We start from the raw sequence: 115,343 nt of genomic DNA on the forward strand, positions 1-115,343 counted from the left end.
TCCGACGACGGTGGCCTCCTCACCGACGTTGAGGTGGCAGTAACCGCCGATCTTGGCGCGGGTGTACATCTCGCTGGCCCGCAACTCGAACTCTCTGATGAGCACCATTTGTCGGTAATACCCGCGCATCATCTCCGGAGGGCCGCGTTCTCGCCGACCATGTGACCTCCTGCAACTCGCTGAACTCAGGGACCGGGCGGCTGTTCCTGGACAACAAACGCGTCGGTGCTGTGGCACTTCGGGCAGGAAGCCGGCGATTGTTCACCACGCATCGACTCCCCGCACACCGGGCAGACCCATTCGGTGATGAGCAGGGCCACGATGTCGGCGCGGCTGACGATTCCGACGAGCTTGCTGCCGGACACGACCGGCACCCGGTGGATCGGTCGATCGATCAACAGGTGCCGTACGTCCCCGACGTCGGTGGCCTCCGTGACGCTGACTACCGCCGTCGTCATGACCTCGCGTGCGGTGGAACCGGCCGGTTTGGCGAGCAGGTCATACTCACTGACCAGCCCGACCACGCCGCCGTCGGAATCGACGACGGGGACGGCGCTGATCCGATGTTGATCGAGGACCGCCGCGATCCGGACAACCGCATCATCGGCCTGCACCACGACGACCGGTGCCGTCATGATTTCTCGGACCGTCGTCATTGCCACCACCCTAGGTCAAGCCGGCGCTGCGAACCAGTGACGAAGGTTCTGCCCACTGGTCCGCAATCTCATCGCATCTCGTCTCTTCCCTGGCCGCATCAGTACAACCGTGTCGGGAGGATGTGGCCCAACAGGTCTTCGCCCGCCAGATACCGACGCAAGTTTTCGCAGAACAGGGTCACGATGCGTTCGTTCTCGTGCACCGACAGACCGGCGGTGTGCGCGCTGAGCAACACGTTGGGCAGCTCCCACAGTGCACTGTCCGGCGGCAGCGGCTCGGTGGCGAAGACGTCGAGCGCGGTCGTGGCCAGCCGGCCCTGCTCGAGCGCGGTCGTGGCAGCCACGGCGCGAGCCTGCCCAGCCGACTGTTCTTCGGTCCTGCTCTCATGGAACCGATCGGATTCGTCATGAGCAGGAAGATGCTCCTCACGCTACGCCGTCGGTTGGCGCGCTGACCGATGCTCGAATCACGGCCGCGGTTCGGCGCCGAACACGAACCGGCGACCGGTGATCTCTCTTGGGCTGATTTCCACGTAGTTGAACTTGGGTGTCGGCACCCAGGACTGCAGGGGCAGCTCGTCCGCCGCGGCAATCTCCGCCGAGGTCTGCAATCGCCGAGCACTCCCGTGGACGACAACACTCCACCCGAGTACCTCGCTGACGTGGTCGACTTCGAACGCCACCTGTTGATGAATGGTGAGTTCGACGAGTTTGGTGCCTTCGGCGGTACGGAAAAGCAGTTTCCCTTGGTGCGCAACATAGTTGACGGGGAAAACATCGATCCTGTCCGCTACGCTCAAGACGAGACGACCGAGTTTTTCGCTGCCGAGCAGTTCCCAACTCTCGTCGGAGGTCAGTTCGGTGATGGGTCCGTCCGTGCCGTTCTCGGAATTGGTCATATCTGATGATTACATCTGGATTTCCAGGTTGTCTTCGGTATGTCGACTGTCCTCGTCCAGCCACGGCTCGGGCACGGCCCGCGACATGGCACCCACGACGTGAGCCGCAGGGGACTTTCGGCCCTCGTCCGTCCTGCCGGCGTGCGCGACAGTGAAGGAATGGATTTGCGAATTCGAGTTCGCCGAGGCGACGACGCACCAGGCAATGGTGTGTCTGGCGCGTCGAAGTCGAAAGCGGTAGTGCGTCGACGAGGCGCCGGTGACGCCGCGACAGTGCGGTGTGCCGACGTAGTCGCACTCCTCCGGCGTGTCGTTTACAGGCCGGCGTAGTCGAGCCGACGCCGGACAGCCGACATAAGTCGGGCCCGCGTCAGAACAAGAGGAGTGATGGGACCATCGCAGACAATGCCGAGCCGACGAACCATCGAAACCGCGGTCGCTCTGGCCTGCCGGGCACCGTCCCTGTACAACAGCCAACCGTGGAGGTGGGTCCTCGGTTCGCAGGACCTGTCCCTTTTCAGTGATCCCGATCGCATCCTGCCCGCCACCGATGCGTTCGGACGCCAGATGGTGCTGTCCTGTGGGGCGGCACTCAACCATCTCCGCTACGCATTCGCGTCCCTGCGCTGGACTTCGGTGATCGACCGCCTCCCGCACTCGCAGGGACGACAATGCCTGGCAACCATCGGGCTCGCCCCTGCCCAGGACGTATCCGATACCGATGACCGGATGGCAACGGCGATCACCCGCAGACGCACCGAGCGACTTCCGATGGACCCGCCCGGCCGCTGGGATCAGACCTTCGCCCAGGTGACAGAACTCGCCGCACAGTCCGGAACTCACCTGGAAGACATCGGCGAGCACGGCCGACCCGCACTCGAAGCGATGTCACGCCGACTCAGCGGTCTGCGCCGCGCAGATCCGGTCTACCAAGCAGAGCTGCGGTGGTGGGCGGGGCATTCGCTCTACCCCGAAGGTATCCCGGCCGAGGCGTTACCGGCCGCGCGACACCGCACGGTCGCGGTCGAACGAGAATTCCCTCCCGGAAACGTCACCTCCGACACCGGAAACGAGGACGACCGCGCGGCGATCCTGCTGCTCTCCACCCCTTCGGACTCCCGGCTGGACTGGGTGCGCTGCGGAGAGGCGTTGTCGGCCGTACTTCTCGCCTGTACCGATCGCGGACTCGCGACATGCACAGTCACACATCTGACCGAATCGGGCGCGGTCCGGACCGCGCTACGCGAACTTTCCGACGGTGACGGCTTACCCCAGGTCCTGGTCAGGGTGGGGCGTTCTACCCGACCCGCACCGACAACCGCAGTATCCCGACGCCCGTTGTCAGAGATTCTCTTCCGAGAATGACAGGCAGTTCCCGACGGTGCCGTGGAGGCCATTGCACCGTCAAGCCACGGTGGCCCGTCGGCGCTTCGCCAAGTCCTCGGGGGCTACGTCGATCCGACCGGGTCCTGTACCGATCGACATCGGAGACAAGCTCGGTCAGGTCGTCGACACCGATGCGCCCCACACACTGCGGTGCACTGCGAATTGCTCCAGAATGGCAGAGGACCCGCCTTCGCCGGAACGCGGTTCTCGCGTGGCCAGCAAGATCGGACCGCACCGACGGCACCGGCGGTCGATATTGCGCCAGCGGAACCGGGCGTCCGTGATCTCGGCGCGGAAGAACTCACTCTCCGAGGTGCTGCCGGTTTCCCATCCGGCGCGCAGCTGCGCGGGAATAGTGATGCCGGTAAATCTGCGCTCGGCATCGATGGTCACAGTGAACCGGTAGCGCCCAAATCCCTGACCGTCAGGATTTCCCCAACACTGCATCTGCAGCCCGCGCAGGGCGCCGTCCTCGCCGATCTCCAGCCGCACGGTTTCCTCATGCCCGGCCACCGTCCAGGTGGCCTGAGTGGTTGACTCGTTGAGGTCGGCGGTCCAGCGGGCAAGGGGAAACCCTGTGGGAACGAAGATTGCTTCGCCCGCCAGGCGACCCGCCGCGCTTTCGGTGACATCGCGTCCACGCTCGGAATTCACCGGGACCACCCCGCCGATGCGCCACCGCATCTCCCCACTACCGTCGGTGAAACGGTCGAAGCCCAGAATCGGTAGAGCGCCGACCTTGGCGGTGGCAGCCCATATGAACCCCGACGCCGGCACCAGGATTTGGGTGGCCGTAAAGGCGAGTGTTGTCGTCGACGGCGTGAGTGATCCAGCGGCGGGCGGCGGGTAGAAGGCTCTCGACGAGGGAGGGGTCGAACCGCTGGCCCGTGCCGCCCACATGGGTGAGTGCTTTCCATTGTTCGCTGACATGGCGGGCCGCCCGTGGAACCCGCGCTAAATCCAGCATCGGCGCCTACCATCCAAGGGTCTGTCCGACATGGTAGTTCTTCCCATGCGCAGTCAGTGCTCACCTCGAGGGCAATCAGTTCGTCTGCCCGGGGCCGTTCCACACATCGTCGATACTGGTGCTCTCGAGGTGCCCGGAACGGTGGTCGGGCACGGTTCGGCGTCGATCTCGCTCGCGGTGCCGCTCAGCGTGAAGGCCACCGCGAAATTGTCAGCGGTGCGGGTGGTCTCCGCGCCGCGGCATCGGTGACTCATCGTGGTCAGGTGCGCGCCGTACGGGGCTGAGAAGGTCACCGACACCGAACTCGGGTACGGCGGGAACAGGTCGGTTGCGTCGTGAACGGAGGCGGCGCGAAGTCGCGACCATAGTCCGGGACTCGCCTGAGTTGCGGCGACGTTGGCTCATGTGAGCGACCGTTCGGCGGCTGCGCCGCCGACTTGTACGCCGATCCTTAATTTAATGCTTCGCTGGCTGAGCACTTGCCGATACACCTGGCGTGCTCGTAGTGCCCAAAACGAGACAAGCTCTGACAACGGTCCAACTGACCGCCTTGCGGGACGGTCTTCCAAGAAACGACTGGCGAGTTCGCGCACGTCGGGCAGGCAGTCAGGCTCGCAGCGATCGCGAGCGCCAACCGGACGAACAGGGTACAGGGGAAAACGGCAGAATCACGCCCTGGTGTCGCTTACACGCCCTCAAAGCTTGTGACAGATCGAAATTGAGCCGGCTAAGACGTCGATCCGCGCTGTGCTCTCTGTTCGTGGACATCCTCTACGCACCCCACGTAGGTTAGGCAGACCAGCAGGCTCGCGGAAGGACGATCATGGCGAATCTCAGGGAGCTGACCGAGTCTCATCTCTCCACGGCACGGACGGACAAACGCGGCCGCAGCGCCGAACTTGTCGCCAACGACGGAGCACTCCGGCAGACAGTGATCGCACTTCGGGAGGGCATCCGGCTCGCCGAGCACAACTCCCCGCCGGCAGCGAGCCTCCAGGTCCTCACAGGACGGGTTCGCGTCGAACTCGAAGAGGAGTCTCAAGGGGAATTCGGCGAAGGCGAACTGTGGATTCTCACCCATGAACGCCATGCGGTACTTGCCCTCGCCGACAGCGTTTTCCTGCTGACCACGGTGACGAGCCAACAAGGCAAACAGTCATACTCCTGACGGCTTACCTAGACTAGTAGCGTGTCGCTTCTTAGCTCTGCCCTGTTTCGTTTAGGTTGGGGGCGGCAGACTTCCCCTTCTCCTCTGCCGGTCAGGACTGTTGTCAATGCCTTCGCAGAAGAAGCGTCCGGTGACGTTGAGCTTGGCTGATCGTGAGTTCTTGGAACGGTTGACGACGACCGGGGTGCATCCGGCCTCGATGATCCGGCGGGGCCCGGGTGTTGCTGGCGCTGGACACCTCGGTCGGGGTGGTTGATGAGAAGGAGGTGATCGCAGCACGGTTGGGGGTCTCGGGTGAGACGGTGCGGCTGGTGGCCAAGCGGTTCGCTGAGACCGGTCGGGACGTGGAGGCCACGATCGGTCGCAAGCAGCGTGACCTCCCGCCGGTGCCCTCGCAGATCACGGGGGAGATCGAGGCCAGGTTGATTGCGTTGGCGTGCACGCAACCCCCGGCGGGACATGCCCGGTGGTCGCTGCGACTGCTGGAGAAACACGTCGCCTTGGTCGACGACATCCCCGACCTGGACCACTCGACCATCGGCCGGGTTTTAGAAAAACGAAACTTCGTCCTCACCTGAGGAAGTGCTGGATCATCCCACCAAACGCCAACGCAGAGTTCGCGGCCCGCATGGAGGACATTCTGTCGGTCTACGCCCGGATCTACGACCCGATGCGGCCGGTGGTGTGCATGGACGAAAAGCCCTACCAGCTCCTCGCTCACGTGCGTGACCCGATCCCGGCAGGCCCGGGACGCGATCTGAAGGAGGACTGACGAGTACGTGCGGCACGGGACCTGCTCGTTCTTCTGCTGGGTCGAGCCCGTGGCCGGATGGCGGCGGGTCGATGCCCGGCCCCGGCGCACCAAGATCGACTGGGCCGGACAGGTCAAGGACCTGCTGTGCGTGGACTACCCGGACGCAGAGACGGTGGTGCTGGTGATGGACACCCCCACCACTCACGGCATCGGATCGCTCTACGAGGCCTTCGACGGCGGAGGCGTTCGCGCTCGCGCAGCGGCTCGAGATCCACCACACCCCCAAGCACGGCTCGTGGCTCAACATTGCCGAGATCGAACTCTCTGTGCTGACGCGCCAGTGTCTGGACCGGCGCATCGAGGACCTCGAGACACTCAATGCCGAACTCGCCGCCTGGCAACGACAGACCAACGCCGATCAACGCCAGGTCCAGTGGCACTTCACCACCGACGACGCCCGCATCAAACTCCGCCACCTATATCCCAACACTTAGCCGCGACGGTCTACTAGCATCGCGCGGACAATCCTTTGACGATAGAAGTAGAACAGCGCGAGCGTCGCGCTGGAACATGACGGTCCGCAAGCGTGGGGCCGGTGTTCTGAAGGTCGGGTCTATTTTGGTGCTGGACGGAATGTCGGACTTGCCATCACCAACAGTGAGTTGGAAGGCTCGCCGACGGAAAGATCGTTGGCCTCGAGGCACTCTCGGAACGTGGGCGTCATGCCGCGGCGACTCGGAACGGTGGCCCACACCTGCGTCTCGAACGGGAAGATCGACTCCCGCCGTCGGCGTTCGAGGTCCCTGACAGGCGTCACGACGGGCGAGGCCCGCGGCGGCGCGACCGGTGTCGGTTTCAGGGGTGTCCTGGAGGGGCGACGACGTGAGACAACCTCGAGTAAGGCGACAGCGCCGATCGCGGCGGCAACCGCCACGGTGAACCCCCAGCGCTGCAAGTCCACCGGCGATGCCGCGACGGCCGCGTGGAGCGAGGTCACGAACAGCGCACCGGCGGCCGCAACCGACACGAGCGTGGACCGCCGTTCTCGGGCGGAGGCGACCGCGTGAGGCAGCAGACTGCTTTCAGCACTGTCACACAGCTTACCGAGTTCGGTATGCAGAAACGCGATCTCGTCGGCGGTGCGGTGCACCAGCGTTGATCGAAGGTGTGTCGATTCGATCCGTGGCGAGAGGCGGTGATCATCGGCGGGGTGTGCTTGCAGAAGCCGTGTCTCGATCATCCGTGTGCGGGCCGCCGCGATGTCGCCGAGGCCCGCGAGGGCGCCACCCTCGCTCAGTTGGCGGCGGTTGCGCAGGAGCGACAGTACGCGTCGGTGGTCCGCCGAGTGCTGTGCGCGCAGGGCGACCCAGCCGATGAGGCAGTAGAGCATCTCACGGGTGCCCCGATCGACGTATTGGCGACCGATAACGGGGGCGCCGACGTCGACGGCGAGGGCGCGGGCGTCCTCGCGAATCGCGATCCCCGATCCGAGCCGAGACGCCCTGTCGATCAGCGGGACCCGGTGCCAGCGCAAGAGTCCACGGTAGGAGCGGGACGCGGCCCCGCCGCAGGGTGAGGTGCCCGGTTCATCGACCAGTCGCCGTACCGTATCGACCCCGTCCGTGTGGACCTCGATGATCAGGCCCTCGAGGGTGTCCGAATCAGTCCGGTGAGGGCCGTGGATTGTCAGGCTGCGCAGCGGCCGGTAGACCGCGGAGCTGGGCAGTCGGGTGTTCAGCCGCGGGAAGACGTCCATCGGGCTCGCATCAGGCGTCAGCCCGAAGGGGCGGAGGAATGCTTCGATGGCGGCCCAGAATTCGGGGCTACCGCCGCCGCGGAGCGGATCATGGTGCCGGTCGATCAGGCTGCCGGTGCGCTCGGGGGTGAGTTCCTCGCAGGCCAGCACCAGTCCGTTGCCGGGCACCTCCCACAGTGACAGGCACGTGGCCGGCGGGCCGACGTAGGGTCGTCGCCGACCGTCAGGTGCGCGCTGTCCATCGAGTGCGAGTCCGAAGGTAACCGGTGGACTGCTGCGATCGACGATGTGCCGGAACGCCAGCAACTGTGCTTGGGGTCCATCGTCTCCGGTGGCGGTGGGGGCGCTGATGCGGGCAGGCAGGAACGGTTCGACCTCGTCGACCGCGGGTACCGGGACCGGATCGGCGCTTTCCACGATATCCAACGGCAACAGGATGACCCGCAACAGTGCCCGCCGTCTCCTCGACGACAGCGAAGCCGGGTTCGACCGACGGGTGACGAGTCCAGGACGTTTCATTTCTGTTCCATCAATTCTCGAAACATCCGGCACTCGTGCGCCGACCGATGCGGCGGAACGCAAGAGGGTCATCTCACCGGATGTTGTGTGAGTGCCCCTGTCTCGCTCACCCTGCACTCGTTGGGAACACGCCCGCCCCCGCCGCGCAGCGGCCGGGGCGGGCGTGTCAGAGGCCGGAAGTTGGCCTCCCGATCGGGTGGTCACACGCGGGGCGGACCAATAGGACTGCGATGTGCTTCCATTGAACTCGGCAGGGTTTTGTGAGCCGCTTTCACCGATGTAGATAAATGGAAGAGAGTGCAGTCGCTGATATTTCCACGTTCCGAGCCGTTCTCTTCCGAAACTGCTACGTCTGATATGGGCGCGGGTCAGGGCTGTGGGCCGAGTTCGCGGGGCAACATCATCGATGTTCAGGCAACGAAGAGGGTGACGGGGTGCGGTGTTGACGCCAGTGTCGCGTCAGCTCTTCCGCTTTCGGAAGAGCTGAGTCGACGCGAGCGCCTTCTCTCGCTTCTCCGCCCGGCGCTCCTTGAGAGCACGTGCGGACTGTTTTGAACTCTTGACGGCGGACTTGTCGGCCATTGTCGGTCCTTTCCGAATCGGCAACCGCGAACTGACCTCGACCATACCCAATAAAAGAAATAAGTCCAGTTCAGCGGCCGATTAGAGGCGGTTCGGTGATGCGGGGGTCGTGACGACGGGGTCGGTTTTTGTGTTCGGCGGGCTGTTCGCCGATACGAGATTCTCCCCGACCCCAGCTGCGCCCGGTGCGGTCGTCGTGCGATGTCCGTCGGGAGTTTCAGAGGTTCAAGGCGCGCAGGAAATTTCACGGACTTGCTTATTTCTTGCCGATGGCTATGGTGCAGGGCAGCATCAGTGGCATCTATTTGGAGGACTGAAATGTGAGTGCAGCTACCGATCGTCAGTGGGCGGTTCGTGACGCTGTTCTGCGTTGGCTTCTCGCGAAGACAACGGAGGGATATCGCAGCCCGATTTTGGACGCGGATGCCATCGGAGCAGAGGTCGGGTGGGTGGCCTCGCCGCTCACCCGCGACGAAGTCGTCGACGCCTCGATGTTTCTCTTCAAGGAGAACTATGTGACAGGCGTGCCGGTAATGGGTATCGGGATTCCACGACCGATGCTGACTGTCGCGGGACGTCGGGTGGCCAAGACAGGCAAACCCCTCAGGTACAAGGACGACGTCAACCGAACGAAGCTGCGCCAGCAGCTGGCGGCCTCGCTCGCAGAGGCATCCGCGACGACGGCCGCAGTGAAGTGAATAAGAGAATGGCTCGACCGGTCACTCGACGATGAGTACGTGAGCACGGGTTGACCCCGGAACCGGCGTGGTCCGCACCGTCGCGGTGCAGACCACGCCGGCACCGACGAGGTTACCCAGTCCGGTCGCGCCGCGAGGTAGGTGTCGGTAGGTGTCCGCGTACGCACACTCCGTCGCGAATGCCCGACCCATCGGTCGACTATTTCATTGGTTTGCGATCGGTACGGCCTGGATCGTATATCGGAGCCCGCCGGGCAGGGTGCATCACCGAAAAAGCCGGAACGATAGCGAGATTCACGTGAGATCCTGGATGGCAAGGGGGGCCCTGGGGATCGTAGCGTGGGTGCTGGACGGATCGGCCGATGGCGCGCAGAGCGACTGACAGTTTCGCAGGTCCGTCGCCGTTCGCGTGGTTCGGCGATGGGCACGTGTTCGCGGGTGAGGGTGTAACGGTCGGCGATGACTTCGTGGCCTTCTCGTGGGGTGACTGCATGCCCGCCCGTGATCCGACCCATTGCACACGGAGCCAACCAAGTAGTTCGAGACGAAGGCAGGAATCGTCCATCATGAGTGTGACACCCGACCACAGGACATCGCCGACCCTCGCCGGTGCCGGGTCGATCAGTACCGCGGAGATCAAGGCCCGACTCGCCGCGATGTTCGGTGACGACAACGCCGACACCCCTCCGCCCTCGTTGCCGGCCCCGCCAGCCGTGAGCGAACTGAGCCCCACCACATCACGATCCGCACCGTCCGCCACATCTGGACCACCCCGAGGAGGACCTGTCCCGTGAACCTCAATGTCGCCCTACTGTTATTTGTCCTTGCCGGCGGAATCGGTGGCACCGCCGCCATCCAGGCCGCGTTGCGCCGTTCCGCCGACCGCGGCCGGCGTGCGGTGTTCCACGTCAACGGCTGATCAATCCTTCTCGGCGCCAGGCCCGCCGGGCCCCTGAAGGGCAGAGATGAGCGATCCTGCGATCGGGGTGAGTCTGGCACCGGCGCTCCCGCGGATCCGTGCCGGCCCACTGTCATTCGCAGGTCCGTACCGCCGGGTGTGTGCGGGCCCGGACAGATGCCTTGCCGACCTCGTCGACCCACAGCACTGAGGATCCCACCAGGATGGCGAACACGGCCTGCGCGGAGAGTGGCGCCGTGGTGCCGAAGGGGCCCTGCACGACGTCGAGGTGCACCTCCAGGCCGATCCCCGGCGACGTCGTCTGTGACGACGATATCGAGGGTGCCAGCGCCCGACGTTTTCGGCGGTGGCCGGTCGCCGACGACCGTTTGATCACGACCCCGGTGCCAGCCCGCTCTTGGTTTGGTCTTCCGGATGCAGCCGCATAGGGGCGTCCGTGTGACCGCAGGGCAGGCTGCGGCTGTGAGTGGTGGTGATGGAGACCAGGGCGTTCAGATCGCTCGGGTCCTCGTCTTGTCTGCCGGCCCGGTCGCTACCGGGACGAGGACATGATCACCGGGGTGTTCCCGTCCGAGATGCACCCGGCGAGGACCTCGATTGCCGTTGTCCCGATCGCCCTGCCGAACTTGCGTTTGAGAACTGTCCGCACCGTGGAAGCTGATGCACCCTGGTGTGCGCGGTACACCTGGTCTACGCCCCGCTGGATGTTCGCCGCGACGACGGGCACCAGATCCGCCGCACACCTGATGTCTATGCGCACCGCCACCTCGACCACATCAACCTCGATCCTCGTGCATCACCGCACGCTCGTCTTGAAAGTATAAGAGACGCAGGATGACTCATCGCACCTACCTATTTCGTTGTCGAGGGCGGTGGTGCATGCCATCGCGGCTGGGATCTGCCGGCTGAAGGCTGAATCGGCCGATCGGGCACTCCCATTCCGGTTCCTTGCTCGGGTCGGGGGGCCTCCCGATCGACCCGGCGGGGGTGCCTCGCACCGTTCGGAGTGGGTGCCGCGCGCCGGAGTCGACCAATACGACGAACCCGTCGAATCAGTCGGCACCGCTCGGCGAAGGCATGCGGTCGGGCGTTCGGGTAAGGGCGTCAGCTATCGCCGAGGTCGGTGGTCTCGTCGGATTTACTTCTGCACAGCCAGATTTATCCGCGCCTTCGCTGAATTGAACCGGCGCTCGTAGAAGCCTGGCGTGTCGGTGTCGGGGCGCAGATCGGCAACGCCGATGTGCGTGGTCCGCGACACAAGGCCGGGCACCCCATGAACGGTCTTATCCACGACACCCGGCCTTTACCTAGGTAAGGCCTAGGTAAAGGCCTGTGTTCTCCGGGTGTCCGTTCCTGGAGACTGGAGTGACGGACCATACCAGGCGGCGTCGACGGTGAGGCGCGCGACATCGCCCACACGCGCCGACGTCACCTGTACCGCTGTACCGCCCGATGTAGCGAAAGGACTCCCATGCCGACCGACACCGCAGCAGTACCCGGACGAGGGCCTTCGCCGGAGCCTGCGGACGCGCAGTTGCTGTCCGCCGCGGCTGCAGTCCTGGCTGAGCAGCGCGCCTGCAGCCATGACGCCGGCTTCGATGCTCTCCTCGATGTGGCCCGCCGTAGCCACATCAGCGTCACCACCGCAGCTGTACGTGTCCTGGCGCGGCCGTCGGCGGATCGCGGTGGCCGTGAGCAACATCGCCGTGCAACAGCGCATCTGCCGCGCCGCGACGTTGGCGGTGGTGGTGTCAATGGATAGGAATCCGCCATTGCCGATCCCGAAGGATCCGTTCCCGGCGGCGGTCACCGTTGATTCCGGTGAGTGGCGGGTGCGTGCCGCGTGCCGCGGCGCCGATCTGTCGGTGTTCTTCTCGCCGGACGGCGAACGGCGCTCCGCTCGCGATCGGCGTGAAGCGCGGGCCCGGCAGATTTGTCAGGTCTGCCCCGTGCTGGTGCGGTGTCGCGATCACGCGCTGACGGTGGGTGAATCCTACGGCGTGTGGGGAGGCATGACGGAGGCGGACCGACGAAAGCGCACCCTCCGTTCCCGCCGCGGTGAGCGTCGACCGCTCGGGTCTTTCCATGAGCGACCTGTTGGTGCTGCATTGGGGGTACGCCGGGCCGCATTCACCGTGTCGTTCGACCGTGCGTACACCGGTGGGGCGTCGAGGGGTCGCCCCACCGCCGGGTGACACCCCGCACCGACCTGGCCCGGGCCCGATTCGTACCGTCCGCCCCTTCGGCGAGGCACGAGGAGTATCGTGCCGCCAACCCGAAGAGCAGTCAGATGACGGCTCGAGATCGAGTTTTCACGTACCGTCGACAGAGCCGAATGGGTACCGCAGGCTGCACCTGATCGTGCGGATTCCGGTGTCCTGTCGAGTGCAGACGGTGTTCGTCGAAATCCAGATCCGCAGACCATTGCGATGGGTTTCTGGGCGAGTTTCGTGCACAGGTATTCTGCGGGCGGAGACCGCGTTCACCGTCCCGGTTGACCAGAACTCCACCGGCAGTTTCCCCCACGCGGTACCACCGCCCACGATGTGCTGGATGCCATCCACTATCAACGGCGGCAGTACGTCTCGGGTCGCCTCAAGCGACCTGCGTTGCCACCCGGTGCAGGCAATCGTGATTCGAGGGGCCCACTCTGCGTCGGTGACCGACGACGAGTACACCACGAAAACATGTCCTCCGGGCGCAACGAGATCGGCGGTGATGGCATTGTGGACTCCTGCGTGGGCGGTGATCCGGTGATCGCCGACCCAGTCAGGAGCCCAAGGTCTTCGATTCTCGGCGAGGCACAGGCGCGCCATTTCGAGTTCTCACACGCCCTCTGGCGCAGCCGCTGGGATGGTCCGCAACCGTTCATCAGGTGGCACGGACCGTCGTCGCACTCGGGTTTCGCGTGCTGGGGCGACTGGAGCGCGGCATGCAAACGCGGTTGTTACGGCACTGAGGCCGAGGCCGCAGGTGCCGATCGCCCGTCGCGGTACCCCGCTCGTTCGCGCACCGGCTGGCGGAGCTATCCGCTGAGCAACTGTCCGAGCCGACGGCGCTGGGCAACAGGTTGCGTGCGCTGGGCCTGCCACATCCAGTGCAGTTGCTCGAGTCGGGCGGTAATGCTGATTAGCAGGTCCTGGGTGACCGGGTCCGCCTTCTCGGTGGACTCGATGCGGGCCCGCAACCGTGCGATGACGGCGGCCAGGTTTGCGGCGATCGTCTCGACCACCTCGCCGTCGGATGTCCACCCTTCGGCGAATCCCGTGGTACCGGCGTCCGCGGCGACGGTGGCCGCGCGGCCGTCCGGGCTGACGCCGATCGCGGTGGCGCGTTCGGCCGCTTCATCGGTGAAATTGCGTGCGACGGTGGCCAGCTCGTCGAGGGCGGGGTGTACAGACAGGAAGTGGGGTCCGATGACGTTCCAGTGGGTCTGTTTGGCGATCAGGCTGAGGTCGATCAGGTCGACGACGGTGCCCTGCAGTGCCTTGCCGGCGATCCGCTGCTGCTCGGCGTCGAGGGTGGTGGTGATGGGGGTGGGGGTCATGGTTGCTCCTATCGTTTTCGTAGGTCGGTGTCGGGGTCCTTGGTGTGGGTCGTACCGACCGAGGCGTCCCGATTGTGCTGTCGGCCTGGTAGGGGACCGCGCCCATCGGTGAGATCGATACCCACGCGTGCTGCGGGATGTCCGGGCGCTCTGCGATCTCAGGCAATGTCTGCGAGAAGCGGAAGCGTGTTCTACTCAGCCTCGCTGAGCCGGTTTGCGAACACTGAACCGGCGTTTCCGAGCCGGGGCGCCGTGATCGGTCTCGGCGGCGAACATCACCTCGAGATGGGCCTTGATCTGGCGCGTGCTCATCGATCCGCCGTGGGCGAAGGAACTGTGGATTGCCGCGGCGGGCGTGCGCGATCGATACATTCCTCGTTCTCTCTTTCTCGGCCTCCGGGCCGCTACCGGCGCGGGGTGGCCGTGCGTGCGGCGCAGCGTCACGACAGGAGCCGCGATCAGAGTGCCTTCGGCCACAGCCAGGTCGGCGTGGTCGCGGACTGTTCACTCAGGCCCTCGGGGCGATGCCGAAACTCATCGCGCACTGTGTCGGCCTTGCAGTGATCACCGCGGTGCGCTGTTGTCGATAGCTTGTGCCTCATCGACCAGCACCTATTCTCCAGCGGCAATGGACACCATGCGGGTGCCCGGTACGGTCTTGCTCAACGCGATCGCGATGCGGCGTTCGGATTCGTCCGCGAACGGGCCTGCGAGGGTGACGCAGCCCTCCTCGACCGTCACGCGCCAGCGTCCGTCCCCGGTGTAATCGTCGAGGCGGCGTTGCGCGCCCACGGCGATCGTCTCGTCCGGTTTGAGCATCAACCGCACCACGTCACTGCGGCTGAGGATGCCCACTACCCGCCCGTCGATATCCACGACCGGCAGACTGCGTAGTCCCTGCTGAAGCAGCATCTTGCTCACATCGGCCAAATATTGATACATCGGCGCAGCAACGGCGGGTGCAGTCATCACCTCGCCCACCGTCTCCGAGCACGTTTGTCCGGCCCGCAACACGTCTCCGCTGTTCAACATCCCCACCAACCGGTCGTGGTCGTCGACGACCGGCACCGCCGCGAACCCGTACTCGGCCAGTAGTACTGCGGCCGTGCGCATACTGTCGGATTGACGCACCACTCGAACCGGTCGCTGCATCACGTTCAACACTCGCATCGTCACCACTCGTTTCAGTCGATCCGACACCCAGCATTGAGGAGCGTCGGAAGTTGGCCCCCCGTCGGGTCTCACGCGGATGCGGACCAATGACATTCGCCGTGTTTCCAGAACACTCGTCAGCCCTTCGTGAGCCTTTTCCGTCTGTATATGAGAGGAAAGGAGGGAAGCCCGGCGGGGTCCTCGCCCCACGTAGCTGGAACCCGATATTGTTTAGTCCGTGATGGGGCGAGTCGGCTTTTCTCTTGGCCGAGCTTCGGGTGCGACCTTCCAACCTTCAGGCAGTGACGAGGATGGCGGGGGAGGTGGCGATGCTCCAGGATGACGTCAGCTCTTACGCTTTCGCATGAAATGAGTCGATTCGAGGGCCTTCGCCCTCTTCTCCGCCCGGCGCTCCTTGAGAGCACGTGCAGACTGCTTTGAACTCTTGACGGCGGACTTGTCGGCCATTGTCGGTCCTTTCCGAATCGGCAACCGCGAACTGACCTCGACCATACCCAAAAAAAGAAATAAGTCCAGTTCAGCGGCATATTCAGGGGAACGGCACGTCTACCGAGTCACGCGCAAAGGGCCGGTTCGGAGTGCGTCGACGGTGACGACGGGATCGGCCAGAACGTCGTCACCGGTCTGTTCCCGCGCACTGTTCCCGCGCGAGATGCCCTGCGTCTCAGTCACGCCCGCGCCGACCGCCTTGCAGCATCAACCAGTGCTGGTCCGAAATCCCAAGACGTGCACAATAGTTCGATACTTGCCTATTCCTTGCCGACGGCTATGGTGCAATCAGGCATCAACGACATCTACTGGAGGACTGAAATGTGAGTGCAGCTACCGATCGCCAGTGGGCGGTTCGTGACGCTGTCCTGCGTTGGCTTCTTGCGAAGACAACGGAGGGCTATCGCAGCCCGATCCTGGACGCGGATGCCATCGGAGGAGAAGTCGGTTGGGCAGCGTCGGCGCTCAGCGACGACGAGGTGTACGACGCCTCGAACTATCTCTTCAAGGAAGGCTATGTGACAGGCATGCCGGTGAAGGGTGTCGGAATTCCTCGACCGATGCTGACTCTTGTCGGACGTCGTGTGGCCAAGACAGGCAACCCCCTACGGTCCAAGGCCGACGCTCGCGACGCTAAGTCGCGCCGGCGCCCGCGGACTTTCGCAGAGGCATCCGTGACGACAGCGGGCACAGCGAAGTAGAGGCTCCGCCCATCATTCGACTACGCGCCACGGGGTCATGCCCGTCGAAACATTTTCGACCATCACCACACCCGAAGGGACGTCTACATGAACACCAATGTGGCACTGCTGTTGGGGTTGCTCACCGGAGGGATCGGAGGCACCGCGGCCGTGCAGGCACTTCTGAGACGGCCCGGGAGACCGAACCATTGGGCACCCTCGGTAATCCAGTTGGGCCATGTTTCCTAATGGCTTGAGCCACTCGACGATGCCCGCAAGGAGGAAATCCGGCTGGGTAAGTGAGGGCGAGTATGTCGTAGCAGGTGGCCACCGCGCGCCACTGTTTCAACCTTGTTGAAAGCCCACTCGACCATGATGCTCGGGTTCGGTGATGACGGATGTCGCCGTTGATCGCGGCGTTATCGCCGCCACCGGGTCGGATGTGGAGCGCAGTGGTGTGGCCGCAGGTGGGCAATACTTGAGCGAGCGCGTCAGCGAGCGCCATCACCTGTGGGCCACCGTGGACAGCCCTTGGGTGCACACGGTGGCCAGGACAAATTCCTGGCCACCGTGTCGACCCTGAGCGCTCTTGAACCCCGGCGACTCCTCAGCACTCACCTGCCCCCCGGCGGACGGGCGCACCGTGGAGTATCTCGACATGCTTGCCACCGCCGCGCAGGCCGATGCCTTCGTCGGGCCCGACCAGGCCGCGCTCGAGCAGATGTTGGCCGGTTTCGAACCGGCTCGCTGAGAGTCCTCCGGAGTGGAGCACGACCTTGGTCCAGTCGTCGTCGTTCGTCCGGAGCTCGAGACGGCCGCACCGGATAATCTCTCGAACCCACACGGCACCAACACGATATCGAGATCGGCGGGATCGAGATCGGCAGTATCTCGGGCCGGCATCGGCGGGGTCGTGAATTTCGTCGACACCGACAACTACAACTCCGTCCCTCTCGATAACCGGGTGGATCTACTCGCCGGACCGCGTATCCGATGACGACGGGCGGTTCTCATCTCCTGCCCACAGCGGCGGGCCCCGGTACGCGAATACTGGGCTGCCCGACGGGTGAACCTGGAGCCGCTCAGGATGGGTCAGAGACACCTGACCGTCACCCACGCGGATGCCCTCGTCGGCGAGGAACTCGCGGGCACGACCCAGTTGGCGGTCGGTGGCGAAGGCGTACCACTGGTCGGCGAGGCTCTCCTGGTGGACGAGGTCGCGGAACCGTCCGAACGCGCCCGTGCTCTCGATCGCCCGCTCCAACCGCTCCCGCAGCGCGACCTCATGGCATCGCTTTCCTCGAACCCCAACAGCCGGTCCCAGGCGGCGCCGTGTCCGCTCGGGCGGGCCGGGCGCACCGCCTCGATCACCGTCCCGATCAGCCCGTCGTCGAGGGCGTCGACCCCGTCGCTGCGCTGCAGCCCCGCGGCCTGCGCGGCCTCGATGTACCGGCGCGCGGTCTTGCGGTCCACCCCGCAGTGCGCCGCGATGGCGCGCAGTCCCGGCGGCCGGGACCCGGGCACCCCGAGCCAGACGCGGAGTACTTCCTTGACTTCGTTCACGTTGACCTCCCGAAAAGCCATGCCCGTCCGCCTTCGTGTCCGGGGATACCGACACGACGATCAAACGAGTCATTCGGCGGGACTTCGGCGCGACGCGCCGGGGTGGTCCCATGACTGGCAATCCGAGTGGTCCCATGAGGGTGGCAGAAATCAGGTCACGACGGTCCCATGCTCATGGCAGGCGACATGCGCGACGACTGCTGCACAGCTGACCGCACCCGGTACCGAGACGCGGGCACCGCCCGGCCTCCTGCAACGGCTCACCAGGGCCGCAGCCGCGGACCGCCGTTCGTCACTCACCGCCGACCCGGATCGCAAAGCCCTCGCCGACCGCGACACGTAGAAACGGTCGATGCCCGCTCGTGGAGTAGATCATCCTGCTCCGGTCTCGGCGTCAGGCGGCGGCAGCGATCTCAGCGGCCAGATCACCCGGCACCGGCATCGGCGTCATCAGTCCCGCCGAGACCCGCCCGGTGTTGCCTTCCGGGTATCGGCCCAGCGCCGAGCCGGGGGCGGCCACGATGATCCGCACGACCTGGCCGAGGGCCTCGCGGCGATCGCGTGGCGCAGAGCCAGTCGGAACATCGCCATATGATTGCGGGTGTGCAGCCACGGATACGGTTGCGAGACGATGGGTGCGCGCTCGAGGTGCACCCATCGCGCCTGCGCCTCACCGGTACTGGACGCGGCGCCATCTCCCGCTCGTACAGGGCACGAATCGCCTCGGTCGACCCAGGCATCTCAGTTCCCTTTCGCATCAACTTGATTCGGCGGTCAGCAGCAACCGTCGTCGTCGGAGTCCGGACGCGGCGCCGGATCGACGGCGAGCACCAGATCGAGCGGATCGCCGAGAGTGTGGCCGATCCGCGAATCCGCCAACTCGTAGCGGGCCGGCCCTCCGTTACGGCGACGACCAGACCGCCCCCGCGTAGGCAGGCCGGGTGGTTCGACAGGATCCGCCGCGACACCCCGATCTGCTCCGCCCGTTCGGGCGGATACCCGGGCACATCCCGCAGGTTCAGCAGGATTCGGGTGCGCGTCGAATCCGACAACGCATACAGAGGGTATGCATTCGAATGGTGCGGTCTTCGTTCCGTTCGAGGATCCGCTTTCGCATATGCCGCCGCGTGTGGACCGCGTTCCGCGGTCGACGACCGTCATACCGCCCCATGATCGGATACGTCCCCGGCGGCTTCCCTGAGGGCCGGGACTCTTCGGCCCAGGTATCAGGCAGCTCGGAAGCGCTATGCGGTGTGGGCCACCTTGCCCTCGCTGGTCAGAGCGAGTGCGCCCAGGGCAATCAATGCACTGGCGACCATCGTGATTGACATGGGGACGGCGGTGTGCTCGCCGCCGATACCCACGAGAGGAGAAATCCCGGCAGCAAGCATGAACTGCAACGCTCCGAGGACTGCCGATCCGGTGCCCGCCGCCTGTCTTGCCTGCCCCAGCGCCAAGGCGGTGGCATTGGCGATGACAAGGCCGAGGCTGGTCACGGCGCACCACAGCAGGATCAATGTGGCCCAGAGGGCAGGCCGAACGAGGCTGTTGATCAGGATCAGGGCGGAGAACACGGCAAGCATCACGAGACCGATCCGCAGGGTGCCGCGTTCGCCGATTCTGGCGACGAGTCCGCTGTTGGCGACGCTGGAGATGACCAGTCCTACCGCGTTGGCGGTGAACGCGATCGTGTATCCGGTGGTCGAGAGCCCGTGGACGTTCTGCAGAACGAAGGGGGACGCGGAGATGTAGGCGAACAAGACGCCGAAGGCGAACGTGTAGGCCAAGGTAAAGCCGAGGTATCGACGGTCGCGGAGAACGGTGCGGGCGTCGCGCAGCAGCGCTGCGGTCCCGCCGGTGGTGCGTCGCTCCGGCGGATGACTCTCGGACACCCCCGCCAGCACGCACACGAACATGACCGCGGCTAGGACGGAAAGTGCCCAGAAGACACCGCGCCACCCGACACTCGAGACGATTACACCGCCGAGCAGGGGGGCGATGATCGGGGCGATGGCATTGATGACGATCAGCAGGCTGAACAACTTCGCGGCGGCGGCACCCCGAGCTCGATCGGAGATCACGGCTCGGCCGAGGACGATGCCCGCGGCCCCGGCGAACCCTTGTCCGAAGCGCGAGAGGGCGAGAACCTCGATGGTGGGGGCGAGAGCGCATGCTGCACTGAACAGTGCGCAGATGAGGGTGCCTGCGAGTAGCAGGGGTCGTCGACCGTAGCGGTCCGACAGTGGTCCGATGACGAGCTGCCCGAGGGCGAGGCCGACCAGGAAGGTCGTGAGCGTCAACTGAACTGCTGAGGCACTGGTGTCGAATTGGACTGCCATTGCGGGGAACGCAGGCAGGTACATGTCGATGGCGAGAGGGGCGACTGAGGCCAGGAGTGCCAGAGTCGCAATCAATGTCGCCGGAAAGTGGGTGGATCGGACGTTGCTGCCGTGGGTAGTGGCGACGGCGTCATCGATCTCGTCTACGGCTGTGCCGGTTTCCTGGGGATGCTGGTTCACATCGACCTTTCTATCTGAAAGTATATCTAACTATAGATATACCATTGCTTGTACACTGTTGTCGTGTCCAAATCCCCACGCGTGGTCGACGATGATGTCCAACTCTTGGCGCAGACTGCGCGTTCGCTGGTGTGGGCCTTGCGTCGCTTCGGGGAGCGGGAGGCCGGCCTCGCCAGCATTCCGAATTCGGAGATCGAAGTACTCCGCACCGTGGCAGAACGGCCGGGAAGTACCGTGTCCGAGGTCGCCCGGTTCCTGGGTTTGCAGAGCAGCAACGTGAGCACCACGGTCCGCAGCCTCGTCGATCGTGGACTGCTCGAAAGACGGGCCGATCCCGGTGACCGGCGCTCGCACCGATTGCACCGGACGGCCTTGGCCGAGCGCGATAATCGGATGATCGACGAGATGTGGGTCCGCGGAGTTCGTAGCCTTCTGGAGGGGATGAGTCCTGCGGACGCCGCAAAGCTCGCTGAAGCGATTCCCTTGCTGGCGCGCCTGGGCACTATGCCGGACAACTGAGCGGAACGTGCACCGCTGCAAGCGTATTCTCATCGCAGGAGCGGAAATGGCCCTCAACGCGGCAAAGACGATGACCGTCAAGAAGTTGAGCGTGGTGACTCGGGCGGGACGCGTTTGCCACGACATGAAACGCCGCTGGCGTCGACAAACACTGCAGACACCGCTGAGGGCAAGAGTTCGTCTTGTCTTTGGATCATAGGGGGAGATCGCGGGCTGTCCGACGATCGGTACCCATTCTTGGTCGAGGACCGACTCGGCGATCTTCGCGGCAATCGACCCCACCGTCTCGCGATCCCCTCGATGGTGAGGGTGCTTGCGGTGCCACCCACCTTCGCCGTACAGAACTTCCTAACTGGCGTTTCGAGGCCCCCAATTGGGCGGGCGCCGTCGTCACCGCGATCGACAGCGTCGGCCGGACTCGATCGGATCGTCAGGAGGTCGACGGGTGTCCTCCGAACTTCAGGCGTTGGCGCGATTCCCTCTGGCTATCCGCTGTTGCGTAGCGCCGTGGCGAGGCCGTTCATTGTCAGTAGGATGCCGTGGCGCACCTGGTCGGTGTCCTCTCCGGCGCGGAAGCGCTGGAGCAATTCGACCTGCAGCGTATTGAGCGGCTCGAGGTACGGGAACCGGTTGTGCACCGATCGCTCGAGTGCCGGGTTGTCCGCGAGCAGTGAGGTGTGCCCTGTGATCGTCAGGTACGCGTCGACGGTGCGCTCGTGTTCGGTGGTGATCTTTCCGAACACCCTTTCGCGCAGGTCGGGGTCGCGTACAAGGTCCGCGTAGCGGGCAGCGAGGCCGAGGTCGGACTTTGCGAGGACCTGTGCCATGTTCGACAGCACCGACCGGAAGAACGGCCACCGCTGGTACAGCTTCTGGAGTGTGGCGAGCCGGTCCGGATTGCCGCCGATCCAGGTGTGCACGGCACTGCCGGTGCCGTACCAGCCCGGGAGCATGACGCGGCACTGTGTCCACGCCAGCACCCAGGGGATCGCCCGTAAGTCCGTGATCGAGTTCGTCGGCTTGCGTGAGGTCGGGCGCGATCCGATGTTCAGGGCACCGATCTCGGCGACCGGCGTCGACGTCGTGAAGTACTCGACGAACCCTGGGGTTCCGTGCACGAGGTCCGTGTAGGCGGTCCGTGCGAGAGCGGCGAGCTCGTCCAGCACGCTGTACGCGGATTCGGCGTCGTCGCGCAGGCCCTCGACGTCGATCAGGCTCGATTCGAGCGTCGCGGCGACGAGGGCCTCGAGGTTGCGGCGCGCGAGGGTGGGTTCGCGGTACTTCGCGGCGATGACCTCGCCTTGTTCGGTCAGGCGCAGCGAGCCCTGGACCGCGCCGGGTGGTTGCGCGAGGATCGCGTCGTAGCTGGGTCCGCCGCCGCGGCCGACGGTGCCGCCGCGGCCGTGGAACAGGCGCAGCCGGATGCCGGCGTCGCGGGCGGTGTCGACGAGGTCGAGTTCCGCGCGGTACAGCGCCCAGTTCGCGGCGAGATACCCACCGTCTTTGTTGGAGTCCGAGTAGCCGAGCATGATTTCGACGAGACCGTTGCGGCAGTCGACGAGGCTGCGGAACTCCGGGACACTCAGCGCGGCAGAAAGTGTCGCGGCGCCGGCGCGCAAGTCGTCGATGGTCTCGAACAGGGGGACTACGTGCACGGAACTGTAGGGCAGATCAGAGTCGAGGTTGAGCAGGCCCACCTCTTTGAGCAGAACTTGGACCTCGAGCAGGTCGGAGACGGACGTACACATGCTGATGATGTAGTGCTGAATGGCGGCCGGACCGATGCGGCGGACGACCTCGGCGGCGGCGCGCAGGATCGACAGTTCCTTCGCGGTCTCCTCCGACAGGTGCGCGTCGGGTGTCGTGAGCGGGCGGCGGGTGCGCAACTCGGCGGTGAGGAGCGCTACCTTCTTCTCCTCGGGGAGGTCGCCGTAGCCATCGACGATGCCGGCCCACGAGAGCAGTTCGGCGACGACGCGTTCGTGGACCTCGGAATTTTGCCGCAGGTCGAGTGGGGCGAGGTGGAAACCGAAGACCTCGATTGCGTCGCGCAGGTGCGTGAGCCGGTGGTCGGCGATTGCGCCGCTACGCCCGCGGCGCAGGGACGCGTCGATGATGCCGAGGTCGGCGAGTAAGTGGGCGGGGGTTTCGTAGGCGGGCAGTCCTGATGCCAGGGTGTGCGGCAGGTCACCGACGGGCAGTAGGCGCGCCGCGGTGGCCGTGAGTCGCCCGCGGATTCCGTGGATTGCGCGGCGATACGGTTCGTCGGCACGGGCGGCGCCGTCGTCACCGGAGGCGTCGGCAAGTCCGCGGAGCTCGTCGGTGGTCGGGGTCCCTCGCATCGACATCGATAGTTCGCGTTCGAGTGCCGCGAGCTGGCTCAGGTGGTGGCCGACGGCCTTTGCGCATGCCTTGTCGCATGCGGCTGTGACGACGTCGGCGGTGACGTTCGGATTGCCGTCGCGGTCTCCGCCGATCCAGCTACCCGGTCGTACGATGGGTTCGGTGAGCACGGTGGCGTCGGGCCAGCGACTGCGCAGGGCGGCGCGGACCTGGGCGTTGAGCGTCGGGACGACGTCGAACAGGGCGAGATCGTAGTAGCGCAGGCCGTTGTCGATCTCGTCGCGAATCTGCAGTCGGGCCAGCCGGATCAGGGCGGTCTGCCACAGCGTGAGGATTTGGCGGTGCAGGTCCTTCTCGATCTGCGCGAGCTGCATCGAGTCGTTGGTGTACGCACGGCTGCGCATGAGTTCGGTAACGGCGGTCTGCACGTCGAAGACGGTGCGGCGGCGAGTTTCCGTGGGATGCGCAGTGATGACGGGCGCGACCAGGGCTGTCGCGAGCGCATCGCTGACGGTATCCGGGTGGAGGTCTGCGGAATCGAGTTTGGCGTAGGTCGCGGCGAGCGAGCTGTTCGGTGGCGGGTCGCCGGCGTGCACGTGCACCGAGCGTCGGCGTTCGCGGTGCAGATCCTCTGCGAGATTGGCCAACAAAGCGAAATGGCTGAAGGCTCGGATGACCGGGGTCAGATCGTCGGTGGGCACCGAGGCGAGGCGGTTGGCGAGATCTGCGCGTTCGATTTCCGAGCGGCGGATGCGGAGGCTCTCGACGCGGGCGGTCTCGACGAGGTCGAAGATCTCGTCGCCGGCCTGGTCGCGGACGATGTTGCCGAGGATGCCGCCAAGTAGGCGGATATCCTGTCGCAGGGGCTCGCTATCTTCCAGAGCGGGATCGGTGACTGTGTTCAATCGGTTTACCATCGCAGTTCCTCGTCGAAAGAGTCGTTCAGGCTGGGGCCTATCGGTCGTTCGTCACTGTCCGGCGCGGATCCGCTGCCCGTGGCGGTTCCGGACGAGTCGACATCGTCGGTTACCAGAAAATCAGTTCGATCGCTGCGCAATTGGAACCGAGGCCGTTAACATCGATCCGCTCAGCCGCGCACCGGATCGGTGTTTCGGATATCGGCCAACTCCTCGACCTCGCCTACGATCGCGATTGAGAATCGGCGCCGCAATTCAGGTGATGGCGCCCAGGCACAGTGTGTCCGGAGCAGTCGATGCACACCGCGCCAGGATCGGACCCACGGTCAGCGCCGCCGAACGGGACCGGTCCTGGTCGGCGGGCAGGCATTGACTACCAATGAGATTCGCGTGCAAGTTCACGATGCATCCATGCTTTCGCCTCCACCCGGACGGCTCTACAGCCTGCGACCCGGCTCATGCAATTCTGTCGACAACGATAGCACTCAGCGTGCTATCGATAGCAATCAGTAAATGTGTGGTTCCAGCCGTAGCGGGCTGATTTGCAGTGCAATGAGGCTCACGATGCACGAAGTTGACGACCTCTGCGGGTCGAATCAGTGCCCAGCTAGTGCGGATGGCAGCGAGTGGCCACGCGATCAGCCGGTCAGAGTGACGCCACCGACGAGGCATGGGAGGGTCGGCGCGCTGCCGCCTCGACCGAGAGGATGCGCAGAGGGCGAGGAGTCGACACGAGGGGTGTTGGCGCGCTCTGAGAAAGGCTAGGGTGCTATCGAATTCACGCCCCGAGATGACAGTCGCGGCCACCACGGCGCACAACGCGATGGCCGATCCGTCGAGATGCTCGAAGATCCGGTCAACGCATCCTCCGCCCCGAATTCGGGCACGGCCTCAGAGGTGGTGCCGGTGCTGCTCGGGATCGGGACCCTCAACTTCGTGGCAGATTGGCTATTCAGATATAACTATGAGTTGGTAAGTATTACGATGGGAATCGTGGGAGAGAATCAAGTTCGTCAACGCCGTGGGCGCGGCTCGACCGCGCCGAAGCAGGCCCCGGACGGCCAGTGGGCCGACTTCGCCGATCTTGTGCTCACCATTTCCCGGGAGATCAAGTTCGGTGATTACTCCAGCGAGGAGGCGGTGTCGCTCTCGCCGTCGGAAGGCGTCGTGATGCGCTACTTGCATCGCCACCCGGGATCGATACCGAGTCGGGTCGCGCATGCCTCGGGTTTGCAGCGCAGCAATCTCAGCACTGTGCTTCGCGGGCTGGAGGACCGGGGGCTCATCGAGCGGCGCAGCGGTGTGGACGACGCTCGTGAGGTGCAGATCTTTCCCACGGCTCGCGGGACGAGCAACTACGCGTTGGTGCGTACGGAGTGGGCCGAACTGGTCTCCGCGGCGGCCGGAGGCGACGCCGACCTGGATGCGGCCGTGGCGTTATTGCAAAGAGTTGAGGCCGGGCTCGTCCGGCTCCGGCAGGCCGGCGAGCAGGCTTCCTGACCCCCGCAACTCCGCAACGGGCCGCGGCCGCAGGCTCTCGCCGCGGCCGTGGCACATGGTGCTCGCTCAGTGCGCCGGTTGCTGGACCGCGTTGTTGAACCGGGCAGTGCGCACAAAGGCCAGGGCCACAATGGCAGCCACTGGCAGTAGCGTCACTTGCCACAAGCCCGCCTGACGCCAGCCGAAACTGTCCACGAGAGCGGCGAAGAGCAGACCGGAGAACCCGGCGGCCATGTAGTAGCTGGTGATGAACAGTCCGGCGCCGCGTCCGACCTGACTCGGCCGCACCGCTCGCTGCATCGCACTATTGCTGTTGGGGAAGACGAAGCCGGTGCCGAAGACGCCCATCAGGAAGGCGAACAGGCACTGCCAGCCGAGTGTGGCCTGCACCTGGTAGATGAGAATGCCGATCACCGAAATCGCCAGATGGCTGCCGATCAGCAGTGCGCGCTGATTGACCCGGTCGCCGAGCCAGCCACCGAGCAGGCCGGCGACACCGCCGAGGCCCACCAAGCTCATGGCGAGCGCGGACTGTGCGGTGCTGAAGTGCAGTTCGCTGATCAGAAACGTCGGGTAGAGACCGAGAAATCCATAGAGGACCATGCCGCCGATCGCCGAGCTGATCCCCAGCGCGGCGGTGTTGCGGTTGTACGGCGACGCGGGCATGTAGTCGAAGGTCGCGGTGCTCACCGAGGTTTCGACGGCGCGTTCGGTCATTCGACGGCTGAGCGTGAACGCGGCGATCAGCGCGACCGCCAGTCCGGACAGCCCGAACACGACGAAGGGCGCCCGCCAGCTGCCGAAACCGGTGGCCATACTGACGCCGAGGAGCGGGCCCAGGAAAACCCCCGCCCCGAACGCGACGCCGATGCCGCCGAGCGCGAGTCCACGTCGGTGGTGGAAGTACGCCCCGACCGCCGCGAACAAGGCAGCGGCCTGCATGCCCTCGCCGAAGCCGGAGATGATCCTGTACGCCGACATCTCGCCGAAGCTGGACGCGAGTGGAACCGCCAGCGTGCCGAGGGAGTAGATCACGATGCTGACCAGCAGCACGGTCTTGCGGGAGAAGCGGTCCACCAGGTATCCGGCCGGTAGTCCTGCCAGTGCCATGCCCAGTGTGAAACCGGTGGCGAGCAATCCGCCTTGCTGCAAGCTGAACCCGTACTCCGTGCGTATGGTCGGAAGAAGTGGGGCGAACACTTGCCGATCCATGGCGTTGACCATGAACGACACCGCCATCACCAGGAACCCCGTCGCGACGACGAGCTTGGGCACGGGGGCCTGGAGAAGTGCCGCCTTGTCACGGGCAAGGACCTTGCCTGCGTTAGCGGGCGCCGCATTGGCCATGGATGTCTCCTTCGGAAAATAGCCGCGGTGACCGCGGCTGGCGAGAGCGAGCGAGAAGGGCAACGAAACGCCCATGGGGCGGCTTTCCCAGACCCGGTGCCGGGGCCTCTCCGACTCGGTCGGCCCCAGTCTGTGACGTACATTACTTCTCGTGCGTGCTAACGATAGCACCCTGGGATGACCCGTCAAGGGTGTCTTGGTGGCGTGAATCGATAACCACGGCTGTCCGCCTGAAGACGGTCCTGCTGGGGCGCTGGCTCAATCGGCCGTCGGATCCTCGGCCGGAGCACAAGGGTCGGCCGGTCGGTCGGCTCTACTGCGGCCACGTGACTGCATGAAGTGCGATCGCTAGCATAGAATTTTTACAAAGAGACTTTGGAGGGCGGGGAGCTTGTGATCACCACCAGGGATATCGCCGAACGCTTGCAGCTGTCTGTGTCGACGGTGGGACGGGCGCTGTCCGACGACGATCGGATCAGCGAGCCGACCAAGGTCCGGGTTCGTCAGGCAGCCGCCGAGATGGGATACGTGGGCAACCGGGCCGCACGGATGATGCGCGGCGCCTCCAGCAACGTGGTCGGGCTGGTGATTCCCGACATCCGCAACAGCTTCTACTCCACCATCGCGCACGAGCTGTCGAAGAACATCGAGGCGCAGGGCTTCCAGCTCATGCTGTCGGAGACCGATGACGACCGGATGGTGGAGCTGCGCCATCTGCGTGAGCTGTCCACGAGCAGGGTGGCCGGCGTCATCATCGTGCCGACCGCGCGGCCGCGCAGCGAATCGGTCAAACTGCTCCGAACCATCCCGCACGTGCAATTGCTGCGCAAACACTCGTCGCTCGGGTCGCAGTGGTTCGGTGTGGACGACTTCGAGGCGCTGCGGCAGGCCACCGCTCACCTTGTCGACCAGGGGCACACCCGCATCGGCTACGTCGGCGGCCCGGCCGAGCTGCCCACCGGTGCGGAGCGTCTGAAGGGTTTTCGTAGCGCGCTCGCGGACGGTGGCCTACCCGACGAAGCTGCACAAATCGAACTGGGACGGCCGTCCTCGATCGAAGAGGGCCGGCGGGCGGTGCAGCGACTGTTGGAGGGTCCGTCCGTCCCCACCGCGATCGTGCTCGGATCGGTTCAGCTCACCCTGGGCGTATTGGGGGAGCTGTCCCGAATGGGCGTCAAGGTGCCCGAGGATCTGTCCGTCGTCGGATTCGGTGACGAACCGGGATTCTCTTGGTGGGGGCCCGGACTCACCACGATGAGCCTGCCGATCCAGGAAATGGCGACTGGCTGCGGACTGTGGCTGATGCGCCGGTTGACCACCAATCCGAACGACGACAGCGCCTACGCGTCGGTGTCACCGGGTTCGTTGATCCTGCGCGGTAGCACCGCACCTCCTGCGCACACGCGAAGCAAACCGCGCCGGAAGGCGTAACCGAACGCCGCGTCGCTCAACGCCGCTCGAACTACTTCGGGATTCTGCGACGCACGCCGCGGTCGTCCCTTCGCGTCGGACCGTGCACGGGGCCGGTCCTCGAACTTCCCGCGGCCACCCCGTCGGCCGTCCTCCCACTCCGAACTGTGGCCGGCCGCACACCTTGACGGTTATGTGACGATAGTTATATTCTCTGAATTGTTCGGGCTCGGAGAAATCGGGAATTAAGCACCCCGCGACCGCTGACAAACAGCAGTGCTATCGATTGCACTGCGCTGTATGCAGCTTCCGCCCCGGATTCGGGCCTGCCGGAACGGCCTGCCTTCCAACATCAGAGATGTCTACCCGCGAAAACCCTCGGAAGAGCGAAAGTCGTTTCGCTACATGGGTAGCCGGTAACAACCAAGCAAGGGAGCCCCCCCGTGACCACAGTGTCGGACCCCACCCCGAAGCAGAAAACCGACGACGACGTGCTCGGCCGCGTCCGCGCACTCCTTCCCGACATCGTGACAGCCGCCGCCGACGGTGAGGACGCCCGGGCCGTGCCCCCACGGATCATCACGGGCCTCCGTGAGGCCGGTGCGTTCAGAATGGCCTTGCCCAGGGCATGGGGTGGCGCGGAACTCGGAATGCTGGACAGTGCGGCGGTGGTGCGCGAGGTCGCGCGGGCGGACACTTCGACCGGCTGGACGGTACAGGCCGCCTCGATGGCCTGGTTCTTCCTCCGGGGACTGCCCCAGGACACGCTCGAAGACGAGGTGTTCGTGGGTGGCGCCGACCTGATGCTCCGCGGCGCGATAGCTCCGAAGGGCCGCGCGACGCCGGTGCCGGGCGGCTACCGCATCACGGGTCGCTGGCCCCTGGCCAGCGGCCCCTTCACCCCGGACTGGATGCTCGCCGGCTTCATGGTCGAGGGTGCGGGCCCATTGCCGGACGGTCGCCCGGACATGCGGGTTGCGCTGATCCGTCCCGAGCAGGTCACCTTCCTCGACACCTGGGATGCCGTGGGTCTGCGTGCCACGCAGAGCAACGACTTCACGATGGACGATGTGTTCGTGCCCGAGCAGTACACAGGCTCCCCGTTCGGCTCGAACAACATTCCCGCTCCTCTCTTCGACCTGCCGTACTCGCCCACCGGCGCCTCACACGACGCGGTCATTCTCGGTGCTCTGGACGGCGCGCTCGACGATCTCGCCGAGATTGCCGCCAGCAAACGGCCCGCGTTCAACCCGACCATGCTGCTCGGGCAGGACCCGGTGTTCCAGGAGAAGTTCGCAGAACTGCAGCTGCGTGCGGCTGCACTGGCGGCCCTGTCGCAGCGCACCACCGAGACCGTCATGAACCGGACGCTCGCGGGGCAGGCGCCCACGGCGACCGAGTGGTTCAGCTACACCGGCGGCACCCAGCACATCCACCACGAAGGCATCCGGCTCCTCAACGAGATCATGACCCTGTCCGGCAGCTCCGGCCTCTACAACGCAAGCTCGCTGCAGCGCCGCTGGCGCGACATTCGCTGCGTCTCCCAGCACGTTGTCGGCAACAACGGCGCCCTGCGCGCCCTGGGGGCCGCCCTCTCCGGGCAGAGCTGACCGGGATCACGTCCCCACCGAACAGGAGGCAGTAATGCACACAACTTCCGCGGCCCGCTCGCCCATCGGGATTCACCCCGCCGGGCACCGTGAATCCCTTTACCCCCACAGAGCAGGTGATCCACGATGAACCGACTCGACGAGACGCCGACGGACTCGCTGGTGCTCCGCCGAGCACTGGCCTGCTTCCCCTCCGGGGTGACGGCAGTTTGTGCTCTCGAGTCGGGCGCTCCGATCGGCATGGTGGCGAGTACGTTCACCCCGGTCTCCCTGGAGCCCTCACTGGTGTCGGTCTGCGTGCAGGACACGTCCAAGACCTGGCCGAGGCTGCGCGTTCAGCGACGTCTGGGCGTGAGTGTGCTCGCCGAGGAGCAGGACGTGATCTGTCGGTCGCTGGCCAGTAAGGACCGCGAGCGTTTCGAGGGCGTCGACTGGACCGCCGACGGGGAAGGCGGGGTGTACATCCACGGTGCCAGCCTCTGGCTCGACTGCTCGATCCACGCCGAACTCCCCGGAGGCGACCACACGATCGTTCTGCTGCAGATCCATGGCCTCCAGGCCGATTCCGATCGAGACCCACTGGTGTTCCACGGCAGCAGATTTCGACGCTTTGCCGTCTCCTAGACCTGGCGTCGACTCTTCCACCACGGCGTTGCCGCGCATGGACCGCGGAGGGGCCGTTACTCGCGCACGACCTGTCGCGCGAGACTCCACTCGCATCGAGGTGAGGCACACATCATGCACAGCACCGACCAGTCGCTGAGCGTCGACCGCACAGGCGCCCGCACACCCGCCCGCGGAATCTCACGGTACGCGTGGTTTTCCCTCCTGTTTCTCTGGTTGATCTACGCGCTCAACGCCAACTCCCGGCAGATGATCTTCTACGTACTGCCCTCGATCACCGACGAGTTCAACACCAGCCCCACCGAACTCGGAATGATCACCGGAGCGGTCACCGCCGCGACGGCGCTGATAGCAATCCCCACGATGCTGTGGGTCGACCGCGGCGGCCGCGGCTGGAAACGCAAGTACCGGCACCTGCCCATCGTGATCGGCTACGCGCTGTTCACCTTCCTCACCGGCTTCGACATGCTCACCATCACCCTGGGAGGACTGCTCGTCCTTCAGTTGATCTCGCATGCGATCGCCGGCGCGGGTGAGTCCGTCGAGGTCACCTCCGCGGCGGAGTGGTGGCCCCGCGAGCGCCGTGGATTCGCGCTCGGGATACACCACACCGGGTTTCCCTGGGGCACCCTGATCGGCGGCATCATCGTCGCCGCTCTCCTCGGCGCCTACGGCGCGTCGAACTGGCGACTGCCATTCCTGCTCTTCCCGATCCCGGTCATCGTGGTCTTCGCCGGATACTGGTGGTTCGCGACGAAGCAGCGGTACGCGGCGCTCGTCGATCACCTCGACGCGGCCGGTGAGACCAAGCCGGTCGACACCGACCAGATCGAGCACACGACTGCGACCACGGGTGCGCTGATGCAGTGCCTGCGCAACCCGAACATCAGCGTGATCGCGGGAATCGGGCTGTTCGCGACCATCGGCTACATCGGACTGAGCTTCTGGTTGCCGCAATACCTGGCTTTCGTGGCCCAGTACGATTTCGCGAAAGCCGCCGCGTTCAGCGTCGTCTTCACCATCACCGGTGGCCTCGGCATGATCGGCTGGGGCTGGATCTCCGACCGACTCGGGCGCAAGCTGTCCCTGATCATCGTGTTCCTTTGGCTGGCAGTGGGTTTCTTCCTGTTCCAGAACGCGTCATTGAGTGTGGGGTGGCTCATCGGTGTCCAGCTGTTCACCGGCCTGGCGATCAACGCTCCCTACACCTTGGTATATGCGATCGCGATCGATTCCGCCAAGCCGAGCACCACCGGCGTGGCCAGCTCGATCGTCAACGTCGGTCTCGCACTCGGCGGCGGCGCCGGTCCACTTCTCGTCGGAGTGCTCATCGGCCTGGGGGGCGGCTTCACCAACGTGGGCGGCTACACCGCGGCACTCTATGTCCTTACCGCGCTGATGGTGCTCGCCGCGATTCTCACCGCCCTGTTCACCCGCGAAACGACCGGATGGTTCCAACGGCGCGACCGAGCGCTCGTTGCCGCACGGTCGTGCGTCCCGGCAGGCGAGGAAGCGTAAACCATACCCACGCACTGATAACCGAGGTGACGGGCGTGCCGGATCGCTCGCTCCGAACAGCCATGCCCACGAAGGTGCCCAGGAAATACCTTGCTTCAACGGGGTGATGGAACTATCGTTAACAGAATGCTATCGATAGCAAAGGTGGTTCTTTTCTCAGCCCGTCCCGGATGAGCCGGCCCCGAGGATCCGCTCCGCCTCCCACAGGCGAGGCCTCCCCGGACGGCGAACACCGGAAGATCCCCGATGCCGTCAACCGAAACAACGGTTCGGGACAGGGGAGGCAGCCCGCGGATACGCCGCACCCCTCTCAGGACCTTGATTACGCATCCGAAACACCGATTGGAGTACCACGCCCAATGTTGCCTCCCGTAAACCTCAGGCCGCCGTTCAACATCACCCGGTCCAGTCATATCCGGTTGACCGTCGCCGATCTCGCCGAAAGCCGGAACTTCTACACCAACGTGCTGGGCCTCGTCGTCACCGAAGAGGACGGTTCCGTCTGTTACCTGCGTGGTGTGCAGGAAGCCTGCCACCACAGCCTCGTCCTCGAGCAGGCACGCGACGGCGGCACGTGCCGGCGGCTCGGGTTCCGAGTGTTGTTCGACGACGACCTCGACGCCGCGTACGACTACTTCCGCGAGCGTGACCTTCCGGCCGAATGGGTCGAGGCGCCGCACCAGGGCAGGACGCTGCACGTGAGCGATCCGATCGGGACCCCGCTCGAGCTGTGCTCGACCATGGAGACGCGGCCCCGGATGCACATCCAGTTCGAGACGTTCAAGGGTGCCCACGCCCAACGGCTCGACCACTACCAGGTGCTGGCGCCGGACACCTACCAACTGTGTGCCTTCTACAGTGCACTGGGGTTCCGGAACTCGGAGTACCTCACCCACGGTGACACTCTCCTCGGCGCGTTCATGTATCGGAAGGGAACCTGCCTCGATCTCGCCATCGTCACCGGCGAAGGTCCCCGGATGCATCACTTCGCCTACACCGTCTCCGAGAGCCGCGACATCTTCACGGCGTGCGATTTCGCCGGCAACCTCGGCTACGGCGACTCGGTCGAACGCGGACCCGGTCGGCATGGGCCGGGCGGAATGCTCTTCGTCTACCTTCGTGATCCCGACGGGCATCGGGTCGAGGTGTTCAACAGTCACTACCAGACCATCGACATCGAGATCGAGCCGGTGCGCTGGGACGCGGCGTCGTTGAGCACCAATGCCCGATGGGGACTTCCTGCACTCGAGAAGTGGTACTTCGAAGCGTCGCCGTTCGACGACGTCGTGCAGAAGGCCCCCGAGACCCCGCAGAACCCGATGACACTCGAACGATTCCTGCTCGAGCAACGCTCGAACTGACCTCAGCACATCCAGGAGAAACCTCACATGACACGAATGCCTTATCTTTCTCGCGAGGACGCCACCCCCGACACCGCAGCGCTCTGGGATCGCGTCGAGGCGGAACGTAAGATGCCGACCGCCAACATCTTCCGCGCCCTGGCGAACGCACCGGTGCTGCTCGACGCGTTCCTGTCCTACGCCAACGCGCTCCGGGACGGGTCCGAACTCAGCCCGAAGCTGCGTGAGCTCGCGATCCTGACCGTGGGCCATGCCACCGGCTCGCGGTACGAGATCGCCCATCACCAGTCGCACGCCCTCAAGGCTGGGGTCACACCGGAGCAGTTGTCCGCCGTCCCCGACTTCGAGAACTCCGGCCTCTTCGACGAGACGGAACGTGCAGTAATGCGCATCGCGGAAGAGTCCACACTCAAGGTCGACGTCACCGAAACCCGTTGGGCCGAAGCGGCCACCCACCTCGACGACACGCAGATGGTCGAGCTCGCCCTGACCATCGCCTGGTACAACTCCGGCGTCCGCATCATGGGGATGCTCGACATCGACCTCGAAGACAGCTACCTGCCCTAAGCCATCCATCCGGACGGGTAAACCCGCGGGCCGGGCTGCAATTGCAGGTCAAAGCCTTACAACAGATTTGAACAATGAAGGAGCAGATGAAATGGCGTTGATGCGCGCAGCCCGGCTGCATGCGATCGGCGAGCCGATGTCGATCGACGAGATCGAGGTGCCGAAGCCCCGTCCGACGGATGTCCTGGTGCGGGTGAAGGCCTGTGGAATCGTGCCCAACATGGCCAACGTGATCCACAACTGGCCGACATGGTTCCCCCAGCAGCCGCTGGCCAGATTTCCCGCCATCTTCGGTCTGGATGCCGCGGGCGTCGTGGAAGAGGTCGGCGAGGCGGTAATCGGGATCAGGCCGGGTACGCGGGTATACGTCAGTCCTCTGCGCTCGTGTGGGAGTTGCTACTCCTGCCGCGGCGGCCAGTACAGCCGGTGTCGCTACTACACGCTCAACGGCTACTTCAGCACCTCACCCGACGGACAGCGGATCTTCGACCTCTATCCTTACGGCGGGTTCGCCGAATTCATGACCGCTCCTCAGCATTCGCTGGTGACGCTTCCGGACAACATCTCCTTCGAGCAGGCAGGCAGGTTCGGTTACATCGGCACCTCCTACGGCGCCCTACGCCTGGCCGACGCGGGACCCGGCACGGTGGGCCTGATCGACGGCATCACCGGAACCCTCGGCGTTGCGGCAACCGTGCTCTCGCTGGCCATGGGAGTGTCGAAGGTGCTCGGCACCGGTCGGGACGAGGAACTGCTGCACCGCGTCAAATCGCTCGCGCCCAAACGCATCGAGGTCCTCAAGCTCGGCGACAAACCGTCGGGGGAGTGGGCGAAGGCATCGACCGACGGCGAGGGCGCCGATTTCGTGATCAGCGCGCTCGGCGCCCGGGCCTCCGCGGAGACGATGTTGGACTCGATGTACGGCGTCCGCCGCGGTGGGAAGGTGGTCAACGTCGGCGGGGTGGCCGACAAGGTGCCGGTGGACATGAAATGGCTGATGGACGAGCAGGTACAGCTCATCGGCTCGAATTGGTTCACCACCGCGCAGGGTCAGGAACTCGCCAACATGGTCGAGACGGGCACCCTCGACCTTTCCTACCTCGAGCACGAAAGGTTCCCACTGACGGAGGTCAATCGCGCGATCTCCGGGTTGAAGGATCGCCGCGGCGGTTTCAGCAACTACGTCGTCATCCCCTGAACAAATCGAGTCGGGGGCGGTGGCCGTGTCCACTCGTGGGCACGGCCACCGCCGCAATGCCACCGCCAGGGAGTAAAACTATGCACCCAACGCTGCAGGTCATTATCGCGAGCACGCGTCCGGGACGCGCCGGCAAACCCATCGGCGACTGGTTTGCCGAACAGTGTCGTGTCGACGGGCGCTTCGATGTCGAGGTCACCGACCTCGCAGAACTGGCACTGCCACTCATGGATGAACCGCACCATCCACGAGCGCGAGAATACGTTCACGACCACACGCGCTCATGGAGTAGAACGATCGAATCCTCGGATGCCCTGGTGTTCGTGATGCCGGAGTACAACCACGGTTACCCGGCCGCACTGAAAAACGCACTCGACTACCTGTACGAGGAGTGGGCCTACAAACCGGTCGGCTTCGTGAGCTACGGGGGTATTTCGGCGGGGACCAGGGCGGTGCAGTTGCTCAAACCAGTCCTGACCTGCCTTCGAATGCTGCCCCTGACGGACCAGGTCGCCCTCGCGCATTTCACGCAGTTTCTGACAGACGGGGTGTTCGCCCCGGACCACAGAGCCGCCGCAGCGTGTGCAGTAATGCTCGACGAGCTGTCCCACACCACCGGCGAGCTCGCGCGACTTCGCTTACCGAGCGCAGCAAGCTAGACCGAGGACCCCTCGGCGAGTGTTCTCGCCATGCAGCGACGGCCAACGCCCCGTCCTGGGCTCAACGGAATCGCGTTGAGCTAGTCAGGACCGCTGTTCCTGCTCCACGACCCAGGCAGCGATCTGTGCACGCGAGGCGAATCCGAGTTTCGTGAGGATGTGCTCCACGTGCCCCTGCGCGGTGCGTTGCGATATCACCAGATGGGCGGCGATCGCCTTGTTCGTCAGGCCCTGGGCGACTAGGTCTGCTACCTGTTGTTCGCGTCTGGTGAGGGGTGATGGGACGTCGGAGCGTGGCTTCGCGATCGGGGATTCTTCACCGAGTGCGTAGGCGATTGCTTCAGCGGTGCCCAAGCTTCGGCCGTCGCTGCGTGCGGCGTCGAAGGCGCGCTGGCCGAGCGCGCGGAGAACTTGTTGCTCGCACTGCTCGTGGTAGGTGCGCGTGTTCCGAACCATGACCGTGGGACTCCCGACGGTATGCCGCAGTAAGTCCGCGGCGCCGAGAAGTACGCCCGCGCGTTGGGAGTGCTTGTTGTCTGCAGCGATCCAGGCCAGTATCTCGAGGCACCAGGCAGTAGCGAGCGGGTCGTCCACGAGACGTGCGAGGTGCAGGCTTTCCTCGAGTAAGGTTGTCGCTCGTCCCAGCTCGCCCTGTCGCCACACCGCGAGCGCCATAGTCCACTGGAAGTACGACCGGTACGAGACCTCGCCGTGCGACTGTGTGATCGCCATTGCCTCCTCGCAGTAGGATATGGCCTGTCGGGTGTCGACGTGGAGGGCGTGGGCCAATGCGAGTGCTCCCTGTGTTGAGATCTGCCACAGGAGATCTCCTTCTGCTTGGAACTGTCGCACGGCTTTCGTGAGGTGAGTGATCGCGCGGGAGAGCTCGCCGCCGAAGAGCGCTAAGCGCCCGTCGGCATACGCGACGAGCGCATACGCATGCGGATCATCCAACTGCTCGACCATCTCGCGGCACTCGTCGATCAGCTCCGCCGCTGCCTCGAAGTCGCCCTGCCTTCCCGCGAGCAAGCTGGCGGTGGACACGACTTTGACCCGGTCCGCAGTCGGCCGTCCATTCGCACTGCTCAGCGCGCGGTCGAGAGAACGCCTGCCTTCGCTGAGCAGGCCGCGGGAGAACCAAAACCAATAGAGTGCACCGGCGAGGCGTAGCCCGGCCCCGGACTCTCCGGGCTCAGTCACGCAGAACTCCAGTGCCTCACGCAGGTTTTGGCGCTCCCGTTCGAGGCGGGCGATCCACTCGAGTTGCCGGTCGCTGATCCACTCGGCTTCCGCCTGGAGGACCAAGTGCTGGTACCAATCGCGATGCCGTCGACGAATTGACACGTAGTCACTGGACTCTTGCAGCTTCTCCCGGCCATAGTCGCGCAGGGTCTCGAGCAATCGGTACCGCACCACAGCGCCCGGTTCTTCACGGATCAGAATCGACTTGTCGACAAGCGAGGCCACAACATCGAGCAGATCGTCTGCGGTCAGATCGCCTGAGTAGATGCCCTCCGCCGCATCCAGTTCGAAACCACCGGCAAACACAGACAACCGAGCCCACGCCTGTTGTTCGCTCGGGGTGCACAGCCCGTGGCTCCAGTCAATACACAACCGCAACGTCTGCTGCCGCGAAGGTGCACCCCGAGCGCCCAAGGACAGCAGCCGGTACCGGTCGGTCAAATGGTCCAGAATCTGCGCGGCGGACATCGCTCGCAACCTCGCCGCCGCCAACTCGATCGGCAGCGGCAAGCCATCGAGCTGCTGGCAGATCCGGATGACCGTAACCCGGTTGTCCGGGGTAAGCGCAAACGCCGGGACGGCGGCGGCAGCCCGTTCCACGAACAACGTCACCGCATCGTACTGGGGCAAAGCCTGGAGGTCAGGCTCGCGGTCCGGGTCGGGAACCCCCAGCGGCGGAACCCGAAGAGCCACTTCCCCGCCAACGGCCAGCCTCTCGCGGCTGGTAGCCAGAACCCGCAGTTCGGGACAGGCCCGCAGCAGTGCTTCGGCGAGGACCGCAACCGCATCCACCACCTGCTCACAGTTGTCCAGAATGAGCAGCAGGTGACGCGGCGCGACATGCTCCAGCACTATCTCCCGTGCCGGCCGCACCGACTGGTCCCGCAACCCGAGGGCGGCAGCCACCGCATCGGGCAGGAGCGACCCATCGCTCAGCCCGCCCAGCTCGACCAGCCACACACCGTCGGCGAACCCACGCCGTACTTCTCCAGCCACCCGCAACGCGAGACGCGTTTTACCCACACCACCGATCCCGGTCAACGTCACCAGGCGTGAGTCCGACAGCATCTTCTTCGTCTCGGTCAACTCCCGGCGGCGACCGACGAAACTGGTCAACTCGACGGGCAGGTTCCCCATCTTTCCCAGACGGGCGGGGGGAGGCACAACGTCACCTTCGGACGGCTCTGCCTGCCCAGAAGGTTCCCCGGCATCAGCCGACGTGCGCTGGGCGTTACCCGACAGGGGTTCGGTGGTCCGCGCACCGCCCGATAGGGTCCAGCCCCGCTCCCCGTCGCCTTGTTCGGCGTGGAGGGCCATCTCGTCGACCGGGAAACCGTTGCGGAATTGGACCTGCCGCAGTGCATCGCCCAACTCTGCGGCGGAGGCGGGGCGATCGCAGGGGTCGGCGGACATCGATCGTCCGACGACCTCGGACACATCGCCGGGGAGGCCGTGCTCCCGCAGATCCGGAGCAGGGTGGGTGGTGATCCGCAGGAATTGAGCGACGACTTGCTCACCACTGCGGCGTTCGAAAGCGGCGTGACCGGTGATGGCGCAGAACAGCGTCGCTCCGAGACTGTAGAGGTCCGACACGGGGCTCGGCGACTCGCCCTTGAGTACTTCGGGAGCAGTGAATGCCGGTGAACCGGTGACCGTGCCGGTGGCGGTCTCGAAGCCTCCCGCCACGTGGGCGATGCCGAAGTCGGTCAGCGCCGGCTCGCCGTAGTCGGTGAGCAGGATGTTCCCGGGTTTGACGTCTCGATGAAGGATGCCGAATCGGTGCGCGGTCTCGAGAGCGCCGGCCATCTTCACGCCGAGTCGAAGCGCGTCGTGCACCTCGAGCGGGCCCTGGTTGCGAATCCGGACCTCCAACGAATCCCGCGGACAGTAGGGCATCACGATGTAGGGGCGACCGCTGTTAGTGGCGCCGACCTGAAGCACGGTGATGATGTTCGGGTGCCCGGTCAGCAGACCCATCGCACGCTGCTCGCGGAAGAAGCGCGCCCGGTTCTCCTCGTCGAGGTCGGCGGTGAGGACCTTCACCGCCACGGTGCGATCCAGTGAAGTTTGCACACAGCGGTAGACGACACCGAATCCGCCGCGCCCGATCTCATACCCGTCCTCGAAGCCAGCCGCGCTCAGCTCGGCCCTGACCGCGGCAACCGCGGTCCGCTGTGTCTCGAGCGGGTCACCTGCGGCCATCGGTGTCAATCCCGCGTGGGCGTATCCGGGTCGGGCTCGTGTCCGGACGATTCGTCGGCCAGTGTTCGGGGATGCAGAGCGCGGACCGGCACGATTCGGGGTGTGACCATGACTCACCTCATGTGCTGTGCTGTGTCCTCAGGATATCCTGCCGCCGACGCGGGCCGGACTGGGCCCGGCGGGACGATCGGGTGCTCGCAGGGGGATGCAGCGTGCGGCACAACTCGCTGGTTGGGTCGAGCGGGCAGCGGCGCTCCGACTCGAGGGAGAAACGCGAAGCCCGTGTTGACACGGCGACGAGTCCTTTCTCTTCGCCGGAGTGTAGAGGCGGTGCCCGACCCCGGATGGGGAAATCTTCGTGCACTCGGATGGGGAAGGGCGCGTTTTCCGGAAGCGGTTCGAGCACCAGACGAAGGTGGCCAACCGAGCCATCCCGGTGATCATCCGCGGCATGCGGAAGACGTCGACGGTGGGGCAGGTCGGCTGACCACGGTCCAAAACCAGGTAGCACCCGGAAGCAGCGCGGTGGAGTGTATTTGTCTCCATCGCGAGATCTACGGTGTCGGATCCCATGTCTCGCTGAGGTAGAGCCTTGTTCTCTGACTCGGTGTACACGCGGTGTGCCAGGCGCAGCGACAAAACTCGCCACGGTCATTCAGTCGGCAGGCGCGCAAGTGTTATTGCGCGCGTTAGATATTGATCCTGTGCAACCTGGTGACGCTCGCTCATCTCGTTCTGTGCCGATGAAACGAAGAGCTTCTCATGACCGATCAGGGCGTCGTGGATCGTCCGACTCGACGGTGAGCGAGGTCCCCCTCGTCGATGCAGCCGAGAGAGAGCCGCCTGCCCGAGGCTCACGATCGCGCCAGCGCCGGGACCTCGATTACCATTCCGCGCACGCAGACCGCAGCGGTTCGCGGACTCGGGCGCATCCGTTGTCGTGGTCAAATGTCGAACGCCCGTCGCCCCTCTGCAAGCGACGCCCCGTTATCGGAACGCTGCCTCGCCCGTCAGTGCCTTGCCGATCACGAGCTGGTGCACCTCGGACGTGCCCTCGTAGGTGAGCACGGACTCGAGGTTGTTGGCGTGGCGGATCACGGGGTATTCCAGCGTGATTCCGTTGGCGCCGAGGATGGTGCGGCATTCGCGGGCGATGGCGATGGCCTCGCGGACGTTGTTCAGCTTGCCCGTGCTGACCTGCTCGGGGCGTGCCTCGCCGCGGTCCTTGAGACGTCCGAGGTGGTACGCGAGCAGGTGGCCCTTGCCGACCTCGAGGGCCATGTCGGCGATCTTGACCTGCGTGATCTGGTAGGCGGCGAGCGACTTGTCGAAGACCTGGCGGTCCTGCGCGTAGGAGATGGCGGATTCGAGGCAGTCGCGGGCGGCGCCCATCGCACCGAAGATGATGCCGAATCGGGCCTCGTTGAGGCAGCCGAGCGGACCGGACAGTCCCTTGGCCTCCGGCAGCATCGCGGATTCGGGCAGCCGGACGTCCTCGAGCACGAGCTCCGAGGTGACGGACGCCCGCAGCGACATCTTGTGCTTGATCTCGGGCGCCGAGAAGCCGGGGGTGTCGGTGGGCACGACGAATCCGCGGATGCCGTCGTCGGTGCGGGCCCACACGACGGCGACGTCGGCGACGGACCCGTTGGTGATCCACATCTTGGTGCCGTTGAGGATCCAGTCGTCGCCGTCCCGCTTGGCGCCCGTGCGCATGCCGGCGGGGTTGGAGCCGAAGTCGGGTTCGGTGAGGCCGAAGCAGCCGATCGCCTTGCCCGCGGCCATGCGGGGCAGCCATTCCTGCTTCTGGTCTTCGCTGCCGTAGTGGTGGATCGCGTACATGGCCAGCGAGCCCTGCACGGACACCAGACTGCGGATGCCGGAGTCGACGGCCTCGAGTTCCAGGCAGGCCAGGCCGTAGGCGGTGGCGCTCATGCCGGCGCAGCCGTAGCCCTCGAGGTGCATGCCGAGCACGCCGAGTTCGCCGAGCCCTTCGGCCAGTTCACGCACGGGCAGCGCCGCCGCCTCGAACCAGTCGCCGATGTGGGGCCGGATCTTCCCGTCCGCGAATCGGCGGACGGTGTCGCGGATCGCGATCTCCTCGGTGTCGAGCAGCGAGTCGAGGGCGAACAGCTGGGACAGGGACTGCGGGTCGGACATGGGGTTCCTTCACTCGGGCCGGGTGGCGCATTCGTTCGAACGATGCACGGACATTTGTTGATTGAAAGGGTGTGTGTCGTGGGACTTGGATTGCCTCACATCAGCTGTAGTCGTAGAAGCCCTTGCCACTCTTCTTGCCGAGCTGCCCGGCGTCCACCTTGCGCTCGAGCAGCGTCGGGGGCGCGTAGTGCGGCTCGGCGAACTCCGCGTACAGCGACTCCGCCGCGGCGAGGGTGATGTCGAGGCCGACGGTGTCGATCAGCGTCAGCGGGCCCATCGGGTAGCCGCAGCCGCCTTTCATGGCCTCGTCGATGTCCTCGGCGGTGGCGTACCCGGACTCGAGCATCCGGACCGCCGACGTGAGGTACGGGATGAGCAGCGCGTTCACGATGAAGCCCGCGCGGTCCCCGGCCCGCACCGTCTTCTTGCGCAGCGTGTTCTTCGCGTAGTCGGTGACCGCGAGGACGGTCTCCTCCGACGTGACCAGGCTGACCACGATCTCCACCAGCGGCATCACCGGCACCGGGTTGAAGAAGTGGACGCCCACGACCTGCCCGGGCCGCTGGGTGGCGTTGGCCATCTTGATCAGCGGGATGGACGACGTGTTGGACGCCAGGATGCCCGCCGGCTTCACGATCTTGTCGAGCTTGCCGAAGATGTCGACCTTGAGCGCCTCGATCTCCGGCGCCGCCTCGATCACGAGGTCGCGGTCCGCGAACTCCTCGATGTCGAGGGTGACCCGCACCCGGGCGAGTGCGGCGTCGGCGTCGGCCTGGTCGAGCTTGCCCGCCTTCACCCCGCGCGCCAGGGACTTCTCGATGCGGGCCTGCGCGGCCTCGGCGAATTCCGGCTTGGTCTCGAGGATGAGAACCGAGCTGCCGGCCTTGATGCATACCTCGGCGATGCCGGCACCCATGGTGCCGCCGCCGATCACGCCTACCAGTTCCACGTTTCTCCTTGTACGGCTGTGCGTCTCGGCGCTCACGACCTCCACCTCAGCGCCATCCGTAGCGCCACATCATCAATGGTTGTGGCGATCCTCAGGCGCTTGTGGTTTCGGTTCGGCAGGCCGGTGCGAGTGTTCGCGCCGGAGAGGTATCCACTTCGACGAGCGCATGGAGCGCCGCCGAGCATGCACCTCCTGATGTCGAAGGGATCCTGCGCCGGCACGGCGACCTGTCGTGGTGTTCCTCCATTCACGTTCCGTCGGATTCGGGGTGGTCGTCGATGATTTCCACCTGGAGGGACCCGAGCCCGTCGATCTCGCCGTCGAGTCGATCGCCGACCTTGGTCCAGGTGCCGGTGCTCAGGCCCACACCGGCGGGCGTCCCGGTGAGCACCACATCGCCGGGCTCGAGGGTGACATGCTCGCTGATCCGTGCGATGAGTTCCGGTACCGACCAGATCATGTCCTTCGTGTTGGCGTTCTGCCGGAGTTCACCGTTGAGGCGGAACCGCAGCTGCAGGTTGGTGTCGTCGACGAACCGTGCGGGCACGATGCCGGGACCCAGGGGGCAGCTGTCGTCGAACACCTTGCCGCCGAAGAGGTCGAACTTGACCAGATGCTTCGGGTGCCGCTGCCAGTCGCGGGCCGAGAGGTCGAGACCGATGGTGTAACCGGCGACGTAATCGCGGGCCTGTTCGACCGGAATCCGCCGGCCGCGTTTGCCGATCACGAACGCCAGCTCGAGTTCGTAGTCGAATTTGCTCGACTGGACCGGGTACCGCACGGACTTGCCCTGCCCGACCAGCGTCGTGGTGGGCGGTTTGAGGAAGAAGACCGGGATGTTGTCTTCTTTGGTGAAGCCGACGTGGCCGCCGTCCTGTGTCACGTGGTCGTAGTAGTTCGCGCCGGTGCAGATGACTTTGCCGGGGTATTGCAGCGGCGTCAGCCAGTCCTCGAGTCCGGGCGCATTGACGGGGGCGCACGTCAGGACACCGTCGGTCAGGTCGCCGGCGGCCCGCTGCAGGACCGGTTCAGCTGTGTTCCAGTGCGCGAATACCGTCATCAGACCGCCGGCGGGGTTGGGTGCGAGAACTTCCGGGGCGAGGTCGGTGATCCGGTACAGCTTGCCGTCCATGCTGAGAACTGGGATCGGCGTACCGTCGACGCGGATCGTCGCGAGGGAAAATGTCATCGGGTTGTCTCCTTCACTCGGTGCCGCTATGCCGGGGCGCCGGACAGCGCCCACCGGTCGAGCAAGTGGCCGACTGTGGGTGCGGGATCGAGGAGCAGCGCCCGGCCGACCTTCCGAACCTCACCGCGCTGAGCTGCGTCGAGGTATTCGACCGGGGACGTGCCATCGATGCGGGCAAGGGCAAGGGCCGGCAGCAACGCTGCTACCCGCGCGTCGAGGCCCTCCGGTGCTTCCCAGTCGATGTAGCGCGCATGCTCGTCGGCCAGTGCGTGCGCCGCCGCGCGAAGTTCGGCGGCGTGCCCCGGCAACTTGACCGCCTTGATCAGCAGGTGGTTGAGACAGAAAGCGATGTCGAAGGCGGGGTCGCCGAACCACGCGCACTCCGCATCCAGCAGCACTGGGCCGTCGGGGCCGAGCAGGATGTTCTTCGGGCTGACGTCACCGTGAACGACGGCGAGGTGTGTGCCGGCCGTCGTGCGAGCCAGTTCGGCGAACCGCTCCCACAGATCCGGGTGCGCGTTCGCGGTGACCCGCAGGAACGGCTCGATGCGCAAGGCGTCGAAGTTGTCGTCGGTGGCGAATCGCTGCGGACTGCGCGGATCAGCGGCACTCGCCGAGTGCAACCGGCCGACGAGGTCACCGACCCCACGTGCGGCCGCGATATCCACGTGGCCGCCGAGCAGCTGTGCCTTCCACACCGGGTAGCGTTCCGGCGGCAGGAATTCCATCGCGAACAAGCCCTGGCCGTCATGAGCGATGACCCGGGGTATCTGTCCCGGGCACATCAGGGCGGCGAACCGCAGCCAGTCGTATTCGACGCGATTTCGCGAGACGGGCGCGAGCCACTGCTGCGCGACCTTGAGCTGAGGCAGGGCCCCCTTGACACATACGGTTCCGGTGGGGAGGTCCACTTTCCACAGATCCGATGACACACCTCCGGTCAGCGGGGTCAGCTCCGCATCTTCCCCGGGACGGAGCAATCCCTGCCTGCGCAGAAACGCGAGCACGTGTGGGCGAGGGTCTGATGCGGTCATCGGATCAACTCGGATGCGGGAAAGGAACCGGGGAGGGTGAGGGGGCTGAATCGCAGGCTGCTGTCCTCCGCGATACGAATCAGCTGGTTGTACTTCGCCAGGCGCTCGGATGAGCGCACCGACCCGACCTTGATCTGCCCGGCTGCGGTGCCGGTTGCGAGATCGGCGAGGAAATCGTCCTCGGTCTCACCGGAGCGCGCCGACACCACGGGAACATAATGGGCCTCGCCAGCCGCGGCAACAACGTCGAGCGTGCCGGTGAGCGTCCCGTTCTGATTGACCTTCACGAGCACACCCGTGGCGCAACCCCTCGCGATCCCCTGCGACAGGCGGTGCGGGTTGGTCGTGAACAGATCATCGCCGATCAGGTGCACCCGACCTCGAAGCCGCGCGGTCAGTGCCTGCCACCCGTCCCAGTCCTCCTCGTCGAGGGCATCCTCGATGGACACGATCGGGAAGTCGTCCACCCACGACGACATCGTCTCGATCATCTCGGCAGTGGTGGCCCGGCGCCCTTCCCGCCGCAGGTGGTAGTCGCCGCTCGAGGCATCGAACAGGGACGCGGCCGCGACATCGATCGCGATCGCGACATCGATGCCAGGTTTGAGGTCGGCCCGTTCGATCGAGGTCACCAGCAGTTCGAGCGCATCCCGTCCGGTGCGGCAGCCGGGGCTCAATCCACCTTCATCGGCGAGCAAGGTCGGCAACCCGCGTTCGGCACACACGGTCGTCGCCGCGTCGCGGACCCGTGCGGTGAGCTGGATGGCCTCGAGCATCGAGGTCGCCGCGAGCGGCACGGCGAGAAAGTCTTGCACGTCCATTCCCCGTCCGGCGTGTAGGCCGCCGGACAGGATGTTCACCATCGGCATGGGGAGCGTCGGTTCGGTGACGCCGGCGAGTTCGGCGATGCGCCGGTACAGCGGCTGCCCGGACACCTGTGCCGATGCCCTGCAGATCGCCAGCGACGTGCCCAGCACCGCGTTCGCGCCGAGGCGGGACAACCCGGGTGTTCCGTCGAGTTCGCGCAGCAGCGTGTCACAGCCGCGCTGCTCCATCACGTCGTGCCCGCGCAGCGCGGCAGCGATCTCCTCGTTGACGTGTTCGACAGCGAGCATCACGCCGAGGCCGTTGAACACGGCCTCGTCACCGTCTCGCAGCTCGTGCGCTTCGTACGTGCCCGTGGAGGCACCGGACGGCACCGATGCGCGGGCGACGTCACCACCGCGAAGGCTCAGCTCGACCTCGACGGTGGGCCGACCACGGGAGTCGAAAACCTGGCGGGCATGCACACTGTCGATCTGGGTCACGCTCATGAAGACACTCCATGTTTGGTCGTGGTGGAAGGTTGGTTGCAGGCATAGCGGGGGGTTTCGCCGCGTAGGACACGGACGACTTCTTCTGCGGCGCTGCGGCGCAGGTCGACGACGGAGGCGTCCGAAGAAAACGCGATGTGGGGGGTGATCATCACCCCGGGGTATTCGAGGAGCTCGGCAGGCACTGCGGGTTCGTCCTCGAGAACGTCGAGGCCCGCGCCGCCGAGATGCCCGGCCGCCAGCGACGCTATGAGTGCGTCGGTATCGACCAGGCCACCGCGACTGACGTTGACCAGCAGGGCCCCGGGTGGCATGAGTTCGAGCTCGCGAGCACCGATGAGGTGGTGCGTCGATGTCGTGAGCGGTGCATGCAGAATCACGACGTCACTGCCGGCGAGGAGCTCGTCCAATCCGACGATCGGGACGCCTCCGGTATCCGCGGGCGGGTAGGGGGTGCTGGCGACGACGCGGGCACCGAGCGCGCGCAGCTTCGCTGCAGTCGCGCTGCCGATTCGTCCCAATCCGACCACACCGCAGGTCAAAGAGGACAATCTGCGGAGCCGGGCACCCGCTGGTTTCCAGTGGCCCGCGCGCACCTCTCGGTCTGCGACGATCAGGCCTCGTGTCCAGGCCAGTACCAGACCGACGGCATGATCGGATACTTCTTCGACGCAGTAGTCGGGAACGTTGGTCACCACCACGCCGCGGTCTGTCGCGGCGGTTACGGCGATGTTGTCGAGGCCGACACCCAGCCGTGCGACGATCCGAAGATTGTCGGTGTTGCCGATCGCCTGCGCGGACACCGGTGCCCAGCAGGTGAGGATCGCCGCCGGCTGATGTTCCGCCACGAGAGCGTCGATCACCGCGGCGGACGCCGGCTCGGGTGGGCCGCTGACGAGCCGGAAACCGGCGCCCTCGATCACCGCCCGTTCGACAGTGTCGTCGGGCCACGCCCGGTCGGTGAGCAGCACCGTGCCCTGGTCCATGATCATCCCATCAGCTCCTGTTCTGTCCGGTGCGGCGAGGTGGGTTCCCGCACCGGTGTGGTCTGTTCTGCTACGCATCGGAGGCGCTGCGCGCCAAGCCCGGTCACCTGCGCCACCACCACGTCGCCGGGGCGGAGGAAGCGTCCGTGGTGGGCGCCGAATCCCGCCGGGGATCCGGTGCAGAGGACATCGCCCGGGCGCAGGCGGGTGTGCCGGGACACGTAGGCGATCTGACGGTCGACGTCGAAGACCATGTCGTCGGCGAAGTCGTCCTGCATCACCGTGCCGTTGACCGACAACTGCAGACGAAGCCGTGAGGGGTCGGGAACCTGCCATGCCGGCACGAACCAGGGCCCGAGGGGCAGGGAACCGGGCATCCCCTTGCTCTGTATCCAATCGGTCCCGAGTGTGGGCAGATCGTCGCGCATCACCCGAGAACGGACGGTCAGGTCGTTCGCCACGCAAAATCCGGCGACGACGCCGGGTGCGGTCGTGGGGGAGATCCGGTGAGCCGATGCGCCGATGACAACCGCGATCTCAACCTCCCAGTCGAGGGTCTCGACGCCGGGAGCGATCGTCAGATCGCCCACGGGCGGGCCGACGCGTTCGGGGCTGGTCAAGCATACGTACGGCTCACCCGTCCGGCTCCGGTGCTCCAGCGCTTCAAGTGCCGCAGCGCGCCGGCCGGCGGCACCGGCCCCCATGCCGCCGGCGTCCGCGGCGGCCTCGGCGATCTGGCCGCGGTAATTGCCGATCGTGCAGAAGGCCTGCCGAGGTTGGATCGGCGCCTCCAAGTGCAGCGAACCGATGTCGACGCCACGCGAGTGGATGACCGCTCGAACCTGGGGATGAGAGGTCAATGAACGCAGGTCGGCCTCGTGGTTCGGCCAATGCTCGACCAGTTCGGTGAGTGATCCCACTCGACCAAGTGGTCTGTCGACGGCACACTCGTGTAGCGGCAGTGCGCGTCGGTCCGCGACCAGCCATGGCATCGACCTGCCGCCGTCTCTACTTGCCTGTGCGAGAACGATACCCGTCGGGTGTGCCTCGCTACCGACCTCGCGCCGTTCGCGACTTTCCGGTGTCCTGTGTAGATCCTCGGTCATGTGCTAACGATAGCATGATCATGTCGTAGAGGAAGGTCGACTTGAGCCTCGACTCGGCCGCCCCATCGTGGTGAGAAGTCTTGACAATCTTCCAGCCCTCGTGTGTGCTATCGATAGCAAATGGAGGAGGTGGCGCCAGTGAAGGTGCGACGTGTGGTGGCCGGAAACGATGCCCGAGGGAAGTCGGTGTTCTTGTCGGACGGAGCTGTCCCGCACCGCCACGACTTCCAGTTCCTGCCCGGCCAAGCGCAATCGCGTGTCTGGTTCGCCGCCGGGCCGTCGGTAACGACCCCTCCGGGGGACGAGCCCACGAGTGCGACGGGTCCGGTGATTCCGGGCCCTGGCGGAGCCAGCTTTGTGATCGTGGAGTACGCCCCCGACTCGGCGGTTGACGATCCGCGATTCGACGCCGAGCGCGCCGACGCCGAGTTCGCTCGGTACGCACCGGACATCGCCGCAGCCTCGGACCCGGCCGAGCCGGGAATGCACCGCACGCCGAGTGTCGACTATGGCGTCGTGCTCGACGGTGAGATCTGGCTCGAACTCGACGATGGGGCACAGACCCTCCTCACCCGCGGCGACACGATCGTCCAGATAACCGGTCGGCACGCATGGCGGAACAAATCTGAACGGCCGGCCACACTCGCTTTCGTCCTGACCGGGACGGTGGAGGACGCGGCAGGCAATCCGCATCCGAACGGTCACTGAAGGAGAACCGATCGGAACAATGCACACAGTGAGGGTGGCGTAGGACTCTCCGCTCGCCTCGACGCCACCCCCCGACTCGCAGACGAGCCGGCACGCCTCGAAATCAAGGTGTTCCTCGCTACCCATGCGGCAACTGCGTTGAGAAAAGCGTCGATTCGCGCAGACCAACCCGGACGCGGGACGACCAACTGACCTACACGGTTCGAACCAATTCCCTATCTAGGACACGGTGACATGGATATCGGCTTGTTGGCACTACGACTGCTTATCGCCGCGGTGCTGTTCGCGCACGCCACACAGAAGGCCTTCGGCTGGTTCTCCGGGCCCGGACTCGCGAAAGCCGAGACACAGTTCACGATGCTCGGCCAAGAGCCGGCCGCAGTGAAAGTCAGGCTCGCCATCTCCTGCGAGCTGTCCGCCGCCGTCCTACTTGTACTCGGACTCGCGACACCACTGGGAGCGACAATCGCGACAGCGACGATGCTGGTCGCCGGGTACTCCCTGATCACCCTCAACAAATCGTTCTGGGCCGCAGCAGGTGGGGGAGAGTATCCGATCGTGCTCGCCGCCCTGGCTGGTGTCATTGCATTCACCGGCCCCGGGGCCTACGCGGTCGACGAGGTAATTGGCATACTTCCCTCCACGCCATTTGCAGGCGGTGGTCTCGCGGGGCTCATCGTCGTCGTGACAGCCTCCGTCGCGGCCGCCCCAGTGATCCTCTCTACCCGGCGCTCCCGGGCCAAACAGCCCACCTCCTCCAGCTAGTACTTCGAGTTCGGCCGGCGCTCGCCGTCGTCGACATTGCTCCAGCTACGTAAGGAGTCACCGAAAAGCGGGAATCCGCACATGCTCCGGGACGACCGGCGCCTACCCTGACATTCCGCCGCCATCACACAGAAGCAGCACTCGCCATGCAACCACGTACCACACGGCCCCCCGCGGTAACGGGGCCCCCAACGCACTCGGCCGACACGAGCGACCTCCCAATCGGCATCGACGAGCAGATCAAACAGTACCGCCAGCGCCGCCGCGACCGGCACAAGAACGAGTGCCTTCCGACACGCTCTCGAGCGGATAGAGAGGCGGAAGAAATTGTTCGGTTCGCGGTCATCTGGGCTCCCTTCGGAGGTCCTCCGGGCATGGAGACATTCGTTCAATTCGGAGTGACAGGGCGCGGATTCGTCGACAAGCTTCGGCAGAGCATCCTGCAGGCGAGATGTGATCCACACGTGTCACGTTGGCTTGCTCGAGTGTACGAATACTGACCTCCGAGTGCGGCCACGGAGCGCATCGGTCAGCAGCCGAGTGGAAGATTCGTCGGCGGCCCGACTCCTCGTCCCTTCGACGGCACCGCCCTAGTTGAAACATCCACCCAGGTTGAGACATTCAGTCCCGCGACTACTGACACGAGCTGCTCCGGGCGATGACGGCCGATCCGCCGAGGAGCACCCTCAGCGCAGTGGGTTGTACGCACGACTGGACCGAGACTGCGTCGGCGTCCGACATCACGACCTCATCTGAGCGATCTCCATCAATGCCGGATCCCGGCGCGTTTCGTCACTGCCAATCGGGTTCGACCCACGGGGGTCGCTGCCGGGCACAACAGGCTCACTGCATCGTTCACGAAATCTGACGTCGCCGGTACGGTTTGGTAGCGAAGATGTTGTCCACCAACGAATCCTGGTGAGGACCTGGACTCAACCCACCACGCTCGGGAGTCTCGCGTCCGAGGCGACGCTCCAGCGTATCGCAACCAGCGAAGCCCCTACCGGCACCGTGCGCCCCGATTCGCATCGAGCGCGCAGCCGGTCAGGGCAGTGAAGCCATCAACGGCGACGCTGTTTCGTCCATGTCATCTGATGCGCCCCGGAATCGATGAGCTAGCCGCTACCAATGACGTAGGAACCAACTGTGCCATTTCTCTTCCTTCATGCTCTCCTCGCGGTGATGGGCCTTCTTCGGCCAAGCGGCATCGCACGAACCCTGCAGCGCATCGCGGTTGCGGTTGCGGTCACTCACGCCCACATGCGTTGGGCACGCATGTGCTTTGACAATCTGGAGCACAGCTCTGACTGACGCTGCAGGCTCGTGACGTGGCAAGTGTGAACGGCGCCCAAACGCACCGGTAGAGCGGCTTCACCCATGCGGCGGCCATCCTGCACCCACAGACCGGGTTTCCCCATGCGTTCGCACCGCCAGACAACACTCGGTATGGCGAAATACCCCATGCCGTGCTCCGAACTCAGCCTGCATCCCATGTCACCTGGTCCGCACGCGCTCGAAGCCGGTGTGGAAATTCCACTCGCCTCGGTGTGGTCGCGGCAATCCGCATGAGGTCACCCAAAATCAGGCAGCGTACGAACTCTGACGTCGACGTCCGGGTTGCTCGATAGTTCGTCCGTGCCTTCCCGAGAAAACAAGACGAACACGACAGCCGCGTGTGTGATCTGCATCACGTCGGCTTCATGCCGTGCGGTCTATCACATCATCAGTTTCAGTGGGTACGCTGGTCGGGCATCGACATCACAGTGATCCGAAAGCGTCTTTCTGCAGAGACATTCACTTTCCTCCGAGTGTCGATCGCAAAGCCCTCGGGACGCAGAACTCCTGCATCCAATCTCAGCCTGACTGGCTCGGAATGGCCGCACACGGGTCTTCACTGGCGTCGTCGCTCGCGACAAACGAAATCGACATATGCGCGCCGATATGGCGCCTCACCCAACCGAATTCGGTCAGCTCCAGCCTGCATGAGCATCCCCCGCGCAGACATGCCGCGATACCTACCCGAAATCGGGCTCTAGCAAGGCAATCATGGTGCATCACCAATCAATCCCGCATCCGCAAGCGAGAGTCTCCAGCACTCTTCGGGGTCCCGACCAATCACGTGTAGTTCCAACGAAGAACTACCGACCACCAGACATTGGCTTGGGACATACCTCCACCGAAAGGGAGTGCGCCACCTATGGCGCCGGCGACGGCACTCCCGCGGTCTTCCTGCATGGCTGGGCGCCGCATCGCAGCTATCAACGCGCGCTGTTCCGTCTCGCTCAGAATGGGACAATCGTATACGCGCCTCGATTACCGAGAGCCGTAGCGGCACAATCGTTTAGGTCTATCGATATAAGGAGACTGAGCGACTACGTTCGCTGGCTGGATAACTTCCTCACCGCGATAGGCATTGACACGCCATTTACGCTGGTCGGCCACTCGGTTGGGGGCGCAATCGCGATAAAGGCGGCATACGAAACCCCAGATCGGGTTGCGAAACTTGTCCTGGTGAACTCTCTGGGGGGGAGCAGGAGAGCGGCAGTCCCGACCGCAAGATTGCCATCCCAGCTCTGCCCTCGCGCCGGAGGCGGATCTAACGCAGGAACTTCAATACCTCGCTGCCAGGCAACTTCCTGTAGCTCTACTGTGGGGGCGCAGCGACAGAGTTATTCCACGGTCGAGCTATCTCTCACTTCGCAACGCTCTGGGCGGTCCTCCAGTATTTACTGTAGCGGGCACGCATAACTGGATCCTTGACGACCCTCATTGCTTCGGCTTTGCGATGAGAACTGTGATGAACGCATCCAGTGGGCGGGTGGCCTAATGAGTCAGCCCGCCACCACTCGGACACAGGACGATACCCGATCGGAACTGCTGATTCAGGTCTGCAGGAAATGCGGGACCGTGCTCGCCCCTCTGGTAGCGACATGCTCCCGATGCCTCAGCTCTCAACTCGAAGACATCGCCTCAACCGGAGCGGGGGAAATAGTCTCTTCCAGGGTGGTACATCGTGAAGTCGATGGCCGCAATGGAGAGCTCGTCCCATTCACGATCGCTATCGTCGCACTCGATGACGGACCATGGGTGTACTCATGGGTTGTCGGCAGCGTCTCGCGTTGCACCAGCGAGCCCATGCGCGTGAGGTACGTCCCTGGCGTCACGGCCGAGCGCCTACCTGTCTTTCGAGTCTGTTCAGCACACTGTGGAGTCCGGACCCGAAGTGTCGCCGCATAACAGCCCGTTATGCCACACATTGTCATCGGAGCACTCACGCTGGAACGTGGCGCTGTGGACGGGAGCGACTCGCAGTGCAGTGCGATTAACCCCGAATGAATTCCGAAGCAGAATGACTGGTGGGTGATTCCTTCATGGGCGATTCCTGCATGCATTCGGCCGTCGCCTCACGTCGATGCGCGGATTGACGGCGATGTCGTGCTCGCCTGATCAACACCCTCTGGGTGTGTTTTCCCGTACACGCCACGAGGCGCGAGGGTTTCGGTCTTCGAACGACGCTCCGCCGACAGGATCGTTTTCTAATCAGAACCGTAGAAGTGTTGGCTAACAAGGTGATAGAAGGTGGTGCACGTCGGAAGAGTAATTCACTAGACGAACCCACGGCGGCGACCACCGGTTCTTGACACCGCGGATGCCCTGTCAGATTCGCGCACCGTCACCGGCAGTCAGTCCACATCAATCGCCGGGCAGCTCTGGTGGCATCACCAAATCCATTCGACACCAACAGAAGGACCTCCTCACATCATGAAGATTCGTAAACTTGCCGCGACCGCTGCGCTCACCATCGGCGCTTTGGGTATCGCGTCCGGCACCGCCCAGGCCATACCTAACAGTACTGACGCCCCACCAAATGCCCAGTCCATCGCGCAGAGTGTCGACTGGACCGTCGCCCGAGACGGGAATGATGTGTTCGTCCGTATTGCGTCAGGGTCACTTGCGATCGAGAACAACCGCCTGATCGTCCGTAACGACCAAGGTTCGGTGGTTGAGTCGATACCGCTGACCCTCGCGGTCGACCGTCTCGCTCATCCCGTCGCGGCACGGCTAGTCGGAGACACGGCCGTCCTGACCGCGAACACTGACCCTGCCGCCGCCACGGCCGTCGACCGTGCCGGTGCACTGCACGATGTCGATCTTCCGGCGGCGGTGGGGGGTGTTCAACCATCGATCTCGCTGACTTCCGCGATCGGAGGATTCTTGGGTGCCGCGACCGGACTGGTGGGTGGCTGCGTGCTCGGTGCCGTCGCAGGGGGTGTCATCTCCGCGCCCGCAGTCATGCTCCTTGGAGCCGGCCCTCTTGCGGGATGCGTCGGGGGCGCACTACTGCTGGGGTCGGGCGCAGGTCTAGCGGGGACCGCGATCGGAGGTCTCGGTGCCGCGATCACTAATGTCCCCCAATTCATGCAACTCCTCAATCAGGCGCCCGCACCAAAGAAATAGCACACGGTGGCGGCGACGAAGGGCGGGTGACTTCCCTTGAGGTTCTCGCGAGAATCCACATCAAATGCATTGCAGTGGGCCTGATTCACGTGACGCGGACATCGCCACGGGGTATCGCCAGGGTACATCGTCGATGGGTGTGGTCGTCTCCGCGTCCTTGTGCTCTCTGACAGTCAGCCCTCGCCGGCAACCGCACTGTCGTCTGGGTTCGCGCCGAGTTCCGGGTGCTGGTCCGCAGGAGCGCCGGGGCCGATCTCACCGGTGAGGTGGGCGAGGATTATGCGGCGGTGACCGACCCGGGCGGCGGTGGGCACGAGTGGGCGCCGGTGCATCGGTGGGCGGTCGCGCTCGACGACGGGCGGCTGGTCTTTGCCGACACCGAAGACCTGACCATCGATCCGGGCTCCTACCGCTCCGCCCCGAATCCGGGGTCGGACCCGGATTCGGCCGTGCGGACGCCCGGCCGGCACCGGGGAGAGTGATCGGCGGTAGCCGTTTCGTGGCCGGTTCTGGGCGGCGTCAGGCATCGTGCGCACGAATGGCGCTAGCAGTCAGTCGATTACATGACTGACGCGGATGAGGTCCTGAAGGGGTACGTCGATCTCACCGGACGATCTGTCGGGGTATGTCTGAGTCGTGGCATAGCGGCACCGGACGTGTTTCGTGCTGTGGTGTTGTTCGGAACTGACGTTGCAGGCTTACCGTGTCCTTTATGAGGGGTGATGAGGCGCGCGTGGCCCGGGACTTCGCGGGGTGGTTGTCATCTCACGGGTGGACGGTCCGTACCGATACGGAGTTCGTCGACATCGTTGGCGAGAAGGACGGCCGCCGGCTCTATGTCGAGGTCAAGGGTGCGACCGCCGCGCCGGGGTTGGATGTCGATACCGCGATCGGGCAGTTGGTGCGGCGGATGCCGAGCGAATCGGATCAGTCGGTGTCGTTTGCGTTGGTCGTTCGTGACGAGCGGCGATCGGTGGAGGCTGCGGTGCGGGCACCTCAGCGGGTTCTGGATCTGTTGGGGATGGCGCTGTATGCGGTCGATGAGGACGGTGGGGTGAGGCAGCTCTTCGGCCGCGCATGAAGACTGTCCTCGGCACGGGCCGGGGCCACGGCCAGCAGGGTGGCCGGTAGCATCGCCAGGCCGCACGATGGTGGGGATGGGGCGGTAGCTCAGTCGGTGAGAGCCGTGGACTCATAATCGGTTGGTCGCGGGTTCGAGCCCCGCCCGCCCCACCGCGCCGCCGGGCGATCTTCGGGATGGGCTCCGTCAGGGCTGCCGTGCCTGCGGAACGCAGTGTGGGCAATGTGGACTCGGCTTAACCTGGCGATGGGCCGAGTATTTCGAGTGCGCTGACGTGCTCAGGCGCAGTCGCGGCAGAGTTGTTGTGCCGTGTCGGCGAGGCGGCTGCGGTGGTGGACCAGGAAGCAACTGGTGCACCTGGATTCGCCCGTCTTCTTGTGTATCACCCTCACCGTGAATTCCTCGCCGGACAGGTCGGAGCCGGGCGGTTTGAAGGACTCTGCGGTGTCGGTGTCCTCGACGTCGACGACCGGAGACTGGGAGTCGCTGCGGCCCCGCCACTGTTCGAGCGAGGTATCCGGCAGCTCGTCCTGGTCGGTGACTCTGGGTGCGTCGTAATCGGTGGCCATGATCTTTCAACCTCGTGCTCGGTGTATTCGGAGCGACCGCGCAGCCGCAGTGGGCCACCGAGTCGTAGTAGGCGGCGGGCCGGCGCTGGGCTCGTGCCCACCGACGCCGGGGCGCGATAGGCTCGATCTGGGTGGGGCGATGGGAGCGTGATTGCATCGAAGAGCACTCGAAAAAACCGTTGATGGCGATCTAGTCCGTGTGCCGGTAGCGGGCCCGGGGTACCCATCGACCATGGGGTCGGATCTCGACGGCATGCCCCGCCCGGAGGCGACTGTGGCCGGGCATCTGATCGAACTGCTCGATCGACGGGACACCACGGTGTTGGCCGCCGAGCTGTCCTTGTTGGTGCATGCACCACCGTCGCCGTCCCCGCGGCTGCCTCGCTACGGCGACGTGCTGGCCTAGCTCGTCGCCGCGATCGCGGACGTGATCGTCGCCCGCATGGGCCGGCCCGACGACGGGGAGGCCTTCACCATCGAGGTCCGCACCACGACCGGACGCCGCGTCCGGCTCGACGAACTACCCGCCGCGGGGAAGCCGCGTACTGCGCGCGGTGATGGCACGGCTCACCGGTGACCACGCCGCCGCTCGCGCACAGGTCGAGGCCGCCGACCGTGAACCGTCCACTACCGCGCGCGCGGAAACCCTGGTCGAGGCACTGGTCTGGATCAACGTGCTCCTCGACACCCACCAGTCCACCTTCCCGGACCGCCCACCCGAATAACCGACTTCGAGGCCGACAGCTTCGGCGGTCACACCTACCCACGCGTGACGCACCGAGAACGGGCGTGCCGGGTGTTTGCCTTCGGGGAGGCGCCGGCCGACCTACCCGAGCCGAACGCCGACGTCGAAGTCGGTAATTCACGGCGGTACACCATTCCGGCGGGTAGTGCCGACTGATGTTGCACGGATCCCCCTCGGGTCTCCGCCGGTAAGGCGAACTCCGACCATCAGATCGACGCGCTACACCGGGCCGGGTGGTCGACGAGGGCATTCACCTCCTCGGCTTCGGCCCACCGGCGATGGGCCGCCTGAATCGGTTCGGCGGTGGCGCGGCGCATGAGGCCAGCATCTCCCCGACGGAGACCGATCGGTGTCGCAGCATCCCGGCGCGAATCCGTGCAGTGGCGCGCACACAGCGGCAGGTCGGTCGGAAAAGCCATGGATGAGGGCGGATGGCACGGCGCCCCGCCGGGGGTTCGAATTCGACGGGGCGCTCGGCCGCCGAGTCTGGGAAACGGCGACAACGTCAACGGTAGGCCACCCACGCACAGGGCACGGCGAATGCCGGTATGGGTGTGCGCCGGGGTGTCGACCTCGTCAGCCCGAGTGAATTGATGCCGGCGACTTCCGCGGCGATGGCGGCGAAGCGGCACACGACCCATCGGTTCAGGTGAGGCAGGCCACGTTCGCCCGGCGGGGTGAGCACCCTGTGCTGTGGAACGACGTGCGCGCACACTGGAGTTGGAGTCACCCGATGCAGCGGGTCGGTGTGTCGAATGAGCGGTGTTCCCGTCCAAAGGAATCTGTATGAACACCCGGTCGAGTCGAGAGATCGTGGTCGGTGTCGATGGATCACCGGCCTGTCGTGGGGCTGCGGTGTGGGCGGCGGCGCTCGCCTCCCGCACCGCGGCACCGCTGTGGGTCGTGCACGCCCTGCCGAAGTCCCTCGATTCGATGACCGCTGTCGCCGTCATGGGTCAGGGACCGGCGATGGCCCAGCACCGCACGGCCGGTGAAATGATTCTCGAGGAGACGTCCGCCGCGGTTCGCCTCCGCTTCCCGGACCTCGACGTCCGCACCGACCTGATACCGGGCCCAACCGTTCGGACGCTGGCGGCATCGAGCGCGACGGCACGGATGATCGTGGTCGGCGGCGCCGAACCGCGGGGGTGGGGAATGCTGGCGACCGGATCCACGGCAATCGAACTCGTCCGTCACTCCACGTGCCCGGTCACGGTGTGGCGCGGACAGTCGGGAATGCTGCCGGATCGGCGTCCGGTCGTCGTCGGTGTCGACGGGAGCGTTTCCAGCGCCGCCGCGGTGATCGACGCATTCGAGTTTGCGCGCCTGTTCAATGCACCGGTGACCGCTGTCTACGGGTGGGCGACTCGGCACTCGGCCGGTGACGTGACCGTTCCTCTCCTGGTGGACTGGGACGCCCTCCGGGAATCGGAGAGCGGCCTGCTGACCGGGTGGCTCGCCGAGGCGAAACAACGCTATCCCGGTGTCGCGGTCGCCGAGGTGGTCGAGCCGCGGAATCCGGCACACTTGATCACCGGTCGGGCCACCGATGCCCAACTGGTGGTGGTCGGCAGCCACGGCCGCGGCCGGCTCGCGGCCGCCGTCCTCGGCTCGGTGAGCCAGTACCTTCTCCATCACAGCCGGTGTCCGACGATGATTCACCGCGGTCCGCCCCAGGAGAGTGGGTGAACGGACGCCGCCCAGCGACGGTGCGACGGCATACACCGTCCCGGCCGATGATCGTCCACTTCCCAGCCCCGCACCGGTCCGGCGAGGGCGGCACCGTCCGCGCGGTAGGGCGGCACCGAGAGATTCGGGGGCTCGGTATCCGAAAGTGGGGATTCTTGACACACCTCGTCACACCCGGCCGACACCGAGGCGAGGGTCTCGCGGACGGTGCCTCACCGGCAGCTCCGGATCGTGAGCCGAACGGTGCTCACGGGCAGTGAAGGGGCGAGCGAGGGTGAGATCGGTGAGGGCGCCGTGGATGTGACCGAGTTGCACCTGTTCGGGTATGCCGCCGCCGTGTTGATCGGTCTCGGTGTCGGTATCGAACGCGAACACAATGTCGGCACCGAATCGGCCACCGGGGCGGAGTCGAGACCGGTCGAACCGCCCGGCGCCCGGACGTGAACTAGCGGGAGTTTCCTAGATAGCTGTGGCTTCGGTGCGATTAGCGCTGGTGGGAGCTGGTTTGGTGTGGTCGGGGTGTATTACCTAAGTCGGTGGCGGCCGGTCATCGGGTGGGTGCGTAGCGGTCGATGCCGAACAGCCGGGCCAGTTGTTCGGCGGTGTCGCTGTGGTCGGTGAGCATTCGTTGGGCGCGGGGGCGACCTTTGGTGCCGTCGTGGTAGAGCAACACCGTTTCCTCGATGCCGGCCAGCTCGGCGAGCAACTCACGCACCGACAGATGCAGTCCGGCATCGGCGGCCGCGCGGCGCATCAGGTGCGCGATGGTCAGGGCAAGGACGCTGTAGAAGACATGGACGCGGATCTTCTGGTCGGTCCAGTGGTGCATCGGGGAGAACGAAATCACCTGGGGGTCTTTGAGTTGCCGGAACCCGGACTCGATGTCGGACTGGGATCGGTAGGCGGCGATCACGCGGGCGACCGGCCAGTCGGTGCGGTTGGTGAACAGGATCCGTTTGCCGAAGATCCGGTCCTCGAGTTGTCGGCGGGCGTGGCGGTCGGTGCGGTACCGCAGCCGCAGCTCCGCCGCGGTGGTGCCGGTGAGGGTGACGGTGAGCACCTCGGCGACCCACCGCGGCGCGCAGATCTGCTCGATCTCGCGCTCCACGGCCGCCCGGTCGCGGCGGGTGCGCCCGCGGGCCAGGCGCACCTGCAGGGCGCCGAGCCGGTCGCGGGCCTTGTCGAGGGTCTGGTCGAATCCGCGGGACTGGGCGGCGTGCAGCGACGCCGAGTGGGTCACAATCGCCCGCCGCCGGACCCCGAGGGCGTCGACCTCGGTGTCGTAGGCGCGCATCCCGGGCAGTCGGGGATCGTCGACCCGGTGGTAGGCGTCAGCGGGCACGGTCAGCAGGGCCGGGTGATCCGAGGGCGGCAGGGAGCCGACGAACCCGATCCGCGCCGCCTCGATGTGGGCGTGGTTCGCGGCCGAGTTCTGCCCGGCGTCGTAGACGATCGTGGCCCCCTCGATGCCGGCAGCGACGCTGCGGTAGCGGTCGACGAGATCGTCGATCACCCCGGGGAACTGGGTCACGTCGGGGCGATCGCCGGGGTAGGGGTGCGAGAGCAGCGGGATACCGCCGTCGGAGGTGATCACCAACGCCAACCCGACCAGGCGCAGGTCGACGCGTTTTTGTTTCGCCTTGCCCCGCTGCGCGATCGGGGCGGCCTCGTTGCCGGAGTCGATGTAGGTGGCGAAATTCGTCATGTCCAGCACCAACGCGGTCAGGTCGAGACCGAACTCGGTGACCATCCGCGCCGACAACGCTCCCTCGATCCGCGCCAGATCGTCGCGGTCGAGACGGTCCATCGCCGACCAGAACTTGCGGTGATCGAGGGACCCGGCCGGCAGTGGGCACCACCGCGGTGCGGCGGTGGAATCCCACCAGGACGCGAACGCCGCCTTCGAGCACGGAGCGACGATCCGGTTCAGCGTGGCCAGCGCAATATAGGTGCCCACCGATACCGCCGCGTCCGAGCGGCGCGGAGCCACCCCATCGATCGCCTCGGCCACGCCGAGACGTTCGAGCACCGACCACACCGCGGCGACATCCCCGAACTTCTTGTGTGCACTGCGCACCGGCGCACCCGCTTGCGCGCCGGCGAGTTTGGCCGTCACCTCCTCCGCGCTGCCCAGGTACTGTTGCGAGACGATGCGCGGTTTACCCTCGACCCGGGCGGACTCGACCAGGTAGTAGTACGTCTTCCCTCCCTGCCGTTTCCCCACGATCGAAGCCATATATAGGTAATACACTCTCCGGTCGCGTTTGCCCAGCTCAACACGCACGACGCGACACGAAAACTCGGCTACCTAGGAAACTCACGCTAGGCACTCCCGGTGATCGGCGAGGTAGGTCACGTTCGTGACGATCACACTGTCGATGTACCGGCAGCGTCGCACCGGATGTGAGCTGTTGTGTTGGGGTCGTGCGGTCGGCGCAACACCGACCGGCGCGCCGCGGCACGCACGAGGTCCCCCCTCCTGGTGGGCCAGGTTAATCACGTTGCCGGCGAGGTTGCGCTACCGCATCCGGCGCCGCCGGCCCTCACCCTATTCTTGCCGGGGCCATCGGGTCCACGAGGCGATGACCGCCCTCGATGTCGCCCGGCAGGATGTCGAACCGGGTGGCGACCGGGGACGCGCAGTGAAGATTGCACCCGCCCGCGTTCCGGAGGGGTGGAACCGGGAGAGGCATCAGGCATAGCTGGCCATTCTGTTAGGGGAGCGAATCACCAGTGACATTCGTCCGTCACCGGCCTGCTGATCCCACCGTGACCAATCGTCAGCTGAACAATCGCGACAACCCGAGAGCTACTGTCCAGTTGAAGGCGTTCTCCACCGACGGGGAGTGGGTTCCTGAGAGTGCCAGTCGATCCACTCGCCCCGAGCGTGGGGCCGCGGGTGCTGGCGAGCCGGTGCGCCCGGTCGACGGCATCGGAGCGGCCGGCAGCGGACGACGGCGGCGGCGACGATCAACCGGCGGGTCGCGGCGGTGCCGCCGGTGCCAACGAGCTGCTGTCGGCACCGGACATCGGGCTGCCCAGGTGGTGAGTACGCGTGCGTACATCGTGTTCTTGATCAGGAACCGCGCCAGTTGCATCGACGATCGGTGCCGGTCATCGATCGACCAGCGGCCCTCACACTGCATATCCGGAGCGCCTCCTCAGAAGTGCTTTCTGCGCCCGGAACCGTCACCCAGCGAGATGATTCCGGTCCGGAGGAACTCTGGCGGAGGGAGTTCAATCGATATCCCAACAGTCCCAGGTAGGTGACAAACGTTGTGGATCATCATTTCTCGGGTATGGGTGGTATTGCGTGCGGGCTCGTGAAGGCGGCGCGCTGTGCCCGGCGCCGTTGCCGGGCGGCGTCGAATCGCTGCTTGTCCAGATCGGTGTGCGGGCGCAGTGGTGGGATGGCCACGGGGGTGCCCTCGGTATCGACGGCGACCATGGTGAAGTAGGAGCTGTTGGTGTGCCGTTTGGTGTGGTGTCGGATGTTCTCGGTGTCGACGCGGATCCCGATCTCCATGGAGGTGCGTCCGGTGTAGTTCACCGAGGCGGAGAAGGTGACCAGTTCGCCGACGTGGATGACGTCGCGGAAGAGGACTCGGTCGACGGACAGGGTCACCACGTAGGTTCCGGCGTAGCGGCTGGCGCAGCTGTAGGCGACTTGGTCGAGCAGTTTGAGCAGGCTGCCGCCGTGGACGTTGCCGGAGAAGTTGGCCATGTCCGGTGTCATGAGCACCGTCATTGACAGCGAGGCCGGGCGGGCGGTGAGGGTCTCAGTCAGAGACATGCTGGTGTTCTCCTGTGGTGGGGATCCGAGAGCGGGGTGTGCGGCTGTGGTTGCGTCTCGCGGGGGGGCCAGGCGGATCGGCTCATTCGGGCAGGGCGCTGTTCGCCACAGTTCTACGGTCGACCGGGGAAATCTCGGTCTCCAGGTCGTCTGGACAGTCGGCAGTAGGCGCCCTGTTGGTTACTGCGCGGGCTTGGTAATCGACTCGGGGGCGGGCGTGGAGACGTGCGGGGTGAGCGGGTGGGCCAGCCTGATCCGGCGCCGGAACCGGTAGGCGATCAGGGTGACGATGAGGGCGGCGACGCTGAGGGTGATCTGCGAGCGGGTGGAATCGACGAAGAACATCGAGACCAGGACGGCGAGGATGCCGACGGCGGCGAGGATCGACAGGTAGGGGAACAGCCACATCTTCAGGCGGAGTTGGGCGACGTCTTCTCGGGTCATCAGGCCACGCAGTTTGATCTGCGACATCGCGATCATGAGGTAGACCATCAGGATGGTGGCGCCGGAGGCGTTGAGGAGGAAGGCGAAGACGGTGTCGGGGGAGAGGTAGTCGAGGCCGATGCAGGCGAAGCCGACGAGGGTTGCAAGGAGCAGCGAGTTGCGGGGGACGCCGTGCTTGTCGAGTTTGGCGATGGCTTGGGGGGCGTCACCCTTGTGCGCGAGGGTGAACAGCATCCGGGAGGAGGTGTAGAGGCCGGAGTTCAGGCAGGAGAGCACCGCGACGAGGATGACGGCGTTCATGATGTCGGGTCCGCCGGGGATGCCCATGTGGGTCAGGGCGTCGACGAACGGCGACTGGCCGACCGTCACATCCGTCCAGGGCACGATGATGGCGAGCAGCAGCACGGAGCCGATGTAGAAGAACCCGATGCGGGCGATCACGGAGTTGGTGGCCTTGGCGACGGCCTTCTCCGGTTCGGCGGATTCGGCTGCGGCGATGGTGGCGATTTCGGGGCCGACCATGGAGAAGACGGCGACGACGACGCCGGAGAGGATGATGGTCCAACCGTTGGGGGTGAAGCCGCCGTGATCGGTGAGGTTGGAGAAGTCGGCGGAATGGCTCGGCCACAGGCCGAAGACGTAGGCGGCGCCGAGGCCGAGGAACAGCAGGATCGCGGCGACCTTGATGCCGGCGAACCAGTATTCGAATTCGCCGAAGTTGCGGACCGAGCGGAGGTTGGTGGCGACCATGGCCAGCAACAGGGCAGCCGCCATCACCCAGGAGGGCAGGTCGATCCAGCGTTGCAGCAGTTTGCCGCCGATGACGGCTTCGGCGCCGACGACGACGACCCAGAAGAACCAGTACAGCCAGCCGGTGGTGAAGCCGGCCCACCCGCCGAAGGCCTTGCGGGCGTAGCCGGCGAAGGAGCCGGTCGACGGGTTGGTGGTGGCCATTTCGCCGAGCATGCGCATCACCAGGACGATGACGACACCGGTGATGGCGTACGACACGAATGCGGCGGGCCCGGAGGTGTGCAGCAGGGCGCTCGAGCCCACGAACAGGCCGGCGCCGACGACACCTCCGATCGCGATCATCGTCAGGTGACGCTGTTTCAGAGACTTCTGCAACGTCTCGGGTTGTTGGTCGAGAGTGGACATCGAACGCTCCCAGGGTCGAGTCAAGCACGAGGGCGGTACGCGAGCACGATCTGATCGATGTGTGAGGGCTTCGTCGTGAACCTGTGATGGCCCTCACAGGGCATTGCGGTGAGTGCTACTCAAGCCGACTGCGCCGCCAATGTGATCGGACGATCGGCCAAATCGCGTGCGCCCGATTTGGCCACCTGCAAAAATGGCGTGGTCAGAGGAAGTTGGCAGGGGCATGGTGGGGACCGATTTTCCCTGCCGGGCACGTGCGCGGCGTTTCGGTGCGCTGGTGCGCAGTGGTGTGTGGAGGGGTCGGCGACATCACGATCGTCCCAGCGTTGGCCATCCCAGCCAGGGCAGGTGTCCATGAGCGCCGCGGTTGCACCGTCTTGGTCTGCTGGTGTGGCGCTGGTATCTCGACTTCGTCGGCCGCGACAGTGCCGGGCTGTGACGATGCACGACTCGCGGTTCCCGGTTGAGTCCGGATTGAGTGGCATGCAGCGGGTTGGTGAAGCCGCGGTGGTCGCGGTGTCCGCGGATGCGGTGTGGCACAGTGCCGTTCCGGCACTGTCAGGCGCGCACCAGTATCGTCGTCGGTGAGATCGAACTGGACCGGGGCTTGTGTGACCCCCGCCGCCCGTGCCGTGCCGAGAACACACTACGCGGACGTCATCGACATCCTCGACGGCATCGGAAGGTGACGCCGGGGGAACTGCCCGCGATCGGTTCACGCCGCTCGGCAACGCAGCCAGGGGTCCGGCGGTGAATGGTTCTGCGATGGATTTCGACTCGCGAGAAAGGACTGACCTTGACCGGGATGGTGCTCGGTCCCGGTCCACCGAAGGTGAGCCGGGACCGAGTCGCACGGGTTGAACCCGTGCGGCGCCTACTTCGTCGAGGCCAGTGAGCGGAGGAAGAAGGCCAGGTTGGCGGGGCGTTCGGCGAGGCGGCGCATGAAGTAGCCGTACCACTCCTGCCCGTACGGGAGGTAGACCCGCAGATGCCGCTGTTCGGCGATCAGCCGGTGTTGTTCGGTGTCCCGGATGCCGTGGAGCATCTGCAGTTCGAACTCGTCGGCGGTGCGGCCCTTGGCCTCGGCGAACTGCAGTGCCGCCTCGACCATCACCGGGTCGTGGGAGGCGACCATCGGGTAGCCCTGACCGTTCATCAGGATCCGAAGGCACCGCAGATACGCGTCGTCGACCGCGGCCTTGCCCTGGTAGGCCACACTGGCGGGTTCCTTGTACGCGCCCTTGCACAACCGGATCCGCGATCCGGGGCCGGAAAGGTCCTTGCAGTCCGCCTCGGTGCGCTTGAGGTAGGCCTGCAGCACGGTGCCGAGGGACGGGAAGTCCTCGCGTAGTTCGCCCACGATCGACAGGGTCGAGTCGGTGGTGGTGTGGTCCTCGGCGTCGACGGTAACCCACGCGCCGGCTTCCTCGGCGGCGGCACAGATCTTGTGGGCGTTCTCGAGGGCAACCTTGTGCCCGTCCCGGGGCAGGAACTGCCCCAGCGCCGAGAGCTTGAGCGACACCTCGACGTTGCGCACCGAGGAGGGCGGGAAGCTGGCCGTGTTCTTCTCGCCGTCCTGCGTGAACTGGGACAGAGCGGACAACAGGGTGAGGTAGTGCGAGACGGTGCCGGAGGCCTGGGCGACGTCGGTGGTGTCCTCGCCGAGGTAGTCGATGCTGATGTAGCGGCCGGAGCCGAGGATATCGGTGGTCGCGGCCACCGCCTGATTCTCGGTCTCGCCGGCGACGAACCGGTCGACCAGGTTGCGGGTCACCGGGATCTTGGTGACGGTGCGTTCCATGCGCGGGGAGCGGGCTGCGGCGAGGAGGGCGGGCCGGAGCAGGTCGGACGGTGCCATCAGATGTCCTCGGTGGTGTCGGCGCCCTGGTGGGGGTAGTGGTGGTCGGTGGCCGGGACGAATGTTTCCTTGATGGTGCGGGCGGAGGCCCAGCGCAGGAGGTTCTGCGGGGAGCCGGCCTTGTCGTTGGTGCCCGAGGCGCGTGCGCCTCCGAAGGGTTGTTGTCCGACGACGGCGCCGGTGGGCTTGTCGTTGATGTAGAAGTTGCCGGCGGCGAATCGCAGGTCGTCGGTGGCCTGGGCGATCGCGGTGCGGTCGTCGGCGATGATCGAGCCGGTCAGCGCGTAGGCGGACCCCTTGTCGACCAGGTCGAGGACCTTGTCGAATGATCCGGCGGCGGAGTCGTCGTAGACGTGGACGGACAGGATCGGTCCGAAGTATTCGGTGCGGAAGGCCTCGTCGGTGGGGTCGTCACCGAGCAGCACGGTGGGGTCGACGAAGTACCCGATGCTGTCGTCGACGTGGCCGCCGGCGGCGATGGTCAGGCTGGGGGTGGCCTTGGCGCGGGCGATGGCGTCGGCGTTGCGGTCGAACGCCCGCTGGTCGATGACGGCGCCACCGAAGTTCGAGAAGTCGGTGACATCCCCGTATTTCAGCGTCGATGCCTTCTCGATGAAGTCGTTGCCCATCTTCGCCCACACCGACTTCGGGACGAACGCGCGGGAGGCCGCGGAGCACTTCTGGCCCTGGTAGTCGAACGCGCCGCGGATCAGGGCGGTGGTGAGGGTGTCGGGGTTGGCGGAGCTGTGGGCGAGGACGAAGTCCTTGCCTCCGGTTTCGCCGACCAGGCGCGGGTAGCTGTTGTAGTTGGCGATGTTGTCGCCGACCTGGCGCCACAGGTGCTGGAAGGTGGCGGTGGACCCGGTGAAGTGGATCCCGGCCAGGCGGGGGTCGGCGAGGACGACGTCGGAGACCTCGGCGCCGGGGCCGTTGACGAGGTTGATCACACCCGGGGGCAGGCCGGCGGCCTCGAGCAGTTTCATTGTCCAGTACGCGGCCACGGCCTGGGTCTGCGAGGGCTTCCACACCACGGTGTTGCCCATCAGGGCGGGTGCGGTGGGCAGGTTGCCGGCGATGGCGGTGAAGTTGAACGGGGTGATGGCGTAGACGAAGCCCTCGAGGGAGCGGTATTCGAGCTTGTTCCACACGCCGGGGGAGGAGATCGGCTGGTCGGCGAGGATCTGCCGGGCGAACTGGACGTTGAAGCGCCAGAAGTCGATCAGTTCGCACGGGGTGTCGATCTCGGCCTGGTACGCGGTCTTGGACTGGCCGAGCATGGTTGCGGCGGCGAGGGTTTCACGCCACGGTCCGGACAGCAGGTCGGCCGCGCGGAGGAACACCGCGGCGCGGTCCTCGAAGGACAGTGCCCGCCAGGCCGGGGCGGCGGCGGTGGCGGCTGCAACGGCGTCCTGGATGTCCTGGGCGCCGGCGTTGGTGAAGGTGCCCAGGACCGCGGCGTGCCGGTGCGGCTGCACGACGTCGATCGCGGGGCCGGTGCGGCGCCGGTGCGCACCGCCGATGACGTTGTGGATCTCGGTGGGATTCGAACCCAGTTCGGCCAGCTTCGCCTTCAGTCGGGCGCGCTCGGGGCTCCCCGGGGCGAAGGAGCCCACCGGCTCGTTGATCGGCTGCGGGGTGGTGGTGACGGCGTCCATGAAACCTCCTACATGATGTGGCGGCGAGAACACCGCCGCAACGAACTAGGTGAAGTCAACACCGCCGCCCGTCACAGTTGATGAGCCATCTGTCCAAACTTTGAATCTTGCAGTTGTACGATAGGACAAATCGGTACTGATTTTCGAACTGGAGAGACCCCCGTGACACGTGACGACAAGACCCTCCCGCAAGCCCCTGCGGAAACAGTGGGTGAGTCCGAAGTCATCACTCTGCGTGAGCTTCTCAGTGCGCTCGATACCGCGGTCGTCGAACTGGTCGACGCCCCCGCCGGTGACGACGTCGTCGTCGCCTCGGTCGCGCTCGTCGACAGTATGGATCTGTCGGCCGAGATCGATTCGCAATCTCCCCTGCCGAACCTGCTGCTCCACGTCGGGGTCGGTAATGCCGAGGCGGTGCGCTGGTTCGAGCATGTCGCGCAGCGGCCACACGACGCTCGCCCGCGTGCGGTGATGTCGAAGACGGCAGCCGACTCGCGCGCGCTGCAGACCGCGGCCCGCCGAGCCGGAGTCGCGCTGGTGGCCGTGCACCCGAGGGCCCGGTGGGATCATGTGTTCCCCCTGGTGCAGCGCATGCTCGACCGCTCCCGTCGGCGGCAGGCCCGACTGGGGGATCCGGACCTGCTCGCCACCGACACCGACCTGTTCGGACTTGCCCAGATCGTGGCCCAGAATTCCGGTGGCATGGTGTCGATCGAGGACACCCAGTCCCACGTGCTCGCCTACTCGGCATCCGACGAGGCTGCGGACGAGCTGCGGACGCTGTCGATCCTCGGCAGGGAAGGGCCGCGTGAGTATCTACGCGTACTGCAGAAATGGGGGGTGTTCGACCGGCTCCGCGAGAGCGACGACGTCGTCGATGTCCCGGCACACCCGAAACTCGGCACCAAACGCAGACTGGTGGTCAGCATCCGGGAATACTCCGAGGGCTCACCCACCCCGCGGCTGCTCGGAACAATCTGGGTGCAGCAGGGCGACTCACCGCTGACTCCGGACGCGGCCGGCGTACTGCGGGGAGCATCGGCGATCGCCGCACGGATCATCTCGCGCGCCCTCGACGCCCCGTCCACCGAAGCGCTGCTGATCCAACGGTTGTTCGGGGCGCGCGGGGGCGGAGTGGACGTTCCCTCCGTGGCCGGTGCCCTGAATCTCCCGGTCAGCGGGCCGTCGGCGGTCGTCGGCTTCGCCCCGACCGCCACCGACGCCACGGCACCGATCAGCGAATTCGCCGGATTGGGCAGCATGCTGCGCCTGCACGCCAGTTCCTTCAGCCGCGACTCGGTGTCCACGATCATCGGCGACCGCGCCTACGTGCTGCTGCCGCGCAACCAATCCGCGAAGACCGTCACCGCGTGGGTCCGCCAAGTCATCGACCAGTTCGAAACGAAACGGTCGGTGGTGCTCAGAGCTGCGATCGCGATCCCCGTCACCGATCTCGGTCAGGTGTCCGGTGCCAGGATCGAGGTCGACCGGGTGCTCGACGGCACCGCCGCCACGTTCCCCGAGGGACGGGTCACCACCCTCGCCGAATCCCGCACCGCCGTTCTGCTCGGCGAGATCCTCGACCTCGTCGACGCTCATCCCGAACTGCACGATCCGCGGCTGGACGCGTTGTTCGAGTACGACAACAAGCACGCCTCGAGCCTGTGCGAGAGCGCCGAGAGCTACCTCGCCCATTACGGCGACGTCCGCGCCGCCGCAGCCACTTTGCAGGTGCATCCCAACACCCTGCGCTACCGCATCCGCCGCGTCGAAGAGATCGTCGGCGTAGACCTGCAGGACACCTCCGATCGCCTGCTCCTCGAACTGCAACTCACCCTGCAGCGACGGAAAGATAGGGGCAAGCCGGGCACCTGACTGCACCGGAAAACCCAGCCCCGACACCGCGCCCGATGCCCGCTCTCCGATCGGTGACCGCAACCCCGGCACACCACGGGTGCTACCTGTGACGTGACGTCGACCGGCGAAGTCGAGTCTTGGCGAACAGGCCAAAAAGTCATCATGCTTTTCAAACGGCTGACCCAATACTTCACAAGGGATGTACCGGTTAACTATTCGCCACGGGTTCGTGGCAATGGGGCCACGCTCGACAGGTTTTCGACGAAGGAATGGTGAACTCACGGTGAGCATGTCGACAGAGTCCGAGGCACACGAGAGGTTGACCGGGGCCGCGTCGCAGGCGGAAAAGTTCGACGATGTGCGTTCGGCGTTCTTCCGCCATACAGCCCAGGACGACACCGTGGCCGCGGACTCCACCGTCCGCCAGCACCTGGATCTGGCCGCCCACCGCACACCGGCCGATGATCTGGTTGCCTTCCTGTCCGCCGACCCCCAAGCGCATACCGGTCCCGCCCTGCTCGTCGTCACCGACGACATGCCCCTGCTGGTCGATGCCTTGTCCGCCGTCGTCGAGTCGGCCGGCGTCCCGATCTCCCACTTTCTTCATCCCGTGCTCTCCGCGATCCGGACGCCGGAGGGGGACCTGGTGGATCTGCAGCGCGGAAGCACCGCCGACGACTCGATCACCGAATCCTGGATGCGCATCGAATTCGCCGCGGCACCACCCGAAAAGGTCCGTGACCGCATCATCGGCTCGGTGCGACACACACTGCTGACGCTGCGACAGATCACCGCCGACGCGCCCGCCATGGCAGACCGGCAGCACGAGGTCGCCGCCGCGGTGAACCAGATGAAGACACTCGAGACAGCCCCGTGGGGCACTCAGGAGCTCGGCGACACCGCCGATCTCCTCGACTGGCTCCGGGCCGGGAACTTCACCTTCCTCGGGTACCAATACTGCACGACCGACAGTGCCGACGGCGCTGACCGCGACCTCGGATTGGTCCGCGCTACCGACGGCTACCGCCAGGCCCTGCCGGTGTGGGCACCTGCCGGGACGACCGCGTTGATCACCGTCGCCCAGGCCCCGGAGTTCTCGGCCGCGGCCCAGGGCCTGCTTCCTCACATGATCTCCGTCGCCGACTTCGACGGCAGCGGCATCATCGGTGAGCACCGCTTCCTCGGCCTGTTCACCGTCACCGCACTGCACGAAAACGTCCTCGACATCCCGGTTCTGGCACGCCGGGCCAGGGACGTGATCGCCCGTGCCGGTTACCGGCTCGAATCGCACTCCGGTCAGGCGCTGCTCGAAATCATCCAGGACTACCCGCGCCCGGAGCTGTTCGCCATCGACGGCGACGACCTCTACCGCACCGTGGTCTCGGTCCTCGGTGCCGCTGTTCGCCAACACCTGCTGTTGTTCCTGCGCCCGCGGACCGGCCAGGGGGTGATCTCCGCACTCGTCTACCTCCCCCGGGACCGGTACACCACCGGCGTGCGGCGCGCCATGCAGAACATGCTGCTCGCCGAGTTCGACGGTTCGAGCATCGACCACACGGTGCGCGTCACCGAAAGCCCGCTGGCGCTGGTGCATTTCACGATCCGCACCGATCAGGACACCGCGAACGGCCGGGACGTGGACTGGGGCGACGCCCAAACGAGGATGCAACAACGTCTGACCGTGGTCAGCCGGACCTGGGACGACGACCTGCACGACACACTGCGCGACGAAGACCGAGCCCGCACTACGCGCGGTGCGCACTACGCCGCGCGCCTCCCCGAGTCCTACAAGCAGGACTTCGCCCCTCGCCGCGCCGCCGCCGATCTCACCCGACTCGAAAACCTCGACGCGCACGGCATCGACGTCCAGCTCTATCCGCGCCGCACCGGGGAGCACACCGAGCTGCGGTTGACGCTCTACGTCGCGGGGGAGCGGGTCTCGCTGAGCGAGGTACTGCCCATTCTGCACAGCCTCGGCGTCGACGTCCTCGACGAACGCCCCTACCCCGTCGTCCGCCCGGACGGGCTGTCGACATGGATCTACGACTTCGGGCTGCACCACCCGCCGACACTGTCCGATCTGACCGCCACCGGTGACCGCAGCGAACAGAGCCGTGGGGGAACCCTCGCGTCGAGGTTCTGCGAGACCTTCGTCGCTGCCTGGTCCGGCGCGGCCGAGGTCGACTCGTTCAACACGCTCGTGGCCCGAGCCGGGCTGACCTGGTCCGAGACCGCCGTGCTACGCGCCTACGCGAAATACCTGCGACAGGCCGGCTTTCCGCACAGCACCGAACGCATCGCCGGCGTACTGGTCGAGCATCCGCAGACGGTCGGAGCCCTCGTACGGCTCTTCGCCGCCCGGTTCGACCCCGAGCACACCGACATCGACACCGTCGAATCCCTGACCCGCCAGATCACCGAAGCGGTCGACGACGTCGTCAGCCTCGAGGCCGACCGCATCCTGCGCGCCTACCTCAACCTCCTGAGCGCCACCGTGCGCACCAACTACTACCGACGGAGCAACCCGAACATCAGCTCGTCGAGCGCGCTGGCGCTGAAGTTCGAACCCGCAGCGCTCAGCGAGCTGCCGCAGCCGCGCCCGCAGTTCGAGGTCTTCGTGTACTCACCCGAGGTCGAGGGCGTGCACCTGCGCTTCGGCCTCGTCGCCCGCGGCGGCCTGCGCTGGTCCGACCGGATCGAGGACTTCCGCACCGAGATCCTCGGGTTGGTCAAGGCGCAGGCCGTCAAGAACGCGGTCATCGTCCCGGTCGGCGCCAAGGGCGGCTTCGTCGTCAAACGACCCCCCACTCCCACCGGCGACGCCGCCACCGACCGTGACGCGCTGCGCGACCGCGGAATCGCATGCTACCGCGCATTCATCGGGGCACTGCTCGATGTCACCGACAACGTCGCCCCCGCGACCGGTGACGTGGTGCCCCCGCCGTCGGTGGTGCGCCGTGACGGCGACGACCCCTATCTGGTGGTTGCCGCAGACAAGGGCACCGCGACCTTCTCCGACGAGGCCAACGCTGTCGCACAGCAGTATCGGTTCTGGCTCGGTGACGCGTTCGCCTCCGGCGGCTCGGTGGGCTACGACCACAAGGCGATGGGGATTACCGCCAAGGGCACCTGGGAGAGCGTTAAGCGGCATTTCTTGGAGATGGGAATCGACACGCAGACCGAGGACTGCACCGCCGCCGGCGTGGGAGACATGAGCGGGGACGTGTTCGGCAACGGGATGCTGCTCAGTGAGCACATCCGTCTCGTCGCCGCGTTCGATCACCGGCACATCTTTCTCGATCCCGAACCCGATGCGGCCGCCTCGTACCGGGAGCGGCGCCGACTGTTCGAACTGCCGCGCTCGTCCTGGGACGACTACGACCGGTCGCTGATCAGCGCTGGGGGAGGGATCTTCGCGCGGACAGCCAAATCCATTCCGCTGTCCAACCAGATTCGCGAAGCACTCGGACTGGCGCCCGACATCCTGCGACTGTCACCGCAGGAACTGGTCACCGCAATCCTGCGCGCACCGGTCGATCTGCTGTGGAACGGCGGCATCGGCACCTACATCAAATCGTCCGGTGAAACCCACCTCGACGTCGGCGACAAGGCCAACGACGGGGTCCGTGTCGACGCCACCGAGGTCCGTGCCCGGGTGATCGGCGAGGGCGGCAATCTCGGGGTCACCGCCCTCGGACGCATCGAATTCGCTCGCGCGGGTGGGCGGATCAACACCGATGCCCTCGACAACTCCGCCGGCGTCGACTGCTCCGACCACGAGGTCAACATCAAGATCCTGCTCGACGGGCTCGTCTCCACCGGACGATTAGACGCGGCCGCCCGCGAGGGGTTGTTGCGGTCGATGACCGACGATGTCGAGGACCTCGTTCTCGCCGACAACGTTGCGCAGAACGACCTGCTCGGCACCAGCCGCGCTACCGCGGCGAGCCGGGTGCGGGTGCACGCCCGGCAGATCCGCGCTCTTGTCGCCGGGCGAGGCCTCGACCGCGCGCTCGAAGCACTCCCGGACGACGACGAACTCGAGCGGCGGGCAAAGCAGGGCACGGGACTGACCTCTCCGGAATTGGCCACCCTTACTGCCCATGTGAAACTGGCACTGAAGACGGACCTGCTTGCCGGCGACCTGCCCGACGGTGACGCCTTCACCGACCGGCTCCTGCAGTACTTCCCCGAGCGGCTCCGACGGGACTACGCCGACGCCATCGGCGATCACCGTCTCCGGCGCGAGATCATCGCCACCGTCGTCACCAACGAGGTCATAGACACCGGCGGTATCAGCTACGTGTTCCGGCTCGGCGAGGACCTCGGCGCGTCGAGCACCGACGCGGTCCGCGCCTACGCCGCCGCCAGCGCCATCGTCGGTCTCCCGGCCCTGGTCCAGCAGATCCGCCAGGGTGCGCCGAATACCGCCGTTTCCGATCTCATGATCACCGAGGTACGTCGGCTGCTCGACCGGGTGTCACGGTGGCTGCTCAATCACCGTCCGCAGCCGATCGCGATCGGAGCCGAGATCGCCCGCTACGGCCGGGCCGTCGAGCACCTGATGCCGAAAGTTCCGGGATGGTTGCAAGGCCCGGACGCCGCCGTCGTCCACACCCGCGCGACCGAGCTGACCACGCTCGGCGCCCCACCCGACCAGGCGACCGCCATCGTCAGCCTGCTGCACGGGTTCTGTGCAGTGGACATCATCGACATCGCCGACCTCGAGGACCGCGACGTCGACGAGGTCGCCGAGTTGTACTACACGCTCAATGCTCACCTGAGTGTCGACTATCTGCTGACCGCGATCTCAGGACTCGACGACACGGACCGCTGGAACGCTCTCGCCCGGCTCGCCCTACGCGACGACGTCTATAGCTCCATGCGCCTGCTCACCCTGGACGCCTTGTCCGGATCGTCCCCGGCCGAGTCCGCCGCGGCGAAGATCACCGACTGGGAAGCGACCAACACCTCACGGTTGACCCGCGCCCGAGCGATCCTGGCCGAGATCTTCGACTCGAACCCCGCCGACCTGGCGACCCTCTCGGTCGCCGCACGCCAGGTGCGGACCATGGTCGGCCGCTCACGGCCGCAACAGCCCACGAACTGACCACGGAGACACACCTTGTCACCACAATTTGCCATCCACGCCGGCACGCGGATCGACGAGTACGGCGAACACCACATCGCCGACCTGCAGCCCGACGGAACCCTGCATGTCCTCGACGCCGACCGCGACGTCGCCGGCACCTATCCGCCGGCACGGTGGACAGTCCTGGCCACCCACGTTCGACCGCATTCCCAGCAGTACTTAGGTAGCTCGGCGTGGCGGCTCGAGCTTCCGTAACTGTCCGCAGGCGAGGAGATCAACTGTCCGCCATAGGAACGCCCCTCCTCTCCTTTGACAGCGGACTCAGTTCCCGAATCCGACACCTCCCAGAGTGGTCGCAAGCCTTTCTCGATGACGCTCTGCCCCTGCGGATTCGACAGATGCAGAGCGGAGCGGCAACAACTCGTGTCGACTACGTCGAAACCCTGAACTATTTCATTGCCCCGTGTGCGGCCGCGGCAGGCGTGAGTGCGGCGGGTTGAGTGGTCGAGCGGAGCGGGAACGGGGGAGCCGTACAGCCCCGGATGGTGGCGCTGAGTTGTCGAGTGCGGCAATTCGCCGTAACTCTTCTTGCTCTGGTGTGAGTGTCGATGTCTGCGTGCGGACCTGCTCCGTAGCCACTTCGCCGCGTGCGGAATCCACACCCCTCAACAGCCGCGGCTGTTGAGGGGTGTGGATGGTGGCGAGCTCGGTTCGTACGGCGTTCTCGACGTCGAGTGCCCGGTGCAACTCGCCTGCGCAAACTCCGCGCCGACGGGGTGAAACAGATCGTGATGCTTACGGGCGATGACCCCGACACCGCGGCCGCGGTCGCCGCCGAACTCGGCATCGACCACTGGCGCGCCGAGGTCATGCCCGACGACAAACCCGACGCGGTGCGCGCACTACAGCGAGGCGGTCACGTCGTCGCCATGGTCGGGGACGGCACCAACGACGCCCCCGTCCTCGCCGCCGTCGTGCACAACGCGTCCTCGGTCGCCGTGGTCGGTAAACAGCTCGCGGCTGATCCGCTACACACTCTGAGCTCGTCCAACAGATCAGATTCATCACGCCTACCTCAGCGGGACTCGGGTCCGCCATTCTCGGCTGCGCCAGCGTGGTGGTCGGTGCCTCGTTATCGCGACCTTGCCGACCGTGCACTTTGAAAGTACATTGAAAGTATGTCTGTGGGTGAGGTGCCGTTCTCGGATATCCAGAACAAGGGGAAGGCGACACTGTCGCAGTGGCAGCGGTCGGGTGCGCGGCCGCTGCGGGTGACGCGGCGCGACGATGAGGACCTGGTGTTGATGACGGCGGCGCGGGCGGACCAGGAGCGGGAGGTGCTCGCGGCGGCGACGGCGATGGTCGACGCCCTGCTGCATTCGGATGACGGTGTTCTGGTCCGTAAGGTTGTCGCTGCGGCGTTTCCGTGGGTGAGCTACCTGTCGGGTGAGGAGGTCGCCGACTTCGTCGACGAGCTGATCAACGCGCTGCGGGCGGGTTCGTCGCTGGATAATCCGGCTCCGCCGGCCCGCACGATCGAGACGTGGCGCCACACGGCGGAGGTGTATGCCGATCCGGAGCTCGCCCGGATCCTGTCGATGCCGTCCGAGGGTGACTTCGGGGCCGTGCCGGTGCCGGAGCTGTGAGCCCGAAGCGGGGTGAGCGCGTCGCGCCGCCGGCGGCGGGGGAGCTGTGGGACCTGCGGTTCGCGACCAGTGATGCGGTAAAGGGGTGGGACGAGCTGTGCCGGCAGGCGCCGGCGAACACGCTGGTGGCGTACGAGGAGATGCGACGCCGCACGGTCGCGGGGGAGTCGACGACGCGCCATCACCGGTTGAAGGGCAAGCTCGCGACCGGGGTGCACAACGGCGTCGAGATGGAGCAGTGGCAGTACGAGGTCACCGCCGGTGGCCGCATCTGGTACGTGATGGACATCGAGCACCACACCTTGTGGCTGAAGTACGCGGGCACAGGACATCCCAAGCAGACTGAATAATGTTGCTGAGGACCCGAATGGGGCGAATCAACGCCATCGAGTTCGGGGTGGTGGCAGCCACGACCGAAAGCGCTGCACTGGGGCCTGCCGGGCGTGTGTCTGAGCAATGCTTCCGGCGGGCACTTGTGCGTGGATGGTCACGAGAGCAGTTGGATGGCCACCCCGTCGTCCGTCAGAGTCGTTGCGACTAAGTCGTGCACACTCTCGTGCGCTGCAATGACAAGCAGTTGTTGCGCTCGGGATGCGCCGACATACAAGACGCGTCGGGCTTCGCCGGGTTCGTCGGCACACCACTGTTGGACTCCGTCTTCCTCTTGTACCTTAAATGGTTTCGGCACGACCAATATGACTGCAGGTGCCTGCAAGCCTGTGTAGCCATGGACGGTGGAGTACTCGAACTCGACGACGGATCTGGTCGGAAGCGTGGGCCACACATCGCCTGGCGGTCTGTTCACCCCTTTGAGAGCGTGATTGAGAACTCGACGACGGCGTGCGTCTGCGGTGGTCAGTGCATGGAAGTGGGCTCCTGGTTGAGTTGGTGAGGTCGACGCCCGCAGCCGAATCGAGGAGCCCACCGATGCCATCATCGGCCATCTCACCGTGCCCGTCGTGTCGGCCCCACACGGCGGGCGGACACCGTTGCGCGGTGTACCCGTAGTCGGTCACCGACGCACAGTGGGCGATCCTGCAACCGCTGCTGCCGGCGCCGGGCAACACCGCAGGTCGCGGCGGCAGGCCCGAGAAGCATTGCCGCCGACTCGTATTGGACGCCATCCTGTACCTGGTTCGCGGTGGGATCGCGTGGCGGCAACTGCCGGCGGAGTTTCCGCCGGCCGGGACGGTGTACGCGATCTTCGTGCGTTGGATCTGTGGCGGGGTCTGGCATCGCATCCTCGACACCCTGCGCGACCGGCTGCGGGTGCGAGCGGGGAAGGGATCGCTGTCCGACCGCGGCGATCATCGATTCGCAGACTGTCCCGGTCGCCGACACGGTGCCCCGATCCGGTACCGGATGGGACGGCGCGAAACGAACGACCGGTGTGAAACGCCACATCGCGGTGGACGTGACCGGGCTGTTGTTGGCAGTCGGCGATCGCATCGAGCAACTCGGCGTGGTCGAGTCGCCGGGGCGAACACCACACCACCACAGCCGCGGTCCGCGGGCAGTCGTGCACCGCCCGCACCCCGGAAATCTTGGTGACGGCATCCTCGATCGCCACCGCGCCACCGCGCCACCGCGCCATCGCGTGTCCGGAGATATTTGGAGCGCCCGCGCAACTGAGGATCGCAGCGAGCTGCTCGCCTTCCTGCCGCTCGGGCCCACAGCGACTCGGCGGTGTTACCGGGATCGTGCAGGCACCGCCGAAAAGCGTCGAAATCGCACTTACTGGTCGGTAATTCGGATGCGGGAAGTGGCGCGATGGCATGGACCATAGACTCTGGACTTCCATGCTCCGGCCCACGAGAATCACTGAAGTGCCGCCCGTCACGATTATGTGCCGGTGACCGTGTAACTCGCGTGAGCTGATACCCGTCGTTGGCGGGGGCTGCGCTTGGCTGCACCACAAACCCCTCCTTGGAGCCGCGACTCGCCAGCCACGAATCGAGCTCCCGATCGTGTCCTGCTCATTCCTGCGCGTCGACACCGCGCCCTTCGCCGCTCTGGTCAGGGGTGCAGTCCCATCGGCACGCCCGTCCAACCCGGTACCGATACCGATAGTGCATTAGTTGATCCATTAATAGTGTTGGACTCGCATCACACACTGCTCGTACTGTGATTTCAGTCGCATCACCTCGATTCAGGAGAACTTCTTGACCACCTTTGCGCCGGACGAGCTCGCTGGACACCTTGGCTCCGGATTGCTGTCGTTCCCGGTTTCCCACTTCACCGAGAATCTCGCCATCGACGAGACTGCATACCGGGAGAACATCTCTCGGCTGACCAGCTACGAGGTCGCCGGGATCTTCGCCGCCGGCGGCACCGGCGAGTTCTTCTCTCTCACCGGCGGTGAGATCAGCACGCTGGTACGGGCCGCGGTCGCCAGCGCACCGGAGAACACCCCGGTTCTCGCTCCGGCCGGCCTCGGCTCAATGCAGGCGATCGATATGGCCCAGGATGCCCAGGCCGCCGGCGCCGACGGTGTCCTGCTGTTCCCGCCCTACCTCACCGAAGCATCCGGCGATGGCTTGCGCGAATACGTCCGAGCGGTCTGCCGGAACACTGAACTTGGCGTGGTGGTCTACAACCGGGCCAATGCCGTCTACCCCGCCGACGCGTTGGCTGAAATTGCCGAGGCCTGCCCCAACTTCATCGGATTCAAGGACGGCGTGGGTGACCTGGAGGCCATCACCCGTATCCACGGCCTGCTCGGTGATCGGCTGGTCTACATCGGCGGCCTGCCGACCGCAGAACTGTTCGCACTGCCCTACCTGGAGCTGGGGGTCACCACCTACAGTTCGGCCATTTTCAACTTTCTTCCCGACTTCGCGCTGGCTTTTTACCGCGCCGTCCGCGCCCGGGACACCGTGACGGTGCGCCGTCTGCTGAACGACGTGGTCCTGCCCTACGCGGCAATCCGCGACCGCAAGCCCGGCTACGCGGTGAGCATCGTGAAGGCGGGTATGCGCCTCACCGGACACTCGGCGGGACCCGTTCGGCCGCCGCTGACCGAGCTCGATGAGACCGAGGTGGCCTTGCTGTCCGACGTCGTCAACGCTGCCAACCAGCTCACTCCGGCGCTGGCCACAGCAGGTTCGTGAGGGAAACACCGATGATTACCCATGGTGTCGACAGCCGTGTTGCCGCCGCCGCGCAGACACCGACCGGCGCAATGGTCATCGGCAACACACCCGTGGACGGTGCTGCGATCGCGCGGTTCCTCCGCCGGGTCGCCCACCAGGACCTGCTGCCTTCGACCCGGCGGGCTCGACCCTCCGCCGGTATCCGGCGGAGGGTGGACGGACCTCAGACCCACCCCAGACCCATTGGTAAGGATGAACGGCCATGACCGCATCGAAAATCCAGACCAGCGCGAGCATTATCGAACCACCGGTAGCCAGCGAACCGACGGGCATCCCTGCTCGCGGCAGACCGCGAATACGGCGAGACTCGCTGATGACCGGCGTCAAAGCCGCCGTGGGCATCCTCGGGCTGTTGGGCCTCTGGCAGCTCGCGGTCGTCGTCACCGACCCGCCCGAATTCATTCTGGTCGGCCCGCTCGCGGCGTTCCAAGAGTTGTTCATCCGGCCGGACTACTTCGTCACCAATGCGTGGGTCACCATCGGTGAAGCGCTTGCCGGGTTCGTTGGCGGTGTTCTGCTGGGTGTCCTGTGCGGTGCACTTCTGCATTATTCGCCCACCGTGCGCACCTTCCTTTATCCAGCGCTGGTCGCCGTCGACACCGTACCCAAAGTCGCACTGGCACCGCTGTTTATCGTGTGGTTCGGCTTCGGGTTCGAGTCCAAGGCGTTCGTTGCGATGGCCATTGCATTTTTCCCGCTGGTCATCAACACCTTCGATGGGCTCAGTTCGGTCCCGCATGAGCTCAAAGAGCTGGCCCGGATCAACAAGGCCTCCACTTGGAAGCGGCTGACGAAGATCGAGTTCATCTATGCGCTTCCCTCGATTTTCTCCGGCTCGAAGATCGCGATCTCCCTGGCCGTCGGTGGCGCCGTCGTCGGTGAATTCATCGCCGGTTCGAAGGGGCTTGGTTATGTGATCATGCTCGCCAACAGCCAGGTGGATCTGGCGTCGATGTTCGCCGCGTTCTTCGTCCTCGCCGCGATCGCGCTGGTCTTGTTTTTCATCGTCGACTTCACCGGCAAGAAGCTCATGCCATGGAAGTCGTATACGAAATGACCAACAAGCTTGGAGACCACCATGAGTAAAACACGCACGTGGCGCTCCGTAATCGTCGCGGCGATGCTGTTGCCGTTTGCCGCGGCCTGCGGCACAGGAAGTTCGGAGAATGCGATGTCGGTCATGGTCGACGTCGGTTACCTCCCCAAACACGCACCCTTCTTCGCCGCCGTCGATCGCGGGTTCTTCGGAGCGGAGGGTCTCGATGTCACCATCATGCCCGGCTCCGGCTCCGGCAATACCGTCGCTGCGGTGGACACCGGAAAGGTGGACGTGGGCTGGGCCGACTTCGGTGTCACCGTTCTCCATCAGGGTCGCGGCGCCCAGGTCACGCAGGTCAACCTGTTACAGGCCCGATCGGCCTATGCGGTGGTCGCGATGTCCGACGGAAACATCCACGACTGGGATGACCTCAAAGGCAAAACCGTCGCCACCGAAGGTGCCGGCGCCATGACCTCGATGTGGCCCTTGGCCCTGAGCCGGCTAGGGCTTGCCGAGCAGGACGTCAATGTCGTTCACGCCACCAGCAGCGCCAAGATCCCAGGTCTGCTCTCGAAGCAGTGGGATGCCAACCTGGCGCTATCGGTGTCGGATGCTCCCGCGATCGACGCGCTCGGCAAGGTGCCGGTGGTGCTGAAGTGGTCCGATATCGGCATCGACCTGTACGGCAACGGCCTCATCGTTTCCAACGAACAGCTGAGGAGCAATCCCGACCGGGTCAAGCGATTCAACCGGGCGATGCAACGTGCCTACCTGTGGTCGTGTGAGCACCCGGAGGAAGCCGCCGACTCCTTCCACAAAGAGGTCCAAGGATATGAGACCCGCACCGTAGTGCTCGCACTGCAAGAACAGTGCGCTCTCAACCAGCAAGTCGGTGAGGAGGATGTGCCCTTCGGCCGCATGACCGATGCCGGGGTACAGCAGATGATCGACGTCTCGCGCGAGTTCCTCGGCCTCGACCCGAATACGACGCTCAATCCCGCCCAGGTCTACAGCAACGACTACCTCGACCCCGTTTCCAGCGACGCCATCGCCGTACCGTGACCGCCTACTCCCTCCGGAGCCAGTAATGAACAGCCACACCGCAATCAGTGTCAACAACGTCGGGGTCTCGTTCCGGTCCCGTGACGGCGACACCAACACCGTCCTGCAGGGCGTGGACTTCGACGTCGAGCACGGCCAGTTCGTGTCGATCGTCGGCCAGTCCAGCAGCGGTAAGACAACGCTCCTGAAGACGATTTCGGGACTGCAGCCCGCCACCGCGGGCGAAGTGCTCATCAAGGGCGCACCCATCGCCGCGGGGGTGACGGAGATCGGCATGGTGTTCCAAAGCCCGGTCCTTCTGCCCTGGCGCAACAACCTGGCCAATGTGCTGCTGCCTCTAGAATTTCGCGGCACCCGCGACGCGAACGCCAAAGCCAAAGCCAAGCAACTGCTGGCGATGGTCGGTCTCGAGGGCAAGGCCAAACGGTATTCCTACGAACTCTCCGGCGGCATGCAGCAACGTGTCGCCATCTGCCGGGCCCTGGTGTCCAACCCGGAATTGTTGCTCATGGATGAACCGTTCGGGGCCCTCGATGCCATGACCCGCGACAGCATGAACTTCGAGATCCAGCGGATCTGGCGGCAAGCCGGATGCAGCGTCCTCTTCGTCACGCACAGCATCTCCGAAGCTGTCTGGCTCGGGGACCGGGTCGTCGTGGTCGGCGGCCGTCCCGGACACATCGTCGCCGACATCACCATCGACCTGCCCCGTCCGCGGGACAAAGAGCATCGCTACTCCACAGAGTTCGCCGGCTACGTCAGCGAAGTCGAATCACACATCGGAGTCACAGCCGGAATCAGCTGACCGCCCACATTCCGACCACCTCACCTCACGACAGGAACGTCCATGCTGCATCTGTCCGCAGACCCCTCAGCCCTGGCCACCCAATTCGATCTCCATCCGCAACGAAGCCTGCTGTTCTCCGCTATCCGGCTGGACTCCCATCCGCTGGTCCTGCCGCTGATTGCCACCCGTGACGGGGACGAGCCCACTCTGCTGGTTCGCCAACAGGAACAGGGCAATGTGCTCTCCGCCGGAGTCCCCCGAGAGCGCATCCGCTTTTACGCCCCGTGGGTAACCATCGATCCCCGCCCCGTCGCCGACGTTCACACCGCCGCATCGTTGACCGCCCTGGTCTCCGAGCTCGCCGGTGACGACGCGGTCGTGCTGGGAGCCGATGTGGTGTACAGCCATCAGCTGGCACTCGCGGAGACCTTGGAGGTCACCACCGAATCGGCGCAGCCGAGTCCGGTGCGGGTCCGCGCGCTCTCCACCACTGAGGTTGAAGGACGGTTCGCCCAATGGCGTGAATGCGGTGCGACGGCGGCGGCCAAGCTGATCGCCGACGTTGCGCACCTGAAGGGCCTCGACGCGGAGTTCGGTGCCGGGGACACCCGCTATCCGGGTCTGAAATCCATTGCCGCGGAACGTGAGCTCGATGCCCTGGTCATTGCCGCGCCGCCGAACTTCTCCGAAGCCACTGGACGCGCACCCGGCGACGGAGCGGTCGTGATCTGGGTGCCGGGCACGGACCGGGTACTCGTTGCGGCCACCGACGCCGCTGACAGAGATCACTACGGCACCGCGGTCGGCGAGTACGCATCACTGGGCGAGGCGGTCGCCGCGCTCGTGCCCGGACGCCGAATCGGCGTCGAAGAAGAGTTCATCTCGGTCAGTGTCGCCGGTGAGCTCGCCGGTCAGGGTCTGGAACTGGTGGGGACTTCCCAGGATCTCGCCCACTGGCGCGATATCCGCGACAACGAGGATCTGCCTTTCCAGGTAATCGCCGCGCGCACCAGTGTGTACGCCATCGAGGAGGCGCTGGCGTGGGCCGAGCACGAAATCGACGCCGGGGTCGAATTCACCGAGATCGACATCTACCGCCGCTATCTCGGTCACATCGAAGAGTTCCGGCGCGACAACGACATCCCGTTCGAGGTGCAGCCGTACTTCACCAACCTCCACTCGTCGAACCGGATGCTGTTCCCCGGGCCGCCGGTGGACTTCCCCATCAACAGGGAGACCACCTGCATCCAGCTCGATGCCGGAGTACGGGTCACCATCGACGGCGTCGTCGTGGCCACCTCGGATATGGCGCGGTCACTACCACGAACGGCGGCGGCGAAAGAGGCCTATGAGCTCTTCTTCACCGTGGTCCGGGAGGGCATAATCGGTCAGTTGCGTCCCGGCGTGGTCTGCGAGGACGTTCACGAAGGGACCCTGGAGTTCCTGGCGCCGCATCTGCCCCGCATGATCGAGATCGGGATGCTCGGCGAGGAAACCGATTTCAACACGATCTACCGACGCCGCAACGTCGGGCACCTGATGGGTAAACAGGAGTCCTTCGCCAATGAGCTCCGACCAGGATACAAGCACGCCCTCACTATCGGGTCCTACGGTGCCGCCGAGATACCCTGGCGGTACAACGATGCCGCGATCGGCACCGAGGACCTGTGGTACATCGGCACCGACCGGACCTACATCCTCTCGCAGCGCTGAGCAGGAACAGACATGATGACCGACACCAACACCCATGATCCGCAACTCCGGCTCGCCGGCAGACAGCTAACCCTGCCCGACCTCGGCGCCCCCGCCTACGCCTACGAAGCCTGGACGAGGCACCGCGACATCCTGTACCTGTCGGGACAGATCTCCCGTGCCGCGGACGGACACGTTCTCACCGGCCGCGCAGGCGCGGACGCCACCGTGGCCGAGGCATCCGCGGCCGCGGAGACCGCAGCACTGAACCTGCTGGCCAGAATCGATCAGGCCGTCGGGCTCGGGCACGTTCGGCAGATTCTGAAGCTGAACGTCTGGGTTGCCAGCGACGCTGATTTCACCGACCAGCCGACGGCCGCCGAGGCCGCGTCACGACTCCTGATCGACGTCCTCGGTGATGCGGGCCGGCACGCCCGCACCGCGCTGCCGGCGCATGTGCTTCCGAAGAACGCTCTCGTCGAGCTCGACGCCACGGTCGCAGTCGCAGTCAACGAGTAATCCTCACCAAGAACGGGCACACACTCTCGAATGTGGAAAAGGTGATCAGCGGCGAACTGCGCACCGAGGACATCGACATCACCTAGTCGTGTATGCGGCGCGCCCCCCGGAAGTGCGGAGTTCCGGGGGCGCGCCCGGGAGAGGATGGAGGGTGTTCGGGGCATCGAGCCCCGAACACCCTCTGCGTATCAGCCGTGTGCGTGCACCCTGTGCTGTGCGACGCACTGAGAATCACCAGAGAGTCAGTGGCAGGCCGGCGGCTTCGGCACGGCGGACCCGCAACTCGATGCTGTCGGATCGTCGCCGTGCGCGAGGCCGGCGCGGACGGCAGCGATACGGTGATCGCGTGGATGTGGCTCGAGCAGCTCACCGCAGTCGACGGCAAAGAAGGGGACCTCTACGACGGCAAGCGCCACGCCGCCCGCTACTTCTACCGCCATGAGCCGCCCAAGGTCGCACCGCAACTCGATCTGCTGGCAAGCCTGGACCGCACCACCCTCGACATGAACCCTAGCTGGTTCTAAACCCCAGGAGACATTGCGCATGAGTGTGCTCGACAAATTCCGTCTCGTCGGCCGCGTCGCCATGGTCACCGGCACGACGCGTCGACAAGCTGCACGACACCGCCGAGATGGTTCGCGGTGTCGGCCGTCGAGCGCTCCCGGTGGCAACGGACGTCGCCGACCCGGACCAGTGCCAGACCATGGTGGATGCGGCGATGGCCGAGTTCGGCCGCGTCGATGTCCTCGTCAACAACGCCGGAATCGCGACCGCATCGCCTGCCACCCGCGAAACCCCGGATCAGTTCCGTTCGGTCATCGACATCAACCTGGCCGGCTCGTACTGGGCCGCCCAGGCATGCGGGAGGGTGATGCAACCCGGCAGCTCCATCATCAACATATCCAGCATCCTCGGACTCACGACTGCCGGTCTGCCCCAGGCCGCATACAGTGCCAGCAAAGCCGGCATCGTGAGATTGACCCGACATCTCGCCCAACAGCGGGGTTCGCGCAAGGGAATTCGCGTCAACGCGATCGCACCGGGCTTCTTCGCCTCCGAAATGACCGACCAGTATCACGACGGCTACCTCGACGGCCTGGCCTCACGGATGGTTCTCGGCCGGACCGGTGACCCGGAGGAACTCGCCGCGACGCTGGTGTGGCTGGCCTCGGATGCCGCCGGTTACGTCACCGGACAGACTCTCGCGGTCGACGGCGGCGTCACCATCACCTGATCAACGGCGTCCGCCAGATCCCACTGCCATCCGCCGACCACTCCACGAGCAGGTAACCATGCCCACTACCATCGACGACGTCGACGCCCTCCCGGACTTCTCGGACAGCAACTCGAAAGCAGCGGCTGGTTCGACGTCACGCAAGACCGGGTGAGTGGCTTCGCCGACGCCACAGACGACCATCAATGGATCCACGTGGACGTCGAGCGCGCCAACGCCGAAAGCCCCTTCGGCGGGCCCATCGCCCACGGCTACCTCACGCTGTCATTGCTTTCCGCTATGGTCCTGCAGGTCCTCAACGTTCGGCAGACGTCGATGGCCGTGAACTACGGCTTGAACAACGTCAGGTTTCCGGCACCGGTTCCTGTCGGATCCAAGGTCCGCCTGAGCGCGGAGCTGATTACCGTCGAAGACATCGGCGGTGGCATCCAGATCGTTTCCGAGCAACAGTGCACTGTTCCGCGGTGGACAAGCCGGTGTGCGTAGCCGAACCCGTGTACCGGTTCTACCGCTAGCCGCGACGGGCCTTGTCGATCCGCAGCAGTTGGTGGGCGGAGAAGTCCGAGACGTACAGTTGGCCATCGGGGCCGATCGGCGGGGATTCTGCAAAATGCAGTCCGGTCAGTGTGGTGTGGGTGTCGCTCATTGTTCTGCGGTGGCCGGCGCTGCCAACCATCCATCTCCTATCTTTCGCGGGTTGTCGAGGACCTGAGTGTTCACGTTGCCTTACCGTCGTAATGGCGGGCTGGGCGACAGGCGTCGTCTGGCGAAGTTGGGGCGTCGCAGATCGGTGAGGCAAGTGCAGCCCATCGCATGACAACGCACGTTTGTGCAAGTGCGGCAAAAGGTGTCCGGATGTGTCTCGGCGACCATCGTCCGGTGAGAACCCTGAGAGCTGCGATCAGGGCGTGGGCGATGAGCATCGGCACGAGAGCGTCCTCCGATAATGGGTCGATGTCTGGTGGGTCAGGCTTGGCGTTGGGTGGTATCGGTGCACCTGCTGGTCTTGCTGGGTGGGTGACCAGATCGCCCCGCCGAATCGGTGGCAGCACTCGCGTCCGCAGTGAACGGCCGCAAGGCCACCGCCGGTCCGGTTGGTGTCAGCGCCTGTGTCCCCGGCTGGGGAATCGCGGGGCTTCACGTTTGGCGAACGCCGCCAGGCCGGCGCGGGCATCGGCGGAATCGAAAGCCTGTTGCCCATATAATGCCTCGGCGTGAAAGGCTGCCTCGAGTGGCATGTCACCGAGTTGGAGGACGGAGCGTTTGACCACCTCGAGCGCATTGCCGGACAGGGTCGCGAGACGGTCCGCCCACCGCATCGCGGCATCGAGGACCTCGTCGGGCTCGACCACCAGGTTGACCAGACCCATGCGATGCGCTGTTGCGGCATCGACGCGGTCGCCGAGCAGCAGCAGTTCCATGGCATGCGCGTACCCGATCTGCCGGGTCAAGCGGGCCAGGGTCCCGCCTGCGGGCACCACACCGATTCCCACTTCGGGCAGCGCGAATTGTGCAGTCCGGGAGGCCACCCGTAGGTCGGTCGAGAGCATGATCTCGAATCCGCCGCCGAGTGCGAGTCCGTTGATTGCGCAGATCACCGGTTTGAACAATCGGGTGTGTTTTTGATGCGCGCCATCCCAGTGCGAGATGTCGAAGTGGCCCTCCGCGAGCGCGGGAATCGACTCCGACAGATCGGCACCAACACAGAAGGCCCGGTCACCGGCGCCGGTGAGCACCACCGTGGCTACCCCGTCGTCGCACCGCGCCGACTCGAACGCCTCGGCCAGCTCGTCGTACATCTTCAATGTCAGTGCGTTGAGTTTGTCCGGGCGGTTGAGCGTGATCAGTGCTGTGGGCCCATGTTTTTCGTAGGTGACCGACATCAGAGCGCTCCTGCAGATCGCAGGTCCTCGATGTGCTCGAGACTGTAACCCGCCAATGCTTGCAGGACCGGGTCGGTGTGTTCGCCCACGCGGTTGGCGCGACGAGCAGGTGTTGCCGGGGTGACGCCGAGCTTGATCGGTTGCCCGAACATCCGAAGTTGTCCGAACTTGTCGTAGTCGACGTCGACGATCATGTCGCGGGCAGCGGTCTGCTCGTCGGCAACGACCTCGTCGATCGTCTTGATCGCCGTCAGCGGCACCTTCTCGCCGGCCATGTCCTCGAGCTCGCCTCGGGTGCGATCGGCGAACCATTTGTGCAGGAGCGGACGGACGCGGCGCTCGTAGGTGTCGCGGTCGAAACGCTTGGCCATGGTGTTGATGTCCGGATCCGTCGCGGCCTCGGGTTCATTGAACATCTCGCACGTAATTGTCCAGAACTTGTCGGTGTATCCGCCGAAGAACACGTCACCGTCCTTGCAAGGGAACAGCTCGTACGGCCGGACGAACGGATGCTCGTTGCCGAGACGACCGGCGACCTCTCCCGCGACGGTGTAGTTGACGACGGCGGTTTCGGTCATCGCTACAACGCTGTCGACCTGTGCGACGTCCACCATCTGCCCGACACCGTGCCGTTCGGCGTGCCGCAGGGCGGCGAGTGTTCCGATGACGCCGAACATGGTCGCCGACAGATCTCCGATGATGGTGCCGACCCGCGATGCGGGACGGTCTGGTTCACCGTTCATCGACCACAACCCGCCAGCGGCCTGGGCGGTGTTGTCGTAGGCGGGCCGGCGACTGAGGGGGCCAGTTTGTCCGTAGCCGGAGATAGCGGTGTAGACCAGTCGGGGATTGACCTCCCGCAGGACCGAATAGCCGAGACCGAGCTTGTCCATCGTTCCGGGGCGGAAGTTCTCCACCAGGATGTCCGCTTTGGCCACGAGATCCTTGAGGACCTGCTTGCCCTCCGGGACTGCCAGGTCGACGGTGATCCCGAGCTTGCCACGGTTGTACTGAGCGTAGAAGGCGCTGATCTCCTCGTCCTCGTGGCGCAGGAAGGGTGGGAAGGTGCGGGTGTAGTCCGGGTCGCGTGGGTTCTCGACCTTGATCACGGTGGCTCCCAGATCCGCCAACATCTGCGAGCAGTACGGTCCGGCAACCACTCTGGAGACGTCGAGGACCACCACGCCGGAAAGTGCGCCGTTTCCCGCCTCGTCGGTGAGCAAGGCATCGGGTGTGCTCATGATCAGTCTCCGTTCTTCGGCTGCGTGACGCCTTCGACCTTGATCCGGGCGTCGAGTTGGGTGCCACAGTGGGGGCAGTAGAGCTCCTCGAGGTGCACGGTGCCGATTTCGTTCTTGCGGTGGCGGATACGGACTCCGAGGGCTTCCATGGATTCGGCGGCGATGGAGGTGCGGGCATGGCACTCGTCGCGCCACGATTCCTCGGATCCGAGGTTGCCGTTGCATGAGGGGCATTCCCAGAAACTTCCGTTTCGCGCCGGAGAGACGGGACCGGACACCAGGTCGTCGCTGACGCTGCGGGACGGTGTGGCGCCGATTCGTGCAGCACGCATCTGGGCGCGTCTCGTCGACGTTGCCGTCTCGTCGACGTTGCCGTCGGTATCGAGGCTGACGCCGTAGACGTCTTGTGCCGCGGCAGCGGTGATGTACCGATCGCGCACATCCTGTGCCACGGTGGCGGCCGAGCGCAGGAGTGGGTCGCCGTATCCGCCGCCGCCGGCGCACCACTGCACGAACACATCGCCCTGATGGACGGTTAGACCTGTGTGGTTGATGTCGAGGAGTTGCTGTTCGCCGGCGACGAGGTTGGCGTCGGTGGGCACCATCCCCTCGTCGATGAGCGAGTTGGCGTTGGTACTGCGCCAGATCTCGTGTCCGCTACCGCCGCCGGGCAGGCCGCCACCGAAGCCGTCGGCCGGGACCTGGGCAGTCGGTGAGAACACGGTCTGCACGACCTCGTTGGCGCCGCGCAGGGTCCATGCGAATTCGGCGCCGAGACCACCGCGGGTGCGGCCGTGTCCACCGCTGGACAGCGACAGTCTCTTCCACAGGTAATGCACCGGGTAGAGCATTTCGTTCATCTCAACGTCGGGGAGCATGTTGTTGACCTGGGTCATCATGCCTGCACAGTCGAGGCCGTCCGACTCCGGTTGGGCGCCGGCACCTACCGCGCCGCCGTCCATGTTGAATAGCACCGTGTAGTGACCGTCGTCGGTGTTGCCCGCCGAGATGCCTCCGGTCCAGGAGTCGGCCCACACACCCTGGGTGCGGTTGCGGATGATCTCGTCCTCGCTGAGGCGGCAACTTTCGTTGAGCAGTTTGGTTACCACGCGGCTGACGCGGGCGCCGGTCGTGAGGTGCCCGTTGCTGATGGGCGCGGGGGGGACGGGGTCGACGATGCTGCCGCGTCGAGTCTTGACGTCGAAGGCGGCGACGACGCCTTCGTTGAAGGGGACGTTCCAGGCGAGGATCGGCACGATCGCGCTGGCGAGGCTGCCGAGCAGTGCCCCGTACGAGCAGTTGACGAAACCGCCGGTCTGATCGCTGGAATCGCTGAAGTCGAACGTGATCTGGTCGTCGGACTTGGTCATCACGCAGTGCACGCGGTAGAGGTCGTTGTCGTGGCCGTTGTGCTCGGTCCACTCCTCCGCTTCCCACCGCCCGTCGGGCAGCTTGGCGATGCGTTCGCGCATGACCTGTTCGGCCAGCTGGAAGCTGAGTTCGGAGTATTCACGGAAGGTGTCGAGGCCGAACTCGTCGATGGCCTCGAGCATGCGCTGGATGCCGGTGTTGTTGCTGGCCACCAGGCTTCGGACGTCATTCCAGTACAGGACCGGTACCCGGACGTTGTTCAGCAGCAGTCGTTTGGTGGACTCGACCGGGACACCGGCCTCGAACACCTTCACCCCTGGTGGGATGCGGACCGCTTCGCTGTAGCAGTCCAGTGCGGCCGGAGCGAACCCGCCGGGGGTCATGCCGCCGACATCGACCAGATGTGCCTGTGACTGTGCCCAGGCGATCAGCTCACCCTTGTAGAACACCGGGGAGATGACGGTGGTGTCCGGGGGATGGCTGGATCCGGAGGTGTGGGGGTCGTTGCAGATGAAGGCGTCGCCGGGCTGCGGTTGCTCGTCACCGATGGTGGCGACGAGATTTCGGACGGCCACGCCGCCCGAACCGATGTGGAACTGGACGTAGTCGGAGTAGCTGTAGATGCGGCCGTCCGGGGTGAACAGTGCGGTGTTGAAGTCGCCGGCTTCGGTGATCACCGGTGATCCACTCGATCGGATCATCGCGATGCCCATCTCCTCGACGATGGAGTCGAGTCGCATGCGAATCACTTCGAGTGTGACGGGGTCGTACGTGGGCAGTGAGGTGTTCGCGCCAAGTGTCGTAGTCATGTCAGGTGAACTCTTCCTCGTCAATTCGAAGCCAAGCGGATCAGAAGGTGGTCGGCGCCGTTTTCGACGACCGCTCCTTGCGGAATGAAGATGGTGGTGTCGGGTTCCTCGAGAATGCACGGACCGTGGAAAGGTTCGGTCAGCGTGGTGGCGTTGCGGTGCACGTCGACGGTGATCCGCTCGCCGGTCGTGGGGTCGACGATCTCGCGGGAATGCAGGCTGTGCACGCCATCGTTCTTGCTCGCCTGTGCCTCGAGGATCTCGCTGACGCCGATAGCCCGGACGCGGGCGTTCATCAGGACGATCTCCGCCTCCGTCCACGCGGTACCCAGTCCGAATTCGGCTTCGTAGTCTTCGATGAACCGCTGGCGGAGGACATCCTTGTCGCCTTCGGTGAAGGCCTCGGCGGGCAACTTGGTGGTGACTTCGAAGATCTGTCCGGAGAACTTCATGTCGGCTTCGCGGTACAGTTCGCGGCGGTCCTCGGCGATGCCCTCGGCCTCGAACCAGGCCTGTGCGCGGTCTTCGAGAGCGGCGAATGCGCGTTCGAGTTGGGTGGCCGGCATTGCGAAGTCCCACGGTGTGGTCTGCACGATCGAGTAGACGCTGTCGGCGTGCATGAGACCGTAAGCAGAGAAAACAGCCGCGTTGCGCGGAACGATGACCTCATGGACGCCCGCCTCGGCGGCGATGGCCGCCGCGAACAATCCACAGGCGCCACCGAAGGCCACCATCGAGAACTCTCGGGGATCGTGTCCGCGATTGACGGTGATCTTGCGCAACGCGTTCGCCATCTGGGAGACCGTGAGGCGATAGATGCCGTGGGCGGCTTGATCGGTAGTCAGCTGCAGTGGTGCGCCGACCTCCGCATCGATTGCTGCACTCGATCGAGAGGTGTCGAGTTCGACGGTGCCGCCCAGGTAGTAGTCCGGGTTGAGCAGTCCCATCGTCAGCGTTGCGTCGGTGACGGTGGGCTTGACGCCACCGAGTCCGTAGCACGCAGGGCCGGGGGTCGATCCTGCGCTATGTGGGCCCACCCGCAGCAGCTGCCGCTCATCGACCCAGGCGATGGAGCCACCGCCCGCGCCGATCGATTCGATGTCGACCGCGGTCAGGCTGGTGGGCCATTCGCCGACCTGGGCGCGGGGCGAGACCCGGAACTTGCCGTCGACGATGGCTGCCGCATCCAGGCTGGTGCCGCCCATGTCCGCAGTGAGGATCTTGTCGCGGTCCAGCTGTGAGCCGAGCAACCGCGCCCCGGTGACGCCGCCGACCGGTCCGCTGTTGAACATGGCGATCGGAGCCTTGTTGGTCTCTTCGACCGACAGGAACCCGCCGTGGACCTGCATGATCTGGACCCGGCACTGCAGTCCGCGGGCCTCGAGGTCAGCGGCGAGATGACCGAAGTGGGAGCTGACGATGGGCTTGACCGCGGAATCGAGGGTGGTGGTGATCATGCGCTCGTACTCGCGGTACACCGGTGTCAGGTCACTCGACGTCGAATACGGCAGGTCGGGGTGATGCTTGTCGAGGTAGCTGGCCACCGCTTGCTCGTGAATGGGATTGCGGAAGGACCACAGGAAACACACCGCGATGGCTTCGACGCCGGTGGCCAGCAGTTCGTCGACCGCTGCCGCGATGTCGTCTTCCTTGATCGGTGCGACGACCGTGCCCTGCGAATCGACCCGCTCGGCGATCTCGTAGATGTTCGAACGCGGAAGGATGTCGGCCCTCGCATGCAGTTCGTGGGGGTCACGTTCGCTGCCGCGGGCAGACCGGCTGATCCGGAGCGTGTCGCGGAATCCCGCCGTGGTCAGCAGGCCAACCGGAGCGAATTTGTACTCGTCGACCGCGTTGGTGACGATGGTGTTGCCCAGCGCGAACCGGGTGATCTGCGCGTAGAAGTCCGGTTCGGACAGACCCAGGCGCTCCCGCAGGACGGTGAGTGCGTTCAAGATCCCGGTGGTGACATCTCGGGTCGAGAAGGCCTTGCCGCGTACCGTCCGACCGTCGGCGATGGCGACCGCATCGGTGAACGTTCCACCGACATCGATACCGACATGTATCTGCATTGCTACTCCTCGTGCATTGGCAAAAGAAATGTGGATGAGAAGGGGCCCGGGATGCCCTCACCTCCATAGAAGAGGTCCGGCGACTGTGTGCCGCCCATCACATGACTGTGTGTCACCCATCACACTAGGATCAGGTCGACGGCTAGTCGATGTGGTTTCATCCCACAAACCGGTCCGGCAACTGGGGCAATGACACAGGAGTGGCCTTTTCGCGCTATCCGCTATCTTGCAAGAATTCGTGACCACCTCACGAGATGGACGCAGCACCGGTCCCCGAAGCAAAGCGGGGGAGGCGGCGTATGACGGGCCGAAGCTCGAACAGTTCGAGCACGTTCGGCCATGGGAGAATCGCGTGTGATGGACTCTCGGACGAAACCCGGCGCACTGGGCATCCTGGTCGATGCAGTGGTCGGCAATGTAGCCCTCGATTCGCCCGAGATGGGTGCCGTCTTCGAGCGGCTCCGGATTCACGCGCCGGAACGGGCGGCATTCACCGAGAAGGTGCGCCGCCACCAAGGTGAGCTCACCCGCCTACAGCGGCGAGAACGCGAACTGGGAGTGCTGTTCTCGAGCGCCCGTGAGCTCGCCGAACTCCGGGACATCGATGCCCTCCTCGGACGGTTGGTGAGCCGCGCCCACGAGATGATGGGCACCGACGTCACGTACCTGTCGGAGTTCGATCCGGCGACTCGGGAGTTGAACGTCCGCAAGACCGTCGGGTCGGTGACTGCGCAGTTCCAGCACCTGCGTGTGCCGCCTGGAATGGGATTGGCAAGCCAGATCGCGAACTCCCGCTCACCGCAATGGGTTCGCACCTACCAGGACTGGGCCGAGGGGGAGCACGAAACGCGCATCGACGACGCGGTGGCAGGCGAGGGGATCGTGTCCATCCTCGGGGTTCCCATGTTGACCGAAGGTCACGTCTTGGGAGTGCTGTTCGCCGCTACTCGCACCGAACACATCTTCACACCGGAGGAGATCGCCGTGCTGTCCGCGCTCGCCGATCACGCGTCGGTGGTGCTGCAGACTGCCAGCACCCTCGAACGGGTCCGACAGTCCGAGGATGAGGCTCGCGCCGCACTGGACCGGCTGACCGAGTACCTGCGAGTGCGGGACCGGTCCACCGTCGTGCACCAGGAACTGATCGAGGCGCTCCTGGTCGGGGGCGGGTTCGATCAGGTGGCCGGCACCCTTTCCACCGCACTCGGGCGCACGGTCACGATCGTCGACCGAGATCTTCGCCCGGTCTCTGCCCCGCAGTCCACTTCCGCCACCACCCCTCTGGTCCTGCCGTCGAAAGTGCTCCAAGCCGTTACCACCAGCCGCACCACCGGTCATTGTGTGCGCGTCGACGACCCGGAGACGCCGGTCGTAGCCGCCATCACCGCGGGCGAACTCTACTTCGGCGCGGTACTGATCAGCGACGGAGAAGCCGAGCTCGGACCGGTCGACGAGCGCACCATCGAACGCGCCGCGCAGGTGGGCGCACTGCTGGTGCTGCAGCAGAACGCGGTGGCCGACGCAGACCTGCGGGCCCGCGTCGAGTTGGTCGCGGACCTGCTCGACCCGGCACCGGAGCGGCGCCGCGATCTCGAGCGGCGAGCGCGCGCCCAGAACATCGCCCTCGCCGCGCTGGACACCGTCGTTCTCCTCTCCGTCCCCGCAGATGACCGCGCCACGACTGCCCGCGCAGCCACGGGCTTCGTCGGGCAACACGGCCTGGTCGGGGAACACGCCGGCATGGTCGTGGCCGTTCTCACCGCCACCGCCCCGTCCGACCTCGTCACGGACTTGCGTGACTACCTGCGGGAAACGCTGCACGGCCCGGTCCTGGCGATCACGACACCCACGGCGGAGTCGCCGGACGTGCTCCCCGCCCGATTCGAGTCCGGGCTCCGTACCGCTCGCCTGCTGGCTGCGCTCGGTACCACCGACGCCGCGGTCAGCACCGACGCGTATCTGCCGTACGCGCTGCTGTTCGACACCGATGCGCGGACCCTGAATGCGTTCATCGACGAGGCCATCGGTGCGGTGCGCGCCTACGACACCCGCAAAAGCGCTGATCTGCTCGAGACCCTGCGGGCATTCGTACGCAACGAGGCCAGCCCGACCAAAACAGCGCGGGCACTGAATTACCACACCAACACGATTCTGCAGCGTCTTGATCGACTGAAAACGCTCCTCGGCGACGATTGGCGCAGCGACGAGCACCTGTTCCGCATCTCGGCAGCGGTCCGACTGGACGAACTTCGAACACAGTGATGATCGCCCAATAGTTCGCAAGATCTATGTGGTTGTAGTACATACCCGGGTGGCGGCAACCGTCCTAACGTGTGAACCGAAGCACATGACAGGGTTGTCGTCGGGACGCACCACACGTCCGGCCGCCCGTGAGTACGTGGAGGAACCCAGTGCCTGTCAACAGCCGCATCCCCGGTCTGAAGGATTCCAGCGCGCAGCAGCGCCGCAAGGTGGTCGCCGAGCGGACCGGCCTGTCCGACCTGGACGTCGCAGTGTTCGATCCCGAACAGGGACTCGGCGTCGCCCAGGCCGATCACATGATCGAGAACGTCGTCGGGGTCATGGCGATCCCGGTGGGTGTCGCCACCAACTTCACGGTCAACGGGCGTGACTACCTCGTGCCGATGGCCACCGAGGAGCCGTCCGTGGTGGCCGCGGCCAGCAACGCCGCCCGGATGGCGCGGGTGCACGGCGGCTTCCACACCTCGAGCACCGATCCGGTGATGCAGGCCCAGATCCAGATCCTCGACTGCCCCGACCCCGAGGCCGCCCGGCTGCGGGTGCTCGGGGCCCGCACGGAGATCCTTGAACTGGCCAACGCGCAGGACCCGATGCTGGTGCGGTTCGGCGGCGGCGCCCGCGACCTCACCGTCCGACTCGTCCCGACGCGGACCGGCGTGCACGTCGTCGCGCACGTCCACGTTGACGTGCGAGATGCCATGGGCGCCAACGCCGTCAACACCATGGCCGAGGCCATCGCACCGCGGCTCGCCGAGATCTCCGGCGGCCGAACCCTGCTGCGGATCCTGACCAACAAGGCCGACCTGCGCATTACCCGGGCCCGGGCCGTGTTCGACAAGGAGCTGCTCGGCGGCGACGAGGTGGTCGACAACATCGTGCACGCCTCCGCGCTCGCCGAATCCGACCCCTACCGCGCCGCGACCCACAACAAGGGCATCATGAACGGCATCACCGCCGCGGTGCTCGCCACCGGCAACGACACCCGCGCCGTCGAGGCCGGCTGCCACTCACATGCGATCGCCGCCGACGGCCGGTACACCGCGCTCTCGCACTTCGAGAAGACCACGGACGGTCACCTCGCCGGCACCCTCGAGGTGCCGATGGCCGTGGGGCTCGTCGGTGGCGCCACCAAGGTCCACCCCGTCGCGCAGGCGGCGGTGAAGATGCTCGGCGTCTCCACCGCCTCGGAGCTGGCGGACGTGATCGTCGCGGTGGGACTCGCGCAGAACCTGGGCGCCTGCCGCGCCCTGGCCGCCGAGGGCATCCAGCGCGGCCACATGAGCCTGCATGCCCGCACCATCGCCGCCTCGGCCGGCGCCACCGGCGACGAACTCGACGTCGTGGTCAAGCGGCTCATCGACGACCAGCGCATCCGGGTCGAACACGCGGAGAAGGTTCTCGCCGACCTTCGTTCCGGACACTGACATGACCACCCCTCTCGAACCGGTGTGGCGTCCGGCGCCCCGCGAGTTCGCCGACCCGTCGCTGCCGTCTGCGGTTCGCGTGTACGAGGTCGGACCGCGCGACGGGCTCCAGGCCGAGTCGGCCCTCGTGCCCACCGCGGTCAAGGCGGAGTTCTGCCGCCGGCTCGTCGCCGCCGGGGTCCGATCACTCGAGGTGACGAGTTTCGTTTCCCCGAAATGGATTCCGCAACTCGCCGACGCCGACGCGCTGATGGCCGAACTCGACCTCCCCGACACCGTCCGCCAGGTCGTGCTGGCCCCAAACGAGCGGGGGCTGGAGCGGGCGCTCACCGCCGGCGCCCGGGAGATCGCCGTCTTCGTCAGCGCCACCGAGACGTTCGCCCGGAAGAACCTGAACACCACCGTCGCCGAGGCGCTCGACAACGCCCGGCCGGTCATCGACGGTGCGTCCGCCGACGGAATCGGCACCCGTGGCTACATCTCGATGTGCTTCGGTGATCCGTGGGAGGGGCGGGTCGATCCCCGCCGTGTCGCCGACATCGCCGCGCAACTGACGGGCATGGGATGCTCGTCGATCTCGCTCGGCGACACCATCGGCGTCGCCACCCCCGGCCACGTCCGCGCAGTGCTCGACGCCGTGCAGGCCGCGGGCGTTCCGATCGGCTCCATCGCGGGACACTTCCACGACACCTACGGCCAGGCGCTGTCCAACGTGCACGCCGCACTGCTCGCGGGCGTCACCGAATTCGACACCGCGGCAGGGGGACTCGGCAGATGCCCCTACGCGAAGGGCGCCACCGGGAATCTCGCCACCGAGGACCTGGTGTGGATGCTGCACGGCCTCGGCATCCACACGGGCATCGATCTCGACGCACTGACCGACACCTCCCGCTGGATGGCCGGGCACATCGGTCATCCCAGCCCGTCGCGGGTGGCGACGGCCCTGACCGCCGCCCGCGCCTAGTAGTACTTTGTTAGCTCGGCGTGTCGGCTCGAGTTTTCGTGGCTTTCTCGAGAGCATGCGGGCATGGATACAGCCGCTCTCGACCGTGTCGGGGAACAGTTGGATACGTTTGTCGGTGAGGTGTTCTCGTCGCTGGCGCGTAAGGATCAGCGCGAGAAGGCGGGGCTGTATGCCCGGGGGTTGATGCTCGACGGGCGGCGGAAGTCGATGCAGCCGATGGCGCAGCGGTTGCGGGTCGATCATCAACAGTTGCAGCAGTTCGTGACCACTTCGCCGTGGGATGTCACACCTGTGCGGAAAACACTGTCGCGCAGGGCGTGTGGTCTGATCGACCCGGATGCGTGGGTCATCGACGACACCGGGTTCATCAAGGACGGACCCGCCTCGCCGGGCGTGGCCCGGCAGTACTCGGGCACTCTCGGTAAGGTTGGCAACTGTCAGATCGCGGTCAGCGTGCACGCCGCCTCCGATGCCGCGTCCGCCCCGCTGGACTGGCGGCTGTTTCTGCCCGAGAGCTGGGACGATCAATCGACCACCGACCCCGACGCCGTCGCGGCGATCACCGCCCGCCGGCGACGGTCGGCGATCCCCGACACCGAGCACCACCGTCCCAAATGGGCGATGGCGATCGAGATGATCGACGAGCTGATCGAGTGGGGCCGGATCCCGCCGGTCGTGGTCGCGGACGCCGGATACGGCGACACCACCGCCTTCCGGCTCGCGCTGACCGAGCGGGGCATCGACTACGTCGTCGCCGTCAAGGGCGCGACCAGTGCCCATCCCGGCGACGCGGTCCCGGAGACCGCGGCCTACAGCGGCCGCGGGCGCCCGCCGACGCCCCGCTACGGCCCGCACACGACCTGCAAGGAGCTGGTCGTCGCTGCCGGACGCAAGTCCCTGCGCACCGTGACCTGGCGCAAGGGAAGCAAGACCGACCCCACCAACCCGACCGCGTCGATGCGCTCGCGGTTCGCCGTGTTGCGGGTCCGTCCGGCGAACCGGGACATCCCCCGCGCCGAGGACGGCGCCCTGCCCGCGGTGTGGTTGCTCGCCGAGTGGCCGACCGGAGCGGATGAGCCCACCGACTACTGGCTCTCCACCCTCCCCGAGGACACCCCGCTGCCCGAGCTGGTACGGCTGGCGAAGATCCGCTGGCGCGTCGAGCACGACTATCGGGAGCTGAAAACCGGTCTCGGACTGGATCATTTCGAGGGCCGTTCCTGGCTGGGCTGGCACCACCACGCCACCCTGGTCACCGCCGCCCACCTGTTCCTCACCACCCTCCGGCTCACCGACCCAAAAGCAGCCGGGCAGGACTGACGCTTTACGCCGTTCTCCGCGAACTCCAACGCGCACTTGCCCGTTGGATTGGTACCTGCCCACTGTGCCACCACACCTTCCCTACCTAACAAAGTCCTACTAGGAGCCGCGGAAGATCTCAGCCAGTCGGTAGGGAGTCCGACGGTATTCCTGCCCGGGCTACTCGCGTACCAGGACGAGTGTGAACGTAAGACTCGGCGGGAGCTGAGTGAGCAGGCGTGGTCTGCTCGGGGGCAAACCGACTTGGGAACCAGCGGGTTTCGCCACGCTCGAGCGCGTCCTGACGACGACCTGATATTGACCGTGAGCGTCCGTGCAGGACTGGCGGAGTGTCGAGCCTGGTCACGTGGTGGCCGCCCGTAGTCCGCCAATGGTCGCCGTCAGCAGCGTTCGGCAGGGCTGCGGCTACGCCTGCCCGAAGCCGATGGATTGAGGAACCCTGCCCCAAGCGTTGGTTTCATGAGCCACCACAGGGGATCCGCTACCGGTGTCGAACGACAACGTGAGATTCGGATCGGAGGGTCCGTGGATGGGTAGGGTATGTCGGTGATCGTCGCCGTCGAGGGGCCCAGTGCCGCCGGTAAGACCACGTGGTGCCGGGCCACTGGTGAGCAGTTCGTCGCCGAATGCAGCCCGACGGGGCAGGAACCGGACGGATCCGATCCGGCAGGGCAGGCGACCTATTGGGCGCACGTTAACGCGCAGCGGTGGTCGCGGCGCTGGTCTTGGAAGCTGCCACTGGTGTTGCTGTGTGCGATAGTGATCCGCTGAAGCTGCATTACAGCTGGTGCCTGGCCGCGGTGGGCGTGGCACCGATCACGCGATTCGAGCACGAACTCACGGCAGTCCGGCGGATGTTCACTCAGCGTCGTCTCGGATTCGCGGATGTGGTGCTGTTGTCGATTCCCGATCCACAGCAGCTGCTGCGGCAACGCATAGGGGACCCCTCTCGGCGGCGCCGTCATTTCGACGTGCATGCCTGCCTCGCGGCACCGCTGGCCGAATGGTATGCAGCGCTGGATCGACTCGACCCGGGCCGCGTCATCGATGGGTTCCCTGTCGCGCTCGACAGTGCCAGGCTGCCTCCGTCGCGCTCGGACCGCCACGACAGGGACCTGCTGGACAGCGTGATCGACGAACTGTCCGCATTGTGACGCACTCGCACAGCCTTGGGCACGAACCTGCCCGGTACTGCAGGCGCGAACCGCATGCACGACGATGGGCACGGTCCTGACCGAACTGTCCTCGGCGCGTGCGCGGCACAACGCGCTGCGGGCCGGTCGGTGTACGGAGTCCATTCCCGTGGGGCTCGAGCGTGTCTGCCAGTGTGGACGCGATGATGGATGACGAGCGGCCGCAAAGCAGGTATCGGGAGGCCTGTCCGGCCCGTCATTGCCAGTCCGCGCTGCCGCCAAGCGAGTAGCCTGACACTGCACCAGGGTCGGGATCCAACACGAGAGGCTGACGCCGTGTGTCGTGCAGCGATTCGTCGTTCGTTTGTAGCCTGGGCCGCGGCATCGGTGGCGGTCCTCGTGATCCCGCTCTGCTCGTCCGCCACCGTGACGGCGGATACGCCGCCGGTCCCGGCGGCGACGACCACGGCGTTCCAGGTTCCGGTGCGGTTCGTCGCGGGATGTCTGTTGCTGACCGTGTTGGCCTGTGACTACCCGCCGCCGCTGTCGAGCGTGACGCCGTCGGCAACGACGGGTGCGTCCGGCGTGGTGACCTTTGCGGCGGAGCGTTCAGCGACGAACTCGGCCTACTGTGTCGCCGTGTCGGTGAACTGGCGGAACCTGACCACCGGCGTCGCCGGGACCACCACGCTCCGGCTCGTCGAGCGCGACCTCAGTGGGTCCACCGCACCGGAGGATCGGTGCCGATACGCCCCCGCGACGGTCGTCACCGGCAGCGGCACGATCGCCGCGGTCGCCGACGTCGGCGCACACCCCCCCGGGTCGACGGGTACCAGATGCTGGTCCACCCGGGGTTCGGCACTTTCCCGGTCCCGTAGAGCATGTGTGCCAAATAAACCGGGCTCAATGACCGGGCTCGAGTGCGGGATCGTGTGAGAGTGTCGTGCGCAGTAGAGAATATCCAAAGACCTGTGGACCGTGATCGAGCCTGTCTTACTGCCCGGTGGGACGTGGGGGACGGCGGTGGAACGATCGTCGGGTTGACCGGGGGAGGGATCGACTGGCGATACCGGGTCACCGTGGCGCGATGTCGCGGAAGAATATGGGAGCGTCACCGCCGTTGGTTGGACGAGGGAACCGACGTTGGATGTTCGCCGCGGTGCTCGCGGCAGCCCCGAACGCGACGCACGGCTGCTCTTGATCGACTCGAGGATCGTCCGCGTCCACCAGCACTTGCCGGCACACTGGCTAGTGGCGAGGTGAGATCGGCCCGCGAGCATGGTGAGGCCGCAATGCGCGAATCGGTCAAGGTCACAGTGCGCTTCGGGGTCGAGCGCAACGGTCCGGGACCGACCTCGGAGGACGGGCATGCACAGCCTTCCCCATACTTATCTTCTACTGTCGATCGTGGGGATTGTTACCTGGGTTCATGAGCGGGAGGGGAAGTCGGTTGGGTTACTTCGGGGGCCGTGTCGTCGCGGTGACGGGTGCCGGCGCCGGGATCGGTCGTGAGCTTGCCGTGCAGCTCGCGAGGGCGGGAGCGCGGTTGGCTCTCTCGGATCTGGACGGATCGGCGGTGAAGGAAACGGTGGATCTGTGTGGTGCGGTTTCGGGTTCAGTTTTCGCCGCCGCGGTGGATGTGTCGGACAGGAACGCGGTGTTGGGGCACGCTGCGGAGGTCGGGGACAGGTTCGGCGGGGTCGATGCGGTGTGTTGCGCCCCGACTTCAGTGGAGACTGAAATCGTTGGTTTCGAGCATAACGAGCTGCTCGTGTGATCGTTCGAACTCGGCGGGTGGGACCATGCCAACCTCACCGTGAAGCCGGCGATGGTTGTACCAGTCGATGTACTCGGCGACCGCGATCTCGAGATCGTCGATGCCACGCCACGGTCCCATGTTCCGCACCAGTTCGGCCTTGAACAGTGAGTTCAGCGCCTCGGCCATCGCGTTGTCATACGAGTCGCCTTTCGATCCGACCGACGCCACCGATCCTGCGGCGGCCAAGCGCTCGCTGTAGCGGACGGCCAGGTATTGCACGCCGCGGTCTTCAATGATGAACCAGCGCCGAAAGATCCTGGTCATCACGGGTACGGGACCAGATCCCCATCTCCAACGCATCCAACGCCAGATCGGTGCGCAGGGAGATCGACAATTGCCAGCCGACGACCCTCCGGGAGAACACATCGAGCACGAACGCCGCATAGACGAACACGGAGAAGGTTCGGCAGTACGTAATGTCGGCGACCCACAACCTGTTCGGTCGATCGGCGCGGAAGCGACGGCCCACCAGGTCGCCGGGATGGTGCTGCGGCGGTGCCGGCCGGGTGGTGCGAGGCCCCGATCGACGGGAGATCCCGCGCAGACCGGCGGCGCGCATCAACCGTTCGACGGTGCACCGAGCGACCGGCACGCCCTCCCGCTGCAAGGTCGCGTGCACCTTCCGGGCGCCGTAGACCCCGTAGTTGTCGCGATGAGTGCGCACGATCCGTTCGGTTAGCTCGACGTCGCGGACCGTCCGGCGCGATGGCGGCCGCTTCTTCGCCGCGTAGTACCCCGAGACCGAGCATCCGATGCCCGCCCGACGGAGGACCTCGATGATCGGCTCAATTCCATACTCGGTCTTATGAGTGTCGATGTAGTCCACGATCATCGGTGTGGACGGTCGATCTCGGCCGCGAAGAAGGCCGACGCGCTCTTCAAAATCGCGTTCGCCCTGCGGAGCTCGCGGTTCTCCCGTTCGAGTTCGGTGATCCGTGCGGCCTCATCGGTGCGCACCCCGGGCCGATGTCCGCCGTCGATCTCGGCTTGGCGCACCCAGGTCCGCAGCGCTTCAGGATGCACACCCAACTGGTCGGCGATCCGCTTGATCGCGCCATGACTGGCGGCCGGGTCCTGCCGCGCCTCGATCGCCATCCTCGTCGCCCGTTCTCGGAACTCGTCCGGGTACTTCTTCGGAGCAACCATGACTTTCATCCTTCCGTGTGATGAAAGCCTCCACCAGAGTCGGGGCGCAACAGTGTTCAACAACGCCGGGATCCTGTTCGCGGGTGATGTCGTGGATTCGGAGTTCACGGATTTCGAGCGGGTGATGGCGGTCGATTTCTGGGGAGTGGTGTATGGGACGAAGGCATTTTTGCCGTATGTGATGCGGTCCGATCGTGGGCATGTGGTGAACACGTCGTCGGCGTTCGGTCTCATGGCGGCGCCGGGATACTCGGCGTACAACGCTGCGAATTTCGCGGTGCGGGGGTTCACGGAGTCGCTGCGCCAGGAGATGCAGGTCGGTGGGCACCCGGTGAAGGTGACGTGTGTCGTTCCCGGCGGTGTCCGCACCTCGATCGCTCGCAGGGCTGGTCATGCGGTGGGCGTCGATGGTGATGAGGTTGCGCGGTCGTTCGAGGAACGTATCGCCAGAACGGATCCCGGCGAGGCTGCACGGGTGATTCTGCGGGGCGTGGAACGGGGCAAGGCGCGGGTGTTGGTGGGCCCGGATGCTCGGGTGGTTGATGTGGTGACCAGGGTGCTCGGGCCGGCGTATCAGCGGGTGTTGCCGGCGGCGATGCGTCTCCAGAGATGAGGTGTCACACACAGCCTCGGAGACTGTTTGCCTGTGGGGCTGTTCGCGCCGGGGACGCCGACATGCAGCCTCGTTGCGGGCTCCACCGGCCGGGGAGCGGATGCCGCGCGATGCTGTCCACGGCCACGAGCCGCCAGCTGCTCCTGGCGGCTACCTGTGACTCTCTCTGGTCATCGCTTTTCGATCTCGTTGGAGCGGCGATCGGGTGGCCCACAGGGCTTCTCGTAGCCCACTGAGGGTGACGGTTCGCACGCACCCGGGAAGGCCCGGTGTCAGCGAGGGAAGAGGTGTTCGGTCAGTTGTCCCAGGGCGCCCTCATCCAAGCGGGGGAGGATGTCCATCCACACGCGCAGGGGTGGCCGCCCGATCACGGGTACGTCGACGAAGACGAGGGAGCGCTGCGGCGAGGACCAGTCGCGCATGTCGAGTGTCGAGCACCCAGGGACCGGTTCGAAGCCGCTGGTGCACACCACGCTCACCCCGGGCTCGACGGGAGTCAGAACGCGGGTTCCCGGGACGTCGGGGTTCCAGAAGTCGGGGTCCTGCGGACCGAGCACGTCGTGGACGAACACGAGGGAGCCGCGAGGAATCGGCGGGGTGGCGGGGTCGGCGTCGGCGGGGGCAGAGCCGATCAGCACCGTTGCAGCGGCCAGAGCGAGAATGCTGCCGGTACGCCGTCCGGAGGGAATCGGCAGGGCCATGTCGGGCTCCTTGGTCAGGGAACGTGCGAAAGGGTGTCCTCACGTTATCGGTTGTCCCACATCGAGCTGCCGATTCGTCTGGCTGACCGGTCGAGAGGGTTCCTGCGTCGGAGGGGCCCAGGCCATGCACTCTCCGATCTGGACGAGTCGATGAGGCGCTGCGCGGGCCGGTATCGGGTTCACGTCACAGCTATGGGGGCTGTGTAGTTGCCGACAGCTCCTGTCATGGTCAGGGCGGTGGTGCATTCGACGCCGGCCCTCGGAGACGAGTTCAGGCGCCGCGGCTGAGGGTCGCGCGAAGGAGTGGGTATGGGTACCGCAGAGGGGGCCGGCGTTGATTCGTGGCCGATGGCCGCGGGGTGTACGCCTACACACAGAATCGCTTGTACAAACTTAAGTACTCGGTGGTATTTTAGTTTGTATTCGCAGTTCGTCGGCGTCTGGTTGGGCGGGGAGGAGGTGGTGGGTGTGGATCGGGCGGATCGGTTGTTGTCGGGTGCGTTGCTGTTGTTGCGTCGCGCCGAGGTTCGGGTCGTCTCGGGTGGGCCCGCTGATCTGGAGCTGGTTGTGCCTGGTGGGGGCACGGTGGCGGTGAGGGTCAAGGTGTTTGGGAGGCCGCCGACCCCAAGCATTGTCGAGGGCCTGCGCCGGGGTTGTCGCGGGGACCGGTTCCTGCTTGTCACGCCCCGTGCGACGTCGTATTTGCGGGGGCTCGCGGGGGAGGGGGTGGTGGATCTGATCGCGGTCGAGGAGGGCCGTGTGATCATCGGGGGTGTCGACCACACCGCGGCGGCGTCGACCGAGGCCAGGTCGGGGGACCGGGGTTTGCGGCGTGGTCGGCGGCCGTGGACGCGGTGGGCGGTCGAACGGTTGCTGTTGTTGGCCGAGCAGCCGTTGACGCAGGTCGAGCTGGCTGCGGTGTTGGAGGTTACGCAGCAGTCGGTCTCGCATGTGTTGCGGGGTCATCGGTTCGCGTCGCGCACCGACCGTGGGTGGGTGATCGGGCAGCGCGCCGAGGCCCTCGATGGGTTGCTTGGGGAGTATCCGGGTCCGGGGGGTGTGTCGACGTACTGGTACGGACTCGATCCTGCGGTGCGGCAGGCGGAGGCGGCAGCAACATGGTGCGCTGAGAAGGGTGTGGGGTGTGTGCTGACCGGTGATGTGGCCGCGGATGTGTACGCGCCATGGCGGTTACCGGCGATGGCCGGGCTGTACAGCAGCGAGTTGTTGGACTTCACGGCGGCCGGTTTCACCCCGGCCACCGATGCGGAGTACACACTGGTGGTGACGGTGCCGGCGGACCCGACTGTGTGGCGGACCGCGGCCGCGGCGGCACAACCGACGGCGCGGGTCGATCCGACCGCGATCGACGCGGTGCCCCCGGCACGGGTCGATCCGATCATCGCGTTGCACGATGTGCTCGCCAGCCCGGGCCCGGATGCGGCGGAGGCCGGCGAGCACCTGCGTCGGGCGATCCTGGACGGAACCTGGCGTGGCTGACATTGTGCGGATCGATGCCGCCTCCAACGCGGCGGACCTGGGTTTGCGTGCGCTGGCGGATCTCGCTGCCGCCGCCTGCGGGCAGGACTACCGCATCATCGGCGGTCACATGGTGCACATTCTCAGCCACGTGTATCCCACCGCGGCGGCGGTGGCGCGGGTGACGGCGGACGCGGATGCGGGCATGGACGCCGTCGTCGCTGGTGGCGCGGATGTGCATGCGAACCTTCTCGCGCGCGGCTATCGGCGGGTGAAGGGCAATCACTATCAGGCCCCGTCCGGCGACGACACACCCCTGGCCGTAGATCTCCTGGTGCCGCTGACAACCGGCCGGCGCATGGACACCGTGTACGTGGGGGAGCACGGTTTCGATGCCATTCCGGGGCTGAGTCTGGCGTTGGCTGCCCCGCCGGTCGAGGTGTCGGTCCACGCGCGCCTGCACCGGGGAGACACTCTGGTCTTCGATGTGCTGGTTCCGGATGTCGAGGCAGCGGTGGTTCTGAAGGTGCTTGCGTGGCACAGTCGTTCGGCGGCAAAGGATGTCACCGATCTTTGCTCGCTGATGGCGATCGTGCACGAGCACAAGGCGCGACTGACGGGATGGAAGCTCGGTACCGCGCAGAGCGGAACACGCGGGGATGCTGCGCGGGCGTTGTATGTCTTGGTGGCGATGATCGATCGGCAGCAGCGGATCGATGGACTGACGATGCCGGCCGCGCGATTGGGAGCGCTGATTCGAGCCCACATACGCGAGCCCGTGCCCGGTCGGTAACGCAATGTATTTGTATGGGTGTTCGGCGCGAAGCGCTGCTGTCAGTGCAATATGCCGTCAGTCGGGTGCTGGGTACCGAGCGGGCACGTCTGAATCCGGTCCGGGAGGCGCTCCGCGCCGACGACGGCGCGTTGCACCGCCGGTTGCTGCCGATCCGGGAGGAGGCCGGCCTGCCGGAGGAGATCTCGGCGCTGCGGCTGTTCGATGTGATCGCGTGGATGGACGGCAAGTACCGCGGCCTCGGAGAGCGCTCGGACCGACCCGGGGAAGATGCCACGTCCCGGGGTGACCGGCGGTCGGCTTCCTGGCAATTCACCATGGGGAGGATGGGGATTCGGGCAGCTGCCGCATTTCAAGGACATGGAGGCCCAGCGACTGGAAGCGGTTAAGAGCGTGTCTCATGTGGATGAAGTGATGTGTGGGACATAATGTGACGCGTGGTAGATGAGTTGTCACTGAGGTTGGTGCCGGATGCGTTGTGGGAGATAGTCGAACCGTTGATTCCGCCTTTTGTCGCCCGGCCGCAGGGAGGTGGCAGTGCCCCCGCCGATGACCGAGCGGTGTTCACCGCGATCGTGTATGTGCTCACCAGCGGATGTGCGTGGCGGCACCTGCCACCGTCCTTCGGGGTGACCGTGCCGACCGCGCATCGACGGTTCAGTGCCTGGGTGCGGGATGGGGTGTTCGAAAAACTCCATCGCGAGGTGCTCGACCAACTCGGTAGTGCGGGCGAACTCGACTGGACGGCAGCAATCCTGGACGCGGCGAGCGTCCGGGCAAAAAGAAGGGTTCGCTGACCGGCCCCAGTCCCGTCGACCGCGGCAAGAAGGGATCGAAGATCCACGTCCTATCCGAAACAAATGGAATCCCACTGGTCGTGGGTGTGACCGGGGCGAACACCCACGACAGCACGATGCTGCAACCGATGGTGGCCGCGCTTCCGGCGACGAAGTCCAGGCGCGGACCACGCCGACGCAAGCCGGGAAAGCTTCGCGCCGACAAGGGCTACGACTACGACATTCACCGACGGTGGCTGCGCGAACGAGGCATCGTCCCGCGGATCGCCCGCCGTGGCATCGAGCGAAACGATCGCCTCGGCCGGTACCGGTGGAAGATCGAACGCACCATTGCCTGGCTCACCGGCTACCGGCGTATGACCATCCGCTACGAACGCTACGGCGAACACTTCGCTGGCTTCCTTCACCTCGCCGCCGCACTCACCTGCTTCAAAAAAACTTCCCACATGAGACACGCTCTAAGCAGCCCGTAGAGATGGGCGTCGATCACGGTGCCGTAGAACAGGGTCTGGTCGGACAGGGCGGCGCGGCGGGGACTATCAGAACTTCGGTGGAAGTAGCTCTGGCATATGAATTTAGTTTCCAGTTGCGGTGATTCGGCCTTCGAATGTGATAGCAAACGCATTGAGGGCTGGTTTCCACCTCGTCACCCATCGTGCTCTTCCCTTGCCGGTTGGGTCCAGCGCACGGGTGGCGAGGTAGAGACATTTGAGCGCGGCCTGGTCGCTGGGGAAGTGCCCACGCGCCCGTACTGCCCGCCGGTAGCGAGCATTGAGGGACTCGATCGCATTCGTCGAACAGATGACCCGTCGGATCTCGGCGTCGTAATCAAGGAACGGCACGAACTCGCTCCAGGCGTTCTCCCACAGCCGGACGATCGCCGGATACTTCGGACCCCACTTGTCGGCGAACTCGGTGAAACACTCCCGGGCCGCGGACTCGTTGACGGCGGTGTAGATCGGACGCAAGTCCCGCGACATCTCGTCCCAGTACTGCCGCGAGGCATAACGGAACGTGTTGCGCAACAGGTGAATCAGACACGTCTGTACCACCGCGAGAGGCCACACGGTAGTGATCGCCTCCGGCAGCCCCTTGAGTCCGTCACAGACGATCATGCAGACATCTGCAACGCCGCGGTTGCGGATCTCGGTCAGCACGGCGAGCCAAAATTTGGCCCCCTCACCACCGTCGCCGGCCCACAAACCGAGGATCTCGCGTTCCCCGGCGGTGGTAACGCCGATGGCGACGTAGACGGGCCGGTTGGCGACCTGACCGTCGCGGATCTTGACGTGAATGGCATCGATGAACACCACCGGATACACCGGGTCGAGAGGACGGACGGACCAGTCGGTCATCTCCGCGATCACCTTGTCGGTGATCTTGCTGATCGTCTCTCTCGAGACCGATGCTCCGTAGACGTCGTCGAAGTGCGCCGCGATTTCCCCGGTGGTCAGGCCCTTCGCCGAGAGTGACAGAACGATCTCGTCGACACCGGTCAACCGGCGCTGGCGTTTCTTGACGATCTGCGGATCGAACGAAGCGTCGGTGTCGCGGGGGACCTGGATCTCGACCGGTCCGATTTCCGTGAGCACCGTCTTGCTGCGGCGTCCGTTCCGGGAATTACCTCCGTTTCGGCCTGTGAACTGGTGCTTCTCGTAGCCGAGGTGCTCGTCCATCTCGGCTTCGAGTGCGATCTCGAGGACGTTCGCGGTGAGCTGGTTGAGTAACCCGTTCGGGCCGACCAACTCGACACCTTCGGCCCTGGCTTGAGCCAACAGTTGCTGGGCCAACTTCTGGTGGTCAATCTTCGACTGATCCATGGGATCAAGTGTTTCGGTCATCGTCTTGCCTTCTCGCCAAGGAACTCGGCGTGTCGGCCAGATCCAGTTCAACCGTTATCCCGACAGTCCCGCGCGGCGCAGTTCGGGGAAAGCTTCGGCGAGTGTGTCCGACACGAGGTCGGCGACGCGGAATTCGTAGCGCATGTGCACTCATTTCTCGACGGCGGTGAGGTGGGTCGACCATGTTGATCTTCTGCCTGAACGTGCTATTCGGGTTGTTCGAGGGCGTCGGTGATGCGGTCGTGGATCCAGGTTTCGAGGTTCTGGCCGGCGGTGTGGGCGGCGGCGTGGGCGCGGGTGTATTCGTCGTTGCTGAGCCGGATGGGGATGCGGTGGGCGGGGCCTGGGGTGGGCCTGTGGGCGAGTTCGTGTCTGAGGTGCTGGCGCATTTCGCTGATGGGTAGGGATGCGAGGGCGGTGAGGATTTGAGCGCCGGTGGAGGTGGGGTCGTCGAGCAGGGCTAGGAGGAGGTGGTCGGTGCCGATCTCCTCGTGCCCGAGCAGGGCCGTCTGGCGCAGACTGCCCTCGGGGACCTTCTTCGTCTTCGCCGGTGATCGGGATGTGCCCCGCGGCCGGGGCGGAGCCCGCCGGTGCGCTGACATCCTCGAGCTTGCTCTCGAGGGCCGGCGGTGACACCCCATAAGGTCAGTGCTGCCGTTCCGGGGCCGCCGGCGTCGAAGATCTGGGGCGGGCAGGTGTTCGGTGCCGACGGAGTTCTGGTGGTGGCGCGGGCGGCTCCGGCGGCGAGGACGACCACCTGACGGGTTTGATCGGAGAATCTCTCGAACACCATGACGCGCCCCTCCCCATGCGTCGCCGCGAGCGACGCGATCCGCTGCTGAATCTCTGCTGCCCATTCTGGGTGGTGTGTAGGTGGTTATGGGTGGGATCGACCTCGGCAGCCTTGGGCGTAATGGTGCTGTGACCTGCTGTGATGATGTGTCTCCGGTTTGTGGTGTGGGGGCGCCGGCGACTTGTAGGGGAGTGTCGGCGCCGGGGTTGTCGGCGGGCGCGCGGGTGTCTGTTCCGTCCGATTTTGAGCCGGTTTTGAAAGGTGTTGATAGACAACGTATTTGGGTGTCTCAAGATTTTCGAATGTTTTGGGTTGTGTGGGACGTTCATCGCGAGATACGCCCAGATGACGACGCCACCGCGAGTCGTCCCCGGTCTCGCCGAGGGGCTGAGCACGCACGACGGCAAGCTGCTGTCGACGGAGGTCGCTGACGCGCACGGGTATGCCGCCGCCCTGTAATTTTGGATTCGTTGGTCGCATCGACTATTCACCGAGATCAGTGAGCTGCCTGATTTGGCCGTCCGGCGGCTTACCGTCCGGTCGGCACGATCCCTATCCCGGCAAGCCCTCTGCCGCGTCAGCCCGTGGAGCTTCCGCGCGGATGTCTTTGAGGGCATTCGCATGGCGTGGGTGGTCGGCAGGACTGTGTCCCCGATGAACGGCGGACTGGACGATGAGATCTGAGCGGTGGCGTGGTGTGCGACGGTCTGGTTCTGTGGTTCCTTTCGGGCTTGCGGCTGCGTTGGATTAAGTCAGGTACGGAGTGTTGTGACGTGCTCATATGTGTGTAGGTGGGAGGTGGGGGCGGCGTTGCCCGAACTCGGTTGCGGTTTCGATGGCGTGGGCGAGTTGGAGCAGGCGGGCTTCGTTGCGGTGGGGCCCGATGATTTGGAGGCCGACGGGTAGTCCGGTGGGGGTGAAGCCGCCGGGTACCGACATTGCTGGGCATCCGGTGGCGGAGATCAGGTAGGCGGATTTCATCCAGTCGAGGTAGGTGTTCATTGCCTCGCCGTCGATGGTAGTGGGGTAGTTCCATTCGATGGGGAATGGTGCGACTTGGCTGACGGGGGCGAGAAGTAGGTCGTAGTCGTCGAAGAAGGCCCGCATGCGGTGGAAAAGTTCGGTGCGCAGGATTTCAGCGCGTCCGATGTCGTGGCCGGTGAGGGTGCGACCTTGTTGGATGTTCCAGATGGCATTGGGTCCGAGTGCGGATCGCTGGGTGTCGAGGAGTGGTCCATAGCTGAGTTCGAGTTGCCACGCTCGCAGGGTGAGGAATACCTCGTCGGCGCCGCTGAGGTCCGGGCATGCTTGTTCGAGATGGCATCCCATCGAGGGCAGGGCGCCGACGGTCGCAGCCAGCGTTGCGGTGACGTCAGGGTCGACCGGGAGGCCGCCGAGGTCCGGTGCCCAGGCGATCTTGAGTCCGCGCGCGGACCGCTCGTACTCGAACAGAGGGTTGTCGTCTTCGAAGCTGATGGGACTTCGGGGGTCCGGCCCGGACATCACGGACAGCAGCAGTTGCAGGTCGCCGACGTTCCGGGCGAGCGGGCCTTTGACGGACAGGTACCCCCATGCGGCTTTGTTCGGCCAGGTCGGTACACGGCTGGCGCTGGACCGGATCCCGAGGATGTTGTTGAACGACGCGGGGTTGCGGAGCGAGCCACCGGTGTCGCTGCCGTCGGCGATGGGAATGAGGCCGGCGGCGAGGGCAGCGGCGGCGCCGCCACTGCTGCCACCGGCGCTGCGGGTGCGGTCGTAGGGGTTGCGGGTCGCTCCGAAGAGGGGGTTGACGGTGTGTGATCCCAGGCCGAGTTCGGGGACGTTGGTTTTGCCGATCGGGATTGCGCCGGCGGCGTGGGTTCGTTCGACCACGAGTTGGCTGCGGGTCGGGATGTTGTCGGAGAAGATCGGGGACCCATGGGTGGTGCGCAGCCCGGCGGTCTCGAGGGTGTCCTTGTGGGCGATCGGCAGCCCGTGAAGAGGCCCGAGAGATTCACCGGACATAGTGCGGGCGTCGGCTTTTCGTGCGAGTTCGAGGGCGTGCTCGGGTTGGACGGTGACCATGGCGTTGATCATGGGATCGATCTGCTCGATCCGGGACAGGTGCGCGTGTACGAGTTCTTCCGAGGAGATCTCGCGGTTTCGGATCGCGGCGGCTTGCTCGCGGGCGGTCCAGTAGTGAATGTCGGCCATCAGAAGCTCTCCATGATCTGCACGGCGGCAAGGACAACGAACATCGCCAGTGCGGCTATGAGGATGGCGTTGGAGGCCAGACCGTTGCGGAGCGAGACCGTGACGTTCTTCCGGTTGAGCAGGACCAGCAAGGTGGCGGACAGGATCGGCAGCACGAGGGAGCCAACGGCCGCATAGACCAGCACCAGCGCGACGGGACGTCCGGTGAAGACGAGAACTATGGAGGAGGTCAGACACAGCAGCACGAAGCCGCGGAACACCCAGCTTTTCTCGGAGACGTAGGAGCCGGCGGCGTCTTCGGGGACCTGGCGGATGGTGCGCAGCGAGTCCGACAGCAGGTACGCCAGCGCGTTGAATCCACCGACGAGGGCGGCGGTGACCACCATGAAGAAGGTAACCAGGAACAGCACCCGGGTGGCGGATCCGAGGTCGGCGCCGAGGGGTTCGGAGAGGGCGGCGAGGCCGTCGGCTCCCTTGATGGATCGACCTGTCCCGTAGACGAAACCGGTCCCGACGATGGTCGTGGCGATCACGAACACGAACACGATGGCGTAGCTCGTTGCCGCGTCGATTCGCATGATCGGAACCCAGTCGCGGGTGTTCCATTTCTTCTCGCGGACCCAGTAGCTGTACGCGGCGATCCCGGCGGTGCCGCCGACTCCGCCGATCAGCGCGACGACGTCGATGAGCGATCCACTCGGGAAAGTGGGGCGTAATGACTGAACGAACCCACCCCAGTCGTCGAGGTGCGCCAGTGTGATTCCGGCGAGGGTGACCATCAACCCGAATTTGAGGAGGATGAACCACTTCATCGTCTGCTCGAATGCGGTGTAGCGGCCGTACAGGACGATGGCGGCGGCCAGGATCGCGATCACGATGGATGCCGGTACCACCGGAATCGCGGGGAATAGTGTGGAAACTGCCAGCGCAGCAACCGAAGACAGTCCGGCACCGTAGACCAGCGCCACCACCAGGAAAAACACGAACAGCAGGTGTGGCAACCACGCCGCAACGGTGCGGACGCCGGCGACGATGGTGGTGCCCGACGCGATGTAGTGCCGCCCGACCGCTTCGGTGACCACGAACTTGATGGACAGGCCGAGGGCTGCGACCCACAGCAACCCCATCCCGTACAGTGACGCACCCGAGATCGAGGTGATCATGTCGCCAGCGCCGACGCTCGTCGCGGCGAGGACGAGTCCGGGTCCGAGATAGGACAGTCTCCCGCGCCAGCCCGGTGCGGGGCGCGCCGTCGGCGGCGAGTAGTCGGCCTTCGCTTGCACTTCAGTCATCGTGTGTTCCTCGATTCGAGAACCCGGCCCGTCGAGCGCGGGCGGCAAGTATGTGTGTTGACTCACAATCATGCGCAAACAGTCATGGTCACGCAATATCTGGTCGAATATCGGCCCTATTCGCCGTATGATTGGCGAATGTCCGAAATTTTCGGCGCACGTCGCCGACGCCCGCTAGATCGGTTGGACCAACGGATCGCGTGCGCGCTGCAGGTCGACGGCCGGGCGTCGTGGCGATTCATTGCGGAGGTGCTCGGGGAGTCCGAGCGCACGGTAACGCGGCGCGGGACCAAGCTGGTCGCTGATCGCGCGGTCGCGATTGCTGCGCGTCCGCGGGCGCGGAGTAACACGATCGTGGGGGCGCATTGCGAACTGGGGCAGTCCAGGATCGTAGCCCGGGCCTTCGCTCAGCGCGGCGACAGTTTCCTCGTCCATATTCTCACCGGTACACCCGAATGCGTGGTGCTGCTGGACTGTCCTCGGGAGCGGCTCGGGGAGTTGGTGTTCGAGGAACTTCCGGGGGTGCGCGGGCTGATCAACACGTTCACCCAACCGGTGCTGCGACAGACACACACGATCTCGCGGTGGCGTCCGGACGTGCTGAACGACGACGAGGTTCGGGCCCTGGTGGGCGATCGGCGCGACGAATCCGACGGTGACGGACCGGCCGCGACTACTCGGGACAAGGCGGATGATCTGTTGCTGCAGGCCCTCGGCGCCGACGGTCGGCGGTCGGTCGACGAGTTGTCGAGGCTGACCGGTCTGTCCGATACCACCGTGCGTCGGCGAGTGGAGAGGATGAGGCGGGATGGTGATTTGGTGATTCGGGCGATCGTCGAGCCCGCACTGCTGGGTTTGCCGGTCGAAGCGGTGGTGTGGGTGACCGCCAAACCCACCGAGGTCGAATCGGTGGCTCGAGAGCTGGGGCGGTCACCCTTCGCCCGCTATGTCAGCGTGGTCGTGGGAGACCGACAGATCATCGCCATTGTGGCCATGCCCAGCGAGGCGGTCTTGTATGAATTCGTGACACGCAGTTCGTGGCTGGGCAATGTGCATTCGGTCGATACGGCCATCATTCTCGAGACCTACAAGCGCGGCGGAGCGCTCACGGTCACGGGAAACTGACGCAAAGACCTGGGAATCGTTCTGGATGAATCGGCGGCACGCACGCTCGGCCGGTGTGGTGTGGTGTGGTGGCGGTGGTGAGGGGTGCTCTCGCCACCGCCACCCGGAAGCGATTGTTAGCTCATGGTTTTCAAGATCTGCCGTTACTCGTCGATCACGCGCGCGATCGCTTCGATCTCGAACCTGAAGTTACGCGCGAGCCCGGATTGCACCGTGCTCCGGCTCGGCATCGGCGCGGCGAAACGCTCCCGGTAGAGGGAGTCGAACTCGGGGTACAGGTCCATGCTGGTGAGGTAGCAGGTGGTTTTGACCACCACCGACAGATCGGAACCGCCGGCGTGCAGGACAGCTTCGAGGTTGTCGATCGCTCGGTGGACCTCGTCCCGGAACGTCTCCTCCCGTTCGGAGGTGTTGGCGTTCATGCCCACCTGTCCTGAGGTGAAGATCAGGTCTGCAACCTTGGTGGCCTGGGAGAACGACGCCATCTGAGGAGCGGTCGGCGTCGAGACAGTTGTGAAGTGAGTTGCCGTCATTGTCGGTTTCAATTCCTAACGAAGGGGGCTCAGTGCCGCGAGCTCGGCGGGTGGACGGCCCGAGATGATTTGTTGGGTCAGTAGCTTGCCGGTGAGGGGGCCGTGCGCGATGCCCCACATCCCGTGTCCTCCGCAGATGAATACACGCTGGGATTCGGTGCGGCCGACCAGCGGCAACCCGTCCACAGTGCACGGACGGGAACCGACCCACTCATCCCTTCGGCGCGACCAGTCGACGTCACCGAGGATCGGGGTCGCGGCGGCAATGATCGTCTCGATGCTCTTGCGGTCAAGCGGCCGTTCCGGGTCGGCGAACTCCATGATCCCGGAGACACGCACGCGGCCGTCGAGTGGCGTGAACACCACCTTCTGGGACGGCAGATAGGTCGGTGTTGTGGGCAGCCCCTCGGCGGGCATGCTGAAGCTGTATCCGCGTCCTGCCTGCACCGGCGTGCGGACACCGAACTTCCGGGCAAGTGGGGAAATCCATCCCCCGGCGGCGAGGACCACGGTGTCGGTGCGCAGGGTGGTGCCGTCGGCGAGGTCAACTCGGACATCGCCGCCGGTGTCGCTGATTCCGGTGACGGCGTCGCCTTCGAGCACCCTTCCGCCGGCTTCGACGACAGCCTTGTACAGAGACGCCAGGAACCGTGGAGGATCGATCGAGCGTTGGCCTCGGAGCAAGATCCCCGCCCGGATTCGGTCGC

98 protein-coding genes, 1 tRNA gene and 11 pseudogenes (2 of these 110 only partly in view) are annotated in these 115,343 nt (G+C 65.5%); 66 read left to right on the forward strand and 44 right to left on the reverse strand.

The window, feature by feature from the left end; genetic code table 11:
• The 4 genes and pseudogenes from JWS13_RS00795 to JWS13_RS00810 form a co-directional block, all read right to left on the reverse strand.
• Positions 1-132: pseudogene (locus tag JWS13_RS00795) on the reverse strand (thiamine pyrophosphate-dependent enzyme); it reaches 886 nt to the left of the window's first position.
• Between the two features lie 53 nt (positions 133-185).
• Positions 186-656, reverse strand: a complete 471-nt coding sequence (locus tag JWS13_RS00800) for a CBS domain-containing protein (protein ID WP_206003942.1) — start codon at positions 654-656, stop codon at positions 186-188.
• Between the two features lie 98 nt (positions 657-754).
• Positions 755-1,000: an NAD(P)-dependent oxidoreductase gene (locus JWS13_RS00805; RefSeq protein ID WP_206003943.1), complete on the reverse strand. Its 246-nt coding sequence runs from the start codon at positions 998-1,000 to the stop codon at positions 755-757.
• A 123-nt stretch (positions 1,001-1,123) separates the two neighbouring features.
• Positions 1,124-1,555 carry a pyridoxamine 5'-phosphate oxidase family protein gene (locus tag JWS13_RS00810; RefSeq protein WP_005569146.1) on the reverse strand — a complete coding sequence of 144 codons (432 nt, stop codon included), beginning with the start codon at positions 1,553-1,555 and terminating at the stop codon, positions 1,124-1,126.
• Between the two features lie 405 nt (positions 1,556-1,960).
• Here JWS13_RS00810 and JWS13_RS00815 point away from each other — a divergent pair, with 405 nt between their 5' ends.
• Positions 1,961-2,920: an Acg family FMN-binding oxidoreductase gene (locus tag JWS13_RS00815; protein ID WP_206003944.1), complete on the forward strand. Its 960-nt coding sequence runs from the start codon at positions 1,961-1,963 to the stop codon at positions 2,918-2,920.
• 135 nt (positions 2,921-3,055) lie between these two features.
• On the opposite strand, the gene JWS13_RS00820 is transcribed toward JWS13_RS00815, so the two are convergent.
• Complete coding sequence (locus JWS13_RS00820) at positions 3,056-3,841, reverse strand: DUF6920 family protein (protein ID WP_206003945.1); 786 nt, start codon at positions 3,839-3,841, stop codon at positions 3,056-3,058.
• A gap of 890 nt (positions 3,842-4,731) precedes the next feature.
• Here JWS13_RS00820 and JWS13_RS00825 point away from each other — a divergent pair.
• The 4 genes and pseudogenes from JWS13_RS00825 to JWS13_RS00840 all read left to right on the forward strand — a co-directional run bounded on the left by JWS13_RS00825 (position 4,732) and on the right by JWS13_RS00840 (position 6,324).
• Complete coding sequence (locus JWS13_RS00825) at positions 4,732-5,076, forward strand: cupin domain-containing protein (protein ID WP_005571601.1); 345 nt, start codon at positions 4,732-4,734, stop codon at positions 5,074-5,076.
• A gap of 106 nt (positions 5,077-5,182) precedes the next feature.
• Positions 5,183-5,654, forward strand: a pseudogene (locus tag JWS13_RS00830) (helix-turn-helix domain-containing protein).
• Between the two features lie 50 nt (positions 5,655-5,704).
• Positions 5,705-5,848, forward strand: a complete 144-nt coding sequence (locus JWS13_RS00835) for a hypothetical protein (protein ID WP_206003946.1) — start codon at positions 5,705-5,707, stop codon at positions 5,846-5,848.
• Between the two features lie 308 nt (positions 5,849-6,156).
• Entirely contained in the window at positions 6,157-6,324 is a 168-nt protein-coding gene (locus tag JWS13_RS00840; RefSeq protein ID WP_231138061.1) for a hypothetical protein, read from the forward strand.
• Positions 6,325-6,443: 119 nt separating this feature from the next.
• Here the strand turns inward: JWS13_RS00840 and JWS13_RS00845 are convergent, their stop codons facing one another.
• Positions 6,444-8,105, reverse strand: coding sequence for a hypothetical protein (locus JWS13_RS00845; RefSeq protein ID WP_206003947.1), 1,662 nt, complete (start codon positions 8,103-8,105; stop codon positions 6,444-6,446).
• 902 nt (positions 8,106-9,007) lie between these two features.
• On the opposite strand from JWS13_RS00845, the gene JWS13_RS00850 reads away from it, so the two are divergent.
• Both JWS13_RS00850 and JWS13_RS45880 read left to right on the forward strand, forming a co-directional pair.
• The gene (locus JWS13_RS00850; RefSeq protein ID WP_206003948.1) at positions 9,008-9,385 is read left to right on the forward strand and encodes a serine recombinase; all 378 of its coding nucleotides are present in this window, start codon (positions 9,008-9,010) and stop codon (positions 9,383-9,385) included.
• Positions 9,386-10,175: 790 nt separating this feature from the next.
• Positions 10,176-10,304: a hypothetical protein gene (locus JWS13_RS45880; RefSeq protein ID WP_259375194.1), complete on the forward strand. Its 129-nt coding sequence runs from the start codon at positions 10,176-10,178 to the stop codon at positions 10,302-10,304.
• Positions 10,305-10,416: 112 nt separating this feature from the next.
• Here the strand turns inward: JWS13_RS45880 and JWS13_RS00855 are convergent, their stop codons facing one another.
• The 3 genes from JWS13_RS00855 to JWS13_RS00865 form a co-directional block, all read right to left on the reverse strand.
• Positions 10,417-10,680 carry a hypothetical protein gene (locus JWS13_RS00855; protein WP_206003949.1) on the reverse strand — a complete coding sequence of 88 codons (264 nt, stop codon included), beginning with the start codon at positions 10,678-10,680 and terminating at the stop codon, positions 10,417-10,419.
• A 156-nt stretch (positions 10,681-10,836) separates the two neighbouring features.
• Complete coding sequence (locus JWS13_RS00860; protein WP_241031981.1) at positions 10,837-11,064, reverse strand: hypothetical protein; 228 nt, start codon at positions 11,062-11,064, stop codon at positions 10,837-10,839.
• A 378-nt stretch (positions 11,065-11,442) separates the two neighbouring features.
• Positions 11,443-11,595, reverse strand: coding sequence for a hypothetical protein (locus JWS13_RS00865; protein ID WP_206003951.1), 153 nt, complete (start codon positions 11,593-11,595; stop codon positions 11,443-11,445).
• 463 nt (positions 11,596-12,058) lie between these two features.
• Between JWS13_RS00865 and JWS13_RS00870 the strand changes: the two genes are divergently transcribed.
• Positions 12,059-12,499, forward strand: coding sequence for a WhiB family transcriptional regulator (locus JWS13_RS00870; protein WP_206004228.1), 441 nt, complete (start codon positions 12,059-12,061; stop codon positions 12,497-12,499).
• A gap of 830 nt (positions 12,500-13,329) precedes the next feature.
• Here JWS13_RS00870 and JWS13_RS00875 read toward each other — a convergent pair.
• Positions 13,330-13,851 carry a Dps family protein gene (locus JWS13_RS00875; RefSeq protein WP_206003952.1) on the reverse strand — a complete coding sequence of 174 codons (522 nt, stop codon included), beginning with the start codon at positions 13,849-13,851 and terminating at the stop codon, positions 13,330-13,332.
• 612 nt (positions 13,852-14,463) lie between these two features.
• Positions 14,464-15,021, reverse strand: a complete 558-nt coding sequence (locus JWS13_RS00885) for a CBS domain-containing protein (protein WP_206003953.1) — start codon at positions 15,019-15,021, stop codon at positions 14,464-14,466.
• 815 nt (positions 15,022-15,836) lie between these two features.
• Here JWS13_RS00885 and JWS13_RS00890 point away from each other — a divergent pair.
• Both JWS13_RS00890 and JWS13_RS00895 read left to right on the forward strand, forming a co-directional pair.
• A complete protein-coding gene (locus tag JWS13_RS00890) occupies positions 15,837-16,214 on the forward strand; it encodes a serine recombinase (protein ID WP_206003954.1) in 378 nt (125 codons plus the stop codon).
• Positions 16,215-16,701: 487 nt separating this feature from the next.
• Positions 16,702-16,944, forward strand: a pseudogene (locus JWS13_RS00895) (MBL fold metallo-hydrolase); the annotation flags it as partial.
• 545 nt (positions 16,945-17,489) lie between these two features.
• On the opposite strand, the pseudogene JWS13_RS00900 reads toward JWS13_RS00895, so the two are convergent.
• The 4 genes and pseudogenes from JWS13_RS00900 to JWS13_RS00910 all read right to left on the reverse strand — a co-directional run.
• Positions 17,490-17,777, reverse strand: a pseudogene (locus JWS13_RS00900) (IS21 family transposase); the annotation flags it as partial.
• Between the two features lie 373 nt (positions 17,778-18,150).
• Positions 18,151-18,496 (reverse strand): annotated as a pseudogene (locus JWS13_RS00905) (DUF3703 domain-containing protein).
• Positions 18,497-18,530: 34 nt separating this feature from the next.
• Positions 18,531-18,817: pseudogene (locus tag JWS13_RS45195) on the reverse strand (winged helix-turn-helix domain-containing protein).
• Positions 18,818-19,000: 183 nt separating this feature from the next.
• Entirely contained in the window at positions 19,001-20,275 is a 1,275-nt protein-coding gene (locus tag JWS13_RS00910) for a multidrug effflux MFS transporter (protein WP_206003955.1), read from the reverse strand.
• Between the two features lie 81 nt (positions 20,276-20,356).
• Between JWS13_RS00910 and JWS13_RS00915 the strand changes: the two genes are divergently transcribed.
• Positions 20,357-20,794: a MarR family winged helix-turn-helix transcriptional regulator gene (locus tag JWS13_RS00915; RefSeq protein WP_241031982.1), complete on the forward strand. Its 438-nt coding sequence runs from the start codon at positions 20,357-20,359 to the stop codon at positions 20,792-20,794.
• A 485-nt stretch (positions 20,795-21,279) separates the two neighbouring features.
• Here the strand turns inward: JWS13_RS00915 and ppc are convergent, their stop codons facing one another.
• Positions 21,280-24,054 (reverse strand): phosphoenolpyruvate carboxylase, encoded by a 2,775-nt coding sequence (gene ppc / locus JWS13_RS00920; protein ID WP_206003957.1) that lies wholly within the window; start codon positions 24,052-24,054, stop codon positions 21,280-21,282.
• A gap of 840 nt (positions 24,055-24,894) precedes the next feature.
• On the opposite strand from ppc, the gene JWS13_RS00925 reads away from it, so the two are divergent.
• Positions 24,895-25,554: a MarR family winged helix-turn-helix transcriptional regulator gene (locus JWS13_RS00925; RefSeq protein ID WP_206003958.1), complete on the forward strand. Its 660-nt coding sequence runs from the start codon at positions 24,895-24,897 to the stop codon at positions 25,552-25,554.
• Between the two features lie 66 nt (positions 25,555-25,620).
• Here JWS13_RS00925 and JWS13_RS00930 read toward each other — a convergent pair whose 3' ends face one another.
• Positions 25,621-26,901 carry an MFS transporter gene (locus tag JWS13_RS00930; protein ID WP_206003959.1) on the reverse strand — a complete coding sequence of 427 codons (1,281 nt, stop codon included), beginning with the start codon at positions 26,899-26,901 and terminating at the stop codon, positions 25,621-25,623.
• Positions 26,902-27,294: 393 nt separating this feature from the next.
• Between JWS13_RS00930 and JWS13_RS00935 the strand changes: the two genes are divergently transcribed.
• The 8 genes from JWS13_RS00935 to JWS13_RS00970 all read left to right on the forward strand — a co-directional run bounded on the left by JWS13_RS00935 (position 27,295) and on the right by JWS13_RS00970 (position 35,848).
• Positions 27,295-28,332 carry a LacI family DNA-binding transcriptional regulator gene (locus JWS13_RS00935; RefSeq protein WP_206003960.1) on the forward strand — a complete coding sequence of 346 codons (1,038 nt, stop codon included), beginning with the start codon at positions 27,295-27,297 and terminating at the stop codon, positions 28,330-28,332.
• A gap of 422 nt (positions 28,333-28,754) precedes the next feature.
• Complete coding sequence (locus tag JWS13_RS00940; protein WP_206003961.1) at positions 28,755-29,921, forward strand: acyl-CoA dehydrogenase family protein; 1,167 nt, start codon at positions 28,755-28,757, stop codon at positions 29,919-29,921.
• A gap of 126 nt (positions 29,922-30,047) precedes the next feature.
• On the forward strand, positions 30,048-30,545 hold the full coding sequence (locus JWS13_RS00945) for a flavin reductase family protein (protein ID WP_206003962.1): 498 nt from the start codon (positions 30,048-30,050) through the stop codon (positions 30,543-30,545).
• 114 nt (positions 30,546-30,659) lie between these two features.
• Positions 30,660-32,063, forward strand: a complete 1,404-nt coding sequence (locus JWS13_RS00950; RefSeq protein WP_206003963.1) for an MFS transporter — start codon at positions 30,660-30,662, stop codon at positions 32,061-32,063.
• A 359-nt stretch (positions 32,064-32,422) separates the two neighbouring features.
• Positions 32,423-33,424 (forward strand): VOC family protein, encoded by a 1,002-nt coding sequence (locus JWS13_RS00955; RefSeq protein ID WP_206003964.1) that lies wholly within the window; start codon positions 32,423-32,425, stop codon positions 33,422-33,424.
• A gap of 27 nt (positions 33,425-33,451) precedes the next feature.
• On the forward strand, positions 33,452-33,991 hold the full coding sequence (locus JWS13_RS00960) for a carboxymuconolactone decarboxylase family protein (protein WP_206003965.1): 540 nt from the start codon (positions 33,452-33,454) through the stop codon (positions 33,989-33,991).
• Positions 33,992-34,091: 100 nt separating this feature from the next.
• Entirely contained in the window at positions 34,092-35,189 is a 1,098-nt protein-coding gene (locus JWS13_RS00965) for an alcohol dehydrogenase catalytic domain-containing protein (protein WP_037204206.1), read from the forward strand.
• Between the two features lie 80 nt (positions 35,190-35,269).
• The gene (locus JWS13_RS00970; protein WP_206003966.1) at positions 35,270-35,848 is read left to right on the forward strand and encodes an NADPH-dependent FMN reductase; all 579 of its coding nucleotides are present in this window, start codon (positions 35,270-35,272) and stop codon (positions 35,846-35,848) included.
• Positions 35,849-35,932: 84 nt separating this feature from the next.
• Here JWS13_RS00970 and JWS13_RS00975 read toward each other — a convergent pair whose 3' ends face one another.
• A complete protein-coding gene (locus JWS13_RS00975) occupies positions 35,933-39,292 on the reverse strand; it encodes a protein kinase domain-containing protein (RefSeq protein WP_206003967.1) in 3,360 nt (1,119 codons plus the stop codon).
• 358 nt (positions 39,293-39,650) lie between these two features.
• Between JWS13_RS00975 and JWS13_RS45885 the strand changes: the two genes are divergently transcribed.
• The gene (locus JWS13_RS45885) at positions 39,651-39,779 is read left to right on the forward strand and encodes a hypothetical protein (protein WP_259375195.1); all 129 of its coding nucleotides are present in this window, start codon (positions 39,651-39,653) and stop codon (positions 39,777-39,779) included.
• A gap of 500 nt (positions 39,780-40,279) precedes the next feature.
• Here JWS13_RS45885 and JWS13_RS00980 read toward each other — a convergent pair whose 3' ends face one another.
• The 7 genes from JWS13_RS00980 to JWS13_RS01010 all read right to left on the reverse strand — a co-directional run bounded on the left by JWS13_RS00980 (position 40,280) and on the right by JWS13_RS01010 (position 47,843).
• Entirely contained in the window at positions 40,280-41,452 is a 1,173-nt protein-coding gene (locus JWS13_RS00980) for an acyl-CoA dehydrogenase family protein (RefSeq protein ID WP_206003968.1), read from the reverse strand.
• A gap of 100 nt (positions 41,453-41,552) precedes the next feature.
• A complete protein-coding gene (locus JWS13_RS00985) occupies positions 41,553-42,401 on the reverse strand; it encodes a 3-hydroxybutyryl-CoA dehydrogenase (protein WP_206003969.1) in 849 nt (282 codons plus the stop codon).
• A gap of 247 nt (positions 42,402-42,648) precedes the next feature.
• On the reverse strand, positions 42,649-43,590 hold the full coding sequence (locus JWS13_RS00990) for a fumarylacetoacetate hydrolase family protein (protein ID WP_206003970.1): 942 nt from the start codon (positions 43,588-43,590) through the stop codon (positions 42,649-42,651).
• Between the two features lie 26 nt (positions 43,591-43,616).
• Positions 43,617-44,624 (reverse strand): phosphotransferase family protein, encoded by a 1,008-nt coding sequence (locus JWS13_RS00995; protein WP_206003971.1) that lies wholly within the window; start codon positions 44,622-44,624, stop codon positions 43,617-43,619.
• The gene (eno, locus tag JWS13_RS01000) at positions 44,621-45,937 is read right to left on the reverse strand and encodes a phosphopyruvate hydratase (RefSeq protein ID WP_206003972.1); all 1,317 of its coding nucleotides are present in this window, start codon (positions 45,935-45,937) and stop codon (positions 44,621-44,623) included. The genes JWS13_RS00995 and eno overlap by 4 nt, the downstream gene beginning before the upstream one ends.
• Positions 45,934-46,929: a C-terminal binding protein gene (locus JWS13_RS01005; RefSeq protein ID WP_206003973.1), complete on the reverse strand. Its 996-nt coding sequence runs from the start codon at positions 46,927-46,929 to the stop codon at positions 45,934-45,936. The genes eno and JWS13_RS01005 overlap by 4 nt, the downstream gene beginning before the upstream one ends.
• Positions 46,926-47,843, reverse strand: a complete 918-nt coding sequence (locus tag JWS13_RS01010; RefSeq protein WP_241031983.1) for a fumarylacetoacetate hydrolase family protein — start codon at positions 47,841-47,843, stop codon at positions 46,926-46,928. Before JWS13_RS01010 ends, JWS13_RS01005 begins: the two co-directional genes overlap by 4 nt.
• 549 nt (positions 47,844-48,392) lie before the next feature.
• Here JWS13_RS01010 and JWS13_RS45200 point away from each other — a divergent pair.
• From JWS13_RS45200 to JWS13_RS01050, 8 genes are all read left to right on the forward strand, one after another.
• The gene (locus JWS13_RS45200; protein ID WP_241031984.1) at positions 48,393-48,737 is read left to right on the forward strand and encodes a cupin domain-containing protein; all 345 of its coding nucleotides are present in this window, start codon (positions 48,393-48,395) and stop codon (positions 48,735-48,737) included.
• Positions 48,738-48,971: 234 nt separating this feature from the next.
• Positions 48,972-49,502 (forward strand): DoxX family protein, encoded by a 531-nt coding sequence (locus JWS13_RS01020; RefSeq protein WP_206003975.1) that lies wholly within the window; start codon positions 48,972-48,974, stop codon positions 49,500-49,502.
• Positions 49,503-51,548: 2,046 nt separating this feature from the next.
• Positions 51,549-52,250, forward strand: a complete 702-nt coding sequence (locus tag JWS13_RS46310) for an alpha/beta fold hydrolase (RefSeq protein ID WP_420854976.1) — start codon at positions 51,549-51,551, stop codon at positions 52,248-52,250.
• Between the two features lie 78 nt (positions 52,251-52,328).
• Complete coding sequence (locus JWS13_RS01030) at positions 52,329-52,739, forward strand: Zn-ribbon domain-containing OB-fold protein (RefSeq protein WP_206003977.1); 411 nt, start codon at positions 52,329-52,331, stop codon at positions 52,737-52,739.
• A gap of 525 nt (positions 52,740-53,264) precedes the next feature.
• The gene (locus JWS13_RS01035) at positions 53,265-53,960 is read left to right on the forward strand and encodes a DUF8020 domain-containing protein (protein ID WP_206003978.1); all 696 of its coding nucleotides are present in this window, start codon (positions 53,265-53,267) and stop codon (positions 53,958-53,960) included.
• A gap of 224 nt (positions 53,961-54,184) precedes the next feature.
• A complete protein-coding gene (locus tag JWS13_RS01040; protein WP_206003979.1) occupies positions 54,185-54,442 on the forward strand; it encodes a hypothetical protein in 258 nt (85 codons plus the stop codon).
• A 251-nt stretch (positions 54,443-54,693) separates the two neighbouring features.
• Positions 54,694-55,041, forward strand: a complete 348-nt coding sequence (locus JWS13_RS01045; RefSeq protein ID WP_206003980.1) for a hypothetical protein — start codon at positions 54,694-54,696, stop codon at positions 55,039-55,041.
• Positions 55,042-55,119: 78 nt separating this feature from the next.
• Positions 55,120-55,193 (forward strand) — tRNA-Ile (locus tag JWS13_RS01050).
• 126 nt (positions 55,194-55,319) lie between these two features.
• Here JWS13_RS01050 and JWS13_RS01055 read toward each other — a convergent pair.
• Positions 55,320-55,610, reverse strand: coding sequence for a DUF4193 domain-containing protein (locus JWS13_RS01055; protein ID WP_206003981.1), 291 nt, complete (start codon positions 55,608-55,610; stop codon positions 55,320-55,322).
• Positions 55,611-55,842: 232 nt separating this feature from the next.
• Here JWS13_RS01055 and JWS13_RS45205 point away from each other — a divergent pair, with 232 nt between their 5' ends.
• The 5 genes from JWS13_RS45205 (at position 55,843) to JWS13_RS01070 (ending at position 58,488) form a co-directional block, all read left to right on the forward strand.
• The gene (locus JWS13_RS45205) at positions 55,843-56,016 is read left to right on the forward strand and encodes a hypothetical protein (protein ID WP_241031985.1); all 174 of its coding nucleotides are present in this window, start codon (positions 55,843-55,845) and stop codon (positions 56,014-56,016) included.
• Between the two features lie 36 nt (positions 56,017-56,052).
• Positions 56,053-56,187 carry a hypothetical protein gene (locus JWS13_RS45890; protein WP_259375196.1) on the forward strand — a complete coding sequence of 45 codons (135 nt, stop codon included), beginning with the start codon at positions 56,053-56,055 and terminating at the stop codon, positions 56,185-56,187.
• On the forward strand, positions 56,168-56,335 hold the full coding sequence (locus JWS13_RS45210) for a hypothetical protein (RefSeq protein ID WP_241031986.1): 168 nt from the start codon (positions 56,168-56,170) through the stop codon (positions 56,333-56,335). Before JWS13_RS45890 ends, JWS13_RS45210 begins: the two co-directional genes overlap by 20 nt.
• Positions 56,336-57,141: 806 nt before the next feature.
• Positions 57,142-58,044, forward strand: coding sequence for a universal stress protein (locus JWS13_RS01065; protein WP_206003982.1), 903 nt, complete (start codon positions 57,142-57,144; stop codon positions 58,042-58,044).
• Between the two features lie 231 nt (positions 58,045-58,275).
• The gene (locus JWS13_RS01070; protein ID WP_206004274.1) at positions 58,276-58,488 is read left to right on the forward strand and encodes a hypothetical protein; all 213 of its coding nucleotides are present in this window, start codon (positions 58,276-58,278) and stop codon (positions 58,486-58,488) included.
• A gap of 103 nt (positions 58,489-58,591) precedes the next feature.
• Here the strand turns inward: JWS13_RS01070 and JWS13_RS01075 are convergent, their stop codons facing one another.
• Positions 58,592-60,280, reverse strand: a complete 1,689-nt coding sequence (locus JWS13_RS01075; RefSeq protein WP_206003983.1) for an IS1634 family transposase — start codon at positions 60,278-60,280, stop codon at positions 58,592-58,594.
• 624 nt (positions 60,281-60,904) lie between these two features.
• Here JWS13_RS01075 and JWS13_RS01080 point away from each other — a divergent pair.
• Positions 60,905-61,093: a hypothetical protein gene (locus tag JWS13_RS01080; protein ID WP_206003984.1), complete on the forward strand. Its 189-nt coding sequence runs from the start codon at positions 60,905-60,907 to the stop codon at positions 61,091-61,093.
• 237 nt (positions 61,094-61,330) lie between these two features.
• Here JWS13_RS01080 and JWS13_RS01085 read toward each other — a convergent pair whose 3' ends face one another.
• From JWS13_RS01085 to pruA, 4 genes are all read right to left on the reverse strand, one after another.
• Positions 61,331-61,837 (reverse strand): acyl-CoA thioesterase, encoded by a 507-nt coding sequence (locus JWS13_RS01085; RefSeq protein WP_206003985.1) that lies wholly within the window; start codon positions 61,835-61,837, stop codon positions 61,331-61,333.
• 180 nt (positions 61,838-62,017) lie between these two features.
• The gene (locus JWS13_RS01090) at positions 62,018-63,439 is read right to left on the reverse strand and encodes an amino acid permease (protein WP_206003986.1); all 1,422 of its coding nucleotides are present in this window, start codon (positions 63,437-63,439) and stop codon (positions 62,018-62,020) included.
• An 874-nt stretch (positions 63,440-64,313) separates the two neighbouring features.
• Positions 64,314-65,297, reverse strand: a complete 984-nt coding sequence (locus JWS13_RS01095; RefSeq protein ID WP_206003987.1) for a proline dehydrogenase family protein — start codon at positions 65,295-65,297, stop codon at positions 64,314-64,316.
• Positions 65,297-66,952 (reverse strand): L-glutamate gamma-semialdehyde dehydrogenase, encoded by a 1,656-nt coding sequence (pruA, locus tag JWS13_RS01100; protein ID WP_206003988.1) that lies wholly within the window; start codon positions 66,950-66,952, stop codon positions 65,297-65,299. Before pruA ends, JWS13_RS01095 begins: the two co-directional genes overlap by 1 nt.
• A gap of 162 nt (positions 66,953-67,114) precedes the next feature.
• On the opposite strand from pruA, the gene JWS13_RS01105 reads away from it, so the two are divergent.
• From JWS13_RS01105 to JWS13_RS01185, 17 genes and pseudogenes are all read left to right on the forward strand, one after another.
• Positions 67,115-68,827, forward strand: coding sequence for a PucR family transcriptional regulator (locus JWS13_RS01105; RefSeq protein ID WP_206003989.1), 1,713 nt, complete (start codon positions 67,115-67,117; stop codon positions 68,825-68,827).
• Positions 68,828-69,098: 271 nt separating this feature from the next.
• Positions 69,099-73,919, forward strand: coding sequence for an NAD-glutamate dehydrogenase (locus JWS13_RS01110; RefSeq protein WP_206004232.1), 4,821 nt, complete (start codon positions 69,099-69,101; stop codon positions 73,917-73,919).
• Positions 73,920-73,934: 15 nt separating this feature from the next.
• Entirely contained in the window at positions 73,935-74,156 is a 222-nt protein-coding gene (locus JWS13_RS01115) for a hypothetical protein (protein WP_206003990.1), read from the forward strand.
• Between the two features lie 494 nt (positions 74,157-74,650).
• A pseudogene (locus tag JWS13_RS45215) lies at positions 74,651-74,869 on the forward strand (HAD-IC family P-type ATPase); the annotation flags it as partial.
• A 210-nt stretch (positions 74,870-75,079) separates the two neighbouring features.
• A complete protein-coding gene (locus JWS13_RS01125) occupies positions 75,080-75,547 on the forward strand; it encodes a hypothetical protein (RefSeq protein WP_241031987.1) in 468 nt (155 codons plus the stop codon).
• On the forward strand, positions 75,544-75,897 hold the full coding sequence (locus JWS13_RS01130; RefSeq protein ID WP_206003992.1) for a hypothetical protein: 354 nt from the start codon (positions 75,544-75,546) through the stop codon (positions 75,895-75,897). The genes JWS13_RS01125 and JWS13_RS01130 overlap by 4 nt, the downstream gene beginning before the upstream one ends.
• Before the next feature lie 697 nt (positions 75,898-76,594).
• Positions 76,595-76,729: pseudogene (locus tag JWS13_RS45220) on the forward strand (transposase); the annotation flags it as partial.
• 160 nt (positions 76,730-76,889) lie between these two features.
• On the forward strand, positions 76,890-77,333 hold the full coding sequence (locus JWS13_RS46315; RefSeq protein WP_420854977.1) for a hypothetical protein: 444 nt from the start codon (positions 76,890-76,892) through the stop codon (positions 77,331-77,333).
• Positions 77,334-77,709: 376 nt separating this feature from the next.
• The gene (gene kdgD, locus JWS13_RS01145; protein WP_206003994.1) at positions 77,710-78,657 is read left to right on the forward strand and encodes a 5-dehydro-4-deoxyglucarate dehydratase; all 948 of its coding nucleotides are present in this window, start codon (positions 77,710-77,712) and stop codon (positions 78,655-78,657) included.
• A gap of 355 nt (positions 78,658-79,012) precedes the next feature.
• The gene (locus JWS13_RS01150; RefSeq protein ID WP_241032017.1) at positions 79,013-79,756 is read left to right on the forward strand and encodes an ABC transporter permease; all 744 of its coding nucleotides are present in this window, start codon (positions 79,013-79,015) and stop codon (positions 79,754-79,756) included.
• A 21-nt stretch (positions 79,757-79,777) separates the two neighbouring features.
• Complete coding sequence (locus JWS13_RS01155; protein ID WP_206004234.1) at positions 79,778-80,800, forward strand: ABC transporter substrate-binding protein; 1,023 nt, start codon at positions 79,778-79,780, stop codon at positions 80,798-80,800.
• 25 nt (positions 80,801-80,825) lie between these two features.
• Entirely contained in the window at positions 80,826-81,605 is a 780-nt protein-coding gene (locus JWS13_RS01160; RefSeq protein WP_206003996.1) for an ABC transporter ATP-binding protein, read from the forward strand.
• Between the two features lie 42 nt (positions 81,606-81,647).
• On the forward strand, positions 81,648-83,300 hold the full coding sequence (locus JWS13_RS01165; RefSeq protein WP_206003997.1) for an aminopeptidase P family N-terminal domain-containing protein: 1,653 nt from the start codon (positions 81,648-81,650) through the stop codon (positions 83,298-83,300).
• Between the two features lie 15 nt (positions 83,301-83,315).
• The gene (locus tag JWS13_RS01170; RefSeq protein ID WP_206004236.1) at positions 83,316-83,798 is read left to right on the forward strand and encodes a RidA family protein; all 483 of its coding nucleotides are present in this window, start codon (positions 83,316-83,318) and stop codon (positions 83,796-83,798) included.
• Positions 83,799-84,136: 338 nt separating this feature from the next.
• Positions 84,137-84,322: pseudogene (locus tag JWS13_RS01175) on the forward strand (acyl-CoA dehydrogenase C-terminal domain-containing protein); the annotation flags it as partial.
• A 19-nt stretch (positions 84,323-84,341) separates the two neighbouring features.
• A pseudogene (locus JWS13_RS01180) lies at positions 84,342-85,032 on the forward strand (SDR family NAD(P)-dependent oxidoreductase).
• Positions 85,033-85,182: 150 nt separating this feature from the next.
• On the forward strand, positions 85,183-85,518 hold the full coding sequence (locus tag JWS13_RS01185; protein WP_275957292.1) for a MaoC family dehydratase: 336 nt from the start codon (positions 85,183-85,185) through the stop codon (positions 85,516-85,518).
• Positions 85,519-85,543: 25 nt separating this feature from the next.
• On the opposite strand, the gene JWS13_RS45895 is transcribed toward JWS13_RS01185, so the two are convergent.
• From JWS13_RS45895 to JWS13_RS01205, 5 genes are all read right to left on the reverse strand, one after another.
• Positions 85,544-85,678 carry a hypothetical protein gene (locus JWS13_RS45895; RefSeq protein ID WP_259375197.1) on the reverse strand — a complete coding sequence of 45 codons (135 nt, stop codon included), beginning with the start codon at positions 85,676-85,678 and terminating at the stop codon, positions 85,544-85,546.
• A gap of 454 nt (positions 85,679-86,132) precedes the next feature.
• Entirely contained in the window at positions 86,133-86,915 is a 783-nt protein-coding gene (locus tag JWS13_RS01190) for an enoyl-CoA hydratase/isomerase family protein (protein ID WP_206003998.1), read from the reverse strand.
• Positions 86,915-88,156: a CaiB/BaiF CoA transferase family protein gene (locus JWS13_RS01195; RefSeq protein ID WP_206003999.1), complete on the reverse strand. Its 1,242-nt coding sequence runs from the start codon at positions 88,154-88,156 to the stop codon at positions 86,915-86,917. The genes JWS13_RS01190 and JWS13_RS01195 overlap by 1 nt, the downstream gene beginning before the upstream one ends.
• 2 nt (positions 88,157-88,158) lie before the next feature.
• Complete coding sequence (locus tag JWS13_RS01200) at positions 88,159-90,336, reverse strand: hydantoinase B/oxoprolinase family protein (protein WP_206004000.1); 2,178 nt, start codon at positions 90,334-90,336, stop codon at positions 88,159-88,161.
• Between the two features lie 20 nt (positions 90,337-90,356).
• Entirely contained in the window at positions 90,357-92,408 is a 2,052-nt protein-coding gene (locus JWS13_RS01205) for a hydantoinase/oxoprolinase family protein (RefSeq protein ID WP_206004001.1), read from the reverse strand.
• A 357-nt stretch (positions 92,409-92,765) separates the two neighbouring features.
• On the opposite strand from JWS13_RS01205, the gene JWS13_RS01210 reads away from it, so the two are divergent.
• The 7 genes from JWS13_RS01210 to JWS13_RS45230 all read left to right on the forward strand — a co-directional run bounded on the left by JWS13_RS01210 (position 92,766) and on the right by JWS13_RS45230 (position 101,288).
• Positions 92,766-94,670, forward strand: coding sequence for a helix-turn-helix domain-containing protein (locus JWS13_RS01210; protein ID WP_241031988.1), 1,905 nt, complete (start codon positions 92,766-92,768; stop codon positions 94,668-94,670).
• Between the two features lie 149 nt (positions 94,671-94,819).
• Positions 94,820-96,094, forward strand: a complete 1,275-nt coding sequence (locus tag JWS13_RS01215) for a hydroxymethylglutaryl-CoA reductase, degradative (protein ID WP_206004003.1) — start codon at positions 94,820-94,822, stop codon at positions 96,092-96,094.
• Position 96,095: 1 nt separating this feature from the next.
• Positions 96,096-97,058, forward strand: coding sequence for a hydroxymethylglutaryl-CoA lyase (locus tag JWS13_RS01220; protein ID WP_206004004.1), 963 nt, complete (start codon positions 96,096-96,098; stop codon positions 97,056-97,058).
• 63 nt (positions 97,059-97,121) lie between these two features.
• Positions 97,122-98,378 (forward strand): IS701 family transposase, encoded by a 1,257-nt coding sequence (locus JWS13_RS01225; protein WP_206004005.1) that lies wholly within the window; start codon positions 97,122-97,124, stop codon positions 98,376-98,378.
• A 707-nt stretch (positions 98,379-99,085) separates the two neighbouring features.
• The gene (locus JWS13_RS01230; RefSeq protein ID WP_241031989.1) at positions 99,086-99,532 is read left to right on the forward strand and encodes a hypothetical protein; all 447 of its coding nucleotides are present in this window, start codon (positions 99,086-99,088) and stop codon (positions 99,530-99,532) included.
• A gap of 366 nt (positions 99,533-99,898) precedes the next feature.
• Complete coding sequence (locus JWS13_RS01235) at positions 99,899-100,447, forward strand: hypothetical protein (RefSeq protein WP_241031990.1); 549 nt, start codon at positions 99,899-99,901, stop codon at positions 100,445-100,447.
• Between the two features lie 493 nt (positions 100,448-100,940).
• Positions 100,941-101,288, forward strand: coding sequence for an SDR family NAD(P)-dependent oxidoreductase (locus JWS13_RS45230; RefSeq protein WP_420854978.1), 348 nt, complete (start codon positions 100,941-100,943; stop codon positions 101,286-101,288).
• Here the strand turns inward: JWS13_RS45230 and JWS13_RS01245 are convergent.
• Positions 101,238-102,476: pseudogene (locus JWS13_RS01245) on the reverse strand (IS3 family transposase). The gene JWS13_RS45230 and the pseudogene JWS13_RS01245 overlap by 51 nt on opposite strands.
• On the opposite strand from JWS13_RS01245, the gene JWS13_RS01250 reads away from it, so the two are divergent.
• Complete coding sequence (locus tag JWS13_RS01250; protein ID WP_206004006.1) at positions 102,475-103,089, forward strand: SDR family NAD(P)-dependent oxidoreductase; 615 nt, start codon at positions 102,475-102,477, stop codon at positions 103,087-103,089. The pseudogene JWS13_RS01245 and the gene JWS13_RS01250 sit on opposite strands and share 2 nt — an antisense overlap.
• A 272-nt stretch (positions 103,090-103,361) precedes the next feature.
• Here JWS13_RS01250 and JWS13_RS01255 read toward each other — a convergent pair whose 3' ends face one another.
• The gene (locus JWS13_RS01255) at positions 103,362-103,790 is read right to left on the reverse strand and encodes a hypothetical protein (RefSeq protein ID WP_206004007.1); all 429 of its coding nucleotides are present in this window, start codon (positions 103,788-103,790) and stop codon (positions 103,362-103,364) included.
• A 729-nt stretch (positions 103,791-104,519) separates the two neighbouring features.
• Here JWS13_RS01255 and JWS13_RS45235 point away from each other — a divergent pair.
• The 4 genes from JWS13_RS45235 to JWS13_RS01275 all read left to right on the forward strand — a co-directional run bounded on the left by JWS13_RS45235 (position 104,520) and on the right by JWS13_RS01275 (position 107,332).
• On the forward strand, positions 104,520-105,290 hold the full coding sequence (locus tag JWS13_RS45235) for a hypothetical protein (RefSeq protein ID WP_241031991.1): 771 nt from the start codon (positions 104,520-104,522) through the stop codon (positions 105,288-105,290).
• 4 nt (positions 105,291-105,294) lie between these two features.
• Entirely contained in the window at positions 105,295-106,062 is a 768-nt protein-coding gene (locus tag JWS13_RS01265) for a nucleotidyl transferase AbiEii/AbiGii toxin family protein (RefSeq protein WP_206004008.1), read from the forward strand.
• Positions 106,063-106,076: 14 nt separating this feature from the next.
• Positions 106,077-106,451, forward strand: coding sequence for a DUF6308 family protein (locus tag JWS13_RS46320; protein ID WP_206004276.1), 375 nt, complete (start codon positions 106,077-106,079; stop codon positions 106,449-106,451).
• Between the two features lie 48 nt (positions 106,452-106,499).
• A protein-coding gene (locus JWS13_RS01275) for an IS5 family transposase (RefSeq protein ID WP_420854979.1) occupies positions 106,500-107,332 on the forward strand; the annotation gives its coding sequence in 2 pieces (ribosomal slippage) (positions 106,500-106,841 and positions 106,844-107,332; 831 coding nt in all).
• Positions 107,333-107,434: 102 nt separating this feature from the next.
• Here the strand turns inward: JWS13_RS01275 and JWS13_RS01280 are convergent.
• Both JWS13_RS01280 and JWS13_RS01285 read right to left on the reverse strand, forming a co-directional pair.
• Entirely contained in the window at positions 107,435-108,700 is a 1,266-nt protein-coding gene (locus tag JWS13_RS01280) for an IS256 family transposase (RefSeq protein ID WP_206004010.1), read from the reverse strand.
• 206 nt (positions 108,701-108,906) lie between these two features.
• On the reverse strand, positions 108,907-109,302 hold the full coding sequence (locus JWS13_RS01285) for a Clp protease N-terminal domain-containing protein (RefSeq protein ID WP_241031992.1): 396 nt from the start codon (positions 109,300-109,302) through the stop codon (positions 108,907-108,909).
• 27 nt (positions 109,303-109,329) lie between these two features.
• Here JWS13_RS01285 and JWS13_RS45900 point away from each other — a divergent pair, with 27 nt between their 5' ends.
• A complete protein-coding gene (locus JWS13_RS45900; RefSeq protein WP_259375198.1) occupies positions 109,330-109,461 on the forward strand; it encodes a hypothetical protein in 132 nt (43 codons plus the stop codon).
• Positions 109,462-110,270: 809 nt separating this feature from the next.
• Here the strand turns inward: JWS13_RS45900 and JWS13_RS01290 are convergent.
• Positions 110,271-111,686, reverse strand: a complete 1,416-nt coding sequence (locus JWS13_RS01290; RefSeq protein ID WP_206004011.1) for an amidase — start codon at positions 111,684-111,686, stop codon at positions 110,271-110,273.
• Positions 111,686-112,978: an Nramp family divalent metal transporter gene (locus tag JWS13_RS01295; RefSeq protein WP_206004012.1), complete on the reverse strand. Its 1,293-nt coding sequence runs from the start codon at positions 112,976-112,978 to the stop codon at positions 111,686-111,688. Before JWS13_RS01295 ends, JWS13_RS01290 begins: the two co-directional genes overlap by 1 nt.
• Positions 112,979-112,981: 3 nt before the next feature.
• Here JWS13_RS01295 and JWS13_RS01300 point away from each other — a divergent pair, with 3 nt between their 5' ends.
• Positions 112,982-114,103 (forward strand): Lrp/AsnC family transcriptional regulator, encoded by a 1,122-nt coding sequence (locus JWS13_RS01300; RefSeq protein WP_241031993.1) that lies wholly within the window; start codon positions 112,982-112,984, stop codon positions 114,101-114,103.
• 143 nt (positions 114,104-114,246) lie between these two features.
• Here the strand turns inward: JWS13_RS01300 and JWS13_RS01305 are convergent, their stop codons facing one another.
• Together JWS13_RS01305 and JWS13_RS01310 are read right to left on the reverse strand one after the other, a co-directional pair.
• Positions 114,247-114,636, reverse strand: coding sequence for a RidA family protein (locus JWS13_RS01305; RefSeq protein ID WP_206004013.1), 390 nt, complete (start codon positions 114,634-114,636; stop codon positions 114,247-114,249).
• Positions 114,637-114,651: 15 nt separating this feature from the next.
• Positions 114,652-115,343 carry the 3' portion of an NAD(P)/FAD-dependent oxidoreductase gene (locus tag JWS13_RS01310; protein ID WP_206004014.1) on the reverse strand. The gene runs 559 nt beyond the window's last position, so 692 of the gene's 1,251 nt are visible here — the last part of the coding sequence; the start codon falls outside the window, past its right edge — the gene reads right to left on this strand; its stop codon occupies positions 114,652-114,654.

Source organism: Rhodococcus pseudokoreensis (assembly GCF_017068395.1).
GTDB classification, from domain to species: Bacteria; Actinomycetota; Actinomycetes; order Mycobacteriales; family Mycobacteriaceae; genus Rhodococcus_F; species Rhodococcus_F pseudokoreensis.

Coding starts and splice junctions, on each gene's coding strand:
- JWS13_RS00960 (WP_206003965.1), top strand. CDS start 33,452: ATGACACGAATGCCTTATCTTTCTCGCGAGGACGCCACCCCCGACACC.
- JWS13_RS01205 (WP_206004001.1), bottom strand. CDS start 92,408: ATGCAGATACATGTCGGTATCGATGTCGGTGGAACGTTCACCGATGCG.
- JWS13_RS00800 (WP_206003942.1), bottom strand. CDS start 656: ATGACGACGGTCCGAGAAATCATGACGGCACCGGTCGTCGTGGTGCAG.
- JWS13_RS01295 (WP_206004012.1), bottom strand. CDS start 112,978: ATGACTGAAGTGCAAGCGAAGGCCGACTACTCGCCGCCGACGGCGCGC.
- JWS13_RS00835 (WP_206003946.1), top strand. CDS start 5,705: ATGGAGGACATTCTGTCGGTCTACGCCCGGATCTACGACCCGATGCGG.
- JWS13_RS01210 (WP_241031988.1), top strand. CDS start 92,766: ATGGACTCTCGGACGAAACCCGGCGCACTGGGCATCCTGGTCGATGCA.
- JWS13_RS01065 (WP_206003982.1), top strand. CDS start 57,142: ATGAACACCCGGTCGAGTCGAGAGATCGTGGTCGGTGTCGATGGATCA.
- JWS13_RS00975 (WP_206003967.1), bottom strand. CDS start 39,292: ATGGCCGCAGGTGACCCGCTCGAGACACAGCGGACCGCGGTTGCCGCG.
- pruA (WP_206003988.1), bottom strand. CDS start 66,952: ATGGACGCCGTCACCACCACCCCGCAGCCGATCAACGAGCCGGTGGGC.
- JWS13_RS01125 (WP_241031987.1), top strand. CDS start 75,080: ATGTCTGTGGGTGAGGTGCCGTTCTCGGATATCCAGAACAAGGGGAAG.
- JWS13_RS01110 (WP_206004232.1), top strand. CDS start 69,099: ATGTCGACAGAGTCCGAGGCACACGAGAGGTTGACCGGGGCCGCGTCG.
- JWS13_RS01085 (WP_206003985.1), bottom strand. CDS start 61,837: ATGTCTCTGACTGAGACCCTCACCGCCCGCCCGGCCTCGCTGTCAATG.
- JWS13_RS00870 (WP_206004228.1), top strand. CDS start 12,059: ATGGATAGGAATCCGCCATTGCCGATCCCGAAGGATCCGTTCCCGGCG.
- JWS13_RS01285 (WP_241031992.1), bottom strand. CDS start 109,302: ATGTCAGCGCACCGGCGGGCTCCGCCCCGGCCGCGGGGCACATCCCGA.
- JWS13_RS00970 (WP_206003966.1), top strand. CDS start 35,270: ATGCACCCAACGCTGCAGGTCATTATCGCGAGCACGCGTCCGGGACGC.
- JWS13_RS00980 (WP_206003968.1), bottom strand. CDS start 41,452: ATGTCCGACCCGCAGTCCCTGTCCCAGCTGTTCGCCCTCGACTCGCTG.
- JWS13_RS01075 (WP_206003983.1), bottom strand. CDS start 60,280: ATGGCTTCGATCGTGGGGAAACGGCAGGGAGGGAAGACGTACTACTAC.
- JWS13_RS01165 (WP_206003997.1), top strand. CDS start 81,648: ATGCTGCATCTGTCCGCAGACCCCTCAGCCCTGGCCACCCAATTCGAT.
- JWS13_RS00815 (WP_206003944.1), top strand. CDS start 1,961: ATGCCGAGCCGACGAACCATCGAAACCGCGGTCGCTCTGGCCTGCCGG.
- eno (WP_206003972.1), bottom strand. CDS start 45,937: ATGAGCGTGACCCAGATCGACAGTGTGCATGCCCGCCAGGTTTTCGAC.
- JWS13_RS01190 (WP_206003998.1), bottom strand. CDS start 86,915: ATGTCGGTCACCTACGAAAAACATGGGCCCACAGCACTGATCACGCTC.
- JWS13_RS01280 (WP_206004010.1), bottom strand. CDS start 108,700: ATGACCGAAACACTTGATCCCATGGATCAGTCGAAGATTGACCACCAG.
- JWS13_RS45895 (WP_259375197.1), bottom strand. CDS start 85,678: ATGAGCGACACCCACACCACACTGACCGGACTGCATTTTGCAGAATCC.
- JWS13_RS00965 (WP_037204206.1), top strand. CDS start 34,092: ATGCGCGCAGCCCGGCTGCATGCGATCGGCGAGCCGATGTCGATCGAC.
- JWS13_RS01090 (WP_206003986.1), bottom strand. CDS start 63,439: ATGTCCACTCTCGACCAACAACCCGAGACGTTGCAGAAGTCTCTGAAA.
- JWS13_RS01160 (WP_206003996.1), top strand. CDS start 80,826: ATGAACAGCCACACCGCAATCAGTGTCAACAACGTCGGGGTCTCGTTC.
- JWS13_RS00825 (WP_005571601.1), top strand. CDS start 4,732: ATGGCGAATCTCAGGGAGCTGACCGAGTCTCATCTCTCCACGGCACGG.
- JWS13_RS01030 (WP_206003977.1), top strand. CDS start 52,329: ATGAGTCAGCCCGCCACCACTCGGACACAGGACGATACCCGATCGGAA.
- JWS13_RS01305 (WP_206004013.1), bottom strand. CDS start 114,636: ATGACGGCAACTCACTTCACAACTGTCTCGACGCCGACCGCTCCTCAG.
- JWS13_RS01225 (WP_206004005.1), top strand. CDS start 97,122: ATGGATACAGCCGCTCTCGACCGTGTCGGGGAACAGTTGGATACGTTT.
- JWS13_RS45210 (WP_241031986.1), top strand. CDS start 56,168: ATGGCACGGCTCACCGGTGACCACGCCGCCGCTCGCGCACAGGTCGAG.
- JWS13_RS01095 (WP_206003987.1), bottom strand. CDS start 65,297: ATGGCACCGTCCGACCTGCTCCGGCCCGCCCTCCTCGCCGCAGCCCGC.
- JWS13_RS01150 (WP_241032017.1), top strand. CDS start 79,013: ATGACCGGCGTCAAAGCCGCCGTGGGCATCCTCGGGCTGTTGGGCCTC.
- JWS13_RS00875 (WP_206003952.1), bottom strand. CDS start 13,851: ATGACCCCCACCCCCATCACCACCACCCTCGACGCCGAGCAGCAGCGG.
- JWS13_RS01200 (WP_206004000.1), bottom strand. CDS start 90,336: ATGACTACGACACTTGGCGCGAACACCTCACTGCCCACGTACGACCCC.
- JWS13_RS01255 (WP_206004007.1), bottom strand. CDS start 103,790: ATGGCCCTGCCGATTCCCTCCGGACGGCGTACCGGCAGCATTCTCGCT.
- JWS13_RS00945 (WP_206003962.1), top strand. CDS start 30,048: ATGAACCGACTCGACGAGACGCCGACGGACTCGCTGGTGCTCCGCCGA.
- JWS13_RS46320 (WP_206004276.1), top strand. CDS start 106,077: ATGGGTGTTCGGCGCGAAGCGCTGCTGTCAGTGCAATATGCCGTCAGT.
- JWS13_RS00845 (WP_206003947.1), bottom strand. CDS start 8,105: ATGAAACGTCCTGGACTCGTCACCCGTCGGTCGAACCCGGCTTCGCTG.
- JWS13_RS00990 (WP_206003970.1), bottom strand. CDS start 43,590: ATGACATTTTCCCTCGCGACGATCCGCGTCGACGGTACGCCGATCCCA.
- JWS13_RS01035 (WP_206003978.1), top strand. CDS start 53,265: ATGAAGATTCGTAAACTTGCCGCGACCGCTGCGCTCACCATCGGCGCT.
- JWS13_RS01195 (WP_206003999.1), bottom strand. CDS start 88,156: ATGAGCACACCCGATGCCTTGCTCACCGACGAGGCGGGAAACGGCGCA.
- ppc (WP_206003957.1), bottom strand. CDS start 24,054: ATGGTAAACCGATTGAACACAGTCACCGATCCCGCTCTGGAAGATAGC.
- JWS13_RS00950 (WP_206003963.1), top strand. CDS start 30,660: ATGCACAGCACCGACCAGTCGCTGAGCGTCGACCGCACAGGCGCCCGC.
- JWS13_RS01290 (WP_206004011.1), bottom strand. CDS start 111,686: ATGGCCGACATTCACTACTGGACCGCCCGCGAGCAAGCCGCCGCGATC.
- JWS13_RS01220 (WP_206004004.1), top strand. CDS start 96,096: ATGACCACCCCTCTCGAACCGGTGTGGCGTCCGGCGCCCCGCGAGTTC.
- JWS13_RS00885 (WP_206003953.1), bottom strand. CDS start 15,021: ATGCGAGTGTTGAACGTGATGCAGCGACCGGTTCGAGTGGTGCGTCAA.
- JWS13_RS46310 (WP_420854976.1), top strand. CDS start 51,549: ATGGTGCATCACCAATCAATCCCGCATCCGCAAGCGAGAGTCTCCAGC.
- JWS13_RS00930 (WP_206003959.1), bottom strand. CDS start 26,901: ATGGCCAATGCGGCGCCCGCTAACGCAGGCAAGGTCCTTGCCCGTGAC.
- JWS13_RS01020 (WP_206003975.1), top strand. CDS start 48,972: ATGGATATCGGCTTGTTGGCACTACGACTGCTTATCGCCGCGGTGCTG.
- JWS13_RS01005 (WP_206003973.1), bottom strand. CDS start 46,929: ATGATCATGGACCAGGGCACGGTGCTGCTCACCGACCGGGCGTGGCCC.
- JWS13_RS01155 (WP_206004234.1), top strand. CDS start 79,778: ATGAGTAAAACACGCACGTGGCGCTCCGTAATCGTCGCGGCGATGCTG.
- JWS13_RS01055 (WP_206003981.1), bottom strand. CDS start 55,610: ATGGCCACCGATTACGACGCACCCAGAGTCACCGACCAGGACGAGCTG.
- JWS13_RS01170 (WP_206004236.1), top strand. CDS start 83,316: ATGACCGACACCAACACCCATGATCCGCAACTCCGGCTCGCCGGCAGA.
- JWS13_RS00810 (WP_005569146.1), bottom strand. CDS start 1,555: ATGACCAATTCCGAGAACGGCACGGACGGACCCATCACCGAACTGACC.
- JWS13_RS45230 (WP_420854978.1), top strand. CDS start 100,941: ATGAGCGGGAGGGGAAGTCGGTTGGGTTACTTCGGGGGCCGTGTCGTC.
- JWS13_RS00925 (WP_206003958.1), top strand. CDS start 24,895: ATGCTCGAAGATCCGGTCAACGCATCCTCCGCCCCGAATTCGGGCACG.
- JWS13_RS01250 (WP_206004006.1), top strand. CDS start 102,475: ATGACTTTCATCCTTCCGTGTGATGAAAGCCTCCACCAGAGTCGGGGC.
- JWS13_RS00995 (WP_206003971.1), bottom strand. CDS start 44,624: ATGACCGCATCAGACCCTCGCCCACACGTGCTCGCGTTTCTGCGCAGG.
- JWS13_RS00955 (WP_206003964.1), top strand. CDS start 32,423: ATGTTGCCTCCCGTAAACCTCAGGCCGCCGTTCAACATCACCCGGTCC.
- JWS13_RS45890 (WP_259375196.1), top strand. CDS start 56,053: ATGGGCCGGCCCGACGACGGGGAGGCCTTCACCATCGAGGTCCGCACC.
- JWS13_RS45205 (WP_241031985.1), top strand. CDS start 55,843: ATGGGGTCGGATCTCGACGGCATGCCCCGCCCGGAGGCGACTGTGGCC.
- JWS13_RS00820 (WP_206003945.1), bottom strand. CDS start 3,841: ATGTGGGCGGCACGGGCCAGCGGTTCGACCCCTCCCTCGTCGAGAGCC.